Consider the following 112518-nt stretch of genomic DNA (forward strand, 5'->3'; position numbering starts at 1 on the left):
GCGCCGATCTAACGACCGCAAAGAATGTCCAGATCGTATCGGATGCGGTCGACGGCTATAATCCCATACATGATCTTGCCTTTGCGTTTGGCCAGGCCCTCTGCCGAGGACTGCGAAAGACGGCACAGGTCGGCAAACAGCTTTGTTCCGCTGCGGTTCCAAATGTGGCGGGACGTGTCGAATCGGCAATTCAGCTTTCCCCGGCCGCGCGGGCGCGGAAGATAGCGGCTGTTGAAAATTATAGTCCCCTCGCCGATGAAGCGCGTCGGATACTCGAGAGGGATCCGCAATGCTTCGACAGGGAAAATCTGATGTCCCAGGATTTTGACTGGAATTCCTCCTGGACACCGGAGTGGGAGCGCATTGGTAAACAGCGCGTTGCCGATGGCCGCTACCGCCAATGCATTACATACAGGGATAATGTCCAACCCGCCGCGCGGCGCCTCATGTCTGAAAGTGCTGCGGTATTTGCGGCCGCAAACTAAGTCTCAGGCTTTCACGAAACCAGTGAGACATTGCCGCCGGCATGGCGCTCGATGCGGCCGGCAAGGTCGAGTTCCAGCAGCACCATGGAGACTTGCGCGGCGTTGAGGCCGGTGTGGCGGATGATCTCGTCCACGCCCACCGGCGTTGGGCCCAGCGCCTCGAGCACGCCGCTGCGTTCGTCCTCACCGGGCGGGGGTGTTGCCGAAAAATCGGGTGCCTTTTCTGGCGGCGCAATGCTTCGCGTTCGCGTGCCCGCCAAGGGTGCGATCGCACCGGAAACGTCGGCCGCCTCGGTGACCAGGGTGGCGCCATCCTTGAGCAGCCCGTTGGAGCCGGCGCAGCGCGGATCGAGCGGCGAACCCGGTACGGCAAAGACCAGCCGGCCCATCTCGCCGGCCAGGCGCGCGCTGATCAGCGAGCCGGAGCGTTGCGCAGCTTCGATGACCACCAGTCCGAGGGCGGCGCCCGCGACAAGCCGGTTGCGGCGCGGAAAATCCTGCGCCCGCGGCTGCCAGCCGAACGGCATTTCCGAAATAACGGCGCCGCCACGCTCGGCAATGTCTTCGCACAAGCCGATATTTTCGGGCGGGTAGGGGACATCGAGCCCACCGGCCAGCACACCCACTGTACCAGTCGAGAGACTGCCCTGGTGTGCTGCCGTGTCGATGCCGCGCGCCAGGCCGGAAACGATGACGTAGCCGTCGCGGCCAAGATCCGCCGCCAGCATGCGCGCCATCTTGATGCCGGCGAGCGACGCGTTGCGGGCGCCGACGATGGCCACCGCCGGCAGGCGAAAGACGGCTGCCTCGCCCTTCACGGCAATCAGTGGCGGCGGATTGTCCATGTTTTTCAGCATCGGCGGGTAGTCGGCCTCGCCGATGCCGACGAAGCGGGCGCCGTTTTCACTGGCTGCGTCGAGTTCCGCTTCGGCTTCCTCCACGGAAGGAATGCGCATGATCCTTTTGGCTCCGCCCGAAATCATCAGCTCGGGCAGCATCTCCAACGCCGCCTCCGCCGAACCAAAGCGGTTGATCAATTCGCGAAACGAGGCCGGGCCGACATTTTGTGTGCGGATCAGCCGCAGCCAGCTCAGCCGCTGCCGGTCGCTGAGGCGCGGCCCGGCGGCGGGCTTGCTCAACCCTTGGCTCCGATCTTGCCTTCGGTGCCGGCAAGAAGGCGCGAAATGTTGGCGCGATGTTTGAAGATGACGATCAGGCTCATCACCAGGAACAGCCCGGCGGTCTCAGGTGTGCTCCAGAAATAAAGCGCGATCGGCACGATGACCGCCGCCGTCAGCGCTGCCAGCGAGGAATAGCGAAACAGAAAAGCCATCGCCAGCCAGACGACGATAAAAATCAGCGCCACATGCCAGCCGAGCGCGATCAGCACGCCGAGATAGGTCGCCACGCCCTTGCCGCCCTTGAAACCGAGCCAGACCGGAAACAGATGGCCAAGGAAGGCGCCAAGGCCCGCCCAGAGTCCAAGGCCGGCCCACAGTCCGTAGTCGTGTCCAAAATGGCGCGCGATCATCACCGCCGCCGTACCCTTCAACGCGTCGAGCACCAGCGTCGCGGCGGCGAGGCCCTTGTTGCCGGTGCGCAGAACGTTGGTGGCGCCGATATTGCCGGAGCCGATTTTGCGCACATCGCCGAGGCCGGCCGCGCGGGTGATCAAGAGGCCGAAGGGAATCGAGCCGAGGAGATAGCCGAACAGCAATGCCAGGATAACGTTATAACTCATTGTTTGCCCCTGCATTTCCCCAGCAACATATCGGTCTGCGACGTGGCACGATCGCTCTAGCTCGAAAACACTGTGCGGCCCGCCACCAGCGTTTGCAAGACCATGCCTTGCAGCCGCGCACCTTCGAAGCAGGTGTTTTTCGAGCGCGAGCGGATGCCGCTTTCACTCACGATCCAGGGTTCTTCAAGGTCGATCAGCGCAAGATCGGCCGGCGCTCCCGGCTTCAGCGTGCCGCCCGGCAGGCCGAACAGCCTTGCTGGTGCGGTGGACAGTGTTTCGACCAGCCGAAGTAGCGGCACGTCGCCATTGTGGTAGAGCCGAAGCGCTGCTCCAAGCAGCGTCTCCAACCCGATCGCGCCGGCAGCTGCATCGGCGAAGGGAAGGCGCTTGGTGTCGACATCCTGCGGGTCGTGCGAGGAGACGATGATGTCGATCGTGCCGTCCTTGACCGCCTCGATCATGGCCAGCCGGTCTTCCTCCGCGCGCAAAGGCGGCGTCAGCCGGAAGAAGGTGCGGTATTCCCCGACATCGTTCTCGTTCAGCGACAGATTGTGGATCGCCACGCCCGCCGTGACATTGGCCTTGTCGGCTTTCGCGCGTGTCATCGCTTGCGCTGCCATCGCCGTCGAGATCTTGGCCGCGTGGTAGGCGCCGCGCGTCAGCCGTGCCAGCGCCAGGTCGCGCTCCAGCGGGATGGACTCGGCCTCGCGCGGAATGCCGGCAAGGCCGAGCCAGCTGGCATACAGGCCTTCATTCATCACGCCTGCCGAAGCGAGGTCGCCATCCTGTGTCTCATGTGCGATGACGCCGCCGAAATCGCGGGCATAGGTCAGCGCCCGGCGCATCACCAGCGCGCTGGATATTGTGTGCCGCCCATCTGTGAAGGCGACCGCGCCGGCTTCGCGCAGCAGGCCGAACTCTGTCATCTCGCGGCCGGCCAGCCCCTTGGTGATCGCCGCCGCCGGAAAGATGTTGACGCTTGCCGTGTCCTTGGCGGTGCGCAGCACGAATTCGACCAGCGCGACATTGTCGATCACCGGGTCCGTGTCGGGCATCATAACGACGGAGGTGACGCCGCCGGCCGCCGCCGCAACGCTGGCCGAAGCGATGGTCTCGCGATGTTCGCCGCCCGGTTCCCCGATGAAGACACGCGCGTCGATCAGGCCGGGAATGATCGCCTTGCCGGCGCAGTCGACCACGGTGGCTCCCGCCGGCAGGCCCTGGTTCAGGGCAGCCTTGCCGGCGGCAACGATCTTTTTCCCGTCGACGATGACGGTGCCGATCTCGTCGATGCCGCGTGACGGGTCGACGATGCGGGCGCGCTCAAAGACCGTGGTGCTCATGCGCTCCGGCCCTCGTTGCGGCGCGGGTCGAGCAGCGCTTCCATCACCGCCATACGCACGGCGACACCCATCTCGACCTGTTCCTGGATGACGCTTTGCGGCCCGTCGGCGATTTCGGACGCAATCTCGACGCCGCGGTTCATCGGCCCGGGATGCATCACCAGCGCGCCGTCCTTGGCGGCCTTCAGCTTTTCGGCATCGAGGCCGAAATAGCGGAAATATTCGCGTACCGAAGGCACGAAGGCGCCTTCCATCCGCTCGCGCTGCAGGCGCAGCATCATCACCACGTCGGCGCCCTTGAGGCCCTCGGCCATCGAGCGCGAGACGATGACGCCCATTTTCTCGATGCCGGTGGGCAGCAGCGTCGACGGCGCCACGACCCGCACCTGCGCGCCAAGCGCGTTCAAGAGCATGATGTTGGAACGCGCGACGCGCGAATGCAGGATGTCGCCGCAGATCGCTACGATCAGTTTCGACAGCGGCCCCTTGGCGCGGCGGATGGTCAGCGCGTCGAGCAGCGCCTGCGTCGGGTGTTCATGCGCGCCGTCGCCGGCATTGACCACCGAGCAGCCTACCTTCTGCGCCAAAAGGGCGGCGGCGCCCGCCGATTGGTGGCGGATGATCAGGATGTCGGGCCGCATGGCGTTCAGCGTCATCGCCGTGTCGATCAGCGTCTCGCCCTTCTTCACCGAAGAGCTCGCCACCGACATGTTCATGACATCGGCGCCGAGCCGTTTCCCGGCCAGTTCGAACGACGACTGCGTGCGCGTCGAGGCTTCGTAGAAGAGGTTGATCTGGGTGCGGCCGCGCAGCGTCGAGGTCTTCTTTTCGGACTGCCGCGAAATGGCGACGGCGCGATCGGCCCGGTCGAGCAGAAGCTCGATGTCACCGGGGGAAAGATCGCGGATGCCCAGAAGATGGCGGTGAGGATAAAGCGGCAGGGACGAAGCGTCGGTCATCTCAAGGCGCTGCTATAGGGGGGAGAATTCCTTGCCGCAAGCGCCAGCTTGGGATTGCTGCCTTTCTCCCCGGTATTTTCGTCGCGCGCGCCGCCTGGCTTGGGCTATATCTAGCCGATTGCTTCGGATTCGAAGCCTTGTGATGATAAGGCCTTTCTACCGTTAGAAGGCCCTTCTACTTTCAGAAGGATTGGGCGTGAACGACGACGTGACCAACCAGCCGCCGCCGCTGACGGGCGGCAACGCCTGGCGGGGCGATCCGTTGCTGATCCAGCTTGCCGAGCGCTTTTCCGATCCGGTGCGCAAGGACCTCGACGGGCTTGGCCGGTTCGTCCTGACGCAGGAGGCGCAGGAGCTGGCGCGCCTCGCCAATGTCGAGACGCCGAAGCTCCGCACGCATGACCGTCAGGGCCGGCGCATCGACCTCGTCGAATTCCATCCGGCCTATCATGCGCTGATGCGCCGCTCGGTTGCCGGCGGCCTGCATTCCTCGATCTGGGAAAACGGCGATAGCGAGATCGGCCGTCGCCATCAGGTGCGCGCCGCGCGTTTCTACCTGACCGCCGAACTCGAGACCGGGCATCTCTGCCCCATCACCATGACCAGCGCTTCGCTGGCCGCCCTGATGGCCAGCCCAAAGCTGTTTCGCGAATGGGCGCCGCGCGTGACGACGCGCAAATACGACCAGAGCCAGAAGCCGCCGGTCGACAAGGCCGGGCTGACGCTCGGCATGGGGATGACCGAAAAGCAGGGCGGCACCGACGTGCGCGCCAACACCACACGGGCCGAACGCGCCGGCAGCGGCTTTTATCGCCTCACCGGCCACAAATGGTTCATGTCGGCGCCGATGTCGGACGCTTTTCTCGTGCTTGGACAGGCGCCGGAAGGGCTTTCCTGTTTTCTCGTCCCGCGCATCCTCGGCGACGGTTCCGGCAACGGCTTCCGCTTTCAGCGGCTGAAGGACAAGCTCGGCAACCGCTCCAACGCCTCATCGGAGGTAGAGTTCGTCAACGCCATCGGCGAGATGGTCGGCGAGCCCGGCGCCGGCATAAAGACGATCATGGACATGGTCACGCTGACCCGGCTCGACTGCGCCGTCGCCTCGTCGGCAATCATGCGAGCGGGGCTGGCTGAGGCCGTGCATCACGCCCGTCATCGCCAGGTGGCCGGCTCGACGCTGATCGAACAGCCGCTGATGCAGCGCGTGCTGGCGGACATGGCGCTCGATGTCGCCGCCGCCACGGCACTCTCGTTCCGACTGGCGCGCTCCTTCGACGAGGCTGCCGGCGACCGCGGCGAGGCTGCCTTTGCCCGCGCCATGACCCCGGTGGTCAAATACTGGGTCTGCAAGATCGCGCCGCCACTGCTCTATGAGGCGATGGAGTGCCTCGGCGGCAATGGCTATGTCGAGGAAGCGCCGCTCGCCCGCTACTACCGCGAAGCCCCGGTCAATGCGATCTGGGAGGGCTCAGGCAATGTCATGGCGCTCGACGTGCTGCGCGTGCTCGGCCGCGCGCCCGGCCTGTTCGAGGAGGTGCTGGCCGGCATCGACCGCGATCTCGGCGCCGGCGGACGCGGAACCATTGGCGTGCTCAAGGCGGCCATGCAGGTCGCCGGCACCGATGAGGGGTCGGCCCGCCTGCTGACCGAACAGCTGGCGCTGTCGGCGGCAGCTGCGGAATTGCGCCGGCTGGGGGCAGGGCGGATTGCGGACGCCTTCGTCGAGACGCGGCTCGCCGGCCAGTGGCGCAACACCTATGGCATGCTCGATTCGCGCCACGATGCGCGCATGATCGTCGACACGCTCTATCCGCCGGTGAATTGAGGGCCTTCCGCCAGGCCTTGAACGAATTTGCCTGCCTGTGGACAGCCGTTAACCTTAACGAATGGTTTCCGTTGCAGCCGCAGGCCGCAGACCCCACTGTCTTTGTCACCAAAGCAGGAATGCCATGCGGCACATTTTGACGTCCTTTCTGGCCTTGCACTGGGCGCTGGTTTTCGCCCTGCTGGCGTTCATCTGTGTCGATGGAAACCGCGGCGTTGCGGGCGCTCTGGGCGTGCTCGGCGTCGTCGTGGAAAACACTCGTCTGGCCGATCTCGACAATGCTGCCGTCGTGGCGCCGCTGGCCATCGCCTTGCTGGTCGTGGCGGTGCTGTTTTGCTGGGTCTTCATCGAGAGTCTGGTTAACGCCGCAGCGAGCCCGGACGGAGCCGACAGTGTGGCGCGGACCGCCTTCATTTCGGCATCCGCGGTGTTGTCGCTGATCCTGATCGGCGGCGCAGCGCGAGGCATCAACGGCCTGTTTTTGGTTGTCGCCGTGCAATTGGCGGCACTTCTGGCCTCCTATGTCGCCATGCTGGCCGAGCGGAGGTCGGTCTTCGCCGTCATGGTTTCGCGGGAGGCAGAGAGCCGCGCCACCGCCCATGCCATGGCCAAGGGTGCCGCGCACGGCTCCTTGCTGTCGCGCATATCCGGCCGTCCGGACATTGGTCCCAGCGGTCCCAGAGGCGGCTCCAGCGGCAGGGACGCTCACTGATGCGCACGCTGTTTGCATTGTGGGCGACGCCACTTGCCCTGTTCTGGGGCTGGTTCTTCCTGTCGCTCAACGACATCAATTTCGGTTACGTCATGCTCAGCCGGCAGCTGCATGATTTCGTGTTTCAGCTCTACGGGCAGATGCTGGGCATCGATCCGGCGATCATTCCGGGCATGGTGGCAAGGGCCTGCATCTTCGACGGCTTCCTGCTGATGGCATTGTGGGCGTTTCGCCGCCGCCGCAACATCATGGCCTGGGTCAGGCGGCAGGCGGGGAATCCGGTTCCGTCCGATCGCGTGGGTCAAGCGACTGGAGCCGGTCCAGAACTCCCTGCAGAATAAAGGCCGCAGCCGCCGAATCGATCTTGCCGGCGCGCTTTCGGCGCGAGAAATCCATCTCGATCAGCGTCCGCTCCGCCGCCACCGTCGACAGCCGCTCGTCCCACAGCACGAAGGGCAGTTCGGTTATGCCTGCCATGTTGCGCACGAAGGCGCGCGACTTCTGGGCGCGGGGACCTTCCGAACCATCCATGTTGATCGGAAGACCGAGCACAAACGCGCCGACATTGTCCTTCTGCAGTTGGGCGAGCAGCGCTGCCGCATCCAGCGAAAACTTTTTGCGCAGGATGACCGGGCGGGGATGGGCAAAGGACAGGCCGCGGTCGGAAACGGCGACACCGATCGTCTTGTCGCCGAGGTCGAGCCCGGCCAGCGTCCTGCCGCCTTCCAGGCGTGACGGCAGATCCTCGATTGCTATGATGCCCAACGGCTTTCCCCACCAGCTTTACCGTGACCCAGTCTTAACCGTGACCCAGACTTGCCGTAACAAAGACCGCGACACGTTCTTTTGAACCGCGAGCACACTATGTCACTTTAATTTTGCTGTCGGCGTTCTATCTTCCGGCGCAACCAAAATCGAGGAACACGATCGATGAAATTGACCTGGTACGGACATTCCGCCTTCCGCGTCGAGACATCAGGCGCGACCATCCTGATCGACCCCTATCTCGTCGGCAACCCATCATGGACGAGCGGCTGGGAGGGGCCGGCGGAAGGCGTCACCCATGTGCTTTTGACCCACGGCCACAGTGACCATGTCAGCGGCGCGGTGGAGGTGCTGAAGAAGAGCGGCGCCCAGCTGGTCGCCAATTACGAGATCTGCATGTACCTGGTCGGCAAGGGCGTCGACGGCAAGAAGATCAATCCCGGCAATCATGGCGGCACCGTCGATTGCGGTGCCTTCACCACCACCTTCGTGCAGGCACTGCATTCCTCGTCGTTTGGGCTCGATGGCGGCCAGAACGTCTACCTCGGCAATCCCAACGGGCTGGTCCTGCATTTCCCGGAGGACAAGACGCTCTACCATATGGGCGACACCGACATCTTCTCCGATATGGCGCTGATCGAGGAATTGCATGAGCCGAAGATCGGCCTCGTGCCGGTCGGCGACCGCTTCACCATGGGCGGCGCGGTGGCGGCCCTGGCCTGCCGGCGCTTCTTCCACTTCGACACCGTCGTGCCATGCCACTTCGGCACCTTCCCGATCATCGACGCGACGGCGGAGAAGTTCGTGGCCGGCCTCGAAGGATCAGGTGTCGACGTAGCCTTGCCAGCCATCGGCCAAACGATCACACTATAGAGCGATCGTTGAAACGATCCCTTGTCGCAAAGGGGAATTAAACCATGGGTTTGAGAGAGACTCTTTGCGTTTCGATGCTGGTCGCTGCGTCGCCCGCATCCGCCGCCGAGGACTTCATCAAGGGCGTTTACCTCCAGACCCAGGAGCTTTGCGCGCAAGCCAAAAAGGACACGCTGCAGACGCTGATTGACACCGGCAATGTCATCTTGTCGGCGGACGGCCTGCAAAGCGTCGAGTATAATTGCGAGTTCGTCCAGGTCACCAAGGCGACGCGCTCGCCGAGCTGGGCGGTCACTGCCATCTGCCAGGAGCCGGGCTTTCTCTTTCCCGATATACTGTCGATCACGCAGATGAACGCGACCCAAATCGACATCGTCTCGGTGCGCCCGACCGCCGACGAAGGCGAGCAGGCCGGCAATGGCGGCAGCTATTATCTGTGCGAGGGTGTATCGCTGCCCTAGGCTGAAATGCCGCCCTGGCATGAACGGGCTCTATCCCCAAGCACGATCGATGTTGCGCGGCACGCGCCACGCCGCTATAGCGCCATCTGGTTTTCCCAAAGGCTAAAGACATGTCCGTTGATCTGCAAACTGTGAAGCGCGTCGCGCGTCTCGCCCGCATTGCGGTGAGCGAGGAGGATGCCGAGCGCATGACCGGCGAGCTGAACGCCATTCTGGGCTTTGTCGAGCAGCTGAACGAGGTCGATGTCTCCGGCGTCGAACCGATGACATCGGTGACCCCGATGGAGATGAAGAAGCGCCAAGACATCGTCACCGACGGCAACAAGGCTGCCGATATCGTCGCCAACGCGCCGGCCACTGACGAGAATTTCTTCCTCGTGCCGAAGGTCGTGGAGTAGCTGGCCGATGGCAATCGAGATCGCCGTCGAAACGCCGCTGCAGGACGATGTCCGCGCTTTGGTCGAGGAGCTCAACGCGACGCTGCTCGAACTGACGCCGCCGGAGCATTGCTACCATCTGACGGTCGAGCAGATGGCTGGCGACGACACCACCGTGTTCATCGCCCGCGACGACGGGCAAGCCATCGGTTGCGGCGCGCTGAAGCGCCATGACGCCCGCGTCGGTGAGGTCAAGCGCATGTACACGCGGCCCTCGCATCGCCGCAGGAAGATCGGCGCCAAGATCGTCGAGCATGTCGAAACGCTGGCGCGCAGCGAAGGGCTGAAGCGCCTGGTGCTTGAAACCGGCGACCGCCATCCCGCCGCCTGGACCGTCTACGAACGCGCCGGCTTCTCGCGCTGCGGGCCGGTGCTGGATTATCCCGATTCCGAGTGGTCGGTGTTTTACGAAAAGAGCCTTTGATGAGCGGATTGACCCATCTGACAATTTCGCAGGCGCGCGCCAAGCTGCGCGCCAAGGAGATTTCGGCCGTCGAAATCACCGAGGCCTATCTCGGTGCCATCGAGCGCGCCAATCCGGTGCTCAATGCCTACATCGTCGTCACCGGCGACAAGGCGCGCGATATGGCCAAAGCTTCCGACGCCAGGCTCGCCAAGGGCCAGGGCGGTGCGCTGGAGGGCATCCCGCTCGGCATCAAGGACCTGTTCGGCACCGAAGGTGTCCACACCCAGGCCTGCAGCCATGTGCTCGACGGCTTCAAGCCGCGCTACGAATCGACAGTCACCGCCAATTTGTGGGCAGACGGCGCCGTCATGCTGGGCAAGCTCAACATGGACGAGTTCGCCATGGGCTCGTCCAACGAGACCTCCTATTACGGCCCTGTCGTCAATCCGTGGCGGCGTTCGCGCCTCGACACGGTGGTGATGCCGACCACGCATCAGGGCGATGGCGGTTTCGTTTCGGCCGGCGGCACGAAGACCGCACGCACGCTGGACAATGCCCAACTGGTGCCGGGGGGCTCGTCGGGGGGCTCGGCTTCCGCCGTCTCGGCTTTCCTGTGCGCCGGCGCCACCGCCACCGACACCGGCGGCTCGATCCGCCAGCCAGCCGCCTTCACCGGCACCGTCGGCATCAAGCCGACCTATGGCCGCTGCTCGCGCTGGGGCATCGTCGCCTTCGCTTCGTCGCTCGATCAGGCGGGCCCGATCGCCCGGGACGTGCGCGATGCCGCGATCATGCTGAAGTCCATGGCCTCGGTCGACGCCAAGGACACCACTTCCGTCGACCGGCCGGTGCCGGATTACGAGGCGGCGATCGGCAAACCGATCAGGGGCATGAAGGTCGGCATTCCCCGGGAATACCGCGTCGACGGCATGCCGGAAGAGATCGAGGCGCTGTGGCAGAAGGGCATTGCCTGGCTCAGGGATGCCGGCGCCGAGATCGTCGACATTTCGCTGCCGCACACCAAGTATGCTTTGCCGGCTTATTATATCGTAGCGCCTGCCGAAGCATCGTCCAATCTGGCGCGCTATGACGGCGTCCGCTATGGCTTGCGCGTGCCAGGCCAGGACATTGTCGACATGTACGAAAAGACCCGAGCCGCCGGGTTCGGTCAAGAGGTCAAGCGTCGCATCATGATCGGCACCTATGTGCTGTCGGCAGGCTATTACGATGCCTACTATCTGCAGGCGCAGAAGGTGCGCAATTTGATCAAGCGCGACTTCGAGACGGTTTTTGCCGACGGCGTCGACGTCATCCTGACGCCGGCGACGCCGTCGGCCGCCTTCGGCATCGCCGACGAGGACATGGCCGCCGATCCGGTAAAAATGTACCTCAACGACATTTTCACGGTGACCGTGAACATGGCCGGACTGCCGGGCATTGCCGTGCCTGCCGGCCTCGATGCCAAGGGCCTGCCGCTCGGCCTGCAGCTGATTGGCCGTCCCTTCGACGAGGAAACCCTGTTCCAGACAGCCGCCGTCATCGAGCAGGCGGCGGGAACCTTCCAGCCGGAGAAGTGGTGGTAGCATGCCGCCTCCGTCTCGCATTTCCATCGTCGAGACGGGAAACGAACTGCTGATCACGAACCCGCCACGCACCTCGGATTTCAGGACAGTCTTTGTCCTGATCGGGGCCGCGATCGTCGCCTACACCGGCTACATGGGATTGACGGATATGTCGTCCGCAACGCTCACCAGCGGCACGCTCGGCCTGCTGTCCTTCGTGGCGGTCATTGCCCTCTTCACCTATTTCCTGGGCAAGGATTTCATCTGGCGGGTGTTCGGCAGGGAAACCCTGCGGCTGACCGACACCGCAGCCGTGCGCTCGGTGAGGGGTTCTTTGCGAAATCGGTGGTCACTGCCTTTGAAAGGGCATCTTAGGGTCGAAATCCTCGACCATACCTATCCCACGGACGAAGTGGGACTGTCGGAAGTCATCAGCTTAACCAACGCGAACGGCGCCCTTGTTTTCGGCAGGGAGTTAAGCCGCCTCGAAGCGGAAGCGGTAGCGAGTGCGGTCGAGCACTTCACCGGCCGTCACAATTTGAGCTGGAGATAGGCAGGCAATGTTCTTCTATCTCTCCAAGGTATTCTGGTTCTTCGTCCAACCACTCAACCTGGCGATCTTCCTGCTGCTTGCCGGCTTGCTCGCGGCGCTGATCGGCCGCCGGCGATCGGCGGCGACGGGCAGTGTGTTCGCCTTCCTCATTCTGGCGCTGTCGGCCTGGACGTCGCTTGGCGCCATGATGCTCAATCCGCTCGAAGAGCGCTTCCCAAAGCCGCCGCTGCCGCGGAAGGTCGACGGCATCGTCGTGCTCGGCGGCGGCTTCGAGGGCGCCATCAATCTGGCGCGCGGCGGCTATGAGCTGAATTCCGGCGGCGACCGCATGGTCGAGGCGGCGATCCTTGCCCGGCGCTTTCCCGAGGCGAAAGTGGTTATCTCGGGCGGCACCGGTGAACTGTTCATCGATGGCGAGGGGGATGCGGCCACCGCGCCGCGGCTGCTCGGTGCGCTTGGCGTCGACGCCGATCGCCTGATGCTCGAGAGCAAATCCCGCAACACCTATGAGAATGCCGTCTTCACCAAGGAACTAGTAACGCCGAAACCGGGCGAGACCTGGCTGCTGGTGACCTCCGCCTTCCACATGCCGCGCGCCAAGGCACTGTTCGACAAGGCCGGCTTTCAGACGGTCCCGTGGCCTGTCGACTATCGCACCTCGGGCAATGAAGGCTTTGGCCTGTTTCGCGACAACGCACCCGATTCGCTGCAGACCACGACCATGGCGATCCGCGAATGGATCGGGCTCGCCGCCTATTGGCTATCGGGCCGGATCGACCAGCTTTTCCCCGGCCCGGGCGGCTGACCGATCACCGCTTGCCTTGCGGCGGAAAAGAACTGACGCCGCACCAGCACCGCCAGAAGCAGCAGCGTCGACAGCACGAACACGATCGGGTCGACGAACCAGCCGAGATAGCCGATCGAGAAGAACACCGCGCGCAGCCCTGAATTGAAGTGCTTGCCGGCCAGCATGTTCATGCGCGCCGCGCGCCACACCGCCGTTTCGCTGACCGGGTTGCGTGACGCCTCGCCATAGGGGATCGGCACCGCGCCGATCAGGATCGTGCAGTAGTTGAAGAGACGGTAGGCCCAGCCGAACTTGAAGAAGGCGAAGGCCAGGATCAGCACCAGGCCAAAGACTTTGATCTGGAAGGCGGAGCGCGATGAGGTCGCGTTCAACGGCAGGTCGTTCAGCACGGCAAGGACCTGATCCGAGGCGCCAAGCAGCGCGAAACAGCCACCGAGCGCAATCAGCGAACTGGAGGCGAAAAAGGCGGTGCCTTGCTGCAGGCCGCTCATGATGGCGGTGTCGACGATGCGGATTTCGCGCTCGGCCATGGTGCGCATCCAGGCCTCGCGCTGCACGTTCATGGCCATCGTCAACGACACCCGGCTGACCAGTCTGCCGTCGGACGCCAGTGTATGCAGCAACCATGCGAGCAGGAAGAAAGCCAGCGCCGCCAGATCAGCCGTCGACAGATGGAAGGAATCGCCCATGCCCCCTTTTACCACAGGCAAAGCGGTCAGCTCGATGCTCCAATGCATGCCGCCCAGAGGTGAGCTGCGGTTCTGGGACAACGACATGCATTGAAACAAGAACTTAAAGCGCGTCGCATGAATCCGTTTCAGCGCGACGCGCTTTCAGCCGGGGATGTCGCTGCCGGAGCAAACAAGGTCGGCAGGTGCAGCGCCGCAATCCGCAAAACAGCACAAACATCATGGAAAGTCCTATATGTAGGTCTTGATCCCATTCCCGGAGACGGCGCAGCGTGTTTCTTTCGGTTTTCGACCTGTTCAAGATCGGCATCGGACCGTCGAGTTCGCACACGATGGGACCGATGACAGCGGCGCGGCGGTTTCTCGACGAGATCGCCGGCGACGACTGGCCGCGCCCGGCCGGCGTCAAGGTCGATCGCATTGGCGCCAGCCTGCACGGCTCGCTCGCCTATACCGGTATCGGCCATGGCTCGGATCGCGCCGTTGTCCTCGGACTTGCTGGCCTGACACCGCAGACGGTCGATCCCGATCAGGCCGAGGGAGTCGCCACGCGCATCGCCGCCGAGAAGCGGATATCGCCACGCGGCCATCCCTCCTATCGCTTCGATCCGGCGACGGATCTGGTGCTCGACCGCAAGACGCCGCTCACCGGCCACGCCAACGGCATGGCCTTCTACGCTTACGATGCCGGCGACCGGCTGCTGCTCAAGCGCATCTACTATTCCATCGGCGGCGGCTTCGTGGTGTCCGAGGAAGAGCTGCAGCGGATGAAGGTGAAGGGCTCGGTGACCACAGAAGGCAAGAAGGTGCCCTATCCCTTCAAGAACGCCGTCGAGATGCTGAAGATGGCAGGCAAAAGCGGCCTGTCTATCGCCGACATGAAGCGCATCAATGAAGAGACGCATATGTCGCGCGAGGAGCTCGACAGCGGCCTTGATGCGATCTGGGGCGCCATGAAGTGCTGCATCGACCGCGGCCTGTCGCAGGACGGCATCATGCCGGGCGGGCTGAAAGTGCGCCGTCGTGCCCGGATGCTGCACGACAAGCTGCAGGAGCAATGGCAGCAGAACAAGCCCAACCCTTTGCTGGCCAATGACTGGCTGTCGATCTACGCCATGGCGGTGAACGAAGAGAACGCCGCCGGTGGACGCGTCGTCACCGCGCCGACCAATGGCGCGGCCGGCACATTGCCGGCGGTGCTGCGTTACTGGCTGCATTTCCACCCCGAGGCCGACCAGCCGAGCATCCGCGACTTCCTGCTCACGGCGGCCGCCGTCGGCGGCATCATCAAGACCAATGCCTCGATCTCCGGCGCCGAGGTCGGCTGCCAGGGCGAGGTCGGCTCGGCCTCGGCGATGGCTGCCGCGGGTCTCTGCGCCGTCATGGGCGGCACGCCCGAGCAGGTCGAGAACGCCGCCGAAATCGCGCTCGAACATCATCTCGGCATGACTTGCGATCCGGTCGGCGGTCTGGTCCAGGTGCCTTGCATCGAGCGCAATGCGCTCGGCGCCGTCAAGGCGGTCACCGCCGCCTCTCTGGCGATCAAAGGCGACGGCGTCCATTTCGTGCCGCTCGACGCCGCGATCGAAACAATGCGCCAGACGGGCCTCGACATGAACGAGAAGTACAAGGAAACCAGCCTTGGTGGGCTCGCCGTCAATGTCGTGGAATGCTGACCGCGCAACGCCACTGGCACTGTGGAGAAGTCGGGCAGGGCCGTTGACGCAATCGCGCGCCGGACTAAACCTTAAGCGATGGCACTCAATCTCCTAAAACTGTGCGTCGGTTGCGACAGCGTCGAGGACCTCGAAGAATGGATCGCCTTTCGCGTCGATGAGCGCCGCCGCGCCGGCGAACCCGCCGAGCACTGGCACACCACCCGCATGGTGCCGGCGCGCGGCGCCGAGGTCACCGATGGCGGTTCGCTTTATTGGGTGATCAAGGGCAGCGTGCAATGCCGCCAGCTGATCACTGACATCAGGCCCTTCACCGACGACGAAGGCATCGGCCGTTGCCGCCTGATGCTCGACCTCGACGTCGTGCGCACCGACTGGCAGCCGCGCCGCGCCTTCCAGGGCTGGCGTTATCTCAAACCGTCGGATGCGCCCGCAGATTTCGGCAAGGGCAAGGCCGGAATGGTCGAGATGCCGCCGAAACTGAAGCGCGAGCTCGCCGATCTGGGCTTGCTGTAGAGCCAAGGGCGCGGCCGCTTCTCCCAGAGCGTCGAGCGCTGGCCCTTCATCTTGTCCAAGGCTGGACTTGCAAGGGGCTCGACAACGCCACATCTTGCTTCTTATGAGCGACAAGAAGCAGCGCGTGCCCGCAAGGGCCAGTCCTGCGCCGGTCAAGCCTCAATCCAATGCCGGCGAGATCGACGCCTTTATCCGTCAGGCCCGGACGCTTGCCGCGTCCGCGACCGGCTCCGGGCGGCTGATCCTTGCGCTCGACGCCACGATGAGCCGCCAGCCGACCTGGGATCTCGCCACCAAGCTGCAGGGCGAAATGTTCGACGCCGTTGGCAAGGCCGGCACTCTCAGCGTCCAACTGGCCTATTTTCGCGGGTTGGGCGAGTGCCGCTCGTCGGCTTTTGTCGCCGACACCAATGCCCTGAAGCAGCTGATGACGCGGATCGACTGCCGTGCCGGCCACACCCAGATCGGCAAGGTGCTGGCGCATGCGCTGAAGGAAACGGCGGCGGCCAAGGTCAATGCTCTGGTCTATATCGGCGACGCCATGGAAGAGGATATCGACGACCTGGCGCAGAAGGCCGGCAGCCTCGGTCTGCACGGCGCTCCCGTCTTCGTCTTCCAGGAAGGCCATGATCCCGGCGCAGAAAAGGCGTTCAAGGAGATTGCGCGGCTGTCCAAAGGGGCTTGGTTCCGATTTGATCGGCGGGCCGCCGCGACCTTGGCCGGGCTGCTTTCGGCGGTCGCCGTCTATGCGACGGGTGGATTGAAGGCGCTCGAGGCAAGGGACAGGCCGGGAGACCGGCTGCTGATCGAGCATCTCAGGGGCGGCGGGAATTGATGGGCGCTATCATTGCACTTGTTGCACTGTTTCTGGTGCTGCTCGGCGCGGCGACGATCTTTGTCCGCGCCGATGCGCAAAAACTGGCAAGCGGCATGCGCACGCTCGGGCCGGTGCTTCTGGCGCTGGTCGGGCTCGCCGTGCTGGTGGTCGGGCGCGAAGGCATTGCCGGCCTCATTCTGGCCGCGGCCCTTGCCTGGTACGGTTCGATGCGAATGAAGCGGCCGTCGGTCGGGCCGGCGCCCGGCAAGCGCTCGACGGTGCGGACCGCCGCACTGGAAATGGAGCTTGATCACGATACGGGCGGGCTTGAAGGCCTGGTTCTGGCCGGCCGCCATGAAGGCAAGATGCTGGGCGCGATGGGCCTGGCCGAGCTGCAGCAGCTTTACCGCGAACTCCCCGGCGACCCGGAGAGCCGCCAGCTCCTAGAGACGTATCTTGACGGCCGTTTTCCCGTCTGGCGCAAAGACGCTGAGGCGAACGGTGGCGAAGGGCTGGGTGTTGCGCCAGGTGCGGGCGCCATGACTAAGGAGGAGGCCTACAAGATCCTTGGTCTTGAAGCGGGGGCCGCCGCGGCGGATGTCCGCAAGGCGCACCGCCGCCTGATGCAGCGCCTGCACCCCGACATCGGCGGCACGTCTTTCCTGGCGGCGCGGATCAACGAAGCCAAGGACGTCTTGCTCTCCAATCACAACTAGTCTCCTTCGACGCAGTAAATTTCCGGGAGATGGTTCCGACGCCGCCCTACTGTTGGACGGCGTAGCAGGCGATTTTCTTTTTCTTCAGGGCATTGCAGGCATTCCAGGCCGCGTCCTTCGAGCGGAAGCCGCCGAACCGGGCGCGGTAATAGGTCTCGCCATCCTTTTCGAAGGCGACGGTGAAACCGGAAGCAGCCCCAAGAACTTTGGGCGCCAGCTTGGCGGTCTTGTCGAGGAAAGCCTGGGCTTCGGACTGCTTGGGCGACGACGCCACCTGCACCGCCCAACCAGCCGGCACCGAGGCCGTGTTGACCGGGTCGACCGCCTGTGGGGATACAGGCGTGGGTTCGGCATAGGCAGCCACAATCTGCGCAGTTTCGACCTTCGGCGCCGTCACGATGACGGTCTTGACCTTCCTGGTCTTGACGACGGGGGCGGGCTCTTCGACCGCGGCCACCGTCTGTTCGTCGGCAGACTGGCCTTCAGCAGACTGCTCGTCAGCGGATGTCGGATCGTCATTGGACGCTACGGCATCGTCTTCAACGATCGGCTTGCCATCCGGCGTCGGCGCGTCATGCTTGGGCAGGAAGACCTTGGCCAGCGCCTTGGCCGGATTGTCGCCGCCGGCCTTGGCGACCAGGGCGCCGCCGCCGCGGGTCGATGCGCGCGGCATGTAGGCGTTGATCAGGCCGGCCATCTGGTTGTCGCGGCTGCGCCCCGAAGTGCCGCCCATGACGACGGCGACGAGGCGGCGGTTGCCATCCGAAACCGACGAGACGAGGTTGAAGCCGGAGGCGCGGGTATAGCCGGTCTTGATGCCGTCGACGCCCTTGATGCGGCCGAGCAGACGGTTGTGGCCATTGATGCGCTGGCGGCCGTAAAGGAAGGAGCGCTGCGAGAAATAGCCGTAATACTGCGGATAATGTTCCCTGAGCGCTATGCCGAGCATCGCCATGTCGTGGGCGGTTGTGAACTGGCCGGGATCGGGCAGGCCGTTGGCATTGCGAAACACGGTGCCGTCCATGCCGAGCGCGCGCGCCTTGGCGGTCATCATGCGGGCGAAATTGCTTTCGCTGCCGCCGAGCAGTTCGCCGAGCGCGGTCGCCGAATCATTGGCCGACTTGGTCACCATCGACAGGATGGCGGTCTCGACCGAAACCGCTCCGCCCGCCTTGACGCCGAGCTTGGTCGGCGGTTCGGCCGCCGCTTTGGCCGAGAACGGCACGGGCGTGTTCCTGCTGATCCGGCCCTTCGCCATGGCCTCGAAGGTCAGATAGAGCGTCATCATCTTGGTCAGCGACGCCGGGTAGCGCCGGCCGTTGGCATCGGACGAATAAAGCACCTTGCCGGTCTTGGCGTCGACGACGATCGCCGAAGACCTGGCGGCCATCGAGGACGCGGCATCCGCAACGACAAATGACATCGCCAAAGCGAGGATCATGATCGTTTTGAGGGAAGATGCGGATTTTGAACCGAAGACCGACAACGCCTGACGCACTGATAGTTCCTTTGAAACTCATTGCCCTGGAGGCGGCAAAGGGATCCGACCTCACTTGTCGTCAAACTATCGCGGCCAGCGTTACCAATCCGTTTATGGTAACCGGCGCGTTCACCATTTTCCTCGGGCTTGAGCCTTTCTTTATTCGAATTTTAGCTGTTGCCGGCGCAGCGCGGCCTGATGCCGCTGAAATCTTGACTTTTGTGCAGCGCACAATATATTCTCGTGCATTGCACAACCGCGCTCAGGCAAGGGCGCTTCAAAACGCCAAGGGAAACGTCAAATGACCCAGACCTACGAGGACTTCTCGAAATACGGCAAGGAGTTTGCCGATACCGGATTGAAGAGCTTCACCTCGCTCTCTAAGGGCGCGCAGGCGATCGCCACCGAAGCTGGCGAATACACCAAGAAGAGCTTCGAGGCCGGCAGCGCCGCGGTCGAAAAGCTGTTCTCCGCCAAGTCGCTGGAAAAGGCGGTCGAGATCCAGTCCGACTTCGCCAAGCAGAGCTATGAGAGCTTCGTCGCCGAGGCGACCAAGTTCGGCGATCTCTATGCCGATCTCGCCAAGGAGGCTTACAAGCCCTTCGAATCGATTGTCGCCAAGGCGAAGTAATTTCGCTCGAGAATACCAGGCACGGCCTTTCGGGCTTGCAAAACAGACCTGGTCGCGGATGCGCGGCCGGGTTTTTTCATGCCGGTTTCAATTCCGGGGCTTTGGCGGTTCACGATTTTGAAAATCGCCTCGGTTTGCCCACCTAGCCATATTGTCAGCTAACAAGAAGGGCTTAAAATCGTCCATCGAACACCTACATATCGAACTCGCCATGGGGATTCGAAAGAGGCAGGATTACGTGACTTCAGGTTTGACTGCCACGACAAGCGTGGTGCGGATGCAAAGTGACGGCGACGGCAATGAGGCCGGTCGCGGCACAGCCGTCATTACGCGCACCAAGACCAAGACCAAGAAGCCCAGCCTTTACAGGGTCCTCATCCTCAACGACGACTATACGCCCATGGAGTTCGTGGTTCACGTCCTGGAGCGTTTTTTTCAAAAGGACCGCGAAGCCGCCACACGCATCATGCTTCATGTTCACAATCATGGGGTGGGCGAGTGCGGGGTCTATACATTCGAGGTGGCCGAGACCAAAGTGTCTCAGGTCATGGATTTCGCCCGACAGAATCAGCATCCGCTGCAATGCGTGATGGAGAAGAAGTGAGGTAACATGCCGGCTTTCTCCCAAGGCCTGGAAAAGGCGCTTCACCAGGCGCTGACGCTCGCCAATGAGCGGCACCATGAATATGCAACCCTAGAACATCTGCTGCTCGCCCTCATCGACGACACCGAGGCGGCCGCCGTTATGCGCGCCTGCAACGTCGATCTGGACGAGCTGAAGCACACCGTTCTGACCTATATCGACACCGAACTCGACAATCTGGTCACCGGTTACGATGAGGATTCCAAGCCGACCGCCGGCTTCCAGCGCGTCATCCAGCGCGCCGTGATCCATGTACAGTCATCCGGCCGCGAGGAAGTGTCCGGCGCCAACGTGCTCGTCGCCATCTTTGCCGAGCGCGAGAGCCATGCCGCTTATTTCCTGCAGGAACAGCAGATGACCCGCTACGACGCGGTCAACTACATCTCGCACGGCATCGCCAAGCGCCCCGGCGCATCGGAGACGCGCTCGCCGCGCGGCGCCGATGACGAGCAGGGCGGCCCGAACGGCGCCGAGCCGCAGGAGGAAGGCGGCAAGAAGAAGCAGCAGCAGGATGCGCTGACGGCTTATTGCGTCAACCTCAACAACAAGGCCAAGGCCGGCAAGATCGATCCGCTGATCGGCCGCGAGAGCGAAATCAACCGCACCATCCAGGTGCTGTGCCGCCGTTCCAAGAACAACCCGCTCTATGTCGGCGATCCCGGCGTTGGCAAGACGGCGATTGCCGAAGGCCTGGCCAAGCGCATCGTTGAAGGCGATGTGCCCGAAGTGCTGCAGGACGCCACCATCTTCGCGCTCGACATGGGCACGCTGTTGGCCGGCACGCGCTATCGCGGCGATTTCGAAGAGCGGCTGAAGCAGGTCGTCAAGGAGCTCGAGGATTATCCCGGCGCCGTGCTGTTCATCGACGAGATCCACACGGTGATCGGGGCCGGCGCCACGTCAGGCGGCGCGATGGATGCGTCGAACCTGTTGAAGCCGGCGCTGTCTTCGGGTGCCATCCGCTGCATCGGCTCGACCACTTACAAGGAGTTCCGCCAGTTCTTCGAGAAGGACCGCGCTCTGGTGCGGCGCTTCCAGAAGATCGACGTCAACGAGCCGACCATCGAGGACGCCATCGAGATCATGAAGGGCCTCAAGCCCTATTATGAGGAATTCCACAAGGTGAAGTTCACCAACGAGGCGATCAAGGCTTCGGTGGAACTGTCGGCCCGCTACATCAACGACCGCAAGCTGCCGGACAAGGCGATCGACGTGATCGACGAGACCGGCGCCTCGCAGATGCTGGTGCCGGAAGCCAAGCGCAAGAAGACGATCGGCATCAAGGAGATCGAAGCCACGATCGCCACGATGGCCCGCATCCCGCCGAAGACGGTTTCGGCAGACGACGAGAAGGTGCTGCAAGGCCTCGACATCGAGCTGAAGCGCGTCGTCTATGGCCAGGACACCGCCATCACCGCGCTGACCTCGGCGATCAAGCTGGCGCGTGCCGGCCTGCGCGAACCGGAAAAGCCGATCGGCTCCTACCTGTTCTCAGGCCCGACCGGCGTCGGCAAGACCGAAGTCGCCAAGCAGTTGGCTGCCTCGCTCGGCGTCGAGCTGATCCGCTTCGACATGTCGGAATATATGGAACGCCACACCGTCTCGCGGTTGATCGGCGCGCCTCCCGGCTATGTCGGCTTCGACCAGGGCGGTCTGCTCACCGACGGGGTCGACCAGCATCCGCACTGCGTGCTCTTGCTGGATGAAGTTGAGAAGGCGCATCCGGACCTGTTCAACATCCTGTTGCAGGTCATGGACCACGGCAAGCTGACCGACCACAACGGCAAGCAGATCGACTTCCGCAATGTCATCCTTATCATGACCACCAATGCGGGCGCATCCGATGCGCAGCGCGCGGCGATCGGTTTCGGATCGACCAAGCGCGAAGGCGACGATGTCGAGGCCATCAACCGGTTGTTCACGCCGGAGTTCCGCAACCGTCTCGATGCGATCATCCCGTTCGGCTCGCTGCCGGTGCCGGTCATCCATCAGGTGGTGCAGAAGTTCGTCATGCAGCTCGAGGCCCAGCTCTCCGAGCGGGGCGTCACCTTCGACCTGTCGCCGGACGCGATCGCCTGGCTGGCCGACAAGGGCTACGATGAACGCATGGGTGCGCGGCCGCTCGGCCGGGTCATCCAGGAGCACATCAAGAAGCCGTTGGCCGACGAGGTGCTGTTCGGCAAGCTCAAGAAGGGCGGCACGGTGCGCGTCACTGTCGAGAAGAAGGAAACCGGCGAAACCGGCCTGAAGCTCGAATCGCTGGCCGACGAAGCCCCGGTGCAGCCGAAGCAGGAGCCGGAAGAGGCGCCGAAAGCCCGCAAGGCGGTGGCCAAGAAGCCCGTCGCCAAGAAGGCGGTGTCGCAGAAGCCTCAACCCAAGGGCAAGGACGAGCCTGAGCCGAAGGGCAAGGATGGCGGCAAGCGCAGCCTGGTGCCGCAACTGCCGCGCAAGAGCTAAAAAGTTCGCCAATGAAAAAAGCCCGCTTCATGAACTGACCCCATAAAGTTGGACGGTTCATTGAGTTGGTAGGTTTAAGGGCTGGTTCCTGTATTGCACAGGGGCCAGCCCTTTCAGTTTCAGTTTGATGCGGCGGTGGTTGTAATAGTCGATGTAGTCCGCGATGGCGTCGTCCAGGCTTTGAACGGAAGGTTCCGGGATGGAAGAGCTCGGATTTGAGGATGGCAAAGAAGCTCTCCATTGGGGCGTTGTCGAGGCAATTGCCTTTGCGTGACATGCTCTGTTGGAGGCCTCTGGCTTCCAGCCTGCGTTGGAATGCCGACATCTGATACTGCCATCCCTGATCGGAATGCAGGATCGGCCGCTCGTCCTCATTGAGTCGGGCGAGGGCTTTGGTCAGCATATTATCCACCATTTTGAAGCGTGGCCGCCGCGCCGTCTCGAACGCGACGATCTCGCCATTGTAGAGATCCATGACCGGGGACAGATAGAGCTTGTCGCCGGCCAGGCTGAACTCCGTCACGTCGGTCACCCATTTGCGGTTGGCGCGGTCGGCGCCGAACTTGCGCTCCAGATCGGGAGCGGTCCGCCCAGCCTCGCCCCTGTAGGAGCGATACTTCTTCGGCCTGACCAGCGACTTCAATCCCATCCCGGCCATCAGCCTCTGGACGGTCTTGTGGTTGACGCGCCGGCCCAACCGGTGCAGTTGCGCAGTCACCCGGCGATAGCCGTAGCGACCCTTGTGGCTGTCGAAGATGGCCTTGATCGCCGCCTTCAGCGCCGCATGGCGGTCCGAGCGCTTCGCTGCTTTCTGTCTGTAATAGAACGTGCTGCGCGCAAGCTTCGCCAGTTCGAGCAGCCCCTCAAGCGCATCGCCGTGAGGCGCGCGCCACCTCAACCGTTCAGCGCTGCCCGGATCCTGGCCGCGTTCTCCGTCAGCACTTCGGGCTTCTCCATCTGCCCCGTATGCGGCTTGAGGGCGATGCCTTCGAACCGCGGGATGACATGGACATGAAGGTGATAGACGGTCTGGCCAGACGCCGGTTCGTTGAACTGCAGGATGGTGACCCCGTCAGCGCCGAAAGCCTTTTTGACCGCCAGCGCCACCTTCTGGACCGTGGTGAACAGCCGGCCGAGCGTCGCCGGATCGGCGTCGAGCAGATTGCGCGACGGTGCTTTGGGCACCACCAGCGTGTGACCGGGGCCTTGCGGCATCACATCCATGAAGGCGACCACGGCATCATCCTCGTAGACGCGGTGCGACGGGATTTCGCCGCGCAGGATCTTCGCGAAGATATTGCTGGGGTCGTAGGCCTCGGTCATGGCGGCGCTCCGGGAGTATGCTCCCGGTGTAGCGAAGCTGTCCCGGACCGGCAAGATGGTCCGGCGATATCGACAGGCGAGGGCAGGGGCGGATCGCTATTCCTCAAGATCCTTGCGGAACGGCGTATGCTCTTCCAGGATTTCGCCCATCCGCTCGACCTCGCGGCGTTCCCGCCGGAGATAGTCGGCCACAGCGTTCCGCAGGCCGGGATGTGCGATGTAGTGTGCCGAATGCATGGTCACGGGACGGTAGCCGCGCGCCAGCTTGTGCTCGCCCTGCGCGCCAGCCTCGACCACCTTCAGCTTGCGCTCGATGGCGAAGTCGATGGCCTGATGGTAGCAGACTTCGAAATGCAGGAACGGGTGGTCCTCGATGCAGCCCCAATTGCGGCCGTAGAGCGCACCGGAGCCGATGAAGTTGATGGCGCCGGCGACATAGCGGCCATTGCGCTTGGCCATGATCAACAGGATGTCCTGGGACATGCGCTCGCCGATCAGCGAGAAGAACTTGCGGTTGAGGTAGGGCCGGCCCCATTTGCGGCTGCCCGTATCCATATAGAAGGCGAAGAAATCGTCCCACGCCTTTTCGGTCAGGTCCTTGCCGGTCAGCCGGTCGATCGAGATACCGTTGGCGAGCGCCTCGCGGCGCTCCTTCTTCATCGCCTTGCGCTTGCGCGACGCCAGCGTGGCGAGAAAGTCGTCATAGGTCGAAAAGCCTTCGTTGAAGAAATGGAACTGCTGGTCGGTGCGGTGCAGGAAGCCGGCTGCTTCCAGCGTTGCAACGTCGCTTTCATTGGCGAAGGTGACATGCGCGGAGGACACGCCGAGCTTTTCCGTCACCGCCTTCAGGCCCGCTGCGAGACCGGCCTTCACAATGGCGCTGTCCTCGCCCTTGCTGACCAGCAGGCGAGGGCCGGTGACCGGAGAGAACGGCACGGCGCATTGCAGTTTCGGATAGTAGTTGCCGCCGGCGCGTTCGAACGCATCGGACCAGCCGTGGTCGAAGACATATTCGCCCTGGCTGTGCGATTTGAGATAGCAGGGCACGGCGCCCAGCAATCTGCCTTGGGCATTTTCCAGTCTGAGATGATGACCTTGCCAGCCGGTACGCCGCACGGCGCAGCCGGAATCTTCAAGCGCGCTCAGAAAAGCATATGAAACGAGAGGGTTATAGCCATTTTCTGTGTCGCTGCGGGTTGTGCCGGTAAAGCCGTTCCACTCGTCGCAGGTGAAGGCATTGATGCCGGCGGCGACGCGGATGGAAAACTCCGCATTCGCCGTTTGCCCGTCGCCTTCATCACCTTGATCCATGGGGCTTATTTAAGCTCTGTCGGGGCCGCTACAAGTCACGTTTCAGGCACTTCCATCAGGCGACATTGACCAGATCGGGTTCGAACCCTTCGAACGTCATCTGGTCGGCGTATTTGAAGGTGAGATCCACCGCCGGCTGGTCATGCACCGTCCAGGTGATGACAGGCATTTTAAGCCTTTCGCGCACGAAGCTGACGAACGGGTTCGGCAGATCGCCCGCGGCATAGGAGGTGAAGGCGAGGTCATGCGCCAGCATGGCGAAATGCGCCTCGATCAACTGGTTGTCCTTGCCATAGGCCGTGAGCCCGCCCGGAATTCCTGGCGCATCCCTGGGGAAATCGCGGACCAGCCAATGGTCGAACGACATGATCGCCGCCTTGCCCTTGTAGCGCTCCAGCATCTTGCCGACGCTCGCCACCAGGCCCTCGTCGTAGCCGGGCACGCCCTTCAATTCGATAACCATCGGCACACGGCCATCGACCACGTCGAGCGCTTGCTGCAACGTCGGTATATGGTCCCTGGTGCCGCCGATCTTGAGTGCCGTCATTTCCGCCGCCGTGCGCTGCCAGACGAAGCCGTCCTGGCCGGTCAACCGCCTGAGATCGCCGTCATGAATGATGACGGGGACGCGGTCGGACGACAGATGCACGTCGCATTCGATCGCATAGCCGCGCTCGGCGGCAGCCGCGAAGGCCGACAGCGTGTTTTCCCAGCGCGTCTTGTTCATGTCGTGAAAGCCGCGATGCGCCACCGGGCGGGCGGTCAGCCAGGAAAGGTCGGTCATTGTCTTGGTCCTGCTCATGCGACCTCGAAGACGGCTTCGATTTCCACTGCGGCATTAAGCGGCAGACAGGCGGTGCCGACGGCGGAGCGGGCGTGCTTGCCGCGCTCGCCAAGGGCCGCGACCAGGAAATCGGAGGCGCCATTGGCGACCAGATGCTGCTCGACGAAATCCGGCACTGATGCAACAAAGACGGTGATCTTGACCAGCCGCTGGATTTTTTCGAGATCGCCAAGTGCTGCTTTTGCTTGGGCCAAGACATTGATTGCGCAGTACTTTGCGCCTTCCTTGCCGGTTTCGGTATCGACGTCGCGGCCGAGCAGGCCGCTTGCCTGCAGCTTGCCGTCCTTGAGCGGCAACTGCCCGGCGGTGAACAAAAGATTGCCGGACCTGCAATAGGGCACATAGTTCGCGGCGGGCGCTGCGGCGGCAGGTATCGTCACGCCGAGATCGCTTAGCCGCTTTTCGATTGTTTCACTCATGGTATTTCCCTATTGCTTGGAGACGCCGCGCTGGCCGGGCCGAAATTGCTATTTTTGCCTCGCTTCCGCCACGACTTTTTTTAAGCTGGACCATCTTTACCTGCGGCCTGCCATCAGCTGCGACGATCGGAGCCCCTTTATGCGCGCAACGCGCCTTGCCTTCCACGCCGTTCTCGTTCCGGTGCTGTTCTCGATGGCTCCGGCCTTTGCCGTGCCGGCGCTGCAGGCGCATCGCGCCGTCTACGATCTTACCCTCGACAAGGCGTCGGACCGCTCGGGCATCACCGGCATTTCCGGCCGCATGGTCTATGAGTTCAACGGCTCGCCCTGCGAGGGCTATACGGTAAAATTCCGTTTCGTCACCCAGATCGCCACCGGCGACAACACCAGGCTGACCGACCAGCAGACGACCACGTTCGAGGACGCCGAAGGCAAGACCTTCTCGTTCGTGACCAAATCCTTCGTCGACCAGAACCTCGACAAGGAGGTCAAGGGCACCGCCACGAAAGAGACCAAGGGCCTCAAGGTCGACATCGACAAGCCCGAGAAGAACAGCCTGGAACTCGCCGCCACTCAGTTCCCGACCCAGCATCTGGTCGAACTGATCGGCAAGGCCGAGAAGGGCGAGAATTTCTACGAAACCAGCCTGTTCGACGGTTCGGAGGATGCCAACAAGGTGATGACCACCACCGTCATCGTCGGCAAGAAGGCCGAGGGCGACAAGGCCGACCCCGAAGCGCCGGCGCTGGCCAGGCTTGCCGGCGACAAATACTGGCCGGTCGACATCGCCTATTTCGACGAGACCGACAAATCGGGCGAAGAGGTGCCGGAATACCGCATCAGCTTCAAGCTGCACGAGAACGGCATCACCCGCGACCTCACAATGGACTATGGCGAGTTCTCGATGACCGGAAAGCTGGTCAACCTGTCGCTGTTCGATCAGACCAAGCCTTGCCCGGTCTCGAAATAGCAACAATGCGGCGCTGGCCACGGCAGACTTGATGGCAGTTCCCGATGGCGGTCTATGTCGATGCGGCGATCTGGAAATGGGCCGGCCATCGCTGGTGCCACCTGATGGCCGACGATACGGACGAACTGCATCGTTTCGCCGCCGAGCTTGGCGTCAAGCGTTCGTCCTACCAGGGGCCGCCCAGGACATCGGCGCCGCACTATGACATAACCGGCTTCGAGCGCGACCGGGCGGTGCGGCTCGGCGCCATCGAATGCAGCCGCGAGGAGATCGTTGCGATCTTCAGGCGCGTACGGGTACCCAACGGAAAGGGCCGATCGTGACGCTAACGGCATTCCTGGCTTATTGCCTTGCCATCACACTTGCCGCCGCCACGCCGGGACCGGCGATGTTCACGGTGATCACCAACGGCGTGGCACGCGGCTTCCTGCGTGCGTTCGTCGCCGGAATGGGCATTGCCGCCGGTGATGCCGTGCTGGTCACCCTGGCACTGCTCGGGCTGGTGGCGCTGGCCCAGACCTTCGAATGGGTGTTTCTCCTGTTGAAATACGCCGGTGCGGCCTACCTGATTTTCCTCGGCATCAAGATGTGGCGGGCCGCGGCCGCGCAATCGGCCGCGCAAGGAATCCCCCAAACCGGATTGTCGCGGTCGTTCCTGCTTGGCGCCTCCGTGGCGCTCGGCAACCCGAAGGCGATCCTGTTCCACGCCTCGATCATGCCGCTGATCCTCAACCTCGACACCATGACGTTTGCCGACGGCCTGCTGGTGGTGGCAGTCGTCGTCGGCGCCAATATTCTCACCATGGGCATCTACGCCGCGCTGGCGGGCAGGGCATCCGGCTGGCTCAGGACGCCCGAACGCATGCGGCTGATTAACCGGTTCGCCGGCAGCGCCATGATCGGCACCGGAGCGCTGATTGCCGCACGCTGAGCGATGAAGCACCTCACCGCTTGCGTTTGCAGCGCTTCCCCTCTATATGCGCGCTCATTCCACACACGGACTTTGGTGTCTGCCCGGGAGAAATCCGGCTGAAACCTCCGGTGGCGTTCGAGGACAAAGTCCAAAAATGCCTGTGTCCGTGGAGGCTAACCGGAAAAGGAACTAAGAATGGCACTGCCTGATTTCAGCATGCGCCAGCTTTTGGAAGCTGGCATTCACTTCGGCCACCAGACCCACCGCTGGAACCCGAAGATGGCGCCTTACATCTACGGCGCCCGCAACAACATCCACATCATCGACCTGTCGCAGACGGTGCCTTTGCTGCACCAGGCTCTGAAGCAGGTTTCCGACACCGTTGCCAAGGGCGGCCGCGTGCTGTTCGTCGGCACCAAGCGCCAGGCGTCCGACATCGTCGCCGACGCCGCACAGCGTTCGGCCCAATACTATGTCAACTCGCGTTGGCTCGGCGGCATGCTGACCAACTGGAAGACGATCTCGAATTCGATCCAGCGCCTGCGCAAGCTCGACGAGATGCTGGCCGGTGAGGCCCAGGGCCTGACCAAGAAGGAACGCCTGAACCTCGACCGCGAGCGCGAGAAGCTCGACAAGGCGCTCGGCGGTATCAAGGACATGGGCTCGACCCCCGACCTGATGTTCGTCATCGACACCAACAAGGAAGCGATCGCCATTCTCGAGGCCAAGCGCCTCGGCATTCCGGTCGTCGCCATCATCGATTCGAACTGCGATCCGGACAAGATCGACTTCCCGATCCCCGGTAATGACGACGCGGCGCGCGCCATCCAGCTCTATTGCGACCTGATCGCCAAGGCTGCCATCGACGGCATCGCCCGCCAGCAGGGCGCGCTCGGCGTCGACATCGGCGCCTCGGTCGAAGCTCCGGTCGAACCGGCGCTTGATCCGGCTCCGGCCCCGGCTGCGGACGCTCCGGAAGCTTGACAGTCGAAGGCCGGTTGCGGCCTTCATCATTCTCATATTTGGCACGCTAGACGGACGCATCACCGAGTACCGGTGGTGCGTCGGTGCATTTAAAACAAAGAGGCGACAATGAGCATTTCGGCTGCACAGGTCAAAGAACTCCGCGACTTGACCGGCGCGGGCATGATGGACTGCAAGGCGGCGTTGACCGAGACCAACGGCAACATCGAAGAGGCCGTCGACTGGCTGCGCAAGAAGGGCATTTCCAAGGCCGACAAGAAGGCTGGCCGTACTGCCGCCGAAGGCCTGATCGGCGTCGACTCCGGCGTCCGCGAGGCCGCCATCGTCGAGGTTAACTCCGAGACCGATTTCGTGGCCCGCAACGAGCAGTTCCAGGAGATCGTTCGCAATGTCGCCAAGGTCGCGCTTGCTTATGGCACGACGGAGGCTGTCTCTGCCGCAAAGTATCCGGGTTCGGACAAGTCGGTCACCGACACCATCAAGGACGCCGTTGGCACCATTGGCGAGAACATGAGCTTCCGCCGTTCGGCCAAGCTCACCGTCCCGCACGGTGCTGTCGCAACCTACGTCCACAATGCGGTTGCCGATGGTCTTGGCAAGCTCGGCGTTCTGGTCGCGATCGAGACGACGGGCAATGAGCATGCCGCCAACGCCTTTGGCCGCCAGGTCGCCATGCATGTCGCTGCCACCAACCCGCTGGCGTTGACCGCCGAGCAGATCGATCCGGCAGCGGTCGAGCGCGAGAAGGCGATCTTCGCCGACCAGGCGCGCCAGTCCGGCAAGCCGGAAGCGATCATCGAAAAGATGGTCGAAGGCCGCCTGCGCAAGTTCTACGAGGAAGTCGTGCTCCTCAAGCAGGCCTTCGTGCTCAATCCCGACATCACTGTCGAGCAGGCGCTGAAGGATGCCGAGAAGGACATCGGCGCTCCGGCCAAGATCTCCGCCTATCTGCGCTTTGCGCTGGGCGAAGGCATCGAAAAGGAAGAGACCGATTTCGCGGCGGAAGTCGCGGCGGCGGTGAAGAAGTAGTTTTAAAAATAGCCCCTAAAAGGGCTTCTCAGCTCAGGCAACTCGGCCGGGTGTCCGCAAGGATGCTCGGCCGATTTCTTGTGCGGTGTCGATGAAGGCCCTGAGCTTTGGCGCCGTCGACGCCCTGCGCGGGAAGTAAAGGAAGAGGCCGGGCTCCTCGATCGCCGTTTGCGGCAGGATCTGAACGAGGCGGCCGGCGGCCAATTCCGCGCGCACCAGCGGCTCGAACACATAGGTCAGCCCGACGCCGGCAAGCGCAAGGTCGATCGCGGCCAGCGAATCGGTGACGATGACCGTACCCTTCGTCTCGGCCACCACATCCTTGCCGTCCTCGGTCAGGTCCCAGCGATAGAGTGCGCCGGAGCGCACAAGCCGGTAGCCGATGCAATTGTGGTCCGAAAGATCCGCCACACCGCGCGGACGGCCATGCCGGCCGACATAGGCGGGGGAGGCGACGATCACGGCGTTGAATGGCGGCGTCAGCCGGACCGTGACCATGTCCTGTGCGATCATCTCGCCCAGCCGGATGCCGGCATCAAAACCCTCGCCGACAATGTCCACCAGCCCCTGGTCGGTGAGCAATTCGATGGTCACATCAGGATAGCGTTCAGCCATCGCGGCGGCCACGGGAGTGACGGCAAGTGGAACGGCGATGTTGGGAACGTTCAACCTGAGCAAGCCGGAGGGCCGGCCCTTGATGGCTCGGATGCGGTCCATCCGGTCGGCGATATCCTGGAGGGCAGGGGCTGCCGTGTCCACCAGCGCCTTGCCGGCTTCCGTCAGCGAGACGCTGCGCGTGGTGCGCGCAAACAGCGGCTGGCCGATCCGCTCCTCCACGAGGCGCACCGCATGGCTGACGGCAGATGGGGACATGCCCAGTTCGGCCGCGGCAAGCGCAAAGCCGCCGCGTCGGGCAACGGCGACGATGACAGGCAAATGACTGAGCAGATCCCGGTCCATTCATGCATGATATCGCATAGTCCTTGCGAACACTTCAATCTTCTCGATGCCGACAGGCTGACCCATATTGCCATCACCGATGCACAAAGGAGAAGAGAGATGGATGCCTTGAAACACGCTACCTTCGCCGCAGGCCTTGCCCTAGCGCCGGTCGATGCCGGCGGCGCCGAGCCGTCCGGTTGGCGCGCGCTCGCCGACGAACGCGCCGTCATCCGCATCGCCGACGCCATCGACCGTGCCGTCGATGCGCAGGACTGGAAGCTTGCCCGCTCCTATTTCGCCGAGCGTGTCACCGTCGACTTCAGCAGCCTGTCAGGACAGCCTGCCGCCACCATCCCCTCCGACAATCTGATCGGTACCTGGGCCGGCAACCTCAGGGGCAGCAAGACCAGCCTGCATCTGCGCACCAATCACCAGGTGATCTTTGAGGCGGACGCGGCGACCGTCTCTTCGAACGGCTATGCCTGGAACCGGATGGAAGGCAATGGCGACCCGCTGTGGGAAGTCTGGGGCACCTACGAGCACCATCTGGTTCGCTCCGGGACCGGCTGGAAAGTCGACGGCTTCGTTTTCCGCGCCACGCATGAGCGCGGCAATCCCTGGGTCAAGATGACGCCTGGCCAGTGAGCCGGCGTCAAGAAATCAGGATAGGAAAAACACCATGACCATGAGCTATTACACACTGGGCAACAGCGGCCTGCGCGTCAGCCGGCTGGCACTGGGCACCATGACCTTTGGCACCGAATGGGGCTGGGGCGCGGACAGGGAAACCGCGCGCGCCATGGCCGACGCCTATGTCGAGGCCGGCGGCAATTTCTTCGACACCGCCGACCTCTACACCGGCGGCACAGCCGAAACCTGGCTCGGCGAATTCATCGCCGAGCGAGGCTTGCGCGACAGAGCGGTGATCGCCACGAAATTCACCTTCAACGCGGAGCCCGGCAATCCGAACGCCGGCGGCAATGGCCGCAAGAACATCTTGCGCGCCGTGGACGCTTCCCTGAAGCGGTTGGGCACTGATTATATCGACCTCTACCTCCTCCATGTCTGGGACGGGCTGACGCCGGCCGAGGAGGTCATGCGCACGATGGATGATCTCGTGCGTGCGGGCAAAATTCGCCATGTCGGCCTGTCCGATGTGCCGGCCTGGTATGCTGCCCGCGCGCAGACGATCGCCGAGTGGCGCGGCTACGAGCCGGTGTCGGCCCTGCAGCTTGAATATTCGCTGGCGGAGCGTTCGATCGAAAATGAGTTCGTGCCCTTCGGCACCCGCCATGGCGCAGGAATCATGGTGTGGAGCCCGCTGGCCAGCGGGCTGCTCAGCGGCAAGTACCGGCCGACGCAGGAAGGCCATGCCGGCCGGCTCGACGGCTTTCGCAACACCACTCATCCGGGGTTCCAGAAGTTCACCGAGCGCAACTGGGCGATCGTGGCGGAGCTCGAAAAAGTTGCCGCCGAACTCGGACGCAGCATGGCGCAGGTCGCGCTCAACTGGGTGGCAACGCAACCGGGCATCGCCACCGTGATTCTTGGCGCCACCAAGCTGGCGCAGTTGCAGGACAATCTGGCGGCGTTGGATTCACTTTACCCGCCGAGCTTCGCGCGCGGCTGGATACGGTCAGCAAGACACCGCCGCCATTCCCGTACGCCTATTTCGGTTCCGACATACAAGCCCGGGTTACCGGCGGCGCCGTGACCGGCGACAAGCCGTTGGGTTATGCGCCGCCGCTGCTGGTCGACGGCGACGCCGTCAGCATCACCAGCAACTGACGGGCCGCGACGGGAAGGCGGAATTGGGCGAGGGGCGGCGCGGGCCCGCGCGGGGCCCTTCGTGTATCGGAACTCGGCATCGCGCCAGCGGCGGCGCCCGCGCGAGGGCGGCCTGCCCAGGCTGCCATACGCAACAATGACGAGGTCCAGATGACGGCAAAGCCCCTCTATCGACGTGTCCTGCTGAAAGCGTCGGGCGAAGCGTTGATGGGCGAGCAGCATTTCGGCATCGATGTCTCGGTGGTCGACCGAATCGCCGCCGACATCGCCGAAGCCCGCGCACTTGGTATCGAGGTCGGCGTCGTCATTGGCGGCGGCAATATCTTTCGCGGCGTGGCGGTGGCATCCAAGGGCGGCGACCGTGTCACCGGCGACCACATGGGCATGCTGGCCACCGTCATCAACTCGCTGGCGCTGCGCACCTCGCTGAACAAGATCGGCGTCGACGCCGTCGTGCTGTCGGCCATAGCCATGCCCGAACTTTGCGAGAGTTTTTCCCAGCGCCAGGCCACCGCCTATATGAACCAGGGCAAGGTCGTCATTTTCGCCGGCGGCACCGGCAATCCGTTCTTCACCACCGATTCGGCCGCGGCCTTGCGCGCCGCCGAGATCGGCGCCGACGCGCTGTTCAAGGGCACCCAGGTCGACGGCGTCTATTCGGCCGATCCCAAGAAGGATCCGAATGCGACCCGCTTCGAGCGCATCAGCCATGCCGAAGTCATCAACAAGGGCCTTTCGATCATGGATACCGCCGCAATTGCACTTGCGCGCGAAAACAACATCCCGATAATCGTCTATTCGATCCACGAAAAAGGTGGTTTCGGCGATATTCTGCGGGGCGGCGGCCGTTGCACGATCGTCGCCGACGAGTGACCCGGAGTATACTCTCCTAAAAAGGGGATCAGTTTTCGAAAGCGGGTCCGAATATAGGCCCTAAGCACTGAACCCGGATCAAACGGGTCGAGGAGACTAAGATGAGTGGTGAGTTCGACGACCTCAAGCGGCGCATGGATGGCGCGATCGCCGCCTTCAAGCACGATCTGGCTTCGCTGCGCACCGGCCGTGCCTCCAGCAATCTGCTCGACGCCATCCAGGTCCAGGCCTACGGCACCACCATGCCCATCAACCAGGTGGCGAACGTGTCGGTGCCGGAGCCGCGCATGATCTCGGTTTCGGTATGGGACAAGTCGATGGTCGGCGCGGTCGACCGTGCCATCAGAGAATCCAATCTCGGCTTCAATCCGATCGTCGACGGCACCAATCTCAGAATTCCGCTGCCCGAGCTCAACGAGCAGCGCCGCAAGGAACTGGTCAAGATTTCGCATGGCTACGCCGAGAACGCCCGCGTTGCGGTGCGCCATGTCCGTCGCGACGGCATGGACTTCTTGAAGAAGGCGGAAAAGGACGGCGACATCAGCGAGGACGATCAGCGCAAGCGCTCCGATCAGGTCCAGAAGCTGACCGACGAAACGATCAGCACCATCGATCACCTGCTTTCCGATAAGGAAGCTGAAATCATGCAGGTCTAGGGTCGGCCCACACCGGCCCGAAAGCGAGACAATGGCAACGCCCGCGCATGTCGCGATCATCATGGATGGAAACGGACGCTGGGCCAAAGCGCGCGGCATGCCGCGGCTTGCCGGCCATCGCGCCGGCGTCGAAGCGCTGCGCAAGACGGTGCGCGCCGCGCCCGGTCTCGGCATTTCCTTCCTGACCGTCTACGCCTTTTCGTCGGAAAACTGGTCGCGGCCCAAGGCCGAAGTGAGCGACCTGATGGGGCTTTTGAAGCTGTTCATCCGCCGCGATCTGGCCGAACTGCACCAGAACGGCGTGCGCGTCAGGATCATCGGTGACAGGGCGGGGCTGCAGCCGGACATCAGGGGCCTGCTCGAAGAGGCCGAATCGCTGACTGCGCGCAATGAATCGCTGACCTTGGTCATCGCCTTCAACTATGGCGGGCGCGACGAGATCGTGCGCACGGCACGCAAGCTCGCAGCCGCAGTGGCGCGCGGCGAGATCGACGCAGAGGCGATCACGGCAGACACTTTTGCCGGCGCCCTCGACACCGCAGGCATTCCCGATCCGGAGCTGGTCATCCGCACCAGTGGCGAGCTTCGGCTGTCGAACTTCCTTCTGTGGCAGGCAGCCTACAGCGAACTGGTTTTTCTGCCTTGCTACTGGCCTGACTTCAGCCGCGAACACCTGGCCGACGCATTGCGCGATTTTGCTGGCCGCGAGCGCCGTTTTGGCGGGCTTGCCGCTCAAGATGTCGCTGCCTCGTGATCGGCGGCGGGATGAACAATCTTCAGCTTCGCATCGTCTCGGCGCTGGTGCTGGCCGCAATAGCGCTTGGCCTGACCTGGTTGGGAGGGCTGTGGTTCCGCCTGCTTTGCGCCGGGATATCGGCGGTCATCTTCTATGAATGGGCGCGCATGTCGCGCCCCTTGGCCGGTGCGACCCTCGGCTTCATTCCCGAAGCGCTGCTTCTGGTTTTCGTCGTCGCCCTGGTTGCAGGCGTGCCGGCATCGTGGCTTCTGTCTCTTGTCCTGGCCATGGTTGTGGTCGCTGCTGTCGGCGCCCGTATGCGTGGAGCGGCGCAATGGGATGCAGCCGGTCTTGCCTACGCGGCTTTGTCCGGCTTATCGCTGGCGCTGCTGCGCGGCGGCGACCATCCCGGCCTGGTCGCAATCCTGTTTCTGTTCGCCGTGGTCTGGGCGACCGACATCTTCGCCTATTTCGTCGGCCGCTCCGTCGGTGGGCCCAAGCTCGCGCCATCTATATCCCCCGGCAAGACGCAGAGCGGCGCACTTGGCGGCGCTGTCGGCGGCGTGGCCGCCGGCGTGCTTCTGGCTGCCGCCGCCGGGGCCGGCAATCTTGGCGTCCTCGCCTTGGTTGCGCTGGTGCTGTCGATTGTTGCCCAGGCTGGCGATCTCTTCGAATCCTGGGTCAAGCGCCGCCACGGCCGCAAGGATTCAAGCGCGTTGATACCCGGGCATGGCGGTGTCATGGACAGGGTGGACGGGCTTGTCGCGGCGGCTTTTGCCCTATACGTGATCGGCTGGATTTCGGCGGGCGCCGATCATCCGGCGCAGGGGCTGTTTCCGGCTTGAGTGATATTTCACGGCGAAGAAATGGCGCACGCCACGGATTCGCCTGGATTGATGTCACAGTCGCGGCGACACCTTTTGCCGCGGGTGAATTTGAGGGCACGACTTGAACGAAATTCTTCACGCGTTTTTCAGCACGGAAGGCTTTGTCCTCGGCACGCTGGTGCCGTTTCTGTTCGTGCTGACCGTGGTCGTCTTCATTCACGAAATGGGACATTACCTGGTCGGCCGCTGGTGCGGCATTGGCGTGAAGGCCTTTTCGATCGGCTTCGGCCCCGAACTTCTCGGCTTCAACGACAGCCACGGCACGCGCTGGAAGCTCTGCGCCATACCGCTCGGCGGTTATGTCAAATTCGTCGGCGACATGAGCGCCACGTCGAGCCAGCCGAGTTCGGAAGATCTGGAAACGCTGACTGACGCTGAACGCAAGGTCGCCTTCCACACGCAGCCGATCTGGAAACGCGCCGCCACGGTGGTGGCCGGACCGCTGTTCAACTTCCTTTTGACCATTGCCGTCTTTGCCGTGCTGTTTTCCCTCTATGGCCGCCCTGTGTTTGAGCCGATGGTGGCGGCGGTCACCGCCGGCAGTCCAGCCGAAAGGGCCGGCATTTTGCCAGGCGACCGATTCGTCGCCGTCGACGGCAGCAAGGTTGAGACCTTCGCCGACGTCCAACGCCTGGTCTCAGGCCGCGGCGGCGACGCCATCACCTTCACCATGTTGCGCGACGGCAAGGAGGTCACCGTCGTCGCGACGCCGGAGCCGATGGAGCAGCTGGACGCGCTGGGCAACAAGGTCAAGGTGGCCGTCATCGGCGTCGTCAACAACAAGGATGTCGGCCAGCCCAGGCTGATCACCTACAGCCCTGTCGGAGCAGTCGGCGCCGCGGTCGAGGAGACGGGGCACGTCATTCAGCGCACCGGCCAGTTCCTGCAGCGATTCGTTGTCGGCCGCGAAGACAAATGCCAGCTGGGCGGCCCCATCAAGATCGCCAAGATGTCGGGGCAGGCGGCAAAGCTGGGCTTCCTATGGCTGGTGCAACTCGTCGCCGGGCTATCGGTCGGGATCGGAATTCTGAACCTTTTGCCGATTCCCCCCCTCGACGGCGGCCACCTCCTGTTCTACGCACTCGAAGCCGTTTTCCGGCGTCCGGTATCGGAGCGGATGATGGAAATGGGATACCGGGCCGGCCTCTTTCTGGTGTTGGGATTTATGGGCTTCGTCTTCTGGAACGATCTGTTTGGGTGCTGAAATCATGAAGAAATTTGGCTTCAGCACCGGCAATGTTGAGACGCCGTTTACCATGCACGGGGGTATGCGTGACGCGAAAGCCACGCATCAGGGTTAAGTAATTACAAATTAACCTGAAGCCTTGCGTGTAGGGAAAATCCGGTTAATACGGTAGGAGAAATTACCGCACGTCCGGTTTTCTCGCCGTGGGGACTTCGAGAAAAGGTACAAAAGCCCGATGAAGGCAGCATCCAAATTTTTGAGCGCCGCGTCCGCGGTGGCTATGTCCGCCGCTCTGGTTGTACCAGGTGCGCTCGCCGTGCAGTTCGTTGCCACATCTGCGGCGCAGGCAGCCGTTGTCTCGAGAGTCGAGGTCAGCGGCAACCAGCGTGTCGACGCCGACACCATCCGCAACTACATCACGATCAAGCCGGGCAAGGCGTTTTCCAGCGCCGATATCGACGATGCGGTCAAGGCGCTGTTCGGCACCGGGCTGTTCTCGGACGTGCAGATCAATCAGGTCGGTTCGACGCTGGTAGTCAAGGTTGCCGAATACCAGGTCGTCAACCAGGTTCTGTTCCAGGGCAACAAGAAGCTCAAGGACAACGCGCTGGCAGTCGCCGTGCAGTTGAAGCCGCGCGGGACGTTCTCGCAGGCAACGCTGGACTCCGATGTCGAGGCGGTAAAGGCTGCCTACAGGCGAATTGGCCGGGATGACGCCGCTGTCACGACGCAGATCATGGATCTCGGCGACAACCGCGTGAACGTGGTCTTCAACATCAACGAAGGCGGCCGCACCAAGATCGCCGCTGTCAATTTCGTCGGCAACAGCGCCTATTCGAGCCGCCGCCTGTCCGACGTCATCGCAACCAAGCGCTCGAGCTTCTTGTCCTTCGTGCTGCGTGACGACGTCTATGACGAGGACAAGCTCCGCGCCGACCAGGAATCGCTGCGCCGCTTCTATTACAATCACGGCTATGCCGACTTCCAGGTGGTCTCAGCCGTCGGCGAGCTCGACGACACGACCAACCAGTACACCGTTACCATCACCGTCCAGGAAGGCGACCGCTATACGTTCGGCGACGTCAGCGTCGAGAGCACCATTCCCGAAGTCGACTCGAAGGCGCTGGAATCGGTGGTTCAGACCCACAAGGGCGACGTCTACAACGCCAAGAATGTCGAGGACACCATCATCGCGCTGACCGAAAAGGTCGCGGGTTCGGGCTATGCCTTCGCCCAGGTGACACCGCGCGGTGATCGCAACTTCGAGAACCACACCATTTCGGTCGTCTATACGATCGACCAGGGCACCAAGGCCTATATCGAGCGCATCGAAATCCGCGGCAACGACCGCACGCGCGACTATGTCATTCGTCGTGAGTTCGATGTCAGCGAAGGCGACGCCTTCAACCAGGTACTCATCCAGCGCGCGAAGAAGCGGCTGGAAAAGCTAGATTACTTTGAGAAAGTCGACGTTTCGACTGTCCCGGGTTCTGAGCCAGACCAGGTCGTGCTCGTGGTTGACGTAGTCGAGAAATCGACCGGCGAGTTCTCGGTTGGCGCAGGATATTCGACCGGTGGCGACACTGCGGGTCCGTCCGTCGAAGGTTCGGTCGCGGAGCGCAACTTCCTCGGTCGCGGCCAGTACATCAAGGTTTCGGCGGGTGGTGGCAAGAATTCGCGCGACTACAGCCTGTCCTTCACCGAGCCCTATTTCCTCGGGCGCCGTATCGCTGCCGGCTTCGACATCTTCCAGCAGACACGCAACTACGACCACTATGACAGCGAGACGCTGGGTGCGACGGTGCGCTTCGGCCTGCCGATCACCGACAACATCTCGACGCAGTTGGCGTACAATATCGCCCAGGAGAAGTACAAGCTCGACGACGGTTGCGATAACAATCCTGCCGTCCCGGGCAACGCCCCTGGCGACGGGATTCCCGACGCGGACTGCAACGTATCTGCGGCAATCGTCCAGGGAATTGATGAAAGCCCTTGGATCAAGTCGTCGGTCAGCCTTGGGTTGGTCTACAACACCATCGATGACATGAAGAGCCCGCATGAAGGCATCTACGCCACCACGACCATGGAAGTTGCCGGCCTTGGTGGCGATGCCAAATTCGTAAAGGTTACCGGTCGTGGGACTGTCTACCAGACGTTGTCCGAACAGCTGGACCTGGTCGGCCTGATCTCAGGCGGCGCCGGCCATATCCAAGGCTTCGGCGGTGACGGCCTGCGTATCTTCGATCAGTTCCAGAGCAGCGACCGCATGATCCGCGGCTTCGAGTATGGTGGCATCGGTCCTGCGGATATTGCAACGGGTGACCACCTCGGCGGCACCACCTATTTCAATGCGTCGGCGGAAGCTCAGTTCCCGATACCGGTCATTCCGGAAAGCTTTGGTGTGCGCGGCGCCGTGTTTGCTGATGCCGCCACACTGTATGGCAGCAAGATTAACGTCGCCGGGGTTACTCAAGCTTCAACTGATCTAGAGTTGCGCGCTTCGGTTGGTGTCGGCTTGTTGTGGTCATCGCCTTTCGGCCCGATCCGCATTGACTACGCGATGCCCGTCAAGAAGGAAAAGACCGACGACGTGCAGGAATTCAACTTCGGCATGTCGAGCCGCTTCTGATGCGTGGGTAACGATGCTTCCGGGCCGTTGGGGTCCGGAAGAGAATTGATCCGACCTAGCTGGATATTGCTTCTGGAATGACCGATCCGGTGTTCTTCGCGCCATCACGCCGGTATACGGCTGGCGAAGTCGCGAATCTGACCGGCGCATCGCTTGTCGATTCCGATTTTGCCCACATATCGATCGATGCGTTGGCGCCAGCCAATGAAGGCGGCGAGGGTGCGCTCGTCTTCGTCGACGGCAAGCGCAATTTCGCGCTGATGCAGTCGCTGAAGGCGGCGGCCGTGTTTTGTCCCGCCGAGTTCGCGGGCAAGGCGCCGGCAGGCATTGCGGTTCTGGTTCATCCGCGCCCGCAGCAGGCCTTCGCCATGATCGGCCGGCTGCTGTTCCCGACGGCGGCTACGCCGGGACCGATGACCAGCGAAACCGGGGTCTCGCCGCAAGCTCATGTCGATGCCTCGGCGCATATCGAGGCCGGGGCGATCATCGAGGCCGGAGCGGTCATCGGCCCCCGCGCTTCCATCGGCAGCGGAACGGTCATTGCCCCCCACGCCGTTATCGGCCCCTCCTGCCAGATCGGCCGTGACGGCTACATTGGGCCGGGTGTCAGTGTTCAGTATGCGCTGATCGGCAACCGCGTCATCATTCATGGCGGCGCCAGGATAGGCCAGGACGGCTTCGGCTTTGTCGGCGGCGCCAAAGGCCCTGAGCGTGTGCCGCAGGTCGGCCGCGTCATCATCCAGGACGATGTCGAAATCGGCTCGAACACGACCGTCGATCGCGGCGCCATGTCGGATACGGTCATCGGTCAGGGCACCAAGATCGACAATCTGGTGCAGATCGCCCATAACGTTCGCATCGGCCGCAATTGCATTATTGCCGGGCTCTCTGGTATTTCCGGCTCCGTCACCGTCGGTGATGGTGTCACCATGGGCGGCGGCGTTGGCCTTGCCGATCATTTGACCATCGGATCAGGGGCCAAGCTTGCTGCAAGAAGCGGGTTCATGAGCAACGTGCCGGCGGGCGAGATCTGGGGAGGCTATCCGGCGCAGCCGATGGCGGAAGCCATGCGCGAGATCGCCATGCTGAGGAAGCTCGCCAGGACGCGCAAGCAGGGCGAAGGGGGAAGTAGCTGAGATGGTGCCGGCGACGCTCGAAGCGGTCGATATATTGGGGTTGATGAAGCTTTTACCGCATCGCTATCCCTTCCTGATGATCGATCGCATCATCGAAATCGACGGCAATGATTCTGCCATCGGCATCAAGAACGTGACCATCAATGAGCCGCATTTCCAGGGCCATTTCCCGGATCAGCCGGTGATGCCGGGCGTGCTCATCGTCGAGGCCATGGCGCAGACCGCCGGCGCGATCTGCATCCGTAACCTCAACACGGAAAAGCCGTCGCTGGTCTATTTCCTGACCATCGATAATGCGAAATTCCGCAAACCGGTCGTCCCGGGCGACCAGTTGAAAATCCACGTCAAGAAAATCAAGATGCGCGGCAACCTGCTCAAATTCGCCTGCGAGGCCATGGTGGAGGGCACAAAGGCCGCCGAAGCCGAGATCTCGGCAATGATGGTTACCGGCTGACGGTTCGAAATGCTCATGAAAATACAGACTTCAATCCACCCCTCGGCCGTCATCGAGGCCGGCGCGCAGATCGGCGAAGGCGCCGCAATAGGACCTTTCTGCTATGTCGGCGCTGACGCCGTGATCGGTGACCGCGTCGAACTGGTCAGCCATGTCTCGGTGCTGGGCGCGACAACCATTGGCGCCGCGACCAAGGTCTATCCAATGGCGACACTGGGCGGACCGCCGCAGAACACCAAGCACAAGGGCGGCCGCACCACTTTGGTCATCGGCCAGAACTGCACGATCCGCGAAGGCGTGACCATGCATCTCGGCACCGATTCCAGCCGCGGCGAGACGACCGTCGGCGACAACGGCAATTTCCTTGCCTATGCCCACATTGCCCATGATTGCGTCGTCGGTAAAAACGCCACCTTCGCCAATGGCGCGACCCTGGGCGGCCATTGCGAGGTCGGTGACAGCGTTTATATCGGCGGCCTCAGCGCCGTTCATCAGTTCGTGCGTGTTGGTGACAACGCCTTTCTCGGCGGCTGCTCGGCTTTTGTCGGCGATGTCATTCCCTACGCCATTGCGGTGGGCAATCGCGCCAGCCTGCGTGGACTCAACATCATTGGCCTGAAGCGCGCCGGGTTGCCGCGCGCAGAAATCTACCTGCTGCGCAAGGCTTACAAGACCATCTTCGACCGCTCCCGCACTGTCGGCGAGAACATCGAATTCGCCAAGGCCGAGTTTGCGTCGTCGCCGACGGCCATGAAAATCATCGATTTCATCACCAGTCGCGGCAAGCGGCATTTTGCCGTCCCGTCGCTTAAGGGTGGCGACGGCGACGATGCCGATGACGAAGGCTGAGGCCACTTCAACGGGCCTCGAACTTGCGCCGGACGCCAGGGTCGGCATCATTGCCGGCGGCGGTAGCTTGCCGGTCGAAGTTGCCGCCGGCCTGGCGGAGGCCGGACATCGGCCTGTCATCATCCTGGTCGAAGGTCAGGCCGACCGTCAGTCCGACCTCACAATCTATGAGCGTGAAAGCCTTGCGCTGGAAGACATCGGCTCGCTGGTTGCGTTGCTGAGGCGCCGGCGGATCACCCATCTTGTGCTTGCCGGCGAGATCAGGCGCAGGCCGCGGTTGGTCGACATGCGTCCGAACCTTGGGCTACTGGCACTTATACCCTCGCTCGCCATGGCGCTTGCCCGCGGCGATGACGGGCTGTTGAAGATATTGACCCGCGGCCTGGAGGCACGGGGCGTCAAGGTCGTCGGTGCGCATGAAGTCGTGCCCCGGCTCGTCGCGGCCGAAGGGCCGCTGACCAAAGCAGTGCCGCGAAAGTCCGACTGGCGCGATATCGAGGCGGCACACGCGGCGGCAAAGGCCATCGGCGCGCTCGACATTGGCCAGGCGGCAATTGCCATCGGTGGCCGCACTGTTGCCCTGGAAGGCGTCGAGGGCACCCACGGACTGCTCGAGCGGACGCAGCAGTTGCGCGGCCATGGCAGGCTGGCCGGCAAGACGCGCGGTGTCCTGGTCAAATGCGCCAAGCCTGGCCAGGAATTGCGTGCCGATCTGCCATCTATTGGCCCCCAGACCGTCGAGGCGGCGCATGCCGCGGGGCTCGCCGGCATTGCCGTCGAAGCCGGCCGTTCGCTCATCCTCGAAGGCCCCGCCGTTGTCGCGCACGCCAATGCGCTCGGCCTGTTCGTGTTCGGCCTGCCGGCTGCGGGGGCTGTCCATGGCAGCTGAGAAGCCGCTGAAGATTGCCATCGTCGCCGGCGAAGAATCCGGCGACCTGCTGGGCGCCGACATCGTGCAGGCGCTGAAGCGCATGACCGGGCGCGAGGTGCAACTCGTCGGCATTGGCGGGCGGCATCTGCAGGCGGTCGGACTGGCGCCGCTGTTCGATGGCGCCGAGATCGCGCTGATGGGGCTCAGCGCCATCCTGCGTGACTTGCCGCGCCTGATGCGGCGGATCAGCCAGACGGCAAGTGCTGTCGCCGCCGAAAAACCCGACTGTCTGATCACCATCGACAGCCCTGATTTCTCGCTGCGCGTCGCCAAAAAGGTCCGCGCCGCCGATCCGTCAATCCCGACCGTCCATTATGTCTGCCCGAGCGTCTGGGCGTGGCGGCCGGGTAGGGCGGCCGCGATGAAGCCCTATGTCGACCACATACTGTGCATCCTGCCTTTCGAGGTAAAGGAGCTCAGCCGTCTCGGCGGCCCGCCCGGCACTTACGTCGGACATCGCCTCACGCATGATCCAGGCGTGCTGGGCGCGGCCAGGGCGCAAGCCCAGCCACGCGATCTCTCGGCCGATCACGTCAAGACGCTGCTCGTCCTGCCAGGGTCGCGGCGCGGCGAGGTCAGCCGGCTTATCGGTCCGTTCGGCGAGACGGTGTCGGCGCTGCGCGCGCGTGGCCACCGGCTGCGGCTGTTGCTGCCGACGGTGCCGCATGTCGCCGAACCGGTCAAAACGTCGGTGGCGCGCTGGGATCAGGAGCCGGAGGTCATCCTTGATCCCGAGCGCAAATGGCAGGCCTTCGGCAAGGCCGATGCGGCGCTGATCGCGTCTGGAACGGTTTCGCTGGAACTGGCGTTGTCGGGTGTACCGATGATCTCTTGCTACAAGTTCGATCCGATCATGCTGATGGCGCAGAGCCTGATCACGGTGTGGAGCGCCGCTTTGCCCAACCTTATCGCCGACCGGACGGTCGTGCCGGAAAGCTACAACCAGTATGTGCGGCCGCACTATCTGGCGCGGCAGCTCGAGGCACTGTTTTCAGACACCGCCTACCGCGCCTGGCAAAAGGACGGCTTTGCCGAAGTTGCCAGGCGTATGGCAACCGACAAGCCGTCCGGCGATATCGCCGCGGATGTCGTTCTTCGCCACATCGGGAGAGCGAATAAGGCTTAGTAAGGAGTGAACGATGAATAGTGAATAGCGAATAGTGAATAGTGAATAGTGATTAACGCGCTCTCGCTATAATCAAGCTGCTACTTACTACCTGCTACTTACTACCTGCTATTCACTACTTACCATTCACCATTCACTCTCTTTCACCTTTTCGCAATCGGCACGTAGTCGCGTTCCGGGGCACCGGTATAGAGCTGGCGCGGACGGCCGATCTTCTGGTGGGGATCCTCGATCATTTCCTTCCACTGCGCGATCCAGCCGACGGTGCGCGCGACCGCGAACAGTACGGTGAACATGGTGGTGGGGAAGCCCAGCGCCTTCAGCGTGATGCCGGAATAGAAATCGACGTTCGGATAGAGCTTCTTCTCGATGAAGTAGGAATCGGTCAGCGCGATCTTTTCCAGCTCCATGGCGATATCGAGCAGCGGATCGTCCTTGATGCCGAGTTCGCCCAGCACCTCATGCGCCGTCTTCTGCATGATTTTCGCGCGAGGATCGTAGTTCTTGTAGACGCGATGGCCGAAGCCCATCAGCCGGAACGGATCGTTCTTGTCCTTGGCGCGGGCGATGAATTCCGGGATGTGGTCGACATGGCCGATCTCGCCCAGCATGTTGAGCGCCGCTTCGTTGGCGCCGCCATGCGCCGGGCCCCACAGGCAGGCGATGCCGGCGGCGATACAGGCGAACGGATTGGCGCCCGACGAGCCGGCAAGCCGCACGGTCGAGGTCGAGGCGTTCTGTTCGTGGTCGGCGTGCAGGATGAAGATGCGCTCCATGGCGCGCGCCAGCACCGGATTGATCTTGTATTCCTCGCACGGCACCGCAAAGCACATGTGCAGGAAGTTGGCGGCGAAGTTCAGCTCGTTCTTCGGGTAAATGAAGGGCTGGCCGATATGGTATTTGTAGGCCATGGCCGCAATCGTCGGCATCTTGGCGATCAGCCGCATCGAGGCGACCATGCGCTGGTATGGGTCCGAAATGTCGGTGGAGTCGTGATAGAAGGCCGACAGCGCGCCGACCACACCGCACATCACAGCCATCGGATGCGCGTCGCGGCGAAAGCCGGTGAAGAAGCGCGACATCTGCTCGTGCACCATGGTGTGGCGCGTTACCCGGTAGTCGAAATCGTCCTTCTGCGCCTTGGTCGGCAGTTCGCCGTAGAGCAGGAGGTAGCAGACTTCGAGGAAGTCGCCATGCTCGGCCAGCTGGTCGATGGGGTAGCCGCGGTGAAGCAGGATGCCGGCATCCCCGTCGATGAAGGTTATCGCCGACTCGCAGCTCGCCGTCGAGGTGAAGCCGGGATCGTAGGTGAAGGCGCCGGTGGTGTTGTAGAGCGCACCGATGTCGATGACGTCGGGCCCGACCGAGCCGCTTCGCACCTTGAATTCATGCGTCTTGCCGGCCAGTTCGAGCGTGGCAGTCGACGGGTGCGTCGTCTTGCTGCCGGTTTCCAGTCTTGTCGCAGCTTCGCTCATTCTCAAACTCCTTCATGTTCCTCATGCCGGCAAGGCAATTCCTGCAAACGACACGTCGAAATCACCGGAATGCGCGAACTCGCCACCGCATTTTGGGAGGTGCGTGCCAGATTGGGCCAAGGCCTAATGTTGCACTGCGAAACCCGCCTTTCAATGCCAATCTTCTTGGGCCAGTTCGCTCCTAATCGATTTGATCCGCAATCCGCGCCAGGCTTTCCTCGCGGCCAAGCACGGCGAGCACGTCGAACACGCCGGGCGAGGTGCTGCGGCCGGTAAGGGCCGCCCGGAGCGGTTGGGCCACGGCGCCGAGCTTGTGGCCGCCTGCCGTCGCGAACTCGCGCACCGCGGCTTCAGCCGCGGCAGCCGACCAATCGCCCGAAACAGTCTGCAAAGCGGCATGTGCGCCGCGCAGGATCGCGCGCGCGTCGGCATTGAGCAGTGCTGCCGCCTTCTCGTCGATCGGCAGCGGCCGCTCGACGAACAGGAAGGCCGCGCCATCGGCCAGTTCCACCAGCGTCTTGGCGCGCTCTTTCAGGCCCGGCAAGGCGGCCAGCAGCTGCGCCTTCCTGGCATCGTCGAGACGGGCGGCGATAGCCGGTCCGCCTTCGAGGTATGGCAGAGTGGCGACGAAAATGTCGAACAGCTCGGTATCGGCCATCTTGCGCATATGCGCGCCGTTGATTGACTCGAGCTTGGCGAAGTCGAAGCGCGCCGCACCCTTGTTGACATCGCCGATGTCGAACCACGAAATCATGTCCTTGATCGACATGATCTCGTCGTCGCCATGGCTCCAGCCGAGCCGTGCCAGATAATTGAGCAGCGCCTCGGGCAGATAGCCCATGGCGCGATAAGCCTCGACGCCGAGTGCGCCGTGCCGCTTCGACAGCTTGGCGCCGTCGGCGCCGTGGATCAGCGGGATATGCGACATCGACGGGACGTCCCAGCCCATCGCGTTGTAGATCACCGTCTGGCGCGCGGCGTTGGTCAGATGGTCGTCGCCACGGATGATGTGGGTGACGCCCATGTCATGGTCGTCGACGACGACGGCATGCATGTAGGTCGGATTGCCGTCCGAGCGCAGTATGATGAAATCGTCGAGGTCCTTGTTGGGGAAGCGCACCTCGCCCTGCACACGGTCGTGCACCACGGTTTCGCCCTCGGTCGGCGCCTTGATGCGGATGGCGCCCTTGACGCCGGGAGGCGCCTCCGAGGGGGCACGATCGCGCCACTGGCCGTTGTAGCGAGGCGGCAGGCCCTTGGCGCGTGCGGCCTCGCGCATCGCCTCGAGCTCGGCAGGCGTCTCGTAGCTGTAATAGGCCTTGCCCAGGCGCACCAGCTCCTCGGCCACCTCACGGTGGCGCGGCGCGCGCTCGAACTGCGATATGGCCTCACCGTCCCAGGAAAGGCCGAGCCAGGTCAGCCCATCCAGAATGGCCTGTGTCGCCGCCTCGTTGAAGCGTTCGCGGTCGGTGTCCTCGATGCGCAGCACCATCGTGCCGCCGGTGTGCTTGGCGTACAGCCAGTTGAACAGCGCCGTGCGCGCGCCGCCGATATGCAGATAGCCGGTGGGCGAGGGGGCAAAACGGGTGACGACCGTGTCGGACATGGAACTCTCGGGAAGTTTGGAAAGCGGGGCGTGATCGCGCGGACTTTCGCGCTTTGCGCGTTCATGTAGCATAGGAGGTCTGGGGCGCAAGGGGCAGACCCGATGGCTGGACGAGGCCGGGGCACGTCGGTAATTATCGGTTGCGTCAACGGGCGCCGGAGCCTTGTAGCACAAAATCTGTTCGCACCTCCGCGCAACCTCATTTGGCAGCAGCGTCAATGTCTGGGTTTCATTCGGCTGCAGCGTCCGTCACAGTGCCTGGAACATCGCTGCGACGGTGGTAGCCCCCTCTGACGAGCGGACATTTCTTCACGAATGCGGCACTACCCGACTACAACGCCGCCGTGACAGCGTTGGCTTGGTCACGCATATTGACCTTCTGCAATCATTATCGTGAACACAGCAACTGTGTGCGGTCCGGTCTCGCCACGAAGGAGGAATGATTGAAAGAAGGGCTCCCGATGACCAGCAACGCCGACCATACGGAGGGTGATCCGTTCTACCATGGTACCCGGGCGGATTTGAAACCCGGGGATCTGCTGAGCGTCGGCCACCCTTCCAATTTCAGAGGTAAACCACTGTCATGGATCTATTTCACCCAGACACTGGAAGCCGCCATCTGGGGAGCAGAGCTTGCAACGGGTGACGGTCGTCAAAGGATTTACATCGTAAAGCCGACAGGGTTTTTTATGGATGACCCTAACCTGACCGATAAAAAATTTCCCGGCAATCCGACGAAATCCTACCGCTCCCGTGATCCGTTGCTCATCCTGGGGGAGCTCGCTGAATGGCAGGGTCATACACCGGAACAATTGAAGGCAATGCACGATGGGCTTGCTCGCCTGAGGGCGGAGGGCCGGGATATGATTGAGGATTGAGCGTCCTTGGCGGGTCAATTCCGGCGCGGTGGATGCGACCGCACGGACTTTCGCGCTTTGCGCGTTCATGTAGCATAGGAGGTCTGGGGCGCAAGGGGCAGACCCGATGGCTGGACGTGGCCGGGGCACGAAGGAAGGCGAAGGCGGCGAGGCAAGCGTCAGCGAACGCTCGCTGTTTGCCGATAGTCCCTATGCCGAGCCGCTGCCCCTCGCGCTGCCTGAGCCGCATCCCGGCATAGCGCCCGCGCTGCCCGGTGACGCGTTGCCGGCGCAAGTCACAGCGCCCGGATCTATCGCCCGACTGCGCAGACGGCTTCGCCGCCCGTCATGGCCCGCGCTCCGCCGCAGCCTTGCCGTGGCTGCCGACACGGAGCTCGACCGGGGCGTCGCCTTCCTGCTGGTCCCGGTTTTCCTGGCAGCCGGCGTCATCGTCTACTTCTCGCTGGCCGGCGAGCCGGGCTTTGCGCAGCCAATCGCCATTGTGGTGCTGGCGACATGTTGCGCTGTCGCCACGCGATCGCGGCCGAGGACGCATCTGTTCTGCATGGCCGCGATGCTGTGCGCGCTCGGCGTCGTCGCCGCCAAGGTCGAGACCTGGCGCGCCGGAACGCAGATGCTCGGCTCCGAGATTCAGACACGGCTGACCGGCCGCGTCGTCAGTCTCGAACAGATGGAAAGCGGCCGCATCAGGCTGACGCTCGACGTGGTTTCGACCGCTTACCCCGAGCTGCGCTACGCCCCGGAGCGGGTCAGGCTCTCGGCGCGGACCGTTCCCGCCGATATGACCGCCGGCTCCCTGATCACCGGCTATGCCAGGCTGTTGCCGCCGACCGGTCCGGTGCGGCCGGAGAGCTACGATTTCTCCTTCGACAGCTATTTCACCGGTATCGGCGGCAGCGGCTTCTTTCTCGGCAATCCGAAAACCATTGCTACGCAGGGACCGCCGCCGCTGACCGCACGGCTCTCCTCGGCAATCGAGAACGCGCGCGAAAACATTGCCGACCATATCAGGGGCAAGATCGGCGGCGCCGAAGGCGAGATTGCCGCGGCGCTGATTGTCGGCGTGCGCGCCGGCATCCCGGACGAGGTCAACGACGAGGTCAACGAAGCGATGCGGCGCACCGGCATCTACCACATCATCTCCATCTCCGGCCTGCACATGGCGCTGGTTGCCGGCACCATCATGGCGTTGCTGCGTGGCGCCTTTGCGCTGTTTCCCGTTTTCTCTTCGCGCCGGCCGGTGAAGAAATATGCGGCCGCGGCAGCGCTTGTCTCGATCGCCGCCTATCTCGTTATTTCAGGCGTCGTGGTTGCCGCCGAGCGCAGCTTCATCATGCTGGCGGTCATGCTTGTCGCCGTGCTGTTTGATCGCGCCGCACTCACCATGCGCAATCTGGCGATCTCCGCCATTGCCGTCATCCTGGTGTCGCCGCACGAGGTGGTCGGTCCCAGCTTCCAGATGTCGTTTGCCGCCACCGCCGCCCTTGTCGGCGCCTATGCCGGCTGGGCCGATTACCGCGCCGACAAGGTGAGAACGCCGCCGGCAAAGCGCTCCTTCGTCGGCTTCCTGTCGCGAAAATTCGCGCTGGCCATGGGCGGCCTCGCAATGACCTCGATCATCGCCGGCAGTGCAACCTTGCTGTTCGCCATCTGGCATTTTCAGCGTGTGTCGCCGCTCAGCCTGATCGCCAATCTGGCCGTGATGCCGATTGTTTCGTTGATCGTCATGCCCTTTGCCGTGCTCAGCGCACTGGCGATGCCGTTCGGCGCCGACGGGCCGTTCCTCTATGTGATGGGCAAAGGTCTGATGGCGATGATCGCTATATCGGCCTGGATTTCCGAGCGCTCGCCGGTCGACGCCGTCGGGCTGATCTCCATCCGCTCGGTGCTGTTGGTGGCGGTCGCCCTCGTCATCGCCACCATGGCCACCACCTGGCTCAGGTTGGCGGCCGTGCCTTTCGCGCTGGCCGGCCTGTTGACGGTGCCGCAGGTGCTTACGCCAGACGTGCTCATATCCGAGGATGCGCATCTGGTGGCCATGCCGATCGGTGGCGGCGAACTCGCCCTCAACCGCGAACGCTCCAACGAATTCACCACGGACAATTGGAAACGGGCGCTGCGGGCCGAAACCATTATCCCACCTGAGATTTTCGAGGCAACAGATACGCGGTTCGATCTCGATCCGCTCGATCTGCCGCCCGGCTCGCCCTTCTATTGCACCGGCGATCTCTGTATCGCCCGGCACCCTTCCGGAGCCATTGTAGCGCTTGCGAAAGACCGCAAGACGGCGCGGCCGGCCTGTGCCTTCGCGAGCCTGATCGTCATCGATGACGCCACCGCCTACAATCCGTGCCGCGACCCGCTGGTGCTGGTCGTGACGAAGAAACAGCTGGCCCGCGACGGCAGCGCCGCCGTCTTCTTCGATCCGCAATCGGCAGCTGCAGCGCCAACCATCCGCTTCGCCGTCGACAAGCCGTATCGCCCCTGGCACGAGCAACGCCGCTTCTCCCGCGAAGCGCGCGGCCTGCCGCCTTACAACCAGCGTGAAAAGTACAAACCCAAGCCGGCTCAGTAGCGCCGGATCAATCCGACAAGCTTGCCCTGCACCTTCACCCTGTCCGGTCCAAAAATGCGGGTCTCGTAGGCCGGGTTGGCGGCTTCCAGGGCGATCGAGGCGCCCTTGCGGCGGAAGCGTTTCAGGGTCGCTTCCTCATCGTCGACCAACGCCACCACGATCTCGCCGGGGCTGGCTGTGTCGGCATTGCGGATGATGACCGTGTCGCCATCGAAAATGCCGGCCTCGATCATCGAATCGCCCTTGACCTCGAGCGCGTAGTGTTCGCCGCCCATGATCATATCGGGCGGCACCGAGATCGAATGGGTCTGATGCTGGATGGCGTCGATCGGCACGCCGGCGGCGATGCGTCCCATAACCGGGATTGAAATCGCGGAAACGGCATCGTCATTGCCGGCCGACATCGAACGCGACGGCGAGCCCGGCTTGATCTGGCGGCCGAGACCGCCTTGGCCCAACGCGCCTTGTCCTTGGCCGCCTTGCCCTTGGCCGGTTTGACCAAGACTGCCCTGAATGATGCTCGGCGAAAACTTCCTCGCCGCATTGAGGCCTGGTGCGATCGAGTCGGGCAGCCGCAGCACTTCCAGCGCGCGCGCCCGGTTCGGCAGCCGGCGAATGAAACCGCGCTCCTCAAGCGCCGTGATCAGGCGGTGGATGCCGGACTTGGAGGCGAGGTCGAGCGCTTCCTTCATCTCGTCGAAGGACGGCGGGATTCCGCTCTCCTTCAGGCGTTCATGGATGAACATCAGAAGCTCATGTTGTTTGCGCGTCAGCATCGCGGCCCCCAAGGGTTCTGAAACCAGAATCAGAAAAAACAAACCCAGAACAAACACTATCTGTTCCAGTTGTGTTCCGCAACCTTTTAAAGTTTAATGAATGTGTTGACGTTTTGTTCAGCGTAACGTTCGGCGCTGCGAGCGCCGCCTGCGCCCAGTTGCCAGCAACGGGGTGAAACGAAGACAAAGTGCCCTGCGTCGTCGGCTACGATCGCCGCTTCCTTTTCGGACGGGGCTGCGCAGCATCCGCGCGGGGTTCTCTCTGGGCATAGACCCGCAGCGTGTAGCCGATGTGAGCGGTCATCAGAGTTTTCGCACGTTCGACGTCGCGATCGAGGGCCGCTTCCATCAGGGCGGTATGGTGTTCGATCGCCACGGCGTCGCGCAGGGCCGCCACGGCCTTCCGGTGTCCGTCCGTGCGGCCGGCGGCGGCGCGCAGCGTCGGGGCCAGACCCAGAAAGCGGTGATGGCGATGCAATTGGTCGGAAATCGTTGCATTGAAGCGCAGCAGCCAGCTGGATGTCGCGGCACTGAGCAGCGCCGCATGGAAGGCATCGTGTTTTTCGTACCACGCGTCGACCGCATCATCCGATGGATCGTCGAGAACAGACCCGCACCGTGAGAGACGATAGTGGGCGGCAACGACCGCGTCTTCCCACTCACGGTCGCCCTTCTCGATCGATTCCACCAGCAGGGGCAGTTCGACCACCAGCCGCGCACGCGCCAAATCCTCGAGCTCCGCCCGAGAGACGGGAGCGACCGCAAACCCGCGGTTGCTGATGGCGGTCACAAGCCGTTCCGCCTCCAGCCGCGACAGCGCCTCGCGCAACGGCGTCCAGCCGATGCCGTAGGTGTTGCGCAGCGTGCTCAGCTTCAACGGCGCGGCAGGCGCCAGCCGGGTCGCAAGAATATCGCGCCTGAGCAGGCGATAGGCCACTTCCGTCTTCGAGGTCTGCTCGTCATCCAGCATCGTGATCCATCAGACATAAACGCTCGGGCGGATCATTATATATCAAAGCCTTTCAGTGGGTGAATTATATATAATGTTTGACAGTTCAAGGGCGACCACTCAAGATCGCCGGCATGTTTGGGCGGCAGGCTCCGCCGCGCGCGTTTGTCCATGGAGGGGCGCCGGATCATGAGCACGACACCCGATCTCGCTACAATCGAAGCAATGGATGCCGCCGATCCGCTGCGCTCCATGCGTGAACGCTTTGTCTTGCCGCAAGGCGTGATTTATCTCGACGGCAATTCCCTGGGCGCCGCGTCAGCGGTCGTCTTCAGCGAACTGCAGCAGGCCGCCACGCAGGAATGGGCGCACGACCTCATTCGCGCCTGGAACACCGCCGGCTGGTTCAACATGCCGGTGGAACTCGGAGATCAGCTCGGGCGACTGATCGGCGCGGCTGATGGGCAGACGGTGGTCTGCGACACAACCTCGATCAACATCTACAAGCTGCTGCACGCAGCGCTCGGCATGCGGCCGGATCGGTCGGTCATCGTTGCCGAGGGCGACAGTTTCCCGACCGACCTCTACATGGCCGAAGGCGTCGCCTCGACCCGGCCGGGAACGCGGCTGCGGCTGGAGGGCGTCGACGCGGCCGCAATCGAGGAGCTGATCGACGACAGCGTTGCCGTCATCCTGGTCAACCACGTCAACTACAAATCCGGCCAGTTGCGCGACATGGCGGCGCTGACGCGCAAGGCACATGACGCCGGCGCGCTGATCATCTGGGATCTCTGCCACACGGCCGGCGCCTTGCCGGTCGAACTTGACCGTGCCAATGCCGATTTCGCCGTCGGCTGCACCTACAAATACCTCAATGGCGGCCCGGGCTCGCCGGCCTTCATCTACGCGGCCGAGCGCCACCATGGTGATATCAGCCAGCCGCTCAGCGGCTGGTGGGGCCATGCGCGGCCCTTTGCCTTCGAGCAGGGCTTTGCCGTCGGCAGCGGCATCCGCCGCTTCCTGTGCGGAACGCAGCCGGTGCTGTCGATGCGGGCGCTCAAGGGCGCGCTCGATATCTGGAACGACGTCGACATGGCGGCGGTGCGCAGAAAAAGCATCGCGCTGACCAACCTGTTTATCCAGCTCGTCGAAGCCAGATGCGGCGCCTACCGGCTTGAACTGGAAAGTCCTCGCGACGGCAGCCAGCGCGGCAGCCAGGTGTCGTTCCTCCACCCGCATGGCTATCAGGTGATGCGGGCGCTGATCGAGCGCGGCGTGATCGGCGATTTCCGGGCGCCGTCGACCATCCGTTTCGGCTTCACGCCGCTCTATGTCGGATATGGCGATGTCTGGCAGGCGGTCGAAGTCCTGGAGGATATTCTGCGCACCGGCGCCTGGCAGGACGCCCGCTTCGCGGTGAAGACCGCGGTTACGTGAGAAACCAGAGCAATTTCAGGAAAAGTGTGAAGCGGTTTTCCGTCCGAAATTGCGTCAATCAAAGAGCTAGAGCATTTCGCCGTTTCCGTTAAACGGTGAAATGCTCTAGAGCCGGGTGCGGACCGTCCAGAGCTCCGGAAACAGCACGACCTCCAGCATCTTCTTCAGATAGGAGGCGCCTGAGGTGCCGCCGGTGCCGCGCTTCAAGCCGATGATGCGCTCGACCGTTGTGACGTGGTTGAAGCGCCAGCGGCGGAAGTAATCCTCGAAGTCGACCAGCTTCTCGGCCAGTTCGTAGAGCATCCAGTAGCGCTGCGGGTCGCGGTAGACGGTTTGCCAGGCAGCCAGCACGTCTTCGTTCTCACCGCGCGTCTCGCGCCAGTCCGTGCGCCCGGCATCGGCGCCGATGTCGAAGCCATTGCGCGCCAAAAGCAGAAGCGCCTCGTCGTAGAGCGACGGCGTGGCCAGGATCGCTTCCAGCCTGTCCGTAAGGTCGCGCCGGTGCTTGTGCGGCCCGAGCATGGCTAGGTTGCGGTTGCCGGCCATGAACTCGATGGCGCGGTACTGCCAGGACTGGAAGCCCGAGGATTGGCCGAGCGCGTCGCGAAACTCGGTGTATTCGCTGGGCGTCATCGTGCGCAGCACGTCCCAGGCATTGTTGAGCTGCTCGAAGATGCGCGCGACACGCGACAGCATCTTGAAGCTCGGTTCGAGGCGGTCGGCGCGGATCGAGAGGATCGCGGCGCCGATCTCGTGGAGGGCCAGTTTCATCCACAATTCGGATGTCTGATGCTGGATGATGAACAGCATCTCGTCATGGGCAGAAGACAGCGGCGCCTGCGTATCGAGCACCTTGTCCAGCTGCAGATAGTCGCTGTAGGACATCCGCTCCTTGAACGACATCTGCGCGCCATCGGACGCCGGATCGTGCGGCTTAATCAATTGATCTTCTCCGCGCGCAACCGGAAGCGCTGGATCTTGCCGGTCTGGGTTTTGGGCAAGGCGTCGATGAACTTCACCGAACGCGGATATTTGTAGGGCGCGATCGTTGCCTTGACGTGGTCCTGCAGGCGTTTGACGGTCAATGCGTCCGGCGAAACACCTTGCACAAGCACGATATGCGCCTCGACGATCTGGCCGCGTTCACCGTCCTCGGCGCCGGTCACCGCGCATTCGGCGACGTCGGGATGCGAGAGCAGCGCCGCTTCGACCTCGGGGCCGGCGATGTTGTAGCCGGCGCTGACGATCATGTCGTCGGAACGCGCGGCGAAGTGGAAGAAGCCATCCTCGTCCTGCGTGAACGTATCGCCGGTGAGATTCCAGCCGTCGCGGACATAGTCCTTTTGCCTGGCATCGGCCATGTAGCGGCAGCCGGTCGGGCCGCGCACCGCCAGCCGGCCAGCAGAGCCGCGCGGCAACTCCCGCATCTCGTCATCGACGATGCGTGCCAGATAGCCGCCGACTGGTTTGCCGGTGGAGGCCGGCTTCATGTCGTCGAAGCGGTTGGAGATGAAGATATGCAGCATCTCGGTGGCGCCGATCCCATCGAGGATCGGCTTGCCGGTCTTCTCAGTCCATTCCTCGAAGACAGGCGCCGGCAGCGTCTCGCCCGCCGAAACCGCGACGCGCAGCGAGGACAGGTCAGCGCCTTGATCCATGGCCTTGAGCATGGCCCGATAGGCGGTTGGAGCGGTGAAGGAAATGGTCGCTTTGTAGGTCTCGATGATGTGGATCATGTTGGGTGGCGTCGCCTGTTCCAGCAACGTCGCCGCGGCGCCGAAACGCAGCGGGAAGATGGCGAGCCCGCCAAGACCGAAGGTAAAGGCAAGGGGCGGGGAGCCGACGAAGATGTCGTCGGGCGTCACCTCCAGGATTTCGCGGGCATAGGCGTCGGCGACGATCAGCAGGTCGCGGTGGAAATGCATCGTCGCCTTCGGCACGCCGGTGGTGCCGGAGGTGAAGCCGAGCAGGGCGACATCGTCGCGGCCGGTGTTGACGGCAGTGAAGGTGACCGGCTTGTCGAGGGCGGCGCGGTCGAGTTCCGCGTCATGGTTGGCCGTGCCGTCGAAGCCAATGACCTGCTTGAGATACGCACTGCCCTTGGCGCAGGCGGTCATCTCGTCCATCAGCCTTGTATCGCAAAGCGCAACCGTGATTTCCGCCTTGTCGACGATCTTGGCGAGTTCGCCGGCGCGCAGCATCGGCATGGTGTTGACGACCACCGCGCCAACCTTGGTGGCGGCCAGCCAACAGGCGACCATGGCCGGGTTGTTGGCCGAGCGGATCAGCACCCGGTTGCCCGGCTTGACGCCATAATTCTCGACCAGGGCATGGGCGAGCCTGTTGGTCCAGTCGGACAGTTCCTTGTAGGTGCGGCGGCGGCCATTGCCGATCAGCGCGGTGTGGTCGCCGAACCCTTTTTCGACCAGCCTGTCGGTCAATTCGACGCCGGCATTTATGTGGTCGGGATAGTCGAAGCCGTCGAGCAAAAACTCCGGCCATTGCTCCGGCGGCGGCAGGTTGTCGCGCGTGAATGTGTCGATATGCGCTGATGGCCCAAGCATTTTCGGCTGCCCCTGTCTGCCTCGCGCCCATGGCTGAACAAGGCGCAGGATCGCACCAGTCGAAATTTGTTTCAAGCCTAAAATGTTTTTAGGTCGCAGGATTGACGCCGCCCTGTTCGGCGGCCATTCCTGTCGACTGAACTGAAGCCATCCGGGAGGGATGCAGATGCTCCAACATCGTGTTGCCGATTGGGACAATGCCTACGCCAACGGCGACAACATTGCCGGCAGCAATCGCTGGCCGGCCGCGTGGGACACACCGGCACAGGCTTTTCGCGACACAATGTCGGCGTCCGGTCGGGCCAAGCTCGACATCGCCTATGGCGACAGCCCGCGCAACAGGCTCGATCTGTTCCTTCCCGATGTCATGCCCAAAGGGCTCGTCGTCTTCATCCATGGCGGTTACTGGAAGGCGTTCGACAACAAGCCATGGTCGCATCTGGCCAACGGCGCGGTTGCCAATGGCTTTGCCGTGGCAATGCCGACTTACACGCTTTGTCCCGACATACGCATTTCCGGCATCGTCAGGGAAATCGCGGCGGCGATCGGCAAGGCGGCGACGATGGTCGGCGGGCCGGTGATGCTGACCGGGCATTCCGCCGGCGGCCATCTCGCCTCCAGGATGGTGACGACAACGACACCCCTGGCCGCCGATGTGGCGGGCCGCGTGCGCAATGTCGTCTCGATCTCCGGCGTCCATGACCTGCGGCCAATCATGCGCACCGGGATGAATGGGACACTGGCCATCGATGAAGCGGAAGCACTGGCCGAAAGCCCGGCGCTGCTGCGCCCGATGGATGGCGCACGCATCACCTGCTGGGCCGGCGGCGGTGAGCGGGCGGAGTTCCTGCGCCAGAATGCGCTGCTTGCCAACATCTGGATCGGCCTCGGCGCCACGACCAGCACAGTGGTCGAGCCGGACCGGCATCATTTCAGCATCGTCGACGGGCTTGCCGATCCGACACATCCGCTGACGCGGACATTGCTGGCGGAGTAACAACCAGTCTTGTCTCTTGGAATTAACGGTTTGGATCCGCGACCTTCAGCGCAACATCAGAACGCTGCAAGCGGCGCCTGCTTCTGCCGCCGGAGCGAAGGGCTCGCGCACGATCAGGCCGTTGGCGTCGGCCAGCATTCTCAGCATCGAGGAATCCTGGATGCCGAATGGTGTCGCCACCAATGCGCCGGCTTCTTCCCGGACCACGGCGCGCACATAGTCTTGCCTTAGATCATTGGCCGGCATCGCGGCGCCAAGCTGAGCCTGGCGGATGTCCTGCCGGTGGGGACGGCCGCCGAGCTGCGCCAACAGCGGCTTCAGGAACAATTGCGAGCAGACCAGGCTCGCCACCGGATTGCCGGGCAGGCCGATGCACCTGATATCGCCCAGCCGCCCGAACATCAGCGGCTTGCCCGGGCGCATGGCGAGCTTCCAGAAGTCGAGGTTCATGCCTTCGCCGGTCAGCACGTCATGAACGAGATCATGGTCGCCGACCGAGGCGCCGCCGAGCGTGACGATGACGTCGGCTTTCGCATCGACCGCCTTTGTCACCAGCGCCGCGATCGCTTCCTTGCGATCGGCCGCTATACCGAGATCGAGGGCGCGGGCGCCGACCGACTGCGCCACAGCAGCGACGCCATAGGCGTTGGACGAGATGATCTGGTCGGGGCCAGGTTCGCTGCCCGGTGGCAGCAATTCGTCGCCGGTGGCGATGATGGCGACCAGCGGCCGTTGCACCACGTTCAACCGGGGATGATTGGCCGACGCCGCCAGCGACAATGCAGCCGGATCGAGCACGCGGCCTTTCTCCAGCAGCACGTCGCCTTGGGCAAAATCCAGTCCAAGGCGGCGGATGTTGCGGTTCTTCGCCGTCGGTTCGGTGACCTCGATCCGGCCACCGCCGAGATCGCGAACATTTTCCTGGATGACGATGGTGTCTGCGCCTTCAGGCAGCGGCGCGCCGGTGAAGATGCGCACGGCTTCCGCCTTGCCGACAGCGCCGTCAAAGCCGCGCCCTGCAGGCGCCGTGCCGATCACCGAAAGCCTCGCCGGGAGGGTCGCCACATCCTGCGCCCGTGCGGCATAGCCGTCCATGGCAGATGCATTGAAAGGCGGCTGGGTACGCAGCGCCACGACCGGCTCCGCCAGCACCCGGCCGGCCGCATCCGCCAGCGCGACGCTTTCACCGGGCAACGCCACAGCGCCGTCGAGTAGGCGTTGAAGCGCCTCGGCGACTGGAACCAGCGCCATTTACGAACCCGCCTTGTAGTCGCCGGACTTGCCGCCGGTCTTTTCCACCAGCTTTATACCGGAAATCACCATGGCGCGGTCGACCGCCTTGGCCATGTCGTAAATGGTCAGGCATGCGACAGATGCCGCGGTCAGCGCCTCCATCTCGACCCCGGTCTTGCCGGTGACGCGGGCGAGCGCGGTGACCCTGAGGCCGGGCAGCGTGGTGTCCGGTTCGATGTCGACCGACACCTTGGTCAAAAGCAGCGGATGGCAGAGTGGGATCAGCTCATGCGTTTTCTTGGCAGCCATGATGCCGGCAATGCGCGCGGTACCCAGCACATCGCCCTTCTTGGCGTCGCCGTCGAGGATCATCTTCAGGGTTTCGGCCCGCATCGAGACAAAGCCCTCGGCGACCGCCGTGCGCGTCGTCTCCGCCTTCTCGCCGACATCGACCATGTTGGCCTCGCCCTTGGCGCCGAGATGGGTGAGGGCGGCTGCCATCCTCAGATGGCCTCTGCCTTCGCCTTGCCTGTCAAAAGCAGCCGCGTTGCCGCAGCGACATCCTCTTGCCGCATCAGGCTCTCGCCGACGAGGAAGGTGCTGATGCCGGTCTTTTGCATCCTGAAGCAATCGTCGTGGGTGAAAATTCCGCTCTCGCTAACCAGCAATCGGCCGCCCGGCACCATCGATGCCAGCCGTTCCGAGGTCTCGAGGCTGGTCTCGAATGTTCTGAGATTGCGGTTGTTGATGCCGATCAGCTGCGACGAGAGTTTTACCGCGCGCTGCGTCTCGGCCTCGTCATGCACCTCGATCAGCGCGTCCATGCCGAGTTCGAACGCGGTCGCTTCCAATTCGCTCGCCAAGGCATCATCGACGCTGGCCATGATGATCAGGATGGCATCGGCGCCCCATGCGCGAGCCTCGTAGACCTGGTAAGGGTCGAACAGGAAATCCTTGCGCAGCGCGGGCAGGGACACTGCCTTCCGTGCATTGGTGAGAAATTCCGGCGCGCCCTGGAAGGATGGCGCATCGGTCAGCACCGAAAGACAGGCGGCACCGCCTTTCTCATAGGCCTGCGCCAGTGCGGGCGGGTCGAAATCGGCACGGATCAAGCCTTTGGATGGGCTTGCCTTTTTGATCTCGGCGATCAGGCCGAAGCTGCCCGATCTGCGCTTCGCCTCAAGCGCCCTCCGAAAGCCACGCGGTGCGTCGGCATCCTTGGCTCGCGCCTTGATCTCGGCCAACGGTATCCGCGCCTTCGCCGCCGCGATCTCGTCGCGCTTGTAGGCCTCGATCTTGCGCAGAATGTCAGCCACGGCTCATCCGTTCGAAATCTCGACCAGCCTGTCGAGCACGCCCAGCGCCCGGCCGCTGTCGATGGCCTGTGTGGCCGCGGCCATGCCGTCGGCAAGCGTCGTCGCCTTGCCGGCTACCACCATGCCGGCGCCGGCATTCATCAGCACCGTATCGCGATAGGCGCCGGCAGAACCGCCCAGCATGTCGCGCAACGCCTTGGCGTTGTAGGCGGCATCGCCGCCGCGCAGCTCGTCCTTGCTGTGGCGCTGCAGGCCGACCGCTTCCGGCGTTAGCGTGAAATGGCGGATCTCGCCGCCGGCCAGTTCCGCCACCTGCGTTTCGCCGGTGGTGGTGATTTCGTCATAGCCGTCACCATGGACGACCCAGGCATGCTCGGTGCCCAGCGCCTTCAATGTCTCGGCCACCGGCACGATCCATTCCGGCAGGAACACGCCGACCATCTGCCTGCTGACGCCAGCCGGATTGGACAGCGGTCCGAGCAGGTTGAAGATGGTACGCGTGCCGAGCTCGACGCGGGTCGGGCCGACATGCTTCATCGCAGGGTGGTGCGCCGGCGCGAACATGAAGCCGACGCCGGCCTCCTGGATGCAGCGGCCGATCACCTCTGGCAGGATATCGATCTTGACGCCGAGCGCGACCAGCACATCGGCAGCGCCCGTCAGCGACGACAGGCCGCGATTGCCGTGCTTGGCGACCGGCACGCCGCAGCCGGCAATGACGAAGGCCGAAGCGGTCGAGATGTTGACTGAATGCGAATTGTCGCCGCCCGTGCCGACAATGTCGATGGCGCCCTCAGGAGCTTCGACGCGCAGCATCTTGGCACGCATGGTGGCGACGGCGCCGGAAATCTCGCTCACGGTCTCCCCGCGCACGCGCAACGCCATCAGGAAGCCGCCGATCTGGCCCGGCGTCGCGTCGCCAGACATGATGATGTCGAAAGCTTCGCGCGCTTCCTCGAAGGTAAGCCCGGTTCCCGTGGCGACCTTGGCGATATGGGTCTTCAGGGCGCTCATTGGGCCAAGACGTTCATTGGGCTAAGGCCATTCATTGGGCGAGGGCTTGGGAAACGGCGGCCTGGTCGACGCTGACGGCGTACTGCGTCTGCAACTGCGCCACCAGCTGGTCGAGCAGATCGTCGGACATGCCTTGCGTGAAGGATTTTTGCGCATCGTCGGGTACCGAGCTGGCGTCGGCTCCGGCCGGCTCGAACACTTCGGCGACCTTGAACAGGATCTGGCCGTCGCCGGTGGGCGAGGGGATCAGCCCGGTGCCGCCTTCGCCGACCCCGAACATCGCAGCAGCACCCTCCTTGCCGAAATCGACATCGTCGGCCTCGCGCTTCACGCCGCGCTTGGTCTGCTTTTCAAGCTTCAGTTCGCCGGCGATGACGTCGAGTGTGGTGCCAGCCTTGAGGCGCTTGTCGAGTTCGTCTGCTTTCGCGGTCAGCCGCTTGGTCGTTTCCTCTGTCGTCCAGTCCGCCACCACGCGCTGGCGGACTTCGTCCAGCGTGCGGTCGCGAGCCGGCGTGATCGATGTCAGTTCATAGAACACGAAGCCGTTGTTAGGCGTGGTCAGGGCTTGATTCTCGGTGTTGGGCTCGGCCTCGAACACCGCCTTGATGAGGTCCGGCGATGCCGGCAGGTCCTTGATGATGGTGCCGTCCGGCTTGAGGCCGGTGCGGTCTATGGCCTCGACGGTAACGTCCTTGAGCTTGAGTTTGGCGGCGGCTTCGGCCAGCGTGCTGCCGGCGGCGCGGGTGTCTTCGTAGTTGTCGTGCACGTCGAGCAGGATGCGGCTTGCTTCGCCGAGCGCCAGATCCTTTCGGATCTGGTCTGACACTTCCGCCAGCGGCTTCACCGTTTCCGGTTTGATCTCGGTGACGCGCAAAAGCACCGGACCGAACGCGCCCTGGACGACCGGGCTGACTTCGTTGACGGCAAGCGCGAATGCGGCATCGGCGACCGCCTTGTCGGTGATCTTATCCTTGGAGAGCGTGCCGAGCAGCGTGTCGGCCGGGGTCTTGCCCTGCGCGGTGACGATCTTGTCGAAAGTGGCGCCCGTCTTCAGCGAATCGGATGCCGCCTTGGCGGCGTCCGCGGAAGGGAACACCAGCTGTTCGATGGTGCGCATTTCCGGCGTGGTGTAGCGGCCCTTGTTCTTGTTGTAGTCGTCGCTGACCTGCTGGTCCGTTACGGCGCTGACATCCATGATGTCTTCGGGCTCGAGCCGGACATAGGAGAATTTGCGGTATTCTGGCGCCGCGTAGGTTTTCTTGTTGGCCTCGAAATAAGCCTGAAGCACGCTGTCGGATGGCGCCTCGATGGGCTCCACCAACGCCTTTGGCAAGATCAGATAGTCGATGGTGCGGTCTTCGCCCCGATAGAGCGCAACTGCCTTGAAGAAGGTGTCCGGAGCCTTGAGGCCGTCCGAAACCGCTTCGACGATCTGCTGGCGCACCGCCACCTGAGCCCGGTTCTTCAGATAATCCTCCGGCCGCATTCCCAGTTCGCGCAGCCGGGATTCGAACAGCCGGCGGTCGAACTGGCCATTCGGGCCTTGGAAGGCGGGTTCCTGCCGCGTCAGTTCGGCCAGCCTGTCCTTGGAGAAGCCAAGCCCGAGCTTGCGCGCCTGTTCGTCAAGGACGGCGCCGGACACCAACTGAGCCAGCACCTGGTTGTCGATGCCATAGGCCTTGGCCTGGTCGCGGCTGATGCGCTGGCCGATCTGCTGCTGCAGCATGGCGATCTGGCGATCGTAGGCGAGGCGGTACTCGGTGATCGACACGGTGGTGCTGCCGGCGGTGATCACCGCATGATGGCCAGCCAGGAAGCCGCCCGTCATCCGCGTGGTGACGCCCCAGGCAAGGAAACTCAACACCAGCAGCGACAGCAGGGCTTTCGCGACCCAGGTCCCTGCCGCGCTTCTCAATATACCAAGCATTGTTACTTCCGATTTTTGCGCAGTTTTGCGTGCGCCCGAGTCTGAAACAAGCGCAATAGCGCCCTTCCGGCTCACTGTCGATTGCTTTGTGGCCTGATTTTGATAGGGAGGGCGAGACCCCAATGTCGCCCGGAGAACCAGATCCCCATGACGCCAGGAATTCGACCGCTCGTTGCCGGCAACTGGAAAATGAACGGCACCAGCGCTTCGCTGAACGAGCTCAGGATGATCGGCAACGGCTTCATGAGCGGGCTCGACGCAGAGACCGAAGCATTGGTCTGCGTGCCGGCGACCTTGCTGTCGCGCGCCGTCGAAATCCTGTCGCGCACGCCGGTGCGGGCCGGTGGCGAGGACTGCCACATCAAGGAAAGCGGCGCCTTCACCGGCTGCGTCTCAGCCGAGATGCTGAAGGATGCGGGCGCCAGCCACGTCATTGTCGGCCATTCCGAGTGCCGCGAACAGCGCAGCGAGGACGATGCCATCGTCCTCGCCAAGGCCTCGGCGGCGTGGCGGGCAGGGCTCGTCGCCATCATCTGCATCGGCGAGACCAAGGCCGAGCGCGAAGCGGGCACAGCACTCGACGTGTTATCGCGCCAGGTCGCCGGCTCGGTGCCACCGAGCGCAACGCCCGCCAACACCGTTATCGCCTACGAGCCGGTATGGGCTATCGGCACCGGCCTGACGCCGACCGCCGAAGACGTGGCGGAGGCGCACGCGCATATCCGCCAAAAACTGGCGGAAGCGCTCGGCGCAGCCGTGGCCGGCAAGATGCGCATCCTCTATGGCGGCTCGGTCAAGGCGTCCAACGCTGTCGAACTGCTGGGCGTCAAAAACGTCGATGGCGCGCTGGTTGGCGGCGCCAGCCTGAAGGCGTCCGACTTTCTCGCCATCGCCGAGGCATACCAGAATATCTCGTAGGCCCCGGAATTTCGTTGCCGACCAGTTCGGTCATAGACTTATGAACGCAGCAGTTCGGCGGAAATCGTTGCAAAGGGCGCATTGCTTCCCATATCCCGGCCACGGGCTTGGAAATGCCGTTAAAGCATTGTATGGAGCCGCCTCCAAATCACCGGCCCTGATCGCCAGGGAGCGGCAGGGCTTGCCAGGATAAAATATGGAAACCGTACTGATCGTCATCCACCTCATGGTCGTGCTCGCCCTTGTCGGCGTGGTGCTGCTGCAACGCTCCGAAGGCGGTGGTCTCGGCATTGGCGGCGGTTCCGGTTTCATGACCGCGCGTGGCGCCGCCAATGCGCTGACGCGGGCGACGGCGATCCTGGCCGCGGCCTTCTTCGTGACGTCGCTGACACTCTCGATCGTTGCCCGCTATGGCGAAAAACCGATCGACATTCTCGACCGCGTGCCGGCCGACAGCGGCAACGGCGTGCTCAATCAGTTGCCCGGCACGACGGCGCCGACGCCGCCTTCGGGCAACACCGCACCGGCCGCGCCCGCGGCCAACGGCGCCGCCACCACGCCGCCCGCCACCACGGCCCCGGCGACGGCTCCATCTCCGGCGACGCCACCTGCAACCGATTCGGCTACGCCGCCGGCTACCAATGGCGTTACCTTGCCGGTGACACCGCAGGTTCCGAACCAGTAGTCGGTAGCGTCAGATGCCGCGATCTGTTGTTGTTTCAACACAGTCGCGGCAAATGGCACACGATCACGAAGATTCGACCGCACCCCGTGCTTGAGGCCCGTACGCCACTTCGATTATAGATTGCCGGCGGCACTTTCTGCGCCCTTGGGGGGCGCCGGGCGACGCCGTGGGCAACAAGCATTGAACGATCGGATCTTCGCCATGCAGCTTCGCAGCTTCATTTTCATGGGGTTTTGTGCCGTATTCGGCATGAGCTCCGCGGTCTTCGCCGGCACTCCGGCAATGACCTCACCGCAGGCGGTTGGCAAAACCGCTGTCATCAACGTCGCCGCCAAGAGCGATGCGACGCAGCTGAAGCTTCTCAAGAAGAAGAAAAACCCGAGCCCGGATGATCTGGCTCAGATCAGCAAGCTCGAAGACAAGATCGCCGCCGACAGGGATCTCGCCCGCGTCAAGGCGCTCGAGGCCCGCAAGCTGGCGATGCGCGATGCGGCGAAAGCCAGGGCCGATGCCCAGCGCCAGGCGTTCCTGGCAAGCAAGGGCAAGCCGGTCGTGGTTGCCGACGCCAAGCCAGGCAAGAAGACCACCAAGATCATCGCTCCGGTTGACCCGATCGCGCCGATCGAGCCGATCGAATCGGCTGAACCGCTTCCGGCCGAAGCGATGAATATCGCGCTGACCGGCAACAATGGCGAATTGCGCAGCGAGGCCCCGGGCCAGAAGCCGACGAGCGGCGGACTGTTCGCCGGCCTGTTCGGCGGCACGTCCTCTGCCTCGTCGATTGCCTATCTCCCCGAAACGCGCGCGCTCGACCAGGCTCTCGCCAAGCGGCAAGCCAAGAAGCAGTTCAAGGTGAAGCCGGAATTCGTGCCGCAGGACGTCGAATTCAGCGGCTATGAGCCGGGTACGATCGTCATCGATACCAGCGCGCGCCGCCTCTACCTCGTCGAATCGGCTTTCACCGCCCGCCGCTATGCGATCGCGGTCGGCCGCGAAGGCCTGCAGTTCAAGGGCAAGGTTGCCGTTGGCGACAAGCAGGAATGGCCGCGCTGGATCCCGACGCTCGACATGCAGAAGCGCGAACCCAAGCATTATGGCCAGTACAAGGACGGCATGCCCGGCGGCGGCCAGAACCCGCTCGGCGCCCGCGCCATCTATCTCTACGACGGCAAGAAGGACACGCATCTGCGCATCCACGGCACCATCGCGCCGCAGTCGATCGGAACCAGCGCCTCCAATGGCTGCTTCCGCATGATCAACGAGCACGTCATGGACCTCTACAGCCGCGTCAGGGTCGGCACCAAGGTCGTCATCATCTGACGCTTTCACAAACCTGCCGAAAGGGCCGGCTTTTGCCGGCCCTTTTGTTTTGACCAAAACACCAGTCTCGAACCTCGGGACTATCGCGCCTTCTCTGGAAAAAGCCTCAGCGGCGGTTTTTTCTCTGGCGGAATCAATTCGGCCGCGTTAAGCGATGACTCCCATGGCGCGATATGTATTCATCACAGGCGGCGTGGTTTCCTCACTTGGAAAAGGCATCGCTGCAGCGGCCCTTGGGGCTCTCTTGCAGGCGCGAGGCTATCGCGCACGCATCAAAAAGCTCGATCCCTATCTCAATGTCGATCCCGGAACGATGTCGCCTTACCAGCATGGCGAGGTTTTCGTCACCGATGACGGCGCCGAGACCGATCTCGATCTTGGCCATTACGAGCGCTTCACCGGCCGCTCGGCCAACCAGCAGGACAACATCACCACCGGCCGCATCTACAAGAACATCATCGAGCGCGAACGCCGCGGCGACTATCTCGGCGCCACCGTGCAGGTTATTCCGCATGTCACCGACGAGATCAAGAATTTCGTGCTCGACGGCAATGACGACTATGATTTCGTGCTGTGCGAGATCGGCGGTACGGTCGGCGATATCGAGGCGATGCCGTTTCTCGAGGCTATCCGCCAGCTCGGCAACGATCTGCCGCGCAACAACGCCGTCTATGTCCACCTGACCTTGATGCCTTACATCCCGACGGCCGGCGAGTTGAAGACCAAGCCGACCCAGCATTCGGTCAAGGAACTGCGCGGCATCGGCATCGCGCCCGATATCCTGCTGGTCCGCGCCGACCGCGCCATCCCCAAGGAAGAGCGCAGAAAACTGTCGCTGTTCTGCAATGTGCGCGAAAGTGCCGTCATCCAGGCGCTCGACGTGCCCCACATCTATGACGTGCCGATGGCTTACCACAAGGAAGGGCTCGATTCGGAAGTGCTGGCCGCCTTCGGTATCGATCCGGCGCCGAAGCCGCGCATGGAGCCCTGGCAGGCCGTGTCCAACCACATCCACAATCCGGAAGGCGAGGTGACGATTGCCATTGTCGGCAAATACACCGGCCTCAAGGATGCCTACAAATCGCTGATCGAGGCTTTGTCGCATGGCGGCATGGCCAACCGCGTCAAGGTCAAGCTCGACTGGATCGAGAGCGAGATTTTCGAGAAGGAAGACCCCACGCCGTGGCTGGAAAAGGTGCACGGCATCCTGGTGCCCGGCGGCTTCGGCGAGCGCGGCTCGGAAGGCAAGATCCTGGCGGCGAAATTCGCCCGCGAGCGCAAGGTGCCGTATTTCGGCATCTGCTTCGGCATGCAGATGGCCTGCATCGAGGCGGCGCGCTCGCTGGCCGGCGTCGAACACGCCTCGTCGACCGAATTCGGTCCGACCGACGAGCCGGTCGTCGGCCTGATGACCGAATGGCTGAAAGGCAACATGCTGGAGAAGCGCCGCGAAACGGGCGATCTCGGCGGCACCATGCGGCTTGGCGCCTATCAGGCTGAACTCGCCAAGGGTTCGAAGATCGCCGACATCTATGGCGACACCCAGATTTCCGAGCGCCATCGCCACCGCTACGAGGTCAATATCGACTACAAGGAGCGGCTGGAAGATTGCGGCCTGGTGTTTGCCGGCATGTCGCCCGACGGCGTGCTGCCGGAAACGGTCGAATACCCCGACCATCCCTGGTTCATCGGCGTCCAGTACCATCCGGAGCTGAAGAGCCGGCCGCTTGAGCCGCATCCCCTGTTCGCCAGCTTCATCTCGGCCGCGGTGGACCAGTCGCGACTGGTCTAGGGCCACGGTGAGGTTTCGCAGCTGATGCAGACCTATGTTGCGCTGCTCTACAGCATTATCCTCGGCGAAGGCCGCCGGGTCGTCATGGCCGACCTCAAGGCGATGGCTGAACAGCTTGGGCTGAAGAACCCGCGCACCCTGGTGGCGACCGGCAATCTGGTCTTCGAGACACGGGCGACCGGCATCGCCAAGCTGGAACAGCGGCTGGAAACGGCCTTCGAAAAAACCTTCGGCCGCAACGTCGTCATCATCGTGCGCACTGCCGAGGATTGGCTGAAACTTGCCGCCGGCAACCCATTCCCGGCCGACTCTGCCGAGGCAGGCGATCAGGTGGCTGTGCGGGTGATGCGCAAGCCAGCGCCGGCGGATGGTGTGGCCGCGCTCCAGGCCTATGCCGCCGAGGACGAGAAGGTGGCTTCGGTCGATGGCGACATCTGGGTCGTCTTTTCGCGCCAGCGGCCAAGCTCGCGGCTGCTCGCTGCCATGAACCACAAGCGCATGGGCATTGGCACCGCACGCAACTGGAACACGGTGCGGAGGTTGGCTGAGATGGTGGAGTAGGGAGTAGGGAGTAGGGAGTAGGGAGTAGGGAGTAGGGAGTAGGGGTATTATTCCCTACTGACTACTGACTACTGACTACTCCCTATCCCTCAATTTCACGCCTTCGCCGTCCTGGCCCCTGCGCCAAGGGCGGCGGTGCGAAGGACGTAGTAGATGACCCCTGCAATGCCGACGCCGAAAAACCAGCCATAAACGCCCCACCATGCCGGCAGCAAATTGGTGAAGTTCGGCAGGACCGAGGAGAAGATGGCGCCGATGCCGGCGGCTATGAAGGCGTTGATGTGCCAGCCGCCCTGGAAGCGGAACTCGCCATCTTCGCGGTACAGTGCCTCGACGTCGACCTCGCCCTTCCGGATCAGATAGTAGTCGACCATCATCACCCCGAAGATCGGCCCCATCGTCGCGCCGATGACGTTGACGAAAGATGCGGCACTGCCTTCCCACGGCGCGAAGGGATAGAGCACCAGCGCGATTACGGCCGCGATATAGCCGCCCTTCTTGAAGTCGATCTGCCGCGGAAAGACGTTGGAGAAGTCGAAGGCCGGCGAGACGAAGTTTGCCACCACATTGATGCCGAGCGTCGCCACGGCAAAGGTCAGGGCTGCAAGCGCTGCCAGGAACCAGCTGTCGAATTTCGCCGAGATCTGGTCGGGATGCAGAAGCACTTCGCCATACACGTCGAAGGCAGCGATGGTGGTCACGCCGGCGACCAGCGAGAACAGGATGAGATTGATCGGCAGGCCCCAGATGTTGCCCTTGCGCAGCGATGCCTTGTCTGGGGCATAGCGGGCGAAATCGCAGAAATTGAGATAGAGCGCCGAGAAATAGGTGACCCAGATCGCCGCCACCGCAAACAGCGACGTCCAGGAGCCAGGGGTTCCGGGTACGCCGGCATCCTTTGTCTTGTCGAGCAGCACATCCATCGGGATGTCGCTGGTAAAGGCAAATCTCCCGGATTTTACACAGAGATAGATCGCCAGGATCAACATCATCACCCACACCGCCGGGCCGGCCCAATCCTGGAAGCGGCGCACCGTTTCCATGCCGTTCTGGATGATCAGCAATTGCAGTGCCCAGATGACCACAAAACAGATCACTTCCAGACCCGTATGGCCGAGGAAATGCGTGTTGGCGTTGAAATCGGCGAACCATTGCGAGCGGATCAGCAACGCCACGATCGCGCCCGATGCCGCCGCCGTCTGCGCGCCGTACCAGAAGCAGGCGACGATGGCGCGCACCAGGGCCGGAATGTTGGCGCCCCAGATGCCGAAGGAGGCGCGCGCCAGCACGGGGTATGGCACGCCGGTCTTCACGCCGGCATAGCCGACCATGTTCATCAGCGCGTAGATGATCAGCGAACCGATGCCGATGGCGATGATGAAATTGACGAAGCCGCCGCAAAACAGGAACAGGCTTGCGGCGAGATAATAGCCCCAGAGGCTGTGGACGTCCGACGTCCAGACGTTGAAGATCGAGAACGGCCCCCAGTTTCGGACTTTGGCCGGAGCCAGATCCTCATTGTATAGATCAGGTGATGCGCCTTGTATGGTCACTGCGATGTCCTCCCCTTGATGCCGCACGCGCCCTCACGCGCCGACTGCGCAGGTTATGCCTGACGCAGGGGAACCGGCAAGCAATCCATTTGCCGGCTTTGGCCTTAAAGATATTCAATGAGAACAGCGCTTATCGATCGGCTTTTGGCGAAGGTCGGCGCAAACGCGGCGATCTTGATTCGATCCGCAGGCGGCAGCGATCAGGACGCTTTGCGGTTGAGGGCCGGTGATGCGTCGAAATTGGCGGCAAGCCAAGCTATCGCGCAGGTGACATCATCGAGCCTGTATTGGGCCACTGTCGGCCCACGCGGCTTGACCCGGATCGAGATGCCGCCGGCCTCGTTAATCGCCTCGAAACCGTTTTCGTCGGCGGTGTCGTCGCCGAGAAAGACCGGCCGCCGTCCGGCAAAGGGCGGGATTGCCATGAAACGCCGCACGGCAGCGCCCTTGGCCGCTTCGAGCGGCATGAGTTCGACGCCGGCGTTGCCCGGGATAACCCGATAGCCCTTGGGAAGCTCGGTCAATGCCTGTTCTACAAGATGCGTTGCCCTGGCCAGCAGATGCGGCGCCGCACGCGTATGGATGGCGAGGATCGGACCCTTGCGCTCGATATGAACAAGGCCGTCATCCAGTTCGGCCTCGATGGCGTCGGCAAGGGCAGCGATATCGGCGGGAGCATCCGCGGTAACGACCGGGCCGTCCGGCGTCAGCCGGTGTTCCAGCCCATAGAGACCGGCAACACGCAGCTTCAACGGATAAAACAGGCGGTCGGCGCCCTCGACCGAGCGGCCGGTGATAAAGGCGACGGCGCCGTCCAGCCGTTTGTCGACGGCGCCTAGGAGGTTGCGCAGTTCGTCGCTCACGGACACGGCGTCGGGGTGCGCGGCGTGCTCCAGCAACGTGCCGTCGATGTCGAGGAAAAGCGCCCATTGTCCTTCCGGCAGGTCGGGTGCGGTTGGCAGGCCCGGTGCTTTCGACAGGCTATTCATGACGCCACCTTCCGCATGCGGTCGAACAGTGAGACGATGTTGGTGTCGGTGTTTGCGGGCCGCTCGGCGACACTTGTCGCTCTTTCGAGGTCGCCGCGTTTGCGCAGGCGTGCGGCATCGAGAAGCATGCTGCCGGCCCAGCGAAAGACATTGTTGTCGCGCACTATTTCGCGCATCGGGCGCATGCGCTCGCGTTGTTCGTCCGTTGACATGGTCAGCGCCTGCAGCAACACCTGGCTCATCATCGCCGCGTCGTAAGGATTGACGATCAGTGCTTCCAGCAGTTCGCGCGACGCGCCGGCAAACGTGCTGAGCAACAGCACGCCCTGTTCGTCGTCACGCGCGGCGACGAATTCCTTGGCTACGAGGTTCATGCCGTCATGCAGGCTGGTGACCATGCAGATGTCGGCGGCGCGATAGATCTCATAGACCTGTTGCTGCGAATGGTGCTCAGCCACCATGACCACGGGCTTGTACCCGTCATGACCGTAGCGCTGGTTGAGTTCGTTGGCATAGCGCATGCATTCATCGTGCAGTTGCTGGTAGGCCGGCAGCGTGCCGCGGCTTGGGGCAGCAATCTGCAGGAACACTACCTTGCCGATCCACTCGGGGTGGCGCGTAAACAATTCGTCCAGCGCATGGAAGCGGTCGAGGATGCCCTTGGTGTAGTCCAGGCGCTCGACGCCGACGCACAGCTTGACGTCCGCCGACAGGCCGAACCGCTCACGCAGGCGGGCGCGGCTTTCCTCGACCGGTGGCAGTTTGGCCAGGAGTTCGGCCGGCCATTCGATGGAGATGGGATAGGCGTGCACCAGTGTCGTCCGCCCGCCATACGAGATCGCGGCGTCGGCGCGCTCGATCCGGCTTTCCAGGAACCTGTCTACGCTTTCAGTGAAATTATTGGCATGAAACTGGGTGTGAAAGCCGATGATCGAGCTCCCGAGCAGTCCATCAAGAACGCGTTCGCGCCATGGGCAGATGCTGAACACTTCGGAGTTCGGCCACGGGATGTGCCAGAAGGTGATGATGATCGCCTCCGGCAGGCGCTCGCGGATCATGCGCGGCAGGAGCGCGAAATGGTAATCCTGAACCAGCACGATCGGCCGCTCATTGCGCGCCTCGGCAACCACCATATCGGCGAATTTGCGGTTGACGGCCTCATAGGCCTCCCAGTCCGAGGCACGGAAGACCGGCCGGGTGAAGGCGATATGGCAGAGCGGCCAAAGCCCTTCATTGGCAAAGCCGAGATAGTAGCCCTGATATTCGTCGTCGCTCAGCCACACGCGGCGCAGCGTATAGGACGGATTGTCCGGCGGCACCTGAACCCGATCGTTGCTATCGACCGTCAGACGATCCGCCGTTCCGCCGCCATAGGCGATCCAGGTGCCGCTGCAGGCGCGGGTGATAGGCTCAAGCGCCGACACCAGACCGCTGGCCGGCACCAGAAGCTCGACGCCGTCGTCCTTGATGTTGTGGATATAGGGTTCTCGGTTCGAGACGACGATGACCTGCGCGTCCGGCAGGTCGTCGGCAAGTATCTTGCGCAAGGTGTCGGGCGACCAGTTCACCAGCGCCGCGTCGGGAGATTGTCCATTCTTCTCGAACTCCCGCAAGACCTTGCGCGTCGCTTCCGATGCGACGTCCTCGCCGGCAGTCGGTGCAACCGTCAAGCTATGGCTACGACGTTGCCTGGAGATCGATAACAGAACGGCTAGAATCGAAAGGCCAAGGCTTGCAAGGATCAAGACCCAGAGCAGGGCCATGCCATAATCAGTCATTCCAATTCCAACTCAATTTTGGCCGTCAGGGCCTTTTTCTTCATGGTTCGATTTGAGTGTTCGCAGCCGACGATCGCCCGTGAGAACCTGTGTTTTTCGCAACGCACAAACCCTGGGTTCGGTTCCCGTTGAAGGCCGTTCAGATCATGTCCGCACGATCAGCGGAACCAGCCCTTCATGGCGGTCGGCGAGAAAGGCGACGACGCGGTCGCCGACGCGCTGGAAGGTAAGATCGACCCTCTTTTCGCCGACACCCAGATGCCTGAGCGTCAGCGTATCGATGCCGATCGGCAAACGGGGTCGAGTGACGTGGATTTCGCCGTTCCAGCCGTCGATTTCCAGACCGAGGCACGCCTGCATCAGCATGAAGGCCGAGCCTGCCGACCACGCTTGCGGCAGGCAGGCGACGGGGTAGGCGATCGGCGCTTCGCCCGGCGAGCGGGTGAAACCGCAGAACAGTTCCGGCAGCCGCATGTTGAAGTGCACGGCGGATTCGAACGTGCCGCTCATCAGCCGCACCACGCTGTCACGCTCGCCGAACCGCGCCAGGCCGGCGCCGCACATCGCCGTGTCATGCGGCCAGATGGAACCATTGTGGTAAGACATCGGGTTGAACAGCACAGCATCGTCGGAAAGCGTTCGCACCCCCCAGCCGGAGTGGAAGGAGGCCGAAAGCAACTGGTCGGCGACCATCTTAGCCCGCGCCGGTTCGGGCAGGCCGACATAGAGCAGGTGTCCGGCATTCGACGTGCGCACCTTGCACGGCTCTCCGGCGCCGTCGATCGCCAGCGCATAGAAGCCGAGATCGTCCAGCCAGAAATCACGCTCGACGGCGATCCGCATCTCTTCGGCGCGATTTTCCCAGTGCTCGGCCTGCGCGAACTCGCCCCGGCGGCGGGCGAGAGCGGCAAGGCCCCTGAAGGCTGCGAAGACATAACCCTGCACTTCGACCAGCGCGATCGGCCCCTTGGGAATGCGCCCGTCGGCGTGGAAGACGGAGTCGAAGCTGTCCTTCCAGCCCTGGTTCGCAAGGCCGGATTCGGCAGCGCGCTGATAGGTGACGAAGCCGGTTGCGCGGCTCGCCTCTTCCGTCCACTTGGCGGCGGCGCAGAGAGACGGCCACAGGCTGGCGATGAAGTCCATGTCGCCGGTGCGTTCGGCATAGGCGCAGGCGAGGTGGATGTAGAGCGGCGTGGTATCGACGCCGCCATAGTAGCGGCCGAAAGGCAGTTCCTGCAGCGCCACCATCTCGCCCTTGCGCGTCTCGTGCATGATCTTGCCGGGCTGCGAGTCGCTGAAAGGCGATGTCTCGGTCGCCTGGTGCTGGGCGAGGAAGGCAAGCACGCCGCGCGCCAGGCCGGGGTTGAGCCATAGCATCTGCAGCGCCGAGATGACGCCGTCACGGCCGAAGGCCGTCGAAAACCAGGGGATGCCGGCATAGGGGTAGGGGCCGGTCGACAACTCGGTGGTCAGCAAGGCGACATCCGCGCGGGCGCGTTCGACCCAATCGTTGAAGACGCGACCCGAACTGTGCACCGTCGCGCCATGGCGGCGCTTGGCCCGCATGCCGAAACGGGCGCGCGCCGCGGCCGCCCGGAAGCGGTCGCGGTCGGGCGTTTCGGTCAGTTCCGCGCCGACCTCGACGTAAAGCATCTTGCTGCTGCGCTTGGTCACTGCGATGAGGAAATCCGCGCGCTCGGCGCTCAACTGGTCTGGCGGCTGCGAGAACGAGATCGCCGACACCCGCGCCAGCCCGTCCAGTCCGTCATAGCGCAGCAGCACCGAGGCAGGCTCGATCTCCGCTGCATGCGCCATTCCGCGCTTCGGTCGGGTCGAACCGCGGACCTCGAACATGTCCCGGAAATCGGCGGCAAAATGCAGCGAGACGCGGATTGCCGAATGCTCCTGGCTGTAGTTGGAAAGGGTGATGCGCTCGAACAGCCGGTCCTGCCACAACAGCCTGACGCGCTCGATATGGATGGCGCCCTGCGGGATGTCGCGGCCACCGACGCTTTGCATCGGCAAATTGGTCATATTGCTGGTGAACAGCACATTGTCCTGGCTGAGGGAGGCGCCGAGCAGCGATGTCTGCCGGCCGCCGACGGTGAGCCTGAACTCCGACAGCACCCGGGTGTCGTCACGGAAGAAACCGTCGCCCGCACCCCTGATATCGCCGTAGGCATCGGCCACGGCAAAACAGTCGCCTTGCTTTAGGGCAAACAGCCGGTGCGGCTCGCGCGGCGCGGTTTCGTCCAGGGAGGCAAGGGCCACGGCAGGGTCGAGCTTGCGCTCGTCAAGTTCGGTCATCAGTCACAAATCTCTGTTTCGGGCTCGGAACGTCCGCCGTCGTTCACGACGCTTTCGATTCAGCCGGGGCGCCGATGAGACGCGCATAGGCAGTGAGATAGTCGCGCGCCATCCTGTTGGCGGAGAACCGACTTTCGAAGACGGCGCGCACCTTTCGCCGGTCGAGTTGCAGCAAGGCCGGCACCGCGGCGACCGCGGCGTCGAGAGAATCGACGACAAATCCGGTAACGCCATGGTCGATGACTTCCGGCAACGCACCGCAGTTCCAGCCGATGGTTGGCGTACCGCACGCCATCGCCTCGATCGCGGCAAGGCCGAACGGCTCGGGCCAGTCTATCGGAAACAGCAGACCAGCGGCATTGCCGAGGAATTCAGTCTTCTCACTCTCGGCGATCTCGCCGACATAGTCGATGCGGTCGCCATCGATCAACGGCTCGATCGTCTCATGGAAATAGGCGCGATCATCGTCGCCGATCTTGGCCGCCAGCTTGAGTTTCATGCCCGAGCGCAAGGCGATGTCGATGGCCCGGTCCGGCCGCTTGTCGCGCGAAAGCCGGCCGAGAAAGGCGAGGTATGGTTCGCCTGCCGCCGTCTCGAAGGTCGGCTGATAGAGACCCGTCGGCAGCCCGTGATGGATGGTGGCCAGCCAATTGGCATTCGCAAGCCCGGTCTTCTGGCTATGCGAGATCGAGATCAGCGGAAAGCGCGGAAAACGCTCATAGGCTGGCGCCAGATCGACATAATCGAGCCGGCCATGAGGCGTCGTCACCGTCTTGTCCGGCATGGTCTCGAAGAACGAGAAATGCAGGAGATGGCTGAGGTGAAAATGAATGATATCAAAGTCGTGGGCTCGGTTCCTCACATCGGCAAGCATCGCAAGATGCGCCGCCGTGTCCGATTTCAGCGGGCGCGGATCGAGGCGTAGCGCGCGTTCGCGACCTGGTATCAGTCTGGCCGACGTCCGGCTGTCGCCGCTGGCGAACAGCGTCACCTCATGGCCGAGTTCGACCAGCCCTTCGGTCAGATAGGAAACGATGCGCTCGGTGCCGCCATAGAGAAGGGGTGGCACCGATTCGTGCAAAGGGGCGACATGGGCTATGCGCATGGTTTGAACGTGTCCCTCAAGGCAATCACGAGAGCGAAATGCATCAGCCGGCCTAACGTTCCGGACAAAAGCGGGCGTCGGCAACCCAAGCCCACCAGCGCAGATTTTTTTGCAATAAGCGGAACAAACGCGCCATCCGCGAATTTAGTAGGGTTGGTTCGCGCTGCGGCCGACCAGGGAGAGAACAAAATGGACCGCTTGCATTTCTTTACGCCCGTGCGCATTGCGCGCGGGCAGGGACACCCCGTCGAGGAAGTCGATAGCGTTGCCGAAGCGATGGTCTTTTTGCAGAAATGGCCATTGGGACGGCGTGGGCCTGTGTATCAGTGCGCCGTGAATTGCTGCTCCGCGGCCCTGTCGGGCAGAATGTCGGCCGAAGCAGCCAGGAAGGCGTTTACGGGCTTTGCCCGCATCACCCGGCTGCTCGATGATGACATGGCCCTGCCGATGGGCGGCGAAAGCATGGCGGAAGTCCACGCGCTGAGGCGCTAGGCGCCGGTCCAGCCATTTGGCTATTGAACACCCGGGCTTTGGCGGCGCGGGCATCATCTTTTCCGCACCGGAGTATTCCGGCGCGGCCCTTCACCTCATGGGCCACACTGTGCTTTCATGCGGCGTTTCGCATGACCGGTGGGTGACGACCATCCACAGGCGGCCCGAACGTGGAGGGGTAGACAATGCCGAGACTGATCCTGGGAACACTCGGCGCTATCGTCATCGCCCTCATCTGGGCGGTCTTTGCCAGTTTGATGGGCGCGCCATCGATCGTGATCACGGTCGGCGCGGTCGCCATTGGGGCCGGCGTCTACACCTACGTCGACCGACGCTCGACTTGACGCGTCCCCGGTCTGCCGCGCGCTCGACCAATTGCACGCCGGTGTTTGACGCGCGCGGCAGCCGCGGCGGGCATTCTTCAAGGATGAGCTTGCTGGCCGCATAGAGAGCCAAGGCGCAGACAGGGCGCCACACGTCGGACCGGGCTCCGCGAGAACTTGGGAGAGATCGTCAAAGATCTTTCAATCCGGCCAATGTAGATCGAAACGGCGAATCTGTGGATTTCCGGTGGAACATCGTCGCCTCGAAACACTTCGGGCGTTGCACTGCCCCATCAGTGCACGTTCCCTTGTTCTGTTGGAACTGGCCGGCTGCCGAAAGGTGGCCGGCTTTTTTGTATATAAGCGGAACCTGAAATTACGGGGCTTGTTCTGCATGCGGCAGCGAGCCCCTCGCTGCTGGTCGAGGGCCGTAACCCTTGGCCGGGCCCGCATCGCTCCGCCAGTGGTGCGGGCCCACGGCCTCCGGTTTTTCCGGGCGTCTCGACTCGCTGATCCTCACCCTGGTCCGGCTAATGCATGTCACTCAAAAAAAGGCTCGGTTGTGAGACAATGACATGCACACGCGGCGCGCTTTAGCACAATCATTCACAAAGCCGTGGGTTCAACTGTTGCTACCCTTCTTGGCTGGATTGTGCGAATGATGACTGTCCTTTTCACCGCCACCCCCTGAAACTCGGCTTTTGGATCGACGGTCTTCATCCGCCGGGGGCTTGTTGATCTGTAAGGGTTTTCTGGCGTTCTCGTGCGATGCGCCTGGCCCGCCCTGCCGGATCGTGTTCGGGTGTTTCTTCGATGTGGACATGATCACCGATCCTGCTGACGGCCCTGATGAGTGGTGTTGACCTTGGTGTTGGCTTGCTGCCCTTGGCGCTCCGGATCCGGCGCTCCGTGAGTGCCGTGCTGGGCATCATCGTGGCTAATCTGTCGCCCTTCTCCTCGACCCTTCTGGCTCTGGTTCTCAGGCGGCACGGGCGGCATTTTGCTCGACATCTGCATCTCCTTGGTTGGTCTCGTGACTCCAAACCGTGATCGTGGGGGGAAGTTCCGTCTGCTTAGTCAGCACCTGTGATTTCGGTGCCGACGGAATCTGACTCCCAACGCGGATTTCAACGAACGGCAGGGCCTGCGTTGCTTGTCGAGGACAGGCAATCTCTGGGCAGGCCCGCGTCGCCCCGCCAGTGATGCGGGCCTGCAATATAAACCTCAAGACTGGGCTGCTATCGCAGTTTATTGCGAGCTTCCGGCGACTTGCGTAGCGGGCTTCAGTGGCTTTCAGGAGAGCAGCGTGTTGTATCCGGTCGATTTCGAGCGACCGAAATACAGTGCTTGACCACGTTGCTGACATGATCGGTGATGGTGTCGCGCCTGGATCGCGGCAGCAGCCTCAGGTCCGCTCTCCCTGCAGCTGATGGCAGCTAAAACGACGTCAAAAGACCTAAGTCTCTTTGATCGCCCTCGCTGCTCGCACGAGCGATGACCAGTCAGCTCCCATGGCTGCGACAAGGTCTCGAGCATCTTCGTCTGATATTCCGGTACGGTCTACGAGCTTCCGTGCCAGCAATTCGAATGCCAATTCTATGATCGTCATAGCTCAGCCCTTACGAGAGTACCCGTGACGATAGCTTGCAAATGGGTCTTCCGCATTTGCACATGTTAAGCGACCATCACGAATGTCTCAGGTACCGCAGAATGTCTGCAGGACGCGCTCATCCGGGCGTGGCGGCTCAGCATAGCGTTCCATTCCCGGCTGCTCATCGAAGGGACGGCTGACGACCGTCAAGATCTCCTCGAACGGTGTGAAGTCGCCGCCCAACGCCGCCTGGATCATCGCCTCGATGCGATGATTGCGGGGGATGAATTTGGGATTGACGGATTGCATGGCTGCCCGGCGCGTGGCCGTGTCGGCTGCTTCGCTTGCAATGCGCTGGCGCCACCGCGCCGACCAGGCATCGAATGAGCCTGGATCCTTAAACAACTGCCGCGCCGTGCCTTGGCCGTCCGCAGCGTCGAGGTCATCGCCCAGGCGCCGGAAGCCGAGCGTAAAATCCGCTTCGCCGCGAGCCAGCACATCCAGAAAGTCGGCAGCGAGCTGCAAGTCGCCTTCCGCTTCGGTCAGCAGTCCGAGTTTTCTGCGGAAGCCGCGCTGCAACACAGCCTCATAGGAGGCCTGGAACGACCTCAGCACCTCTTCCGCTTCAGACACTGCTTCATTCTCGTCCGTGCTCATGAGCGGCAGCAGGGTCTCGGCAAAGCGCGCAAGGTTCCATGTGGCGACACGAGGCTGGTTGGCATAGGCATAGCGACCGGCGCGGTCTATCGAACTGAACACCGCGCTGGGGTCGTAAGCGTCCATGAAGGCGCATGGGCCATAGTCGATCGTCTCGCCCGAGATCGACATGTTGTCGGTGTTCATGACGCCATGGATGAAGCCGACCAGCATCCAGCGCGCCACCAGGTCCGCCTGTGCGGCGACAACGGCCTCCAGCAAAGCCCGGTACGGCCGTGCTTCCCCCGCCAGCTGTGGGAAGTGACGCTGAATGGCATAGTCGGCCAGTATCTTGAGCGCCTCGGTGTCGTGGCGCGCGGCGAAATATTGGAACGTGCCGATCCTGATATGGCTTGCCGCCACCCGTGTCAGGACGGCGCCGGGCAGCCGGACCTCGCGATAGACCGGGTCGCCGGTGAGCACCGCCGCAAGGCTTCGCGTCGTCGGAATGCCGAGCGCCCCCATCGCTTCGCTGACGACATATTCGCGCAGGACAGGGCCGAGTGCGGCGCGGCCGTCGCCGTTGCGCGAGAACCGCGTTGGTCCCGATCCTTTCAGCTGGATGTCACGGCGAACGCCGTTGACGTCCACCACTTCGCCAAGCAGCAGGGCGCGCCCGTCGCCAAGCTGAGGCACGAAGTTTCCGAACTGGTGGCCCGCATAGGCCAGGGCGATTGCTTGCAACCCTTCCGGAAATCTGTTGCCGGCAAGCATCGCCACTCCATCCGGGCTGGTAAGCTGGTCGGCATCGAGCCCGAGTTCCTCCGCGAGGTGCCGGTTGAACCGGATCAGCCGCGGTTCGGACACCGGCTTCGGATCTGTTTGCGCGAAGAAGCGCTCCGGCAATTGCGCATAGCTGTTGCTCAGGGCGGGAAGCCCCGTCTGAATGACCGGGGGTTGTTCAGCAGTCGCAGGTGACGTCATGACGAGCTGTCTCTGAAGAGGAGGGGTTCAACAGATCCCGTTTCGAGGAGCCTGTGTTCATTTGTTCATATAGGGACGCAACGTCGTTGGTGCCATCCGGATCCATCAGGCCGGCACCGGATACAAGCTGGGAACCACCCGCCTCAACTATCGAGGTTCGGGCTGCCGTGGGACGACGGGCCGTGGCGGAATCCAGAGCTGACGCCCGCATCGCCACTGTCTCCGAACTGAGCACCCGGCAATCTAGTCAGTGCGGGCGGGCAATGCCGGGGCAGGGTCTGCCTTGGGTGGCAGCGGCTCTCTCGGGACCGCTCCCGGCGACGATGTTGAACCCGGTTCGACTCGTTCCTCGGCGATAAGCCGGGCGCCACGCTCATAGGTCAGGTAGCGCCAGAGCCACTGGATCGAGACCTGAACGCGGTGCTGAAAACCGACGAGCAGGTAGACATGGATGAGCGCCCAGGCAGACCAGGCGATCCAGCCTTTCAGTTTCAGCCTGCCCGATTCGAACACGGCAGCGTGGCGGCCGACAATGGCCGTGTTGCCTCGATTGCTGAAGGCAAAAGCCGGCAGCGTGTCGCCAGTATCTATCCGGCGTGCCAGTGCCATGCCGAGGTGCTCGCCCTGCTGCTTGGCGACCTGGGCAAGACCTGGCAATGGCTGGCCGTTCCCATCGAGGACCAGTGCGACGTCGCCAAGCGCGAAGACATCGGGGTGGCCGACGACCTGCAGGTCGGATTCGACCTTCACCCGACCGCCGCGGTCGAGCCCGACACCGAGCTGGGCGACCAGCGGAGAAGCCGCCACCCCAGCGGCCCAGAGCGTCAAGGCCACCGGGATCACCTGGCCGCCGACGGTGATCTGATGCGCTTCGATCGCCTCGACCCGGTTGCCGAGCGCGACCTCGACGCCCAGGCTTTCAAGGCGCATACGTGCATATCTGGAAAGCTCCGGGGCGAATCCGGCAAGCAGACGCTCGCCGGCTTCTACCAGTATGATCCTTGTCTTCTCGGGCCGGATGTTGCGGAAGTCGCGCGCCAGTGTGTGCCGGCTGAGTTCGGCGATCGAGCCCGCCAGTTCGACACCGGTCGGGCCGCCGCCGATAATGGCGATCGTCATCAGCCGGGATTGCTCGACTGGATCGGTGGTCCGTTCCGCGTGCTCGAACGATAGCAGCAGCCGTGACCGGATCGTGCGCGCGTCCTCGATGGTCTTCAAGCCGGGACAAACCCGAGCCCAGCTCTCCTGGCCGAAATAGAATGGCTGCGAACCGGTGGCCAAGACCAGGATGTCGTAGGGGACCGTGGTCCCATCGGCCAGCACCAGTATCCTGGCTTCGGTGACGATCTCGGTGACATCGCCGAAGAGGACCTGAACCGAGGGATAGCGGCCCAGGATCTTGCGGATTGGCTCGGCGATGTCAGGCGCCGACAAGGCGGCGGTTGCAACCTGATAGAGCAAGGGCTGGAACAGGTGGTGATTGTGGCGGTCGATGATCGTCACCCCGATTTCCGCCTTGCCGAGCGCCTTGGCAACCTCCAGACCGGCAAAGCCTCCGCCGACCACGACGATGCGCGGTGTCAGGCTCCGGCCGTGGCTGCTCTCGGTGGCGAACTGCATGCTTGATACTCCCCTATCCCTGTCCGGAAGTCATAGCCTGGCAGGAGTGCCTCGCTGCTGGCTGGAGCTACTGCTCATTCCGGCGGCATCGGTCCAGGCGAGGCATCCGGCAATGACAGGCGTCGTGCTGACCACAAGGGCGCCGCGCGCGTGAAGGGATACCAACCCGCGCCATGAGACGCGGTCGACCGCCCAGATGGTGCCGCTGGCGTCGACCCATTTGAGATGGGCGTCGGCGACTTCAACGGCCCGCATCATCGCCGCCGGTTCCATCCCGGCCCGAAAGACGATGATGGAATTGGCGGCACCGTTGAAGAACGGGCCGGCGCCGGCTGCCAATCCCGCGAGCAGGACGATGCTGGTAAGCGCTGCCGAAGCACCGCGTGCCGGTCCGCCGCGGTTGGGCAGCACCAGCACCAACACAAGCGGCACGATGCCGAAGATGACCAGCCACGCAATATCCCAGGCGAGCGGCAAGTCGCTGTTCATCTTGATCCGGTGCAGACCCAGCAGCCAGTGAAACACGACGGCATCGACGACATGCCAGACGCCGAACCCGGCGAAGGCGAGCCGCAGGATCTCCGTGGTGGTCCCGGGCCGCGCGCCGGCCGCCCTCGCGGCCACCAGCAGCACCGTGCCGGCGACGGCGAGCACATACATGAAAAGATGGAAGAGGCCGTCGGCCATGATCTGGAAGCGCAGGTCGGAACCCACCGGATCGGCGACGCCCGAGAGAAGATGATGCCATTGCAGGATCTGATGCAGGACGATGCCGTCGAAGAAACCGCCGAGCGCGAAGCCGAGCAGCAGCCAGCCGGCTCGCGTTCTCGGGTCGAGTGTCGCGGTGATCGCGTCCATGTCAGGACCACCGGCTCCAGGCCGGGGCGTTGAGTTGCCTGGGCACCGACATGTCCGGCGGCGTGGGGTCATGGAGACCATGACGCGCCTCGAGCCAGAAGGCGGATATCAGCCCACCAACCACCGTCGTCAGAACCAGGGTCGCAGCAATTATCGCCAGCATGGACGTCGATCCTCAGCCGCGCAGGGTCGGCCGCGCGGAACCTAACCGCGGCTTCCGTGGAATGTTCCTACCGCCGGTTCGGTGGAGGGAACAATCAAGTTCCAGCACGGTTCGATGCTGGCGACGGACGGCTCAAGCGGAGAAGGTCATGAACGAATATACGGCGGCAGATCCGGACGGTCTCGACAGCCACCAGCCGACCGGCATCACCCGATGGCTGTTTTCGACCAACCACAAGGACATCGGCACACTCTATCTGGTCTTCGCTTTCATCGCGGGGGTGATCGGCATGCTCTTGTCGGTGAGCATGCGAATCGAGCTGCAGCAACCCGGGATCCAGTTTTTCCCCGGACTGGCGTCGATGATCTACGGTTACCAGGGCGACGCGGCGATCGACGCCGGCAAGCAGCTTTACAACGTCTTCACCACGGCCCACGCGCTGATCATGATCTTCTACACTGTGATGCCCGCCCTGATCGGCGGCTTCGCCAACTGGATGGTTCCGATCATGATCGGCGCCCCCGACATGGCCTTCCCGCGCATGAACAACATCTCGTTCTGGCTGCTCCCGCCGGCATTGATGTTGCTTTTATTGTCGATCTTCATGCCCAGCGTCCCCGGCGGCTATGGCCCTGGGACCGGCTGGTTCCTGTACCCGCCGCTGTCGACCTCCGGCCATCCCGGTCCCGCCGTGGATCTGGTCATCCTGTCTCTGCACATTGCGGGCGCCTCCTCGATCCTGGGAGCCATCAACTTCATCACCACCATCTTCAACATGCGCGCGCCGGGGATGACCCTGCACAAGATGCCCCTGTTTGTGTGGTCGATCCTCATCACCGCCTTCCTGCTGCTGCTGGCTCTGCCGGTGCTGGCCGGCGCCATCACCATGCTCCTGACCGATCGCAATTTCGGAACCACGTTCTTCGCGCCGGACGGCGGAGGCGACCCGCTGCTGTACCAGCATCTCTTCTGGTTCTTCGGCCACCCGGAAGTCTACATCATGATCCTGCCGGCGTTCGGCATCGTCAGCCAGGTGATCTCGACCTTCTCGCGAAAGCCGATCTTCGGGTATCTCGGGATGGTCTACGCAATCGTGGCGATCGGGGTGATCGGCTTCGTCGTCTGGGCCCACCATATGTACACCAGCGGGATAGGCCTCGACACGCAGCGCTACTTCACCTTCGCCACGATGGTGATCGCAGTGCCGACCGGGATAAAAGTGTTCTCCTGGATTGCAACCATGTGGGGCGGTTCGGTCAGCCTGCGGACGCCGATGCTCTGGGCCCTCGGCTTCATATTCCTGTTCACCGTAGGCGGGGTGACGGGCGTTCAACTCGCAAATGCCGGCCTCGACCGTGAACTGCACGACACATACTTCGTCGTCGCGCATTTCCACTACATACTTTCACTGGGAGCGATCTTCGGCATCTTCGCGGGCTGGTATTACTGGTTTCCGAAAATGACGGGATATCTCTACAACCCGCTTCTGGCTGGGGTCCATTTCTGGACGACCTTCGTCGGCGTGAACCTCGTCTTCTTCCCCCATCACTTCCTTGGATTGGCGGGCATGCCGCGTCGCTATGTCGACTATCCCGACGCATTCGCCGGCTGGAACATGGTGTCCTCGTATGGATCGTACCTGTCGGCCGCGAGTGTCGTGATTTTCCTCTTCGGCATCTTGGAAGCTTTCTACCGGCAAAGAGCCGCCGGCATGAACCCATGGGGGCCAGGAGCTACCACATTGGAGTGGGAGCTGACCTCTCCACCCCCTTTCCATCAATGGGACAGGCTGCCGCAAATCAGATGAGGCCGGGTTGTCGAACTCCTTTGCGCAAGCCAGCCCGGTTCGCCGCTGAGGCGAACTTCAGCCTGCTGGTGGCAGACGTTGGCTGCAGCTGAGAACCGGATCGCTATCTGAAGCTGATTAACAGCACAGCGAACAAGCTTGCGAGCGCGACTGCCCAGCAGAATAACCAATTGGCGATCAGAAGAAGCGATTTGAGCACGGTGGCATGGCAGTAATCTTCGATGATCGATTGCATTCCAAGCCGCATGTGAACGCAGCTTACGAGAATGAAGCCAATAAGGGCTGGCGCGACATAGATCGATCCTACGACGCTGAGGACGGCGTCTCGAGGCTCACCGACCAGCATTATAACGACCGCGACGATGTAAATGACAAGGATCAACAGGGCAGCAGATGTCAGCCGCTCCAGCATGAACGTTTCGGTTCCGTGTTTCGCCGATCCAAGGCCCCGCACTCGAGCTAGCGGAGTTCTGATTGAGGGTCTGTCAGCCATGGCGTTTCCCCAAAACTACTTGGTTGCCTTGCGCGCAACTCAAGCTGTTGCTGTTTCGATGCCCGGGCCGTCGGTGCCGACGGATAGTGGGCAAGCACGGTCTCCAGTCGAACAAGGCGGGCTTTGTGGGCGTTCAGTTCGTATCCTGAACGCCATCCAATTTGCCTGGGTCTGCCATCTCTGCATAGCTCGCTTTCAAGCAGCGAGATACGAAGGCGGACCGCGTCGATCTCCTTGACGAGCGCGGCCTTCACCGATTTTCGACTCTGCATGGCTGTAGTTCCGGTGCAAGGATGGTTCCAAACCTGACGCGTCTGGAAATGTTCCCGGGTGCCGAAGGCGTGCTGAAGATTAATGCCTCAGTGCTGGACCCGCACAATGGGTCGCCATGAGCTAAAGCCGGGCACTAGCTCAACGGGCGCGATGTGCCCGGCGAATGCTTGTGAAAACGAGCGAATGCCTGGCCCGCCTCGTCCCGAGAGATAAGTAGCCCTCAGAACAGCGACCGCACGTGGCCGAGATGACCAGAGGGTGTTCTTGGGCCAACATATGTTAACGGCCACTTTTGTTTCTCTCTCCTGCAAAAATATTTGGGCTGAAAGAGCCGGGAACTAACCGATCCTCCGGATGTTGCGGAGTTAGTCAGGAGAAACGGACTATGTCGGACAAAGAAATTCATCGGGGCGCCTCGCGTTTTCGCCCTATCCGCGTCGTGGACGCCCGCGTGTTTCGCGGGCCGCACCTCTATAGTATGACGCCAATGGTCCAGATTCGGATCGACCTCGGAGCCCTTGAGGCGTTCCCGACAGACAAACTGCCCGGGTTTTCCGAACAAATCGTCCGACTGTTGCCCGGCCTTGCGGGCCATGGCTGCAGCTATGGCGCCGCCGGCGGCTTCGTCCGCCGCATGCAGGAAGGAACCTGGCTCGGCCACGTCGTCGAGCATGTCGCCCTGGAACTGCAGAGCATGCTCGGTCACCGGGTGACACGAGGAAAGACACGGTCGGTCAAAGGCAGTCCCGGCACTTATAACGTCATGTTCGCCTACAAGGATGAGCTTGTCGGGCTGCTCGCCGGACGCGTCGCGCTCGAACTGGTGGACAGCCTGCTGCCGGCCAATCTGCATGGTGTCGAGGGGCTCGGCGACATTGCGGAAACGCAGGGGCCATTCGAGTTCGCAGCCAGGCTGCAGCAGCTCAAGCGTCTGGCCGCCGAGCGTGCCTTGGGGCCTACGACTGCTTCCTTGGTGCGCGAGGCCGAGAGGCGGGGCATACCCGCCGCGCGGATCGACGACAGCAGCCTCGTGCTGTTTGGTCACGGAAAGCATCAGAAGCGGATCCGCGCCAGTTGCAGCGACCTCACTTCCGAGATTGCGACCGAGATCGCCTCGGACAAGGACCTGACCAAATTCCTGCTGCAACAGGCCGGCCTGCCGGTGCCACGCGGGGAGCTGGTGCGATCGGCGCAGGACGCAGTCGCGGCGGCAGCACGGCTGGGCTACCCCGTGGTCACCAAACCACTCGATGGCAATCATGGAAGCGGCGTCAACATCGGTCTGGCAACAGAAGACGAGGTCCGCTGGGGCTTCGAACAGGCGCGAGAACACAGCCGTAGCGTTATAGTCGAGCAGCATTTCGTCGGCTCGGACCACAGGATCCTGGTGATCGGCGGAAAGGTGGTGGCGCTCGCCGAGAGGGTTCCGGCCCATGTGGTCGGCGATGGCCGGAGTTCTGTCGCCGAGCTCGTCGAGGAGACGAACCGCGACCCACGAAGGGGAGAGGGCCATTCCTCGGTATTGACCCGCATCGAGATCGACGAATGTGTCGAGCATTTCCTGTCAAAATCGCAGCTCACCCTGGCGAGCGTTCCAGCGCCGGGTCAAATGGTGCTCTTGCGGCCCACCGCCAATCTCTCCACCGGTGGGACCGCGATCGACCGAACGGAAGAAATCCATCCCGAAAACGCGCTGATCGCCAGGCGGGCGGCACAGATCGTCGGCCTCGACATTGCCGGGATCGACTTCGTCTGTCCCGACATCTCACGGCCGGTGAGCGAAACCGGCGGCGGCATCATAGAGGTGAATGCCGGTCCTGGCTTTCGCATGCATCTCGAACCCTCGTCGGGGCGCGCCCGCAACGTCGCACGGCCCGTGCTCGATCTTCTCTTCAAAGGCGGCAAGGACGGCCGGATTCCGATCTTCGCGATCACCGGGACCAACGGCAAGTCGACCACTGCCAGAATGCTGGCGCACATCCTGCAGGCGAATGGCGCAACCGTCGGGCTCACCTCGACCACCGGCGTGTACCTGAACGGCGAACGAATCATCACAGGCGATTGCTCAGGCCCGCAGAGCGCCAGGATCGTGCTGCGCGAGCCGGGTGTCGATGTCGCGGTGCTGGAATGTGCACGCGGCGGCATCCTGCGCGAAGGGCTTGCCTTCGATGCATGCGATGTTGGCGCGGTGCTGAACGTCCACGGCGATCATCTCGGGCTGAGGGGCATCGACACAATCGAGGACCTGGCGGAGGTGAAATCGGTCGTGGTCGAGTCCGTCCGCCGCGGCGGATGGAGCATTCTCAATGCCGACGACGTCCATACGTCCGCAATGTCGCGCGATGCCGGCGGCAGGATCTGCTACTTCTCGCTGGCGAGCAGGAGCGAGTGGCCCGGTTTCTTGCGCAGCCACCTGGCGGAAGGCGGCCGCGCCGTGACGCGGGAGCCCAGCAGCGACGGCTGGGACATTTTCATCCACGAGGATGGGGAATCGATGTTCTTGATGAGCGTCGACGAAATTCCCGCGACCTTCGAGGGTTCGGCCGAATTCAACGTTGCCAACAGCCTGGCAGCCGTCGCCATGGCGCATTGCCACGACGTTCCGGCGGCAACGATCCGGGCGGCGCTGGCCGAGTTTGGCACCTCGTTCGAGCAATCTCCCGGTCGCCTCAACGTCTTCGACGGACATGGTTTCCGCACCATCGTCGACTATGCGCACAATCCGGAGGGGCTGAAGGCGCTCGGAAAGCTCGTTTCCCACATGAGGCGCGGCTATCAGCGCACGATCGGCCTGGTCGCCATACCGGGCGACCGCCGCGATTGCGACATACGCGAGATGGGCGCGATCGCTTCGCGGATATTCGACGTCATCGTCTTCAAGGAGGATGAGCAGGAGCTGCGCGGCCGAGCCCCCGGAGCGATCGCCGGCTTGCTGCGGGAAGGTGCCTTGAACGCCGGCTGCGCCCCAGGCCGCATTCACGCCGTCTGTCCCGAGAAGGAGGCCGTCGACGTGTGTCTCAGGCTTGCACGGGAAAACGACCTTGTCGTGCTGACCGTCGACGACGTTGAAGCCGTGTGGCGGCAGGTAACCGGCTTCGGAGGCGCGACGCCTTCGAGGGGAGGGCCCGATCAGACCCATATTCGCCATCTGAGGGCTGGCTGATGTGGTCGCTGATCCTGCACGGCGGCGCCAAGGAGATCGATCCGCAAGAGGAGGAGGCGCATCGCAACGGATGCATCGAGGCACTCGAGGCAGGTCGGGCCGTCCTGGCCGGCGGCGGAACGGCGGTCGATGCCGTGGAAGCGGCCGGTCGCATCCTCGAGGCGGACCCGACGTTCAATGCGGGATATGGAAGTGCCCTCAATTCGGACGGCGAGGTCGAGATGTGCGCTGGCCTGATGGAGGGCAGGGACTTCAATGTGGGTGCCGTCGCAGTGATCAAGGGCGTGCGCCATCCAATCAGTGTCGCGAAGGCAATGCTGCATGAGGAGCCGATCCTGCTGGCGTCGGAGGGGGCCCGGCGTTTCGCCGCCGACAAGCAGCTGGAGCTTTGCGATCCGGCGGATTTGATCACGCCGCAGCAGCGCGACGCCTCCAGCAAGTCGGAGGCGAAGGATACGATCGGTGTGGTTGCCCTGGATCAGTACGGGGACATCGCCGTGGGCACTTCGACCGGCGGACTGGACGGCAGTGCTCCGGGTCGTGTGGGGGATTCTCCGCAACCCGGTTGCGGCTACTATGCCGACAACCGGTTGGGAGCCGTCGCCTTCTCGGGAGACGGTGAGCATATTGCGCGAAAGGCTCTCGCGGCCCGTGTCATGCAGTCACTCTCGGCGCGGCAGGCATTGTCCTCGGGACAGGCTGAAGGCGGCCTGGAGCAGGTGCTGAATCCCGCGCTCAAGGAAGTCGAGGCGATCGGCGGCGAAGCCGGAGCCATCGTGCTTACCGCGACCGGCGTGTCTGGATGGGCGCATAACAGCAGGGAGTTCGCAGTCGCTTTCATGACCAGCGAGGACAACCACCCGCACGTTTTCCTGCGCAAGAAAGACGTGGGCAAATGACCGACAAGAAGAAAAAACGATCCTCGAACGGTAAAGCTGGAACGCTCGTCATCATCGGCGGCCACGAGGACCATGATGGCGATCGTGTCATCTTGAAGGAGGTAGCGAGCCTGGTTCCGAACGGCCGCCTGGTGCTTGCCACCATCGCGTCTCATGAGCCGGATGGCTATCTCGAGAAGTATCAGAGGTCCTTCGGTGAGCTGGGCATCAAGGATGTCATCGAACTCTACGTCAACGACCGCCTCGAGGCAGCTCATGAAAAGAAAATAAGTGCGCTCGCAAACGTGAGCGCGGTGTTCTTCTCCGGCGGCGACCAACTCCGGATCACCAGCCAGATCGGCGACACGCCCATCGACGAGCGGGTGCACGAAATCTATGAAGCCGGCGGCGTCATTGCCGGCACCTCCGCGGGCGCGTCGGTCATGAGCGACACGATGATGGTGAAGGGGCCGAACGCAGCCTCCTTTCGGATCGGCCACATTCGGATGGCGCCGGGACTGGGCCTGCTGCCGAATGTAATTATCGACCAGCACTTTGCGGAACGGGGCCGCATTGGGCGGCTCATCGGGGCGGTGTCGCAGAACCCGCGCGTCCTCGGCATCGGCATCGATGAAGACACCGCGATCGTGGTGAAGGGCGAGATGTTCAAGGTCATCGGCAGCGGCGCTGTCTATCTGGTCGATGCAGCCGGCGTGACGCATTCCAACATCGCGGAAGGTGAGCCTGATGCCGCCCTTTCCATCCATGATCTTAGGGTTCACGTGCTGAGCTCAGGCGACGGGTTCGATCTCGCGCTGCGACGGCCGGTAGGGCTTCCGTAAGACTTCGCCACACTCAAGCTGATGGTGCGGCGCGGTCCGCGTACCGCGAAAACCGCATATATGAAGCAGTTCTCCTATTTGAAGTCGCCCAACCAGAATTGTCGCATTGTTGCGGGTCCGGCAGGATTACAGACGGCCTCTCGTCGGCTCCAATCCCGCTAAGCTGAAGACCTTCGCTCGCCCGGCGTTCTGTCGGGCTAACCCCGCCGGCGACTGGCCTGAATGGCAGCAAAGGTTACCGGACGAAACCCCCATGCGTCGACGCCGACATCATGCTGGCGCGTCATCGGCTTCAGACGACCGTGCGAATGACCGTGCAGGTTTACCGACCTCTTGCCGATCTGGTTCCAGGTGCGAAAAGGATAGTGGCACAGAACCAGCAAGCTGCCCTCGACAAGAAGCTCCATGTAGTGGTGCACGCTCGCCCAGGCCGGGTCGCCAATGGTGGCGGCGCCATCATTGTTGCCAATTATCAGGTGCTTGGACCCGTTAAGAGACGACAGCAGTGAAGACACGGTCTCGGCTGGACCCTTGGCGAAATCGCCGAGGTGCCAGACCTCGTCGTTCGGGCCAACCGTTTCGTTCCAAAACGCAACCAGCGCCTGGTCATGATCGACCAACGAGGCGAAGGGACGCCGGTCGAGGCGCAGAATGCGCGGATCGTTGAAATGCGTATCGGAAGTGAAGAAGATCATGCGCCGCGGCCGGCTGCGACGCGCGACCGGCGATCGCGTCTAACTGCCGGAGCGCTCTTCGGCTTCATCATCGATCCCGATCGGGGCTTCCCTAAGCATCTTGAGTGCCTCTTCCTTCGTAAGGCCGCACTTGCGCGCGAAGTAGAGCGCCTCGATCGCCTTTTCGCGATCCGCCGTGGATTTTGCGTGCTGTTTGGGCTTTTTGCCCATCGTTCTCTGCCACCTTCCGAGGCCACCAAACCATCACAGTGCCGCGTTGTTCCCGTGCATCGGCTGACCTGCCGGACTGCGCGAATGCCGATGTCGCCGGCATCCCGCGAGCCCCGGACAGCGCGTATATCAGCCGGCTCGCGACAACGGCGGAGCGACTCCAACCCCGACAGCGTGAATTCAAACGAAAGCCCGCGCCGTGGGAGGGGCCGGCGCGGGCGATCGGGCTACCGATCTTGCAGCGCGGGGGTCGACCGCTGCATGGCTCGAACTGTGCAAGCGAGCATTTGTTCCGGGCCGCATGCAAAGCATCGGCGTTTCATTGCAATTCTGGGGGACACAACCAGCATTTCGCTTCAGTCCGCCGCCGATGTGGGAGGATGAATACCGCCTTGCGCTAATTCGTCCGCCCTGGACACGAAACCAACCGCGCATTGAGCGCGTAGCTTCGGCGATTTAAAAACACCTGCACTGGAATATTTCCGGGCGCATGGAACATCTCCGGCCGCTGATGTTTAGGCCGGAATGACGATGATCTCTGTTCTTACAATGATTTACTCTCTCGCCATCTTTATCGGCGCGAAGCGGCGCAACCTCTTGGTGAATGCGAAACTCGATAGAGTTTTGCGCAATATGGCTGGCGCAGAACTGAATCAACGTGGCCAGTAAACCGCAACACCGCCGGTTCCAGTTCACAGCCAGTGTCCTCGCGGCCGCTACCTCGGTTCGGGTGGCAAGCGGCTCGGCAGGACTGCAAGGGCCGCCCCCTCTGGGCTGGCTGGTGCGTGGTCGATCCGATTTCGTCGATGAGGGCGGAGCACGATGCTCCCGCAGTGCGCCGTGCTGGCTCGAATTGCGGGGCCGCGTCCACGATCCGCTCACGGGGCACGCACCTTTAGGTCCGGCCCACGCGAGTGGCTTCGGAGGACCTATCCATGAACGATGATGATCCTATAAATTCGCTCGCCAATGCAATTCGTCATCGCAGCGCAATTTTGTTTGTGGGGGCGGGGGTATCGATCAGCGTCGGACTTCCGTCTTGGGAGAAGCTCATCGAGCGAATGGCAAAGGAGCTCGGCGTCGACGATGAATTTTCCACGCGACGCGATCGTTTTCAGACCTTGGCCGAATACTATCGGATCAAGCATGGCAGCATCGGACCACTTCGCAGTTGGATGGACAGAAACTGGTCTGTCGCCAAGGAACGGATCGAGAAATCGGAATTGCACCGTCTCATCGTGACGCTCGATTTTCCCGTCATCTATACGACGAACTATGACCGGAACCTGGAACTCGCTTTTGAAATCCACGGTCGAGAGTACGTGAAAGTGGCCAACGCACGGCACGTTGCGCAGGCCCGTCGAGGCATAACGCACATCGTGAAATTTCACGGCGACTTTGACGAGGACTCTTCCCTTGTCCTCACCGAAACCGACTATCTTGACCGCCTGTCCTTCAATTCTCCCCTTGATGTCCGCTTTCGCTCCGACGCTCTCGGCAGCACGATCCTGTTCATTGGCTATAGCCTCTCCGATCCAAACATCCGGCTGCTGTTGCACCGGCTTTGGCAAACCTGGCACCGGTCTGGATATGAGAAAGATCGTCCCCCTTCGTTCATCTTCATGCCCAGCCGCAACCCTGTGGAGGAGGCCGTGCTTGGGCGCTGGGGTATTTCGGTGCTCGTTGGCGCAGGTGATGATCCTGAAGCCGGTCTGACGGATTTCCTCAGGCGTTTGGTGGAAGCGGTCGCGGTGACCTGAGGCGCGCTCCCCAGTGGACCGTGGTTGGGTTTTCGCAGGTGCGCGGTGACCGACGAACCGGGCGGTGGCCGACAGGCGCCAGATCGGCGACTGTTGGAGCCACGACTTCCACAATCAATCCCGCAGCGATCATCTTGGCGTGAAGTCGATCTCCGGCGTCAATTGCCGGCAATATGCACAAACCAAGTCAATCGTCGTTTGCACATCATCCAAGCAAACAACTTCGGACGGGGTATGCATGTAACGCAAAGGCACGGAGAGCACCCCACTTGCGACGCCGCCGCGGTTCTGCTGCATGACACGCGCGTCGGTAGGGCTTGAGCTGCCCACCGCCTGAAACTGATAAGGCAGGCCCTCTTTCTCGGCCACCGACTTCAGCAGATTGAACACCACCGGGTTGGTGTTCGCGCCTTGAGTGATTGCCGGCCCTTTCCCAAGGTCCAGTTTGCCCTGATCCTCGGCGCGAGCGCGCGGATAGTCCATCGCCACGCCCATATCGATTGCGAGGCCGGTTCGAGGCGCGATATTGAACGCCGAGGTCATCGCGCCTCGGGAACCGATTTCCTCTTGAACCGTACCCAGGATATAGAGCCCCACGCCGGGGTGAACGCCTCCCTCCTCAGAGAGGCAGCGCAGCACCTCGGCGCCGATGAGGAGGCCGACCTTGTTGTCGAACGCTCGTCCGACAGCAAGGTTGCCCTGGAGCGCTGCAAACTCGCCATGGATAGTCACCGCGCTGCCGACCTCTACGACCTTCAACGCTTCCTCTCGCGAACTCGCGCCGATATCGATCCACAGTTCCATCAGCGAGGGTGTTTGAGACGTGTCAGAGGCTTTGAAGGTCTGGATTGCTTTGCGACCCACGACCCCCAGGATCGGCTCTTTGCCGTGCACCCAGACACGCTGGCCGATTTCAGTGGCAACGTCCGTTCCACCTATGGTGCTGAAGAACAGAAAACCGTCATCGTCGATGTAGTGGACGATGAAGCCGACCTCATCCATGTGCCCGGCATACATGAAGCGCATAGACGCCTCAGGATTGATGATCGCTGTGACATTGCCCATGACGTCCGTCGTCAACCTGTGGGCATACGGACGAACATACTCGCGGAAAAGCTCCGCTACAGGTTGCTCAAAGCCGCTCGGCGACGGGGTCGCCACAATTTTCTTCAAGAACTTGAGTGATTCATCGCGCATGAAGCTGACTTTCACAGTTCATGGGTGGAGGGCCATTCGAGCATGGTCATACTCGTCGGGCTTCGCGCCAATTTTGGCCTTCTTCGGTGCGATCGCCCGCGAATTGGTCAGCCCAAGGCAGGTTGTGGAGCCAGGCTTCGCGCCGGGGGGTCCAAAGCTCGTATGCCGGGAGAAGGTCGTTTGGCGCATCATCGAGAGTGCCGATCATGATCTCGGCTTCGTCGTCGCGGAGGTTCACCACGCGCGACCCGCATGCCGGACAAAAACCTCTGCCGTTGAATGCAACAAGCTCGCCCTTGCACTGGTAAGCCGACCGCGGCCACACGGCAAAGGCACTGTAGGTGCTGCCGCTGGTTCTCTTGCAATCCTGGCAATGACACAAGCCAACGCGCAACGGCGCGCCGGTGACAACATACCTCACAGACCCGCAAAGACAGCCGCCGGTCCGCTCTATCTTTTCAACCTTGCCGTTCATGGTCGCCGGAGCCATGAGTGAGGGAAGCGTGTTGGACTCGGCTCTGCCGTTTGCATCCGAGGCGTCAAGTTAATCGGCAATGTCTTCAACAAGGCCCAACTCCAAAGCTCTGGCTGCCATCAGGTAGCAGTTGGTCAAGGCATGGTCGCGCAGCTCTTCCAGCGATGTTCGAGAACCTTGGACGAGATCGGCGAACCCTTCATTCTCGAGTCGCTCTGCCGTTTCCAACAGCGCAAGTTGTTCGCGAACGATCTGAAGACAGCTTCGAATTGGTCCATTCAGAACCAAGTCTTTCTCAAGCCTTCTTTCATGAATCAGCAGGACTGCTTGCGGGCAAAGGAACCTGCAGGCTTTCGGGAAAGCGGCAAGGACCGTTACCCCGGCAGAGTAAACCGTATTCTTGCCAATGATGTAGCCGTTGCGGCCCGAGTGTTTCAGAAAAAGCTTGAACTCTAGAGCTAGACGTCGCGCGCCGTCGGCGTCGCCTCCGGGCGTGTCGATTTCAACGTAGAGATCGTCTTCCCCGGAACGCACGGCTTTCAAATCGTCCAAGGCTTTGGTGACGACAGTGTCATCAATCAAGCCGTGTATACGCAAGTTTGGATCGAACAAAAGCCGGTGAAGGTCTGGAGCGGGCGGCGGGGAGACGGTGTGTTCGGCTGACTGGGGCAACAGATCCATATAGACATCCTCACTATGGGGGCCGAACTTAGTTGGTACCCTTTTGTTCCCTTGAGGGAGTTCGAGCGGCGGTGATCACGACCGCGTCTCTCTGCGGCTGTTGAGCTCCCTCTTGCATTGCAGATCGTTTTCGCACCAGGCCCGGTAGAGGCACCTCAGCCGCTGGGTTGGCTCCATGGGCATATCGGGCATTTGCCGGAGCTGACGCAGTCGCTTTGCTGACTTCTGCCACGTCCGGGACCAGTCCTGTGGACGGTTGAACTCGACGGCCTCAATGGTTCCCGGCTGCTGCCTTCCGGACCCCCGCGGTCGGGCTGTTTTTCCTGGCCGTGCCATTTTTCCGGGGGGCTGAAACAAACAGCTTTGTTGGCAGTTCTAGCGTCCGGAGCACCGGCTCCGCGCGGCGCGGCCGAGCGGCCGGGGCTGTCCGGCAGGAGGTCCAGCAATGTCTCACGATATGCAAAGACGATTTGCAACGCGCTTGATCGCGGTTGCGCTGATGCTCTCGGCCAGTGGCGTGGCGCCTGTCCTGGCCCAGGATACCCCGACCGACTTCACGGCGATCATTCAGCAGAAATTGCCGGCCGTGGTCGCGATCACGACCCGGGAGGTTGTCCAGGAACAGACGACGGCGGGCGACTTTACAAGTCCGTTCGACGGCCAGGGCCTCGGACCCGTTCAGCCACAGGTGAGGGAGGCGCTTGGCTCCGGATTTGTGATCAGTCCCGACGGCTACATCGTCACCAACAACCATGTCGTTGCCGATGCGACAGAGATCCATGTCGTATTTTCCGACAAGGAAACGGCGCCGGCGCAATTGGTCGGCCGTGACCCCGCCACCGATATAGCGGTGCTGAAGGTCGACCCGCGGCCCAACATGACCACGACCAAATGGGGTGACTCGGATGCAATGCAGCCGGGCGCATGGACAATCGCGATCGGCAGTCCCTTCGGACTCGGAGGGACAGTCACTGTCGGCGTTCTGTCGGCCCGCTCGCGAGACATTCAAGCCGGGCCGTACGACGATTTTCTCCAGACGGACGCGTCGATCAATCGAGGCAACTCGGGCGGTCCGCTGTTCAACGCACGTGGCGAGGTGATCGGCGTCAACACCGCCATTGTCTCGCCGTCGGGCGGCAGCATCGGGATCGGATTTGCGGTGCCATCGCGCACCGCCCAGAGCATCGCCGACCAGTTGATTAGAACCGGCCGGATCGAGCGTGGCTTCATCGGGGTCCGCCTGCAGGACATCACGCCGTCGCTGGCTGAGGCCCTCGGGATGAAGGATGACAAGGGCGCGCTGGTTGCTTCGGTCGAGCCCGGCAGCCCGGCGGAGAAAGCCGGCTTGAAGCCGGGTGACGTGATCACCCGGTTCAACGGCAAGGGCATTGAGGGTGTCCATGACCTCACGCTTGCGACGGCTAGCCAGAAGCCTGGCAGCAAGGCCACTCTGACACGGAGTAACGGCGGCAAGGACCAGGAGATCGCGCTTGTCATCGGTGAGCGCAAGGATGCGGAGGTGAAGACCGGCGCTGTTCCCGACAAGAGGTCGGCGGCCGAAGGCCTCGGCCTATCGCTCAGCCAGATTCCGGATCAGGCGCGTCAGCAGCTCGGCATCAAATCAGGAACGACCGGCGTCTTCGTCGTGGAAGTGGTTCCCGATGGCCTTGCCGCCCGGAGCGGATTGCAGCCGGGCGATGTCATCATATCGGCCAACAATCGCCGCGTGACGGAGCCTTCGGACATCGTCGAGGAGTGGGCGAACTCTCGCCGGCAGAGCAAGCCCATCCTGTTTCGGCTGGAAAGGCAGGGGCAGTCCGTGTTGGTGGCGGTCGCCGGGAAATGACCGTCTCCAGGACGACCATGTGACTGCACCACGATCCGCTTGCGGATCCCGCTCCAAGGGTGTCGGACCCCAGGTGCACCGGGGAAGCATCGCCGCAGAAAGTCTGCGGGATGCGCTCATTGGGCCGGGTGCGCAACGCGCACTGATTCTGCAGCGCCAGAGCTCTTTTGAGCTCATCGTGCTCGAAGGCGCTCGCCATCCTCAGGCAGTTTCGCGCCTTGCCGTAAGCCGTGCCTGGAGAAGGACGACGACGAGCAAAAACAGCCCGCGGATCACCGACTGCCAGTAGGCTGACAGCGAAATCCAACCCATGCCGTTTTCGAAGTTCAGGACGTTGAAAAGGATCCCGAGCAACAGCACGCCGGCCAGCGTGGTCAACACCGAGCCCGAGCCGCCGGTCAGCAGCGTCCCGCCCACGACCACGGCTGCGATGGCAAACAGCTCCCAGCCGACGCCCTCGATCGGCTGGCCTGCGCCGAACTGAGAAGCGAGGACGACGCCGGCGAGCCCGGCCAGGCACCCGCTTGCGACATAGACGAGAAATTTGACGCGGTCAGTGCGCAGCCCCATCAGCCGCGAGGCATCCTCGCCACCGCCGATGGCCAGCACCGTCCGTCCCGTGCTGGTGTAGTTCAGGACCACTGAGCCGACGGCATAGGCAACCAGGGCGATGACTGCCGGAATCGGGAAAATCCAGAAATTCCCTTGGCCGATGGCGGTGAAACCCGAATCGTAAGACACCGAAACCGTCTGGTTGCCGGCCAGAAGCAGCGCCGAGCCGCTTGCGGCCAGCATGGTGGCAAGCGTGGCGATGAATGGCATCAGGTTGCCGCGTGTAACCAGGAGCGCGTTGATCAGCCCGGCTGCCAGGCCGGCGCCAACGCCCGCTGCAAGGCCTGCCACGATGCCGTGCGGGCTCGCCAGGGCTGACGCGACGCTGCCCAAGGCTGCGACGGAGCCGACGGACAGGTCTATGCCGCCGGTCATGATCACGAAGCACATGCCGAGCGCGACGAGCGCGAACATCGAGTTGTAGCGCAGAACGCTCATCACGTTGAAGAGGCCGAGGAAGCGGTCGTAGCGCAGGAATCCGAATAGGACGAGGGCTGCAAGCGCGATGACGACACCGTAAGTGCCGATGATGCGAACCAGTCTGGCGCTGTTCATGGATTACACCCGGTGTTGCTGCTGCAGCCAGACGGCGAATGCGATGATGCCGGCCTTGACGACGAGCGCAGCGGCGTCGGGTACGCCATTGGCGAGCAGCGTGTAGCGCACCAACTGGATGGTCAGTGCGCCCAGCAGGGTGCCGATGATTGTGGCCTTTCCGCCACTCAACAGCGTGCCGCCCACCGCGACCGCCGCGATGGCGTCGAGTTCCATGCCCAGCCCCACGAGATTGGCGTCGCTGGAGGAGTTGATCGCAATGACGACGAGACCGGCTAGCCCCGCGCACAGGCCGCTGATCGCATAGACAGCGAGCTTGATCCTCGATACGGCGATGCCGGCGAGTTCAGAGGCCTTTTCATTGCCGCCGACCGCCAGGATGCTTCGCCCGAACACCGTGCGGTGAAGGGCCCAAGCGGCCACCGCAACCAGCACGGCCATGATGATGACCTGCGCGGGAATGCCGAGCGGGCGGGCAAGTCCGATCCACTGGAATTGCGGCACGCGGAAGGTCTGCAGATTGCCGTTGGTCATGACCTGCGCGATCCCGCGCCCGGCGATGAACAGCACGAGCGTTGCGACGATCGGTTGGATGCGGAAACGCGAGACCAACCAGCCGTTGAACAGCCCGAACAGGCCGGCGACGAGGATCGAGGCAATCATCGCGACGGCTACCGCCAGATAGATGTTTCCGACCGGGAAGATCGTGCCCATGAAGATCATCGGCGCCAATGCGCCGGAGATCGCCATCAGCGAACCAACCGACAGGTCGATGCCGCCGGTGGCGATCACCAGGGTCATCCCCACCGCGACGATCACAATCGTGCAGACCTGGGTCAGGTTGACGTTGAGTGTCTGCAGAGTCGCGAAATTGCGCGTATAGGCAAGGTTGAAGACCACCAGCAGCACAAGCGCGATCACCGTGCCGTAGCGCGCCAGGAAACCGAACACATCAAAGCGGCGGTTTCCAGCGTCGTTGGCTGCGGATGGTGTGGCCAGATCGCTCACGCTGCCTCCTTCGCCGCGCCACCATGCGCCATCGCCGCGAGCACGTCCTCCTCGTCGGCTGCCTGGCCTTCCAGTTCGGCCACCCTCACTCCTTCGCGCAGCACGAATATGCGGTCGGCTCCTTCCATCACTTCCTCGAGTTCCGAGGAGATCATCAGCACGCCGAGCCCGTCATCGGCAAGCTTGCGGATGAGGCGCTGGATCTCGGCCTTGGCCCCGACATCGATGCCGCGCGTCGGCTCATCGAGAATGAGCAGCTTCGGGTTCATTGCCAGCCAGCGGGCAAGCAGCACCTTTTGCTGGTTGCCGCCCGACAACTCGCGGACCTTCTGGTTAGGCCCCGAGCATTTGATGTCGAGTTCACGAATGAAGCGCTCGACGATCTCCTTCTGCCGGGCCTCGTTCAGGATGCCATTGCGGCTGATTTTCGGCAGCAGTGCCAGTGTTATGTTCTCCGCGACGGTCATTTCCGGCACGATGCCCTCGGCCTTGCGGTCCTCAGTGCAGAAGCCCATCCCCGCGGCGATGGCATCAGCGGCACGTGCGGGATGGTAGGACGCGCCCTCCATTGTCATCTCGCCTGCGCTCCGGCGGTCGGCGCCGAATACGAGGCGGGCTGTTTCGGTGCGGCCGGCGCCGAGCAAGCCGGCAAAGCCGGCGATCTCGCCGCGGCGCAGGTCGAAGCTCACGTCACGCACCAACTGGCCGGCTGCCAGCCTTTGCGCGGTAAACAGCACATCACCGATCCTCGACCGATCGCGTTCGCCGAACGCGGTCGCGTGGCCTTCGACGGCTGCGACGTCGCGGCCGAGCATGGCCGCGACCAGCTCCAGCTTGCCGATGTCGCTCATCGCCGCGCTTCGCACCGTGCGGCCGTCACGCATGATCGTGACCCGGTCGCAGACCTCGTACAACTCGTCGAGCTTGTGGCTGACGAACAGAACGGAGACGCCGTCGGCCTTGAGCTGACGGATAACGCTGAACAAGACCGAGACTTCACGCTCGTCCAGCGAGGAGGTCGGCTCATCCATGATCACGAGGCGGGCGGAAAAGCCGATGGCGCGGGCGATCGCCACCATCTGCTGCGTGGCGGTGTTGAAATCGCTGAGCGGGCGGCGCACGTCGATGCCGATCGAGAAGCGGCTGAGCAGGCGCTCGGCTTCCGCATGCATCGCGCTCCAGTCGAGCAGGCCGCGGCGGCGCTTCTCGCGTCCAAGGCAGATGTTCTCGGTCACCGAGCGCAGCGGTACGAGATTGATCTCCTGGTAGATGGTGCTGATGCCGCTGACCTGCGCCTGATGCGGAGACCCAACTTCGAACGGCTTCCGTTCGAACAGCACCTGCCCCGCATCCCGGCGGTAATAGCCGGTGAGCACCTTGATAAGTGTCGATTTGCCCGCACCGTTCTGGCCGATGAGTGCGTGGATCTCGCCCGGAAGAACCTGGAGCGAGGCATCGGCCAGGGCAGGGATGCCGGCAAAACGCTTCTGGATGTCACGCATGTCCAGGAGCAGCGCGGCTTGGTCCGGCTGAGCGGTCATCGTCAAACTCCCAAACCCTACCCGCCGAAGCGGGTAGGGCAACTGGAAAGAAAGTGGATATCAGAACGCAATATCGAAGTCTTTCTTCGCGTTCGTGGCGTCGAAGAAGGCATCCTCGTTCTTGATGAACGGCGGGATCTTCTTGCCGGCCGCATAGTCGGCCATCGTAGCGAAGGCCTTCGGCCCGAACAGCGGGCTGCAAGCGCAGATAGCGCCGATCTTGCCGTCAATGATCGCCTGGACGCCTTCCTTCTCGCCGTCGATCGACAAGATCAGCACATCCTTGCCCGGGGTCTTGCCGGCTGCTTCCAAAGCGGCGATGGCGCCCAGCGCCATCTCATCATTATGCGCGTAGATGATATCCGCATCAGGGTGCGCCTGAAGCAGCGTCTCGGCGACCTGCCGGCCCTTGTCGCGGGCGAAGTCGCCGGACTGCGACGCCAGGATGGTGAACTGCGAGTGCTTGGCGATGAAATCGTCGAAGCCTTTCTTGCGGTCGGTAGCGGCCGAGGCTCCGGTCGTGCCTTCCAGCTCGATGATCTTCGACTTGCCATTGGCGTTCTTGACCAGCCATTCGCCGACGCGGGTCGCCTCCTCGATGAAATCCGAACCGATGAAGCAGACATAATCCTCGCCCGGCTTGGCCATGGTGTGATCAACGTCGCGGTCGACCAGAAACACCGGTATGCCGGCATCGCGCGCGGCAAGAATGACCGGCACCAGGGGCTTGTCTTCGCGGGGCGGCAGGAAGATTGCGTCGACGCCCTGCGCGATCATCGAGTTCACGTCGGAGGCCTGCTTGGCCGACGAACCGGCGGCATCCGTGTAGACCAGCTGATGGCCAAGCTTGGCGGCTTCGTCCTGCATGCTCTTGGTCTCGGCAAGACGCCACGGATTGTTGCTTTCCGTCTGGGCGAAACCGACCTTGTACTTGTCCTTCTTGGCGAGCGGCGGGAGCGCCGCGAAGGCGCGTGAGCCGAGTGTCAGCGCGACCGCGCCGGCGGCGGAGCCAACCAGTAGTTTTCGACGGGTAATGATCATGCTCTTTCCTCCTTTATTGTCGCTTTCAGCGACTGTGTAATTTCCTCACGATATCGGCCCAGACGGCTTCGGCGATGACGCCGTCGGCAAGCTGGGTCAGGCGCTATGCCGCCTCCAAAATAAAGTCGGCGCAGCGGTCGCCCAGCATCATGGCGGGCGCCGCCGTATTGCCGGCATTGATGTTGGGGCAGGCCGACATGTCGGCAACCCGCAGATTGTCTATTCCGCGCACGCGCAGCGCCGCGTCCAGCACCGCCATCCGGTCGCTGTCCGAGCCCATCCGGCATGTCCCGGCCGGATGGTAGTTGGTCTTCACAAAGCGCTTGCAATGCTTTGTCATGGCTTCGTCGCTGAGATCATCCTGGCTTGGCACGGCAATGGCCTTGACCCGATCGGCGAGCGGCTTGGTCTGAAAAACCTGCAGGAAATAACGCTGGCCGGAGATCATTTCCCTCATGTCGTCGGGATGTTTAAGGAGGTTCGGCGAAACGATCGGCATGTCCTTCGGATCCGCCGAACGCAGCCTTACGAAGCCGCGCGACTTTGGCTTCACCACCACTGTCGTCACGGTAAGCCCATAGGTGTTCTCGACCAAGGTCAGGATATCGCGGTCCAGATAGACGTGCGGCACGCAGAAGGCCTGGATCGTCGGTTCGCCCTCGGGATCGGCCGGATTGACGAAGGCTCCGGCCTCCACCCCCGCTGACAGGATCGTGCCGGTGCCGAAGAGCTTGAAATGCAGGCCGTTCCTGATCATCCTCCAACCTTGGCCCTGCCTGAAATAGCCGTATGGGCCGTTTGCGGTGGCGATGATCGGCACCTCTGGATGGTCGATCAGGTTTTCGCCGACCCCGGGCAGGTCGGCGACGCAGGAAATGCCGTGCCCGGCAAGCGCCTCGGCGGGGCCGATGCCGGACAGCATGAGCAGTTTCGGCGAGACGAGGGCACCGGACGAGACGATCACGTCGGCATCCGCATGGACGGTATGCTCGGCGCCCGACGCATCCGAATAGACGACGCCGGTGACCCGACCGTTTTCGATCAGCAGCCGGCTGACTGTGCAATTGAGTTTCAGCGTCAGCTTGGGATCATTCGTCAGCGGCTCGATGAAGGCATAGGCGGCGCTGCTGCGCTTTCCCCGCCGGTTCATGAACTGGTAGAAGCCGACCCCGCGCTGCGACGGTCCGTTGAAGTCATGGTTGTACGGCAATCCAAGGCCTTGGACGGCCTGGACGAACCAACGGGAAACATCATCGATGTGGCCTGGATCCGAGACCAGCAGCGGACCTTCGCTGCCATGCAGTTCGCCGCCGAGGCGGTTGTTTCCCTCCATGCCGGTGAAATGCGGCAGCACCGCCTGCCAGTTCCAGCGCACGCCGGCATTGTTGCCGCGCAGCAGTTCGTCCCACTCCTCATAGTCGGCCGAGCGGCCTCGCATGTAGACCTGGGCGTTGACCGAGGTGCCGCCGCCCAGCACGTTGCCTTGCGAGATTTCATGGACGCGGCCGTCGAGATGGGCCTGCGGCTCGGTGCGGTGATAGCGCATGAATTTCGAGCCGTTGATCATCTTGAAGATGCCGGGCGGCATGTCGAGCAAGGGGTGATGATGGGAATGGCCGGCCTCCAGCAGCAGGGTTCGCCGTCCCGCTTTGACAAGCCTTGCCGTCGCGACGCAGCCGGCTGCTCCGCCGCCCACCACGATATGGTCGTAGGACTGCGTCATGCTTCCGGCGCCTCACGGCTTTCGAATGTACCGCGGACATACTCCCAGGCCGCCGAGAGGTGGTTGAGCAGCGCCCGCTCGGCGCCGTCAGGATCTCGCTCAATGATGGCCGTGCAGATTTCACGATGGCTGAGGAAATTCACGCGGTTGCGCTCGGGCGACCGCGGCATGCGCATCCAATGCGGCGACAGCCAGGCGGTAAATGCCTTGTGCACGACAGGCAGCACCGGGTTGCGCGCGATGTCATAGAGCGCTGCGTGGAACGCCACGTCCGTCGCATAGAATTTCTCGGAATCCGGGATGGCCGCCTCGTTCATCGCCAGCGCCGCCCTCAGGGCTGTGACGTCATCCTTGCGGGCATGGATGGCGGCGTTGCGCGCCAGCGACGCCTCGAGGAAGACGCGCATGTCGTAGAGGTTCTTCACGCCCGCCTGGTCGCTCAGCAGATGTCCTACAATGCCGTCGAGGGCGCCGAGCGCGGCATCCAGGCCAGGCCGGCGCGCCACGGGCCGGAACCGCGGACGCGCTTCCACCAGGCCGCGGCTGGCCAGGCGCGCAATCGCCTCACGCACAACGCCCCGGCCCACACCATACTCGATCATCAGTTCGCGCTCGGCCGGCAGGTAGCTGCCGTCGCCAAGCCTTCCGGACGTGATGTCGGCCTCTATGCCGGCCACCATCGCGTCGGCCGCGCGGGCGGCGAGAATAGCCGCGGGCATCTCAGGACGCTCTTCCGTATCCAGCAAGCCTTTTCCTCCCAGATGGTCCTGTTATTAGAAGGTAAATCGGACCAAAGCACAAGCGGATTGATGCTTTTGTAGGACCAAAAATGACGGATTGGCTTCAGAACCGCTGAAAGATCAGCCACATTGTTGCCAGTCAGCGCTGCCGGTGCAATTATGGTCTGATGAAAAAACCTGAATGGAGCGCAGCATGAGCCGCACCGAAATCAAGGAAGTCGAGACCCGGCTGTTTCGGGTCCCACTGCGTGAGGTGATGACCGATGCCAAGCACGGCGCGCACACGCATTTCGAGCTGGTCACCGTCACGCTGAGGCTTGCCGACGGCACCGAGGGCACAGGCTACACCTACACCGGCGGCAGGGGCGGCTATGCAATCAAGGCAATGATCGATCACGACCTCGCGCCGTTCCTCAAGGCTCGCGACACGACGCAGATCGACACGATTTACGACGGCATGCTCTGGCACATCCACTATGTCGGGCGCGGCGGCATCGCTTCTTTCGCGATTTCGGCGATCGACATCGCGTTGTGGGACCTCAAGGGCCGGCGTAGCGGCCTGCCGCTTTGGCAGATGGCGGGCGGGGCCGGGAAGAGCGCCAAGGCCTATCGCGGCGGCATCGACCTAAACTTTACCCTCGATCAGCTTTTGGCCAGCATCGATTCCTATCTCAATGGCGGCTTCACCGGGGTGAAGATCAAGGTCGGCAAGGACGACCTGGCCGAGGATGTGGCCCGGGTGAAGGCAGTTCGCGAGCGCATAGGACCTCATGTCACCTTTATGGTTGACGCTAACTACGCGCTCGACGTCCCGCGAGCGATCGAGGCAGCGAGAGCATTCGCCGCCTACGATCTGCTGTGGTTCGAGGAGCCCATCATACCCGACGACTATGAGAGTTACGCCAGCATTGCCAAGGCGACCGGAATGCCCCTGGCAATGGGAGAAAACCTGCATGTCATCGAGGAGTTCGAGCATGCCTTCGCTTGGTCGAATCTCAGCTACATCCAACCCGACGCCTCCAACTGCGGCGGGGTCACAGGCTGGCTGCGCGTGGCGGCGCTCTCACGCAAGGCTGGCATTCCGGTCTGCAGTCACGGGATGCAGGAACTTCATGTCAGTCTCGTTGCAGGTCAGACAAATGCCGGCTGGGTGGAGGCGCATAGTTTCGATATTGACCTTTACACCACCGAGCCGCTTAGGCTTCAGGATGGTTTGGCGATAGCACCCGACGAGCCTGGAGTGGGCGTTGTCTTCGACTGGCGCAAATTGGCGGATTTTCGCCAATAGCGCCCCCTGAACGGCGGCACGGCCGCATGCATTTTGTCCGGATCCTGATTCCTCGTTCCGGCAACGCGGAGAGCCCTTCGACAGGAAGACTTCGACCGTCTGAAGAACGAATTCGCCGCCGCCGCAGCCAGCGGGCATACCGCTTATCGGATGCCACACTTACATTTGTAATTGCAGCGACGCTTCACCGGCTTTAACTCACGCGATCATAGCAGCGACACGACAAATGCAGGCGGCCGCCCGAACACCGGCAGAAGCTGCAAGCATTGGGTGCGCCTGCAGGGAGGCGGCGATGGTTGCAACGCGTACGGACACTGCGCATGCGGTTATGGAGGACTTCATTCTATCGCGGCACCGCTCACTGGTCCGCGAAGTTGGATTTTACGAGGCTATGAGTCAAACCCGACAAGCGATCGCCGCATCGCGCGAGGTGCTGAGGCGCTTTCGCGAACGTCAGGGCGACGACACTGCTCGAGCAAAGAATGCAGACCGTGGTCCTGTCGCCGTGTCAGCCTTCGATGCCGACATCATACGCGCTGCATGCCGAGATCTGATCGCGGAGATGAACGTGCCCGAGTGTCAATGGCGCGAGCTGGCGCGAAGTCTGGTGCGCGAATTCGTGGCCTGCGAGCAGACCGAAGCCGGTTTGGTGGATTGGATCGTCCGCCGGCCAGCGATGACGGAGACGGACGAGGCCGGCTGACCGGAGCCAACTGGCGAGGCGGCGAATGAGCCAGAGTCGGTCGACCGCAATTAACGCGAGCAAACAGTCCTCCCGGCGACTTGTTGCGCGGGAACTGCGGTGATCCGAGGATCGGAAACTTTGGCGAGCGGCTTGGACACATCTGATCCTCCTCGTTTTTAGGCGTCCGGCCCCGTGTTCGTATTCGGAGACGAATGCGTCCAGCCGACTGTCTAAGGCAGACGGCGACGGCCATGTCGCGTTGCTCCCGGCCTTCGCACACAAAGAGCCCAAGCCGGATGCTAACTGGCTGCATTAGGCCAATGGGAACAATTTGCGCGGGCCGAGCTTGGGCTAGCGTCGTACAGAGGTGCAAGTATGCAAGATAATTTTGACCGAGCTTCATCCGTCGCCGAGGTTGCGGAATCATTCGTGAGATCCCGGAGGCCGTTCTCTGTCGTATCGACCCGGGATGCGGTCACGATTGTCAGGAAACAGGCAGCTTTTTGCGAGCATACGGATGGCGAGCTTGCGGAGTTGGTGGCGGCAATTGCGGTCAGGCATGGTCGATTGGTCGCGTTCGATCTTGATCTCGACGACACAGGCTTGGAGATCGGTCGCGCAGCATAGCCAACGCCTCACGCAATGAGATAGCCACCGTCAACCGGCAGAATTGCCCCAGTGATGAACCCCGCGAGCGGAGAACACAAGAACAAGGCGGGGCCGGTCAGGTCGCCCGGCGTACCCCAGCGACCCATCGGAGTGCGTTTCATCAATTCCGCGTTGCGAACTGGATCGGCCCGTGGCGCGGCGGTCATGGCGGTCTCGATCCAGCCAGGCGCCAATGCGTTTACGCGGATGCCATCCCCGGCATAGGCGATGGCGAGCGACTTGGTAAGTTGCACGATGGCGCCCTTGGATGCGGCGTAAGCCGGGGCATGAGCCGCGCCGAAAAACGCGAACATCGAGGCGATGTTGACGATGGCGCCCCCGTTCGAGAGTGCCCCTCGGAACGCGCTCGCACTCCGCATGGAGCCGGTGAGATTGATATCGACCACCGTTTCGAAACCCTGGACAGTGAATTCGGCGGCGCGCAGGTTTACCCCTGCGCAATTTACGAGCGCTGCAACGGATGTGAACTGACTGGAATATCCTTCGACCGCAGTCATGTCCCGGACGTCGAGTACTGAATACGAGACGGCGGTGCCGTATGCACGAGCGGCCGCTACCTCGGCGGCCGTGGCCCCCGTCGCGTGGACGATTGCCCCGGCCTCGGCGAACGCCATGGCGATGCCGTTTCCGATGCCTGTCGTGCCTCCGGTAATGACGACGGTCTTGCCCGCGAAGAAGGGAATGGCCCATATGGAATCGGTCACCAAGATCTCCTCGTTTCGCCTCTGTGGCGGAGCGCGAACTTACCGCAGCGGAAGACAAACGGGCGGATGTCTACCGCACGAATTGATCGACGAAATCGTCCCCGAGACCCACGCTCGCATAGTGGCTTCTGCACATGTCGATCTTGGTGAAAACGTCCTCGAAACCAATCTGCTTGTTATCCTTGTCCAGGTAAACCATGCAGCCGGAGATGTTGAAGAAGGTGATCATCTCGGGCACGTCGCTTGGGACCGTGAGCGTGTGGATTTCACCGGGCGGCTCGAAAACGTAAGATCCGGTCTCTGCCACCCAGTCGTGTTCAAGGTAGTGCCAACGCCCCTTGATCACATAGCCATGCACGGGGGCCGGATGCAGATGACGGCTTAATATCCCGGCCCGGCGTACGCGGAGCAGATTGCACCACTGCCCTTGCATTGTGTTGAGCATAAGTGGTCGGAACCACACGCCCTTAGCCTGTGGGACCCAGACACGCTCGTCTTCGGGGACGGCAGCGATCGCGATCTCTTTCGGTGCCAGGGGATGGGCGGAGCCGTTGAAGGATTGATACATCGGAACCTCTGTCGCCAATTCATTGGAGTCCATATCAGCGCGATCCTAACAACTGGGCCGAGTTCTGCCGAGGCGCAATCGGGCGCCCACGCATTGGGAAAGTTGTCGGCGCGCGCCCGCCCGCTGCCGCGGCCGCAAGCTGGGAAGGGGTTCGGGACGGACCGTTGGGCGTCGAAGACGATCCTTGGGTTCATTCTTGCCTCAATCATGCGGCTATCCGGGAGTGCACCGGGCTGGTCCTGGTCTGGAAGCCCCGGTTTCGGACTTCCAAGGCCAGCAAGGCGAGTTCGACCTCGTCCAATCGCGACGGGCGTGCATTTTCCGGCATGCCTTCGGCGGTGGCCAGGTCGATCAGATACTCGTTCCAGGCCCAGTTCTTGAGCACGGCGCGTTTCTCGTCGGGTGCGAGCACCGGGTCGTCCACGACCTCCATCGGAGAGGCGTAGAATGTCTCGGGCTCCGAAAGCGCCGTCTGTATGTGCGCTGCCTGTGCACCGGCGCCATAGCCGTGACTTGCCTGGAGCCAAGCCAACTGCAGCCGCTGCCAAACCAGGTCGGAAAAGGCCTGTTTCTCCTCCGATACATGCTGTCTCCTGATCTTGGCCGGGGAAGCAGGAGGTGCCGCCTGCACCACGTAATTGAGGCCGTGACGCTCGGCATAACGGATCGCCGCTTCCAGCGTCGGAAAGTTCAGTTCAACCTGGGTCAGGGTGTCCCCGCCGCCCGTGTAGCCCATCAGCGGCTCGATGAACGGGGCTGTGCGGCGTTCGAAGACCAATCGCCAGTCCCTGTGGGGCTTTGCCGAGGTCATGGCCGAGCGGCAGGGCTGGTAGATCCGCGCCGTTGCGCCCTCCGGAAACACTGACCGTCCCATTGACAAAGCCGGCCCGTCTAGACGAGGCCGCTTGTCATTGTCCGGCCGGACGGACGTCTTGGTTAGGTTTCTGTTGTCGCTGCTTTGAACTGTCTCCATTGCTTGTCCCTCCCGTTATGAAGGGTCGCACGGGCAGCGGCCGTAAGGGCCGCCACCCATACTGCATGCGTCAGTTCTTCCCGTTGATTGCGATCCGCTTGGCCTTCGCCTGTGCCCGCTCGGTCTTGGGCAACGTCACGGTCAGCACCCCGTTCTTGAAGGCGGCGTTGACCTTGTCTTCTTCAACCTCGTAACCGAGCGGAATGAGGCGCTCGAAGCGACCGTAGAAGCGCTCGGAGAACTGCCGGTCCTTGTCCTCGGTCTCGGAACGCTTCTCGCCTTTAAGCTTGAGCGCCCCATTTTCCAGCAGGACTTCTATGTCGCTCTCGTCCAGGCCAGGTATTTCCGCCGTGACGCGGACTTCCTTGTCCGTGTCGGAGATTTCGACACTCGGCCAACTGGCGGCGAAAGAGGGACCGAAGGCCGGCAGTCTGGCGCCAAAGCTGCGGAAGGCGTCATCGAACAGCCGGTTTACCTCCCGGTGGAGGGAGACGAAGGGGTCTCGATCTCCGTCGGGGAAGAGACTGGGCGCCGAGTTTCCGTTGCCCCGGCCCCATGGGATCAAGTCACGTACGCTCATTGTCTTTCTCCTTTTGTAGGTCTCTGAGTCGGGCGGGACGCCCGGCTCAAGCGAAAGCCTTCATGGTGGATTGCTCAGGCGGCCAGCTTGTCGGTCTCGACCTTGGGCGCCTCGATCTTCGGCATGGGAGCCCCGCTGGAGATTTCGATCTTGCGCGGTTTCATCTCCTCGGGAACCTCGCGCTTGAGATCGATGCTCAGCAGCCCGTTCTCAAGGCTGGCGCCCTCGACTTTGACATGATCGGCCAGTTCGAACCGACGCTCGAAAGCGCGCCCGTTGATGCCGCGGTACAGATACCGGCCGTTCTCATCGCCGGATTGCGACCCGCTCACAACCAGCATGTTGGGCTGGTGGGTGACGGTCAGCTGGTCCTGCGAGAAACCGGCGACCGCCATCGTGATGCGATACTGATCATCATCAACCTTGGCGATATCGTAGGGCGGCCAGTTGTCGAACGAGGCCACACGGCTCGCACTTTCAAGCATGTCGACCATGCGGTCGAAGCCGATGCTGGACCGGTATAGAGGGGTAAAATCGAGGTTTGTCTTCATAGCCACATTCTCCTTTGAGCAACATGGACAACAGAAGGCGCCAAGAGCCTTGCCGCCTCCTGGTGTTGCCGGCCCCATTAGGCTGCCGGCGACCATCAATTTAGAATCGCGACTTGCACCTTCAAGAGCAAGAATAGGAAAATTTTCATCGGCAATCTGGGGGAACGCACCGATGCCACACCCATCCCGCCGGCGGGGTCACTCGCCGACGGGTCCATGGTGCAAGACAACTACGTCGCCCTTAAATCCGATCGACGAATGGTACGAACGCGGCCACTGCCGCGCTGTCACTGCAGTCAGGACCGGCACGCTCATCCGATTGATCCAACTGTTGCAACGCATCCATGATCGTGTCGAAGCTGACCGGTTCACCCGCTCCCGGCAGCATGCGAAGCGCTGGCACGGATTCTACGGCGCAGGCATCCGATGCCCATGACTAAAGAATGGCGCGCTTCTCCTGAGCGTCCAGGGCAACGTCGGCCAAAACGTCGTGGGGATGTTTGAAATGCCGCGCCGGATGCAGCAAGCGGTCCAGAAAAACGTCGGGGGCCACGGGTTCAATTGATGCAAAATAGGTCGAAATGGGTCCTTCCATGGATGGTCCTCCGCTTCAGACAATCTCATGCGTGTTTGGCGGCTCTCGCCAGCGGCTGTCGCGATCACGACCAGGCAGATCATCCAGGAACGACGCTCAACGACTTTCCCTAGGTGATGTCGATACCGAGACTCATCGTCCGGCACCCTGGGCGGCTCGATCACGACCGAAGCGAACGAGCCGTTCGATCGAGGGTGGCGATGCTGCACTTCCCCAGATGTTCGGAGCATAGCGAGGGCTGCGGCCTTGGAGCGGCGAGGGGACTTGCCTACATCGCACATGTCGTCGATATGGAGGTCGATGAGTTCGCCGAAGGCTTCAGGCGCGCTAACAGGGCTTTGTCGGCGTCTCACTGCGATCGACTTGGTGTCGGTGCCCCGGCGCCGCGCAACGTCGCGTTGCAGGGAGGTCTCGCTGACGCAGCGTGTGCGGCAGGTTCTAAGGTTCTGATGTTAAACAGATGCTGAAAAATCAAGAGCATAGACTGGCCATTGCACCGATGATGGATGGGGAAGATAGATTAACAAAATCAGATGTTTATGAGGGTTCGTGTGCAAATACTGCACACGCAAGTTCCGCTTCTCATCTTTTTTCGTTCCTACGAGGGAGCTGCCGAAAGGCCTTTTCGGACCCTCTTTTGCCGACGATACTATCCGCTCCAATGCGAATAAGCATCAGTGGAGGCAGACCACAAACCCTGGCCGACGTTGAAGTCAAAACTTCCGGGGCGGCCTTCTTCTTGTCGGGGTCGATCACCGGCAGTGGCGCAGTCGGCTCATGGAGCGGGGGCGACAGCCCAATTCATGACGAGATTGCTTTGACCAACGATCGGCCTGTTGCGACCGACGCATGGTCGATACCCACAACAGAGAACGATGCGACCAGAGATTTCACAGTCACCCTGTCCGGCTCTATCATCAAGGCCGTGGGCATCTCGTTCCAGTAAGGATCAGCCGGCGATTCGCCATTCCAAGGCCAAGCTAAGGGCACCTAGTGGGCCATATCGCGCAGAGGCTTCTTGCGCTTCGGCGGCACATAGGCCTGCACCAGCCTGACCTTGTCGATGTCGACCGTGACCGGCGGTCCAGTATAATTGTCACCTTGCCGCCTTCCTCGTCGACATAGGTGACGTTGCCGACGAGTTCGATCTGCTGCCCTCGCTTCACCTTCGTCGTGCGATCGAGGATCGAAGGGGGAAGTTGTAGCTGGGTATGCTGACGCTGACGTGGTCCTCGTCGACCCGCCTGCGCACTGTGGCCGTTATCGCCACCTCGTCGCCGATGCCTATTCCCCGAGCCATGACAGGATTCTGGAGCGGACAGCTTTTTAGTCGAGATGTAGCTAATATACGGCGCAGCCCTTGGCGGACTGACGGGCGCCACGGCCGAATCTGCCTATTTCC

At 62.7% G+C, this 112518-nt stretch carries 105 protein-coding genes and 3 pseudogenes (1 of these 108 only partly in view); 56 read left to right on the top strand and 52 right to left on the bottom strand.

Annotation, left to right across the window (positions count from 1 at the left end; all coding sequences use genetic code 11):
* Nucleotides 1–485, top strand: the 3' portion of a protein-coding gene (locus NKI05_RS12200) for a hypothetical protein (protein ID WP_245263851.1). It extends 424 nt beyond the left edge of the window; the window shows 485 of its 909 coding nt (coding positions 425–909); its start codon lies off the left edge, out of view; its stop codon occupies nucleotides 483–485.
* A gap of 11 nt (nucleotides 486–496) precedes the next feature.
* Here the strand turns inward: NKI05_RS12200 and dprA are convergent, their stop codons facing one another.
* Genes dprA through NKI05_RS12220 form a run of 4 tightly spaced genes read right to left on the bottom strand, consistent with a single transcriptional unit; the run spans nucleotide 497 to nucleotide 4528 of the window.
* A complete protein-coding gene (dprA, locus tag NKI05_RS12205) occupies nucleotides 497–1624 on the bottom strand; it encodes a DNA-processing protein DprA (RefSeq protein WP_023742459.1) in 1128 nt (375 codons plus the stop codon).
* Entirely contained in the window at nucleotides 1621–2226 is a 606-nt protein-coding gene (plsY, locus tag NKI05_RS12210; RefSeq protein WP_023696534.1) for a glycerol-3-phosphate 1-O-acyltransferase PlsY, read from the bottom strand. The genes dprA and plsY overlap by 4 nt, the downstream gene beginning before the upstream one ends.
* Before the next feature lie 56 nt (nucleotides 2227–2282).
* A complete protein-coding gene (locus tag NKI05_RS12215; RefSeq protein ID WP_023688600.1) occupies nucleotides 2283–3569 on the bottom strand; it encodes a dihydroorotase in 1287 nt (428 codons plus the stop codon).
* A complete protein-coding gene (locus NKI05_RS12220) occupies nucleotides 3566–4528 on the bottom strand; it encodes an aspartate carbamoyltransferase catalytic subunit (RefSeq protein ID WP_023696535.1) in 963 nt (320 codons plus the stop codon). The genes NKI05_RS12215 and NKI05_RS12220 overlap by 4 nt, the downstream gene beginning before the upstream one ends.
* Before the next feature lie 196 nt (nucleotides 4529–4724).
* Here NKI05_RS12220 and NKI05_RS12225 point away from each other — a divergent pair, with 196 nt between their 5' ends.
* The 3 genes from NKI05_RS12225 to NKI05_RS12235 all read left to right on the top strand — a co-directional run bounded on the left by NKI05_RS12225 (nucleotide 4725) and on the right by NKI05_RS12235 (nucleotide 7406).
* Nucleotides 4725–6353 carry a DNA alkylation response protein gene (locus NKI05_RS12225; protein WP_352792391.1) on the top strand — a complete coding sequence of 543 codons (1629 nt, stop codon included), beginning with the start codon at nucleotides 4725–4727 and terminating at the stop codon, nucleotides 6351–6353.
* Between the two features lie 124 nt (nucleotides 6354–6477).
* Nucleotides 6478–7065, top strand: a complete 588-nt coding sequence (locus NKI05_RS12230) for a hypothetical protein (protein ID WP_023696536.1) — start codon at nucleotides 6478–6480, stop codon at nucleotides 7063–7065.
* Entirely contained in the window at nucleotides 7065–7406 is a 342-nt protein-coding gene (locus tag NKI05_RS12235; RefSeq protein ID WP_352792392.1) for a DUF6105 family protein, read from the top strand. The genes NKI05_RS12230 and NKI05_RS12235 overlap by 1 nt, the downstream gene beginning before the upstream one ends.
* Here the strand turns inward: NKI05_RS12235 and ruvX are convergent.
* A complete protein-coding gene (gene ruvX, locus NKI05_RS12240) occupies nucleotides 7324–7830 on the bottom strand; it encodes a Holliday junction resolvase RuvX (RefSeq protein ID WP_023696538.1) in 507 nt (168 codons plus the stop codon). The two genes, NKI05_RS12235 and ruvX, sit on opposite strands and share 83 nt — an antisense overlap.
* 165 nt (nucleotides 7831–7995) lie before the next feature.
* Here ruvX and NKI05_RS12245 point away from each other — a divergent pair, with 165 nt between their 5' ends.
* The 7 genes from NKI05_RS12245 (at nucleotide 7996) to NKI05_RS12275 (ending at nucleotide 12927) form a co-directional block, all read left to right on the top strand.
* Complete coding sequence (locus NKI05_RS12245) at nucleotides 7996–8703, top strand: metal-dependent hydrolase (protein ID WP_023684673.1); 708 nt, start codon at nucleotides 7996–7998, stop codon at nucleotides 8701–8703.
* A gap of 44 nt (nucleotides 8704–8747) precedes the next feature.
* Complete coding sequence (locus NKI05_RS12250) at nucleotides 8748–9164, top strand: hypothetical protein (RefSeq protein WP_023670998.1); 417 nt, start codon at nucleotides 8748–8750, stop codon at nucleotides 9162–9164.
* A 110-nt stretch (nucleotides 9165–9274) separates the two neighbouring features.
* On the top strand, nucleotides 9275–9562 hold the full coding sequence (gatC, locus tag NKI05_RS12255) for an Asp-tRNA(Asn)/Glu-tRNA(Gln) amidotransferase subunit GatC (protein ID WP_023670999.1): 288 nt from the start codon (nucleotides 9275–9277) through the stop codon (nucleotides 9560–9562).
* A gap of 7 nt (nucleotides 9563–9569) precedes the next feature.
* Nucleotides 9570–10025 carry a GNAT family N-acetyltransferase gene (locus NKI05_RS12260; protein WP_023834119.1) on the top strand — a complete coding sequence of 152 codons (456 nt, stop codon included), beginning with the start codon at nucleotides 9570–9572 and terminating at the stop codon, nucleotides 10023–10025.
* The gene (locus NKI05_RS12265; RefSeq protein WP_352792393.1) at nucleotides 10025–11590 is read left to right on the top strand and encodes an amidase; all 1566 of its coding nucleotides are present in this window, start codon (nucleotides 10025–10027) and stop codon (nucleotides 11588–11590) included. Before NKI05_RS12260 ends, NKI05_RS12265 begins: the two co-directional genes overlap by 1 nt.
* A 1-nt stretch (nucleotide 11591) precedes the next feature.
* Nucleotides 11592–12122 carry a hypothetical protein gene (locus NKI05_RS12270; protein ID WP_023712360.1) on the top strand — a complete coding sequence of 177 codons (531 nt, stop codon included), beginning with the start codon at nucleotides 11592–11594 and terminating at the stop codon, nucleotides 12120–12122.
* 7 nt (nucleotides 12123–12129) lie between these two features.
* Entirely contained in the window at nucleotides 12130–12927 is a 798-nt protein-coding gene (locus tag NKI05_RS12275) for a YdcF family protein (RefSeq protein ID WP_352792394.1), read from the top strand.
* On the opposite strand, the gene NKI05_RS12280 is transcribed toward NKI05_RS12275, so the two are convergent.
* Entirely contained in the window at nucleotides 12876–13619 is a 744-nt protein-coding gene (locus NKI05_RS12280) for a DUF599 domain-containing protein (protein ID WP_023671004.1), read from the bottom strand. The two genes, NKI05_RS12275 and NKI05_RS12280, sit on opposite strands and share 52 nt — an antisense overlap.
* A 272-nt stretch (nucleotides 13620–13891) precedes the next feature.
* Here NKI05_RS12280 and NKI05_RS12285 point away from each other — a divergent pair, with 272 nt between their 5' ends.
* The 4 genes from NKI05_RS12285 (at nucleotide 13892) to NKI05_RS12300 (ending at nucleotide 17344) form a co-directional block, all read left to right on the top strand.
* Nucleotides 13892–15295 carry an L-serine ammonia-lyase gene (locus tag NKI05_RS12285; RefSeq protein WP_352792395.1) on the top strand — a complete coding sequence of 468 codons (1404 nt, stop codon included), beginning with the start codon at nucleotides 13892–13894 and terminating at the stop codon, nucleotides 15293–15295.
* Between the two features lie 78 nt (nucleotides 15296–15373).
* Entirely contained in the window at nucleotides 15374–15811 is a 438-nt protein-coding gene (locus tag NKI05_RS12290; protein WP_023688589.1) for a DUF1489 family protein, read from the top strand.
* Between the two features lie 103 nt (nucleotides 15812–15914).
* Nucleotides 15915–16646, top strand: coding sequence for a hypothetical protein (locus NKI05_RS12295; RefSeq protein WP_027049456.1), 732 nt, complete (start codon nucleotides 15915–15917; stop codon nucleotides 16644–16646).
* Nucleotides 16646–17344, top strand: a complete 699-nt coding sequence (locus NKI05_RS12300) for a DnaJ domain-containing protein (RefSeq protein ID WP_023700739.1) — start codon at nucleotides 16646–16648, stop codon at nucleotides 17342–17344. The genes NKI05_RS12295 and NKI05_RS12300 overlap by 1 nt, the downstream gene beginning before the upstream one ends.
* A gap of 46 nt (nucleotides 17345–17390) precedes the next feature.
* On the opposite strand, the gene NKI05_RS12305 is transcribed toward NKI05_RS12300, so the two are convergent.
* Nucleotides 17391–18785, bottom strand: coding sequence for an SPOR domain-containing protein (locus tag NKI05_RS12305; RefSeq protein WP_352792396.1), 1395 nt, complete (start codon nucleotides 18783–18785; stop codon nucleotides 17391–17393).
* Between the two features lie 68 nt (nucleotides 18786–18853).
* Here NKI05_RS12305 and NKI05_RS12310 point away from each other — a divergent pair, with 68 nt between their 5' ends.
* The 4 genes from NKI05_RS12310 (at nucleotide 18854) to clpA (ending at nucleotide 22555) form a co-directional block, all read left to right on the top strand.
* A complete protein-coding gene (locus NKI05_RS12310) occupies nucleotides 18854–19129 on the top strand; it encodes a hypothetical protein (RefSeq protein WP_023726657.1) in 276 nt (91 codons plus the stop codon).
* Nucleotides 19126–19455 (top strand): phasin family protein, encoded by a 330-nt coding sequence (locus NKI05_RS12315; RefSeq protein WP_023671011.1) that lies wholly within the window; start codon nucleotides 19126–19128, stop codon nucleotides 19453–19455. Before NKI05_RS12310 ends, NKI05_RS12315 begins: the two co-directional genes overlap by 4 nt.
* A gap of 277 nt (nucleotides 19456–19732) precedes the next feature.
* A complete protein-coding gene (clpS, locus tag NKI05_RS12320) occupies nucleotides 19733–20059 on the top strand; it encodes an ATP-dependent Clp protease adapter ClpS (RefSeq protein WP_023671012.1) in 327 nt (108 codons plus the stop codon).
* 6 nt (nucleotides 20060–20065) lie between these two features.
* Nucleotides 20066–22555: an ATP-dependent Clp protease ATP-binding subunit ClpA gene (clpA, locus tag NKI05_RS12325; RefSeq protein WP_023726656.1), complete on the top strand. Its 2490-nt coding sequence runs from the start codon at nucleotides 20066–20068 to the stop codon at nucleotides 22553–22555.
* Nucleotides 22556–22612: 57 nt separating this feature from the next.
* Here the strand turns inward: clpA and NKI05_RS12330 are convergent.
* From NKI05_RS12330 to NKI05_RS12350, 5 genes and pseudogenes are all read right to left on the bottom strand, one after another.
* Nucleotides 22613–23423, bottom strand: a pseudogene (locus tag NKI05_RS12330) (IS3 family transposase); the annotation flags it as partial.
* Nucleotides 23424–23449: 26 nt separating this feature from the next.
* On the bottom strand, nucleotides 23450–23878 hold the full coding sequence (locus NKI05_RS12335; RefSeq protein ID WP_023693438.1) for an HIT family protein: 429 nt from the start codon (nucleotides 23876–23878) through the stop codon (nucleotides 23450–23452).
* A gap of 96 nt (nucleotides 23879–23974) precedes the next feature.
* A complete protein-coding gene (locus NKI05_RS12340) occupies nucleotides 23975–25189 on the bottom strand; it encodes a GNAT family N-acetyltransferase (protein WP_023748395.1) in 1215 nt (404 codons plus the stop codon).
* Nucleotides 25190–25244: 55 nt separating this feature from the next.
* Entirely contained in the window at nucleotides 25245–25973 is a 729-nt protein-coding gene (locus NKI05_RS12345) for a glycerophosphodiester phosphodiesterase (protein WP_031243384.1), read from the bottom strand.
* Between the two features lie 14 nt (nucleotides 25974–25987).
* Entirely contained in the window at nucleotides 25988–26452 is a 465-nt protein-coding gene (locus NKI05_RS12350) for a RidA family protein (protein WP_023700733.1), read from the bottom strand.
* A gap of 139 nt (nucleotides 26453–26591) precedes the next feature.
* Here NKI05_RS12350 and NKI05_RS12355 point away from each other — a divergent pair, with 139 nt between their 5' ends.
* The 5 genes from NKI05_RS12355 to tsf all read left to right on the top strand — a co-directional run bounded on the left by NKI05_RS12355 (nucleotide 26592) and on the right by tsf (nucleotide 30348).
* Nucleotides 26592–27422, top strand: a complete 831-nt coding sequence (locus tag NKI05_RS12355; RefSeq protein WP_023730122.1) for a cell envelope integrity EipB family protein — start codon at nucleotides 26592–26594, stop codon at nucleotides 27420–27422.
* Between the two features lie 44 nt (nucleotides 27423–27466).
* Entirely contained in the window at nucleotides 27467–27745 is a 279-nt protein-coding gene (locus NKI05_RS12360; protein WP_023671020.1) for a DUF4031 domain-containing protein, read from the top strand.
* Nucleotides 27742–28353: a LysE family translocator gene (locus tag NKI05_RS12365; RefSeq protein WP_023730120.1), complete on the top strand. Its 612-nt coding sequence runs from the start codon at nucleotides 27742–27744 to the stop codon at nucleotides 28351–28353. Before NKI05_RS12360 ends, NKI05_RS12365 begins: the two co-directional genes overlap by 4 nt.
* Nucleotides 28354–28530: 177 nt before the next feature.
* Nucleotides 28531–29319 carry a 30S ribosomal protein S2 gene (gene rpsB / locus NKI05_RS12370; protein ID WP_023671022.1) on the top strand — a complete coding sequence of 263 codons (789 nt, stop codon included), beginning with the start codon at nucleotides 28531–28533 and terminating at the stop codon, nucleotides 29317–29319.
* Nucleotides 29320–29427: 108 nt separating this feature from the next.
* On the top strand, nucleotides 29428–30348 hold the full coding sequence (tsf, locus tag NKI05_RS12375; RefSeq protein ID WP_023684688.1) for a translation elongation factor Ts: 921 nt from the start codon (nucleotides 29428–29430) through the stop codon (nucleotides 30346–30348).
* A gap of 33 nt (nucleotides 30349–30381) precedes the next feature.
* On the opposite strand, the gene NKI05_RS12380 is transcribed toward tsf, so the two are convergent.
* Nucleotides 30382–31308, bottom strand: coding sequence for a LysR family transcriptional regulator (locus NKI05_RS12380; protein ID WP_023684689.1), 927 nt, complete (start codon nucleotides 31306–31308; stop codon nucleotides 30382–30384).
* A gap of 99 nt (nucleotides 31309–31407) precedes the next feature.
* Here NKI05_RS12380 and NKI05_RS12385 point away from each other — a divergent pair, with 99 nt between their 5' ends.
* The 13 genes and pseudogenes from NKI05_RS12385 (at nucleotide 31408) to lpxB (ending at nucleotide 44541) form a co-directional block, all read left to right on the top strand.
* Entirely contained in the window at nucleotides 31408–31935 is a 528-nt protein-coding gene (locus tag NKI05_RS12385; protein WP_023734354.1) for a nuclear transport factor 2 family protein, read from the top strand.
* 34 nt (nucleotides 31936–31969) lie between these two features.
* Nucleotides 31970–33078: pseudogene (locus NKI05_RS12390) on the top strand (aldo/keto reductase).
* Between the two features lie 150 nt (nucleotides 33079–33228).
* The gene (pyrH, locus tag NKI05_RS12395; protein WP_023671026.1) at nucleotides 33229–33951 is read left to right on the top strand and encodes a UMP kinase; all 723 of its coding nucleotides are present in this window, start codon (nucleotides 33229–33231) and stop codon (nucleotides 33949–33951) included.
* A 101-nt stretch (nucleotides 33952–34052) separates the two neighbouring features.
* Nucleotides 34053–34607 carry a ribosome recycling factor gene (frr, locus tag NKI05_RS12400; RefSeq protein WP_023671027.1) on the top strand — a complete coding sequence of 185 codons (555 nt, stop codon included), beginning with the start codon at nucleotides 34053–34055 and terminating at the stop codon, nucleotides 34605–34607.
* Between the two features lie 31 nt (nucleotides 34608–34638).
* On the top strand, nucleotides 34639–35361 hold the full coding sequence (locus NKI05_RS12405) for an isoprenyl transferase (protein ID WP_023748403.1): 723 nt from the start codon (nucleotides 34639–34641) through the stop codon (nucleotides 35359–35361).
* 11 nt (nucleotides 35362–35372) lie between these two features.
* On the top strand, nucleotides 35373–36188 hold the full coding sequence (locus tag NKI05_RS12410; RefSeq protein WP_023696555.1) for a phosphatidate cytidylyltransferase: 816 nt from the start codon (nucleotides 35373–35375) through the stop codon (nucleotides 36186–36188).
* A gap of 103 nt (nucleotides 36189–36291) precedes the next feature.
* On the top strand, nucleotides 36292–37434 hold the full coding sequence (gene rseP, locus NKI05_RS12415) for an RIP metalloprotease RseP (RefSeq protein ID WP_023688578.1): 1143 nt from the start codon (nucleotides 36292–36294) through the stop codon (nucleotides 37432–37434).
* A gap of 217 nt (nucleotides 37435–37651) precedes the next feature.
* Nucleotides 37652–40045, top strand: coding sequence for an outer membrane protein assembly factor BamA (gene bamA, locus NKI05_RS12420; protein WP_023684694.1), 2394 nt, complete (start codon nucleotides 37652–37654; stop codon nucleotides 40043–40045).
* Between the two features lie 77 nt (nucleotides 40046–40122).
* Nucleotides 40123–41181 carry a UDP-3-O-(3-hydroxymyristoyl)glucosamine N-acyltransferase gene (gene lpxD / locus NKI05_RS12425; protein WP_023684695.1) on the top strand — a complete coding sequence of 353 codons (1059 nt, stop codon included), beginning with the start codon at nucleotides 40123–40125 and terminating at the stop codon, nucleotides 41179–41181.
* A 1-nt stretch (nucleotide 41182) separates the two neighbouring features.
* Nucleotides 41183–41635 carry a 3-hydroxyacyl-ACP dehydratase FabZ gene (gene fabZ / locus NKI05_RS12430; RefSeq protein WP_023684696.1) on the top strand — a complete coding sequence of 151 codons (453 nt, stop codon included), beginning with the start codon at nucleotides 41183–41185 and terminating at the stop codon, nucleotides 41633–41635.
* Between the two features lie 15 nt (nucleotides 41636–41650).
* Nucleotides 41651–42484, top strand: coding sequence for an acyl-ACP--UDP-N-acetylglucosamine O-acyltransferase (gene lpxA / locus NKI05_RS12435; RefSeq protein WP_023706235.1), 834 nt, complete (start codon nucleotides 41651–41653; stop codon nucleotides 42482–42484).
* Nucleotides 42471–43373: an LpxI family protein gene (locus tag NKI05_RS12440; RefSeq protein ID WP_023745109.1), complete on the top strand. Its 903-nt coding sequence runs from the start codon at nucleotides 42471–42473 to the stop codon at nucleotides 43371–43373. The genes lpxA and NKI05_RS12440 overlap by 14 nt, the downstream gene beginning before the upstream one ends.
* The gene (gene lpxB, locus NKI05_RS12445; RefSeq protein WP_352792397.1) at nucleotides 43363–44541 is read left to right on the top strand and encodes a lipid-A-disaccharide synthase; all 1179 of its coding nucleotides are present in this window, start codon (nucleotides 43363–43365) and stop codon (nucleotides 44539–44541) included. Before NKI05_RS12440 ends, lpxB begins: the two co-directional genes overlap by 11 nt.
* A 143-nt stretch (nucleotides 44542–44684) precedes the next feature.
* Here the strand turns inward: lpxB and gltA are convergent, their stop codons facing one another.
* Nucleotides 44685–46016 (bottom strand): citrate synthase, encoded by a 1332-nt coding sequence (gene gltA, locus NKI05_RS12450; RefSeq protein WP_023671037.1) that lies wholly within the window; start codon nucleotides 46014–46016, stop codon nucleotides 44685–44687.
* A 181-nt stretch (nucleotides 46017–46197) separates the two neighbouring features.
* Nucleotides 46198–47622 carry a glutamate--tRNA ligase gene (gene gltX, locus NKI05_RS12455; RefSeq protein WP_023715818.1) on the bottom strand — a complete coding sequence of 475 codons (1425 nt, stop codon included), beginning with the start codon at nucleotides 47620–47622 and terminating at the stop codon, nucleotides 46198–46200.
* Nucleotides 47623–48083: 461 nt separating this feature from the next.
* Between gltX and arr the strand changes: the two genes are divergently transcribed.
* Both arr and NKI05_RS12465 read left to right on the top strand, forming a co-directional pair.
* On the top strand, nucleotides 48084–48500 hold the full coding sequence (gene arr, locus NKI05_RS12460) for an NAD(+)--rifampin ADP-ribosyltransferase (RefSeq protein WP_023671039.1): 417 nt from the start codon (nucleotides 48084–48086) through the stop codon (nucleotides 48498–48500).
* 106 nt (nucleotides 48501–48606) lie between these two features.
* Nucleotides 48607–51075 carry a ComEC/Rec2 family competence protein gene (locus NKI05_RS12465; RefSeq protein WP_352792398.1) on the top strand — a complete coding sequence of 823 codons (2469 nt, stop codon included), beginning with the start codon at nucleotides 48607–48609 and terminating at the stop codon, nucleotides 51073–51075.
* On the opposite strand, the gene lexA is transcribed toward NKI05_RS12465, so the two are convergent.
* Together lexA and NKI05_RS12475 are read right to left on the bottom strand one after the other, a co-directional pair.
* Complete coding sequence (gene lexA / locus NKI05_RS12470; protein ID WP_023671041.1) at nucleotides 51069–51851, bottom strand: transcriptional repressor LexA; 783 nt, start codon at nucleotides 51849–51851, stop codon at nucleotides 51069–51071. The two genes, NKI05_RS12465 and lexA, sit on opposite strands and share 7 nt — an antisense overlap.
* A gap of 205 nt (nucleotides 51852–52056) precedes the next feature.
* On the bottom strand, nucleotides 52057–52821 hold the full coding sequence (locus tag NKI05_RS12475) for a GntR family transcriptional regulator (protein ID WP_023684704.1): 765 nt from the start codon (nucleotides 52819–52821) through the stop codon (nucleotides 52057–52059).
* A gap of 168 nt (nucleotides 52822–52989) precedes the next feature.
* Here NKI05_RS12475 and kynU point away from each other — a divergent pair, with 168 nt between their 5' ends.
* Nucleotides 52990–54237, top strand: a complete 1248-nt coding sequence (kynU, locus tag NKI05_RS12480) for a kynureninase (RefSeq protein WP_023754862.1) — start codon at nucleotides 52990–52992, stop codon at nucleotides 54235–54237.
* Nucleotides 54238–54342: 105 nt separating this feature from the next.
* On the opposite strand, the gene kynA is transcribed toward kynU, so the two are convergent.
* On the bottom strand, nucleotides 54343–55179 hold the full coding sequence (kynA, locus tag NKI05_RS12485; RefSeq protein WP_031204220.1) for a tryptophan 2,3-dioxygenase: 837 nt from the start codon (nucleotides 55177–55179) through the stop codon (nucleotides 54343–54345).
* Nucleotides 55176–56801: an AMP-binding protein gene (locus NKI05_RS12490; protein WP_352792399.1), complete on the bottom strand. Its 1626-nt coding sequence runs from the start codon at nucleotides 56799–56801 to the stop codon at nucleotides 55176–55178. The genes kynA and NKI05_RS12490 overlap by 4 nt, the downstream gene beginning before the upstream one ends.
* Before the next feature lie 166 nt (nucleotides 56802–56967).
* Between NKI05_RS12490 and NKI05_RS12495 the strand changes: the two genes are divergently transcribed.
* Nucleotides 56968–57798, top strand: coding sequence for a hormone-sensitive lipase (locus NKI05_RS12495; protein WP_023736581.1), 831 nt, complete (start codon nucleotides 56968–56970; stop codon nucleotides 57796–57798).
* Between the two features lie 45 nt (nucleotides 57799–57843).
* Here the strand turns inward: NKI05_RS12495 and NKI05_RS12500 are convergent, their stop codons facing one another.
* Genes NKI05_RS12500 through NKI05_RS12520 form a run of 5 tightly spaced genes read right to left on the bottom strand, consistent with a single transcriptional unit; the run spans nucleotide 57844 to nucleotide 63288 of the window.
* Nucleotides 57844–59049, bottom strand: a complete 1206-nt coding sequence (locus NKI05_RS12500; protein ID WP_352792400.1) for a molybdopterin molybdotransferase MoeA — start codon at nucleotides 59047–59049, stop codon at nucleotides 57844–57846.
* On the bottom strand, nucleotides 59050–59532 hold the full coding sequence (moaC, locus tag NKI05_RS12505; RefSeq protein WP_023684710.1) for a cyclic pyranopterin monophosphate synthase MoaC: 483 nt from the start codon (nucleotides 59530–59532) through the stop codon (nucleotides 59050–59052).
* Nucleotides 59533–59534: 2 nt separating this feature from the next.
* Nucleotides 59535–60347 carry an indole-3-glycerol phosphate synthase TrpC gene (gene trpC / locus NKI05_RS12510; protein ID WP_023684711.1) on the bottom strand — a complete coding sequence of 271 codons (813 nt, stop codon included), beginning with the start codon at nucleotides 60345–60347 and terminating at the stop codon, nucleotides 59535–59537.
* 3 nt (nucleotides 60348–60350) lie between these two features.
* The gene (gene trpD / locus NKI05_RS12515) at nucleotides 60351–61361 is read right to left on the bottom strand and encodes an anthranilate phosphoribosyltransferase (RefSeq protein ID WP_023696567.1); all 1011 of its coding nucleotides are present in this window, start codon (nucleotides 61359–61361) and stop codon (nucleotides 60351–60353) included.
* Between the two features lie 31 nt (nucleotides 61362–61392).
* Nucleotides 61393–63288 carry a peptidylprolyl isomerase gene (locus NKI05_RS12520; RefSeq protein WP_023688560.1) on the bottom strand — a complete coding sequence of 632 codons (1896 nt, stop codon included), beginning with the start codon at nucleotides 63286–63288 and terminating at the stop codon, nucleotides 61393–61395.
* A gap of 147 nt (nucleotides 63289–63435) precedes the next feature.
* On the opposite strand from NKI05_RS12520, the gene tpiA reads away from it, so the two are divergent.
* The 5 genes from tpiA (at nucleotide 63436) to NKI05_RS12545 (ending at nucleotide 68564) form a co-directional block, all read left to right on the top strand.
* Nucleotides 63436–64206 (top strand): triose-phosphate isomerase, encoded by a 771-nt coding sequence (gene tpiA / locus NKI05_RS12525; protein ID WP_023688559.1) that lies wholly within the window; start codon nucleotides 63436–63438, stop codon nucleotides 64204–64206.
* Between the two features lie 196 nt (nucleotides 64207–64402).
* A complete protein-coding gene (gene secG, locus NKI05_RS12530; RefSeq protein WP_023693455.1) occupies nucleotides 64403–64891 on the top strand; it encodes a preprotein translocase subunit SecG in 489 nt (162 codons plus the stop codon).
* Between the two features lie 201 nt (nucleotides 64892–65092).
* Nucleotides 65093–66211 carry a L,D-transpeptidase gene (locus tag NKI05_RS12535; protein WP_023693456.1) on the top strand — a complete coding sequence of 373 codons (1119 nt, stop codon included), beginning with the start codon at nucleotides 65093–65095 and terminating at the stop codon, nucleotides 66209–66211.
* Between the two features lie 154 nt (nucleotides 66212–66365).
* Nucleotides 66366–68003 (top strand): CTP synthase, encoded by a 1638-nt coding sequence (gene pyrG / locus NKI05_RS12540; protein WP_352792401.1) that lies wholly within the window; start codon nucleotides 66366–66368, stop codon nucleotides 68001–68003.
* Between the two features lie 24 nt (nucleotides 68004–68027).
* Nucleotides 68028–68564 (top strand): DUF1697 domain-containing protein, encoded by a 537-nt coding sequence (locus tag NKI05_RS12545; protein ID WP_352792402.1) that lies wholly within the window; start codon nucleotides 68028–68030, stop codon nucleotides 68562–68564.
* 95 nt (nucleotides 68565–68659) lie between these two features.
* On the opposite strand, the gene NKI05_RS12550 is transcribed toward NKI05_RS12545, so the two are convergent.
* The 5 genes from NKI05_RS12550 to NKI05_RS12570 all read right to left on the bottom strand — a co-directional run bounded on the left by NKI05_RS12550 (nucleotide 68660) and on the right by NKI05_RS12570 (nucleotide 76296).
* On the bottom strand, nucleotides 68660–70117 hold the full coding sequence (locus NKI05_RS12550) for an NCS1 family nucleobase:cation symporter-1 (RefSeq protein ID WP_023693457.1): 1458 nt from the start codon (nucleotides 70115–70117) through the stop codon (nucleotides 68660–68662).
* 200 nt (nucleotides 70118–70317) lie between these two features.
* Nucleotides 70318–71106, bottom strand: coding sequence for a trehalose-phosphatase (gene otsB / locus NKI05_RS12555; RefSeq protein WP_352792403.1), 789 nt, complete (start codon nucleotides 71104–71106; stop codon nucleotides 70318–70320).
* Nucleotides 71103–72884, bottom strand: a complete 1782-nt coding sequence (locus tag NKI05_RS12560; protein ID WP_352792404.1) for an alpha,alpha-trehalose-phosphate synthase (UDP-forming) — start codon at nucleotides 72882–72884, stop codon at nucleotides 71103–71105. Before NKI05_RS12560 ends, otsB begins: the two co-directional genes overlap by 4 nt.
* Nucleotides 72885–73028: 144 nt before the next feature.
* Nucleotides 73029–75191, bottom strand: coding sequence for an amylo-alpha-1,6-glucosidase (locus NKI05_RS12565; protein WP_023688553.1), 2163 nt, complete (start codon nucleotides 75189–75191; stop codon nucleotides 73029–73031).
* Between the two features lie 43 nt (nucleotides 75192–75234).
* Nucleotides 75235–76296, bottom strand: coding sequence for a glycosyltransferase family 4 protein (locus tag NKI05_RS12570; protein ID WP_023738733.1), 1062 nt, complete (start codon nucleotides 76294–76296; stop codon nucleotides 75235–75237).
* Nucleotides 76297–76485: 189 nt separating this feature from the next.
* Between NKI05_RS12570 and NKI05_RS12575 the strand changes: the two genes are divergently transcribed.
* Nucleotides 76486–76788, top strand: a complete 303-nt coding sequence (locus tag NKI05_RS12575; protein WP_023688551.1) for a DUF982 domain-containing protein — start codon at nucleotides 76486–76488, stop codon at nucleotides 76786–76788.
* A gap of 185 nt (nucleotides 76789–76973) precedes the next feature.
* Nucleotides 76974–77132: a hypothetical protein gene (locus NKI05_RS12580; protein WP_023672685.1), complete on the top strand. Its 159-nt coding sequence runs from the start codon at nucleotides 76974–76976 to the stop codon at nucleotides 77130–77132.
* 601 nt (nucleotides 77133–77733) lie between these two features.
* On the opposite strand, the gene NKI05_RS12585 is transcribed toward NKI05_RS12580, so the two are convergent.
* From NKI05_RS12585 to NKI05_RS12605, 5 genes are all read right to left on the bottom strand, one after another.
* Nucleotides 77734–77934 (bottom strand): hypothetical protein, encoded by a 201-nt coding sequence (locus NKI05_RS12585; RefSeq protein ID WP_081726098.1) that lies wholly within the window; start codon nucleotides 77932–77934, stop codon nucleotides 77734–77736.
* 2 nt (nucleotides 77935–77936) lie between these two features.
* Nucleotides 77937–78122: a hypothetical protein gene (locus tag NKI05_RS12590; RefSeq protein WP_023682450.1), complete on the bottom strand. Its 186-nt coding sequence runs from the start codon at nucleotides 78120–78122 to the stop codon at nucleotides 77937–77939.
* 685 nt (nucleotides 78123–78807) lie between these two features.
* Nucleotides 78808–80322: a protein adenylyltransferase SelO gene (locus tag NKI05_RS12595; protein WP_023738734.1), complete on the bottom strand. Its 1515-nt coding sequence runs from the start codon at nucleotides 80320–80322 to the stop codon at nucleotides 78808–78810.
* Between the two features lie 243 nt (nucleotides 80323–80565).
* On the bottom strand, nucleotides 80566–81942 hold the full coding sequence (locus NKI05_RS12600; protein WP_352792405.1) for an NAD(P)/FAD-dependent oxidoreductase: 1377 nt from the start codon (nucleotides 81940–81942) through the stop codon (nucleotides 80566–80568).
* A gap of 30 nt (nucleotides 81943–81972) precedes the next feature.
* A complete protein-coding gene (locus tag NKI05_RS12605; protein ID WP_023696175.1) occupies nucleotides 81973–82800 on the bottom strand; it encodes a DUF2243 domain-containing protein in 828 nt (275 codons plus the stop codon).
* A gap of 311 nt (nucleotides 82801–83111) precedes the next feature.
* On the opposite strand from NKI05_RS12605, the gene ctaD reads away from it, so the two are divergent.
* Entirely contained in the window at nucleotides 83112–84770 is a 1659-nt protein-coding gene (gene ctaD / locus NKI05_RS12610; RefSeq protein WP_023693467.1) for a cytochrome c oxidase subunit I, read from the top strand.
* A gap of 103 nt (nucleotides 84771–84873) precedes the next feature.
* Here ctaD and sdhD read toward each other — a convergent pair whose 3' ends face one another.
* Nucleotides 84874–85263, bottom strand: coding sequence for a succinate dehydrogenase, hydrophobic membrane anchor protein (sdhD, locus tag NKI05_RS12615; RefSeq protein WP_027050929.1), 390 nt, complete (start codon nucleotides 85261–85263; stop codon nucleotides 84874–84876).
* 658 nt (nucleotides 85264–85921) lie between these two features.
* On the opposite strand from sdhD, the gene cphA reads away from it, so the two are divergent.
* The 3 genes from cphA to NKI05_RS12630 are packed head-to-tail and all read left to right on the top strand — an operon-like array spanning nucleotide 85922 to nucleotide 90419.
* Complete coding sequence (gene cphA, locus NKI05_RS12620; RefSeq protein WP_050586853.1) at nucleotides 85922–88699, top strand: cyanophycin synthetase; 2778 nt, start codon at nucleotides 85922–85924, stop codon at nucleotides 88697–88699.
* Nucleotides 88699–89598, top strand: coding sequence for an isoaspartyl peptidase/L-asparaginase family protein (locus NKI05_RS12625; protein ID WP_023682456.1), 900 nt, complete (start codon nucleotides 88699–88701; stop codon nucleotides 89596–89598). Before cphA ends, NKI05_RS12625 begins: the two co-directional genes overlap by 1 nt.
* Complete coding sequence (locus tag NKI05_RS12630; RefSeq protein ID WP_023682457.1) at nucleotides 89595–90419, top strand: cyanophycinase; 825 nt, start codon at nucleotides 89595–89597, stop codon at nucleotides 90417–90419. Before NKI05_RS12625 ends, NKI05_RS12630 begins: the two co-directional genes overlap by 4 nt.
* A gap of 197 nt (nucleotides 90420–90616) precedes the next feature.
* On the opposite strand, the gene NKI05_RS12635 is transcribed toward NKI05_RS12630, so the two are convergent.
* Together NKI05_RS12635 and NKI05_RS12640 are read right to left on the bottom strand one after the other, a co-directional pair.
* Nucleotides 90617–91114: a hydrolase gene (locus NKI05_RS12635; protein WP_023682458.1), complete on the bottom strand. Its 498-nt coding sequence runs from the start codon at nucleotides 91112–91114 to the stop codon at nucleotides 90617–90619.
* Nucleotides 91115–91153: 39 nt separating this feature from the next.
* Nucleotides 91154–91324 carry a hypothetical protein gene (locus NKI05_RS12640; RefSeq protein WP_023672674.1) on the bottom strand — a complete coding sequence of 57 codons (171 nt, stop codon included), beginning with the start codon at nucleotides 91322–91324 and terminating at the stop codon, nucleotides 91154–91156.
* 935 nt (nucleotides 91325–92259) lie between these two features.
* Between NKI05_RS12640 and NKI05_RS12645 the strand changes: the two genes are divergently transcribed.
* The gene (locus NKI05_RS12645) at nucleotides 92260–93084 is read left to right on the top strand and encodes an SIR2 family NAD-dependent protein deacylase (RefSeq protein WP_023682459.1); all 825 of its coding nucleotides are present in this window, start codon (nucleotides 92260–92262) and stop codon (nucleotides 93082–93084) included.
* Between the two features lie 129 nt (nucleotides 93085–93213).
* Here the strand turns inward: NKI05_RS12645 and NKI05_RS12650 are convergent, their stop codons facing one another.
* The 3 genes from NKI05_RS12650 to NKI05_RS12660 all read right to left on the bottom strand — a co-directional run bounded on the left by NKI05_RS12650 (nucleotide 93214) and on the right by NKI05_RS12660 (nucleotide 95437).
* Nucleotides 93214–94281, bottom strand: coding sequence for a M42 family metallopeptidase (locus NKI05_RS12650; protein WP_023682460.1), 1068 nt, complete (start codon nucleotides 94279–94281; stop codon nucleotides 93214–93216).
* Nucleotides 94282–94327: 46 nt separating this feature from the next.
* Entirely contained in the window at nucleotides 94328–94756 is a 429-nt protein-coding gene (locus NKI05_RS12655; RefSeq protein WP_050485925.1) for a GFA family protein, read from the bottom strand.
* A gap of 69 nt (nucleotides 94757–94825) precedes the next feature.
* A complete protein-coding gene (locus NKI05_RS12660) occupies nucleotides 94826–95437 on the bottom strand; it encodes an ATP-dependent Clp protease proteolytic subunit (protein ID WP_023682462.1) in 612 nt (203 codons plus the stop codon).
* 445 nt (nucleotides 95438–95882) lie between these two features.
* Between NKI05_RS12660 and NKI05_RS12665 the strand changes: the two genes are divergently transcribed.
* The gene (locus NKI05_RS12665; protein WP_352792406.1) at nucleotides 95883–97283 is read left to right on the top strand and encodes a Do family serine endopeptidase; all 1401 of its coding nucleotides are present in this window, start codon (nucleotides 95883–95885) and stop codon (nucleotides 97281–97283) included.
* 201 nt (nucleotides 97284–97484) lie between these two features.
* Here the strand turns inward: NKI05_RS12665 and NKI05_RS12670 are convergent, their stop codons facing one another.
* The 6 genes from NKI05_RS12670 to NKI05_RS12695 form a co-directional block, all read right to left on the bottom strand.
* Nucleotides 97485–98450, bottom strand: coding sequence for an ABC transporter permease (locus NKI05_RS12670; protein WP_023672667.1), 966 nt, complete (start codon nucleotides 98448–98450; stop codon nucleotides 97485–97487).
* A gap of 3 nt (nucleotides 98451–98453) precedes the next feature.
* The gene (locus NKI05_RS12675; protein ID WP_023693472.1) at nucleotides 98454–99458 is read right to left on the bottom strand and encodes an ABC transporter permease; all 1005 of its coding nucleotides are present in this window, start codon (nucleotides 99456–99458) and stop codon (nucleotides 98454–98456) included.
* Nucleotides 99455–100999, bottom strand: a complete 1545-nt coding sequence (locus NKI05_RS12680) for a sugar ABC transporter ATP-binding protein (RefSeq protein ID WP_023693473.1) — start codon at nucleotides 100997–100999, stop codon at nucleotides 99455–99457. Before NKI05_RS12680 ends, NKI05_RS12675 begins: the two co-directional genes overlap by 4 nt.
* A gap of 60 nt (nucleotides 101000–101059) precedes the next feature.
* Nucleotides 101060–102040, bottom strand: coding sequence for an ABC transporter substrate-binding protein (locus NKI05_RS12685; protein ID WP_023672664.1), 981 nt, complete (start codon nucleotides 102038–102040; stop codon nucleotides 101060–101062).
* Between the two features lie 103 nt (nucleotides 102041–102143).
* A complete protein-coding gene (locus tag NKI05_RS12690; RefSeq protein WP_352792407.1) occupies nucleotides 102144–103763 on the bottom strand; it encodes a GMC family oxidoreductase in 1620 nt (539 codons plus the stop codon).
* Entirely contained in the window at nucleotides 103760–104509 is a 750-nt protein-coding gene (locus tag NKI05_RS12695; protein WP_023682469.1) for an FCD domain-containing protein, read from the bottom strand. The genes NKI05_RS12690 and NKI05_RS12695 overlap by 4 nt, the downstream gene beginning before the upstream one ends.
* Before the next feature lie 187 nt (nucleotides 104510–104696).
* On the opposite strand from NKI05_RS12695, the gene NKI05_RS12700 reads away from it, so the two are divergent.
* Together NKI05_RS12700 and NKI05_RS12705 are read left to right on the top strand one after the other, a co-directional pair.
* A complete protein-coding gene (locus NKI05_RS12700) occupies nucleotides 104697–105791 on the top strand; it encodes a mandelate racemase/muconate lactonizing enzyme family protein (protein ID WP_352792408.1) in 1095 nt (364 codons plus the stop codon).
* A 292-nt stretch (nucleotides 105792–106083) separates the two neighbouring features.
* Entirely contained in the window at nucleotides 106084–106494 is a 411-nt protein-coding gene (locus NKI05_RS12705; RefSeq protein ID WP_023736597.1) for a hypothetical protein, read from the top strand.
* Nucleotides 106495–107111: 617 nt separating this feature from the next.
* Here NKI05_RS12705 and NKI05_RS12710 read toward each other — a convergent pair.
* From NKI05_RS12710 to NKI05_RS12735, 6 genes and pseudogenes are all read right to left on the bottom strand, one after another.
* Complete coding sequence (locus tag NKI05_RS12710) at nucleotides 107112–107849, bottom strand: SDR family oxidoreductase (RefSeq protein ID WP_031249332.1); 738 nt, start codon at nucleotides 107847–107849, stop codon at nucleotides 107112–107114.
* A 70-nt stretch (nucleotides 107850–107919) separates the two neighbouring features.
* Nucleotides 107920–108417, bottom strand: coding sequence for a 2,4'-dihydroxyacetophenone dioxygenase family protein (locus NKI05_RS12715; protein WP_023752250.1), 498 nt, complete (start codon nucleotides 108415–108417; stop codon nucleotides 107920–107922).
* Between the two features lie 205 nt (nucleotides 108418–108622).
* Complete coding sequence (locus NKI05_RS12720; protein WP_352792409.1) at nucleotides 108623–109390, bottom strand: NADH dehydrogenase ubiquinone Fe-S protein 4; 768 nt, start codon at nucleotides 109388–109390, stop codon at nucleotides 108623–108625.
* Nucleotides 109391–109460: 70 nt separating this feature from the next.
* Complete coding sequence (locus NKI05_RS12725) at nucleotides 109461–109970, bottom strand: Hsp20/alpha crystallin family protein (RefSeq protein WP_023696160.1); 510 nt, start codon at nucleotides 109968–109970, stop codon at nucleotides 109461–109463.
* 74 nt (nucleotides 109971–110044) lie between these two features.
* Nucleotides 110045–110521 carry an Hsp20 family protein gene (locus NKI05_RS12730; protein ID WP_023743380.1) on the bottom strand — a complete coding sequence of 159 codons (477 nt, stop codon included), beginning with the start codon at nucleotides 110519–110521 and terminating at the stop codon, nucleotides 110045–110047.
* 241 nt (nucleotides 110522–110762) lie between these two features.
* A pseudogene (locus tag NKI05_RS12735) lies at nucleotides 110763–111116 on the bottom strand (hypothetical protein).
* Nucleotides 111117–112518: the final 1402 nt, after the last annotated feature.

The organism is Mesorhizobium sp. M0771 (genome assembly GCF_040320155.1).
Lineage (GTDB): Bacteria > Pseudomonadota > Alphaproteobacteria > Rhizobiales > Rhizobiaceae > Mesorhizobium.

Bases quoted from the DNA above. Each gene is read 5' to 3' on its own strand.
- plsY (WP_023696534.1), bottom strand. From the start codon at position 2,226: ATGAGTTATAACGTTATCCTGGCATTGCTGTTCGGCTATCTCCTCGGC.
- NKI05_RS12215 (WP_023688600.1), bottom strand. From the start codon at position 3,569: ATGAGCACCACGGTCTTTGAGCGCGCCCGCATCGTCGACCCGTCACGC.
- NKI05_RS12220 (WP_023696535.1), bottom strand. From the start codon at position 4,528: ATGACCGACGCTTCGTCCCTGCCGCTTTATCCTCACCGCCATCTTCTG.
- NKI05_RS12230 (WP_023696536.1), top strand. From the start codon at position 6,478: ATGCGGCACATTTTGACGTCCTTTCTGGCCTTGCACTGGGCGCTGGTT.
- NKI05_RS12235 (WP_352792392.1), top strand. From the start codon at position 7,065: ATGCGCACGCTGTTTGCATTGTGGGCGACGCCACTTGCCCTGTTCTGG.
- NKI05_RS12245 (WP_023684673.1), top strand. From the start codon at position 7,996: ATGAAATTGACCTGGTACGGACATTCCGCCTTCCGCGTCGAGACATCA.
- NKI05_RS12250 (WP_023670998.1), top strand. From the start codon at position 8,748: ATGGGTTTGAGAGAGACTCTTTGCGTTTCGATGCTGGTCGCTGCGTCG.
- gatC (WP_023670999.1), top strand. From the start codon at position 9,275: ATGTCCGTTGATCTGCAAACTGTGAAGCGCGTCGCGCGTCTCGCCCGC.
- NKI05_RS12260 (WP_023834119.1), top strand. From the start codon at position 9,570: ATGGCAATCGAGATCGCCGTCGAAACGCCGCTGCAGGACGATGTCCGC.
- NKI05_RS12265 (WP_352792393.1), top strand. From the start codon at position 10,025: ATGAGCGGATTGACCCATCTGACAATTTCGCAGGCGCGCGCCAAGCTG.
- NKI05_RS12270 (WP_023712360.1), top strand. From the start codon at position 11,592: ATGCCGCCTCCGTCTCGCATTTCCATCGTCGAGACGGGAAACGAACTG.
- NKI05_RS12275 (WP_352792394.1), top strand. From the start codon at position 12,130: ATGTTCTTCTATCTCTCCAAGGTATTCTGGTTCTTCGTCCAACCACTC.
- NKI05_RS12280 (WP_023671004.1), bottom strand. From the start codon at position 13,619: ATGGGCGATTCCTTCCATCTGTCGACGGCTGATCTGGCGGCGCTGGCT.
- NKI05_RS12290 (WP_023688589.1), top strand. From the start codon at position 15,374: ATGGCACTCAATCTCCTAAAACTGTGCGTCGGTTGCGACAGCGTCGAG.
- NKI05_RS12295 (WP_027049456.1), top strand. From the start codon at position 15,915: ATGAGCGACAAGAAGCAGCGCGTGCCCGCAAGGGCCAGTCCTGCGCCG.
- NKI05_RS12300 (WP_023700739.1), top strand. From the start codon at position 16,646: ATGGGCGCTATCATTGCACTTGTTGCACTGTTTCTGGTGCTGCTCGGC.
- NKI05_RS12305 (WP_352792396.1), bottom strand. From the start codon at position 18,785: ATGATCCTCGCTTTGGCGATGTCATTTGTCGTTGCGGATGCCGCGTCC.
- NKI05_RS12315 (WP_023671011.1), top strand. From the start codon at position 19,126: ATGACCCAGACCTACGAGGACTTCTCGAAATACGGCAAGGAGTTTGCC.
- clpS (WP_023671012.1), top strand. From the start codon at position 19,733: ATGCAAAGTGACGGCGACGGCAATGAGGCCGGTCGCGGCACAGCCGTC.
- clpA (WP_023726656.1), top strand. From the start codon at position 20,066: ATGCCGGCTTTCTCCCAAGGCCTGGAAAAGGCGCTTCACCAGGCGCTG.
- NKI05_RS12335 (WP_023693438.1), bottom strand. From the start codon at position 23,878: ATGACCGAGGCCTACGACCCCAGCAATATCTTCGCGAAGATCCTGCGC.
- NKI05_RS12340 (WP_023748395.1), bottom strand. From the start codon at position 25,189: ATGGATCAAGGTGATGAAGGCGACGGGCAAACGGCGAATGCGGAGTTT.
- NKI05_RS12345 (WP_031243384.1), bottom strand. From the start codon at position 25,973: ATGACCGACCTTTCCTGGCTGACCGCCCGCCCGGTGGCGCATCGCGGC.
- NKI05_RS12350 (WP_023700733.1), bottom strand. From the start codon at position 26,452: ATGAGTGAAACAATCGAAAAGCGGCTAAGCGATCTCGGCGTGACGATA.
- NKI05_RS12355 (WP_023730122.1), top strand. From the start codon at position 26,592: ATGCGCGCAACGCGCCTTGCCTTCCACGCCGTTCTCGTTCCGGTGCTG.
- NKI05_RS12360 (WP_023671020.1), top strand. From the start codon at position 27,467: ATGGCGGTCTATGTCGATGCGGCGATCTGGAAATGGGCCGGCCATCGC.
- rpsB (WP_023671022.1), top strand. From the start codon at position 28,531: ATGGCACTGCCTGATTTCAGCATGCGCCAGCTTTTGGAAGCTGGCATT.
- tsf (WP_023684688.1), top strand. From the start codon at position 29,428: ATGAGCATTTCGGCTGCACAGGTCAAAGAACTCCGCGACTTGACCGGC.
- NKI05_RS12380 (WP_023684689.1), bottom strand. From the start codon at position 31,308: ATGGACCGGGATCTGCTCAGTCATTTGCCTGTCATCGTCGCCGTTGCC.
- NKI05_RS12385 (WP_023734354.1), top strand. From the start codon at position 31,408: ATGGATGCCTTGAAACACGCTACCTTCGCCGCAGGCCTTGCCCTAGCG.
- pyrH (WP_023671026.1), top strand. From the start codon at position 33,229: ATGACGGCAAAGCCCCTCTATCGACGTGTCCTGCTGAAAGCGTCGGGC.
- frr (WP_023671027.1), top strand. From the start codon at position 34,053: ATGAGTGGTGAGTTCGACGACCTCAAGCGGCGCATGGATGGCGCGATC.
- NKI05_RS12405 (WP_023748403.1), top strand. From the start codon at position 34,639: ATGGCAACGCCCGCGCATGTCGCGATCATCATGGATGGAAACGGACGC.
- NKI05_RS12410 (WP_023696555.1), top strand. From the start codon at position 35,373: ATGAACAATCTTCAGCTTCGCATCGTCTCGGCGCTGGTGCTGGCCGCA.
- bamA (WP_023684694.1), top strand. From the start codon at position 37,652: ATGAAGGCAGCATCCAAATTTTTGAGCGCCGCGTCCGCGGTGGCTATG.
- lpxD (WP_023684695.1), top strand. From the start codon at position 40,123: ATGACCGATCCGGTGTTCTTCGCGCCATCACGCCGGTATACGGCTGGC.
- fabZ (WP_023684696.1), top strand. From the start codon at position 41,183: ATGGTGCCGGCGACGCTCGAAGCGGTCGATATATTGGGGTTGATGAAG.
- lpxA (WP_023706235.1), top strand. From the start codon at position 41,651: ATGAAAATACAGACTTCAATCCACCCCTCGGCCGTCATCGAGGCCGGC.
- NKI05_RS12440 (WP_023745109.1), top strand. From the start codon at position 42,471: ATGACGAAGGCTGAGGCCACTTCAACGGGCCTCGAACTTGCGCCGGAC.
- lpxB (WP_352792397.1), top strand. From the start codon at position 43,363: ATGGCAGCTGAGAAGCCGCTGAAGATTGCCATCGTCGCCGGCGAAGAA.
- gltA (WP_023671037.1), bottom strand. From the start codon at position 46,016: ATGAGCGAAGCTGCGACAAGACTGGAAACCGGCAGCAAGACGACGCAC.
- gltX (WP_023715818.1), bottom strand. From the start codon at position 47,622: ATGTCCGACACGGTCGTCACCCGTTTTGCCCCCTCGCCCACCGGCTAT.
- arr (WP_023671039.1), top strand. From the start codon at position 48,084: ATGACCAGCAACGCCGACCATACGGAGGGTGATCCGTTCTACCATGGT.
- NKI05_RS12465 (WP_352792398.1), top strand. From the start codon at position 48,607: ATGGCTGGACGTGGCCGGGGCACGAAGGAAGGCGAAGGCGGCGAGGCA.
- lexA (WP_023671041.1), bottom strand. From the start codon at position 51,851: ATGCTGACGCGCAAACAACATGAGCTTCTGATGTTCATCCATGAACGC.
- NKI05_RS12475 (WP_023684704.1), bottom strand. From the start codon at position 52,821: ATGCTGGATGACGAGCAGACCTCGAAGACGGAAGTGGCCTATCGCCTG.
- kynU (WP_023754862.1), top strand. From the start codon at position 52,990: ATGAGCACGACACCCGATCTCGCTACAATCGAAGCAATGGATGCCGCC.
- NKI05_RS12490 (WP_352792399.1), bottom strand. From the start codon at position 56,801: ATGCTTGGGCCATCAGCGCATATCGACACATTCACGCGCGACAACCTG.
- NKI05_RS12495 (WP_023736581.1), top strand. From the start codon at position 56,968: ATGCTCCAACATCGTGTTGCCGATTGGGACAATGCCTACGCCAACGGC.
- NKI05_RS12500 (WP_352792400.1), bottom strand. From the start codon at position 59,049: ATGGCGCTGGTTCCAGTCGCCGAGGCGCTTCAACGCCTACTCGACGGC.
- moaC (WP_023684710.1), bottom strand. From the start codon at position 59,532: ATGGCAGCCGCCCTCACCCATCTCGGCGCCAAGGGCGAGGCCAACATG.
- trpD (WP_023696567.1), bottom strand. From the start codon at position 61,361: ATGAGCGCCCTGAAGACCCATATCGCCAAGGTCGCCACGGGAACCGGG.
- NKI05_RS12520 (WP_023688560.1), bottom strand. From the start codon at position 63,288: ATGCTTGGTATATTGAGAAGCGCGGCAGGGACCTGGGTCGCGAAAGCC.
- tpiA (WP_023688559.1), top strand. From the start codon at position 63,436: ATGACGCCAGGAATTCGACCGCTCGTTGCCGGCAACTGGAAAATGAAC.
- secG (WP_023693455.1), top strand. From the start codon at position 64,403: ATGGAAACCGTACTGATCGTCATCCACCTCATGGTCGTGCTCGCCCTT.
- NKI05_RS12535 (WP_023693456.1), top strand. From the start codon at position 65,093: ATGCAGCTTCGCAGCTTCATTTTCATGGGGTTTTGTGCCGTATTCGGC.
- pyrG (WP_352792401.1), top strand. From the start codon at position 66,366: ATGACTCCCATGGCGCGATATGTATTCATCACAGGCGGCGTGGTTTCC.
- NKI05_RS12545 (WP_352792402.1), top strand. From the start codon at position 68,028: ATGCAGACCTATGTTGCGCTGCTCTACAGCATTATCCTCGGCGAAGGC.
- otsB (WP_352792403.1), bottom strand. From the start codon at position 71,106: ATGAATAGCCTGTCGAAAGCACCGGGCCTGCCAACCGCACCCGACCTG.
- NKI05_RS12560 (WP_352792404.1), bottom strand. From the start codon at position 72,884: ATGACTGATTATGGCATGGCCCTGCTCTGGGTCTTGATCCTTGCAAGC.
- NKI05_RS12565 (WP_023688553.1), bottom strand. From the start codon at position 75,191: ATGACCGAACTTGACGAGCGCAAGCTCGACCCTGCCGTGGCCCTTGCC.
- NKI05_RS12570 (WP_023738733.1), bottom strand. From the start codon at position 76,296: ATGCGCATAGCCCATGTCGCCCCTTTGCACGAATCGGTGCCACCCCTT.
- NKI05_RS12575 (WP_023688551.1), top strand. From the start codon at position 76,486: ATGGACCGCTTGCATTTCTTTACGCCCGTGCGCATTGCGCGCGGGCAG.
- NKI05_RS12580 (WP_023672685.1), top strand. From the start codon at position 76,974: ATGCCGAGACTGATCCTGGGAACACTCGGCGCTATCGTCATCGCCCTC.
- NKI05_RS12585 (WP_081726098.1), bottom strand. From the start codon at position 77,934: ATGTCCACATCGAAGAAACACCCGAACACGATCCGGCAGGGCGGGCCA.
- NKI05_RS12590 (WP_023682450.1), bottom strand. From the start codon at position 78,122: ATGTCGAGCAAAATGCCGCCCGTGCCGCCTGAGAACCAGAGCCAGAAG.
- NKI05_RS12595 (WP_023738734.1), bottom strand. From the start codon at position 80,322: ATGACGTCACCTGCGACTGCTGAACAACCCCCGGTCATTCAGACGGGG.
- NKI05_RS12600 (WP_352792405.1), bottom strand. From the start codon at position 81,942: ATGCAGTTCGCCACCGAGAGCAGCCACGGCCGGAGCCTGACACCGCGC.
- NKI05_RS12605 (WP_023696175.1), bottom strand. From the start codon at position 82,800: ATGGACGCGATCACCGCGACACTCGACCCGAGAACGCGAGCCGGCTGG.
- ctaD (WP_023693467.1), top strand. From the start codon at position 83,112: ATGAACGAATATACGGCGGCAGATCCGGACGGTCTCGACAGCCACCAG.
- sdhD (WP_027050929.1), bottom strand. From the start codon at position 85,263: ATGGCTGACAGACCCTCAATCAGAACTCCGCTAGCTCGAGTGCGGGGC.
- cphA (WP_050586853.1), top strand. From the start codon at position 85,922: ATGTCGGACAAAGAAATTCATCGGGGCGCCTCGCGTTTTCGCCCTATC.
- NKI05_RS12625 (WP_023682456.1), top strand. From the start codon at position 88,699: ATGTGGTCGCTGATCCTGCACGGCGGCGCCAAGGAGATCGATCCGCAA.
- NKI05_RS12630 (WP_023682457.1), top strand. From the start codon at position 89,595: ATGACCGACAAGAAGAAAAAACGATCCTCGAACGGTAAAGCTGGAACG.
- NKI05_RS12635 (WP_023682458.1), bottom strand. From the start codon at position 91,114: ATGATCTTCTTCACTTCCGATACGCATTTCAACGATCCGCGCATTCTG.
- NKI05_RS12640 (WP_023672674.1), bottom strand. From the start codon at position 91,324: ATGGGCAAAAAGCCCAAACAGCACGCAAAATCCACGGCGGATCGCGAA.
- NKI05_RS12645 (WP_023682459.1), top strand. From the start codon at position 92,260: ATGAACGATGATGATCCTATAAATTCGCTCGCCAATGCAATTCGTCAT.
- NKI05_RS12650 (WP_023682460.1), bottom strand. From the start codon at position 94,281: ATGCGCGATGAATCACTCAAGTTCTTGAAGAAAATTGTGGCGACCCCG.
- NKI05_RS12655 (WP_050485925.1), bottom strand. From the start codon at position 94,756: ATGAACGGCAAGGTTGAAAAGATAGAGCGGACCGGCGGCTGTCTTTGC.
- NKI05_RS12660 (WP_023682462.1), bottom strand. From the start codon at position 95,437: ATGGATCTGTTGCCCCAGTCAGCCGAACACACCGTCTCCCCGCCGCCC.
- NKI05_RS12665 (WP_352792406.1), top strand. From the start codon at position 95,883: ATGTCTCACGATATGCAAAGACGATTTGCAACGCGCTTGATCGCGGTT.
- NKI05_RS12670 (WP_023672667.1), bottom strand. From the start codon at position 98,450: ATGAACAGCGCCAGACTGGTTCGCATCATCGGCACTTACGGTGTCGTC.
- NKI05_RS12680 (WP_023693473.1), bottom strand. From the start codon at position 100,999: ATGACCGCTCAGCCGGACCAAGCCGCGCTGCTCCTGGACATGCGTGAC.
- NKI05_RS12685 (WP_023672664.1), bottom strand. From the start codon at position 102,040: ATGATCATTACCCGTCGAAAACTACTGGTTGGCTCCGCCGCCGGCGCG.
- NKI05_RS12690 (WP_352792407.1), bottom strand. From the start codon at position 103,763: ATGACGCAGTCCTACGACCATATCGTGGTGGGCGGCGGAGCAGCCGGC.
- NKI05_RS12700 (WP_352792408.1), top strand. From the start codon at position 104,697: ATGAGCCGCACCGAAATCAAGGAAGTCGAGACCCGGCTGTTTCGGGTC.
- NKI05_RS12705 (WP_023736597.1), top strand. From the start codon at position 106,084: ATGGTTGCAACGCGTACGGACACTGCGCATGCGGTTATGGAGGACTTC.
- NKI05_RS12715 (WP_023752250.1), bottom strand. From the start codon at position 108,417: ATGTATCAATCCTTCAACGGCTCCGCCCATCCCCTGGCACCGAAAGAG.
- NKI05_RS12720 (WP_352792409.1), bottom strand. From the start codon at position 109,390: ATGGAGACAGTTCAAAGCAGCGACAACAGAAACCTAACCAAGACGTCC.
- NKI05_RS12725 (WP_023696160.1), bottom strand. From the start codon at position 109,970: ATGAGCGTACGTGACTTGATCCCATGGGGCCGGGGCAACGGAAACTCG.
- NKI05_RS12730 (WP_023743380.1), bottom strand. From the start codon at position 110,521: ATGAAGACAAACCTCGATTTTACCCCTCTATACCGGTCCAGCATCGGC.